Genomic DNA, 115,343 nt, shown 5'->3' on the forward strand with positions numbered 1-115,343 from the left:
GTATGCGGGTAGTACCAATTTCATAACATCATGCTCGGTAACAATGCCTGCAAGTTTGCCGTCATTATCTACAACTGGGATACCGCTGATGTCCGACTCAGCAAGCATTGAAACTGCCTTTTCGAGAGTGGTGTCAAATGTTGCGGTTGGTATATTTTGTCTTATCAATTCTCCTACTTTCATTTCCACCTCCCCTATTTATCTACAACAAAAACAATATACGAAAAACTGTAGAAAGATTAACCAACCTAGCGCAAAAATCCTTTAGTTATTTAACTACAGAAAGTTGGAAATAAAAGAAATACTATTGTTGTAGAGTATCAGATGATGCAAGTATCACCAGGGCATTAATAACGTGCCAAACTTTTTATTCGTCACGCTGAAGCATATCGGTGTATATGCCAGGTGTACTGTCAGGGATTAAGGTAGCACCAACGCACTTTGAGTAGAAGTCCACTGGCCCGACGCCGCCTATTATGGCGTAAGCATATCCCATTTCCCTCATCGCCCGCAGGCACTCTATGAGGAGAACCTTGCCAATCCCCTTGCCCCTATATTCCTCATTCACTCCTGTTGGCCCGAAGAACCCACGGCATGTTACTTCATAGCAACCGAAGCCGATAATCTTTTTCTCATGAGTGGCGATGAAAATTGTAGGCGGTTGAGAAGAAAAAGCGGTATCGGCTTCGTCTGCCCAGACCTCAGACCATTTGCTGAGCACGTACCTACGAACAACCGAGCGTTCGAGTGGGCGTGCATGTCTAATGATAATACCCTCAGCCATGAGTCACTCCATGTCTTCACGGTCGTCGGGCAGCTTTAAAAGATGAACAAGCATATCAGGCATTTGAAATCCTTACTCCTGTAGTTTTGAATATAATGTCGAAAGCTTCCTCTTTTGAGGATCATTCGAGGAGGCATAGCGCTTCATTAGGGAATCAAGCCCATTATACATGTTCACGGCAGCATTCTTATACATGTTTAAGATTGCTGCTCGTTTTTCTGGACTGAACTGCCGATATTCTCCTGCTACATCCCTCGCTACTCTCTCATCATAGGCTTGAAGGGCGTTAATAGTTTCCTTTAGAAATGCAAGCTCATAATCGACGTTAGATTCCTCTTTTATGAGGCCCATCATCGAGTTAAGCACTGAGAGTAGAGGTTTGGTGAATGACTCCGAAGGCTTTAGCTTATTTGCAGGTTTGATTCCAACAATCCCTTCTGCTGACTTATAATTCAGTTTTTTAACTGCATCTCGAGGCCATTCGCCCGTCATTGTAATCTCCACTTGGGCCCTTTTCGGCAACAATGCAAATGGCAGAACAATCCGGTCTTTTTCAGTCTGAGTTATGATTTTTCCATTAGCTTTAACTGTTTCGACCTCGGGGCCGTTGTTCTTGACAGCTATGAAAATTCGCTTTTCTCCGAAACGTATGGGCTCCTTTTGAACATATTCGCTTATAAAAGGCGGCAAGTGAGGGTAGAGCGTCAAGCCGTCGGCTTTGTATACATATTCGAAAAGTCCGCGGATAGTTGCGGCGGGGACTCCCAAGGCGTCGTAACAAAGATTGGTTAGCCTATCCTTAAACCAGATATCGCCCCCAAAATTGGTTAACGGTGCGTCCATTTGGTAATCCCGCACGAACTTCATGGATTGAAGATTTGAACGCCAGACATCCTCATATTTTCCCAGTCGGTAGTAGGCAATTATCGCTCGGGCTTCCATGGTGGACCATACGCCGCCGTTAACCCATCTACCGTATTCCCAAAGACCATTTAGATTCGTACTATCCCATGCTTCATATGTATCGTCAAGGGAAGGATAGTTTGTTATAAGAAAGTCATGCGGCCGAAGCTGAGGAATTGAAGCGACCTTCGCGTAAATTTTATTAGCCTGCGCCTCGTCTACAACGCGGAAACATATGGCATCAACATTGGGGGCAACTTCAAAGTAACCGTATTTCTCATTGCCAAATACGCCGTGTTTTGTTCCATTAACTTCCATTGATTTGACAAAGTAACCCTCCGAAGTCGTGAGCAGCGGCAGGGAGTCTCTTGTTATTTTACGCCGTTGCTCATAAAGCTTTGTCTTTTCCTTATCGCCGACAAGCTTAAATAGCTCAATCATGCGGTCGCATGCGGCAATGTAATTAACCGAAAGTCCAGCTAAATATCCCCTACCAAAGCTTCCATCTGGCTGTCGTATGCCCCCATAACTCGGTGCTAGGAGATTAGCCGCTGGGCCCACTAAAAAAAGGCCATTAGCATCACGCCTGGTTTCTATAAAGTTGCATGCTCGTTCCAAGTTTGGCAAGTACTTTTTTATTGCAGCCTTATCTCGCTGAATAAGAAGTAGTTCTGCTTGCATTACCGCGCCAGCTGCGGTGAACTCAAAACCCCAATCATGGATTGGCCAATTGCAATCGCCCTGAACCATATGGGCGCCGGTTGGAAATGCACAATCACATAAGCACCCATCTGGCCCTATAAGGTCGTGTTCGCGTTTTGTCTTTCCATCGCCCTGGTGCTTAAACCACATATCTTGCGAGTGTTGAAGGAACGTCAGGTATGGCTCCTGCAGAAATGGTAGTGAGCAATATGTTGGCCCGTAGCTGTTCTGAACCCACCATGCCATCCATGTCGGAAATCCCTCAATCAAGCAGTCCCACTCTGGGTAATAAAGCATAGAAATATTTTGGGTATCTGGATTTGCATGGAAGAAGCCGAAGGATTGGTCAATCAATCGCAGGAACGCCGCATCGCCCTTCCCCTCGCAATAGCGCCCCGAATATTTGGTGGCATTTGCATCCGACATGCTTATCAACATTGCTAGCACTCCAAAGATTATCAATCTCATACTTAATGTTAATCTCCTAAAATAATTACTTTGCTGATAAGGAAACGAACGCCAGCACCTGCGTTGGCGCAAGGATCGATTCTTAGCCTAAGTAGAGGTGTGCCCGTTTTCCCCCAGCAGACTATCTCTGATACATCGACCACTGGGTATCCTTTTGTTGGCCAAGAAACATTAGCAGAAGCGAACCCACAGAACTCTGGCATCAGGCCAGTAGACCAGTAAATCTCCATATCGCGTTGCTCGATGTTAGTTGTATTGCTTATTATCTTCCCTTCTATAGCGATGTGCTTTATCTGGTGCATTGGAATACGCATCTCAGGAAGTACGATCTTTGGGTCGATGCCCTTTGCTTCGAATAAGGTTCCTTCAGGTGTCCTTTCTATGGCAGATATGTTATCGAACCAAACGTCCTCCATTGCTATGCCGCCGGTTGCAAAGTCTATAATATATGGCATTTTTACCTCGGGCACATCAAAACTCCTCCCACGCCGCGCCAATTTCGGTTTTTTGCTGGGCCACGGCTTTAGCTCGTTTTCCTTGGCAACCTTCAGCTCATCGGGCGTGAGCACGCTCCATGATTCAATCTCCTGTGCAGTCGGAAGTGACTCGTTAGGCGACCGTTTGCCAAGCACATTTGCCAAAACCTTGAGGAATCCGAAGCCATGTTCCTTTGATGGCTCGATACAAGCGCCCTCGCCCCATTCATTCCAAGCCTCAATCATCACGACTGGAGATGCTGGATTGATTTGCTTGAGTGCGCCCCTGAACATTATTTCAAATGCCTTAGGCGTGCTTCCGACATTCATGAAGGCGTTTTCTACACCACGTCGCGGGCGGTCGTCCCATCCTGGGAACGTCGCTGGCCAGTATGGAATGCCTGCCTTTATGCTATCTTTTTTTACCTGCTCGTAAAAGCAATCGGAGAGCATTACAGCAAGGTCAGGATAAGGCACAGCTTCAGTATTCCATACTACGCATGGAGGGCGCATCCATGAGTACGTGTAGGCGGTGAAAGCGTCAAAGCCTATTTCTTTTAACATGGACATATATTCGCGAGAGCTGCCATGATATAGCGCTACAAGGTAAAGGCCTTTGAAGCCATTTTCTCTTGCACGTTTCCTCATTGCGGCCAGCGTGTCCTTGAGAACGTCAGGGCCACCGAAGCTAAGAAGCTGGCGTATGTCATATATCATGAATACTGGGCATCCGTTTATTTTCAAGTAGTTCGGGCGATGGAAGTATCTTGCACACAAGAGGTCTGTCATCTCGAGAATAGCAGACTTTGTTTGGTCAAGCGGCTTAAGCCACCATCCACCGCCGTGATTGCACCAGTGAATGCAAAACTTGATGTCTTTTGCATTCTTGGCTTGCAGGAACCCACGGTCCAGTGATTCGTAGAGGAATTCCTGGCCGGCGTTGTAATACCAATCGAAAGCAATAAAATCTATTCCGTGGGAGGACATCCAGGTAATGTAGTACTTCCATAGCCGAGGGTCTGCATCGTTATAGAATCCGCATAGCGGTCGTGGAACAGCGGCCTTCATAATTGCTGACCGCCATTCACTTGTTTCGCCTGATGGATTCTTAGCGGCACGATACCAGCCTGGAAAGTAGTAGACTCCAATCATCGGCTTGACCTCCGTTGCATAAGAAGCATAGTGGGCTAGCAACCCAATGCAAGCCATTATGGTTATCAAGAATTGGCGGGGAAAAGCAGGGAAAAATAAAAGATAGGATGCTTTTGTGTAACTCACGCTAATTGCTCCCGTTTTCGCATATTAGCCTAGGATTAAAAGTGTACAAATGCATTAATCACTAATGACTAATGGGAAAAGCCAGCGTTACTTCCACCCATAATTTTTCGATAAGATACATAAAATTGGAAACTAGTACCGTTACGTTATCGCCTGCCTGCTCGACGTGTAATCGAAGTGTAGCTTTTCTCGGCCGCATTGTCAAGCAGCGGATGTCAATTCGCATTTAAGCCAAACCGCATAGTAGAAAACAAGCAAATGCTGTGATAAAAGGTCCTTCCACCAGCGTTTAATACCTGCTTATGGCAGACTTTCTGCGCACTTTTGCCAACAATTGTGCGTAGTTTCTGATAGTTACAGTTGCATTTACAATCTCTAGAAAATAAATTTGGAGCGCAATTTACACGTACTCGGATGATGTAAAAGGGGTGTGCTTTTATCTTGACATATTTCTCGTAGGATGCTATACTTTGATTGCACAAATCGCTTTGAGTGAGAAAATCGAGCAGGTGGCGATACCTGTTTTTATTGACAGCAGGGCGTAGTATTGATATACTACGAAGTAAAGAGGGTCCGGTAAGCAATCCCGGACGCGGGCGAATAGCTCAGTTGGGAGAGCGCTTCCCTTACAAGGAAGAGGTCACAGGTTCGAGCCCTGTTTCGCCCACCAACGAAGCCAAGCAAAAGCGGAAGGAACACAGGAAGGGTTTCCTCACTTTTGACTTTTGGCTCAACACGGGGGTGTAGCTCAGTACGGTTTAGAGCGCCTGCCTGTCACGCAGGAGGCCGCGGGTTCAAGTCCCGTCATCCCCGCCATTTTTAATTTGAAAGCTGACTTTGCCGATAGCCTTTACCGCGAAGTAGTGCCGGGATAGCTCAGTTGGTAGAGCAGTGGACTGAAAATCCACGTGTCCCCAGTTCGATTCTGGGTCCCGGCACCAATCTGATATTATCAGAGCGGTGGTGCGGGCCGACGTAGCTCAGCTGGTAGAGCAGCGCATTCGTAATGCGCGGGTCGTCCGTTCGAATCGGATCGTCGGCTCCATTTATATGTCTCCGAGGATTTGGACTGTGATTTTCCAGGGCTGTGCTGGTTGGCCTCGCTTTTTATTCCTTCGCCTACTATTTTCAGTTGAACCACAAGATTTTTCGCTGGAGGTAAGTTTATGCCTACCAATAATTCCATAATAACAAAAGCTGTAATTCCTGCCGCTGGGCATGGCACTCGACTGAGACCGCTTACAAATATCATCCCAAAGGTACTATTGCCGCTTGGAACCAAGCCAACTGTCCAGCATATAGTAGAGGAGTTGCAGGCGGTGGGCGTAGAAGATATTATATTTGTAGTTTCTCCAACCGGAGGAAGTATAAGGGAATATTTCGACAGTGCAGATTGTAAGGGCAAAGTTCGTATTTCGTATGCTGTTCAGAAGACCCAAAAAGGCCTTGCCGATGCAATTTTGCAAGCGGAAGAGTTGGTAGGCGAAGATGATTTTATCGTAGCATTGGGGGATACAGTTGTAATCTCCCCATACGATGATTTTCCAGTGAGGAGATTAATATCAGCTTACCAATCAAATCCAGCGTTCGCAGCCATTCTTGTTGAGAAGGTGCCGATTAGCACTTCGCCAAAATATGGCATGGTTAAGCCCATGGGCGAAATTGCTGAGTCGTTTGAAATATCGGATGTAATAGAAAAGCCGCCGGTCGAAGAATCACCAAGTGATTATGCAATCGGTGGGAGATATATCTTCAGGCCAGAGATATTTGACTGGATAAGGCGGACGCCCCCAGGGGCATTGGGCGAGATTCAAATTACCGATGCGGTAAGGCTGGGAATCTCCGCCGGAAAGCGGGTTTGGTGCGTGCCGACACGAAAAGATGAATACCGATATGACATCGGAGACTTTAAAGTTTACTGTGCAGCATTTATTAAAACATGCATGGCTGACCCTCATCTTTCGGCAATAGTAGAGAAGGTTGCGAAGGGGGAGTCCTAAAGTGTATGTGCCGATGGCTGATCTAAGGGCTCAGTATCAGTCAATTAGGTCTGATATAGACAAGGCAGTTCAGACTGTAATGGAAAATGGCCGGTATATACTAGGCGAAAATGTTGCAGCTTTAGAGAGAGAAATAGCCGAGTACTGCGGCTCAACATATGGAATCGGCGTCGCATCGGGGACGGATGCTCTAGCACTATCACTTAAAGCGCTTGGAGTAAAAGCCGGAGATGAGGTAATCACTACGCCGTTTACATTCGTGGCGACTGTTGAGGTGATAGCTCTATTAGGCGCCCGTCCGATATTTGTTGATATCGACCCAAAAACCTTTAATATTTGCCCGATATTACTGGAAGATAAAATTACCCCAAGAACGAAAGCCATAATACCTGTACATTTATATGGTCAAACGGCGGATATGACCTCTATACTCGAGGTTGCTAGGCGTCATAACGTTCATGTGATATGCGACGGCGCCCAAGCCATCGGCGCAGAACACAAAGGGAAGCCAATCGGGTTTTATGGTGATATGGTCACGCTAAGCTTTTTCCCGACTAAGAACCTCGGCGCAGCAGGAGATGGTGGAATGGTGCTCACAAATAATCAGGGGTTGGCGGAGAAAGTCAAATATCTGCGGTTTCATGGAAGCGGCGGAACCTACTCATACAAGCTCATTGGCTACTGCAGTCGGCTAGATGAGCTCCAAGCCTCGATACTCAGAGCCAAACTTCCCTATCTGGATAGGTGGAATGAGAGGCGTCGGAATAACGCAGCTATATACAACGAACTTTTCGCAGATGCTTGCATTAGCATTCCCACAGAACAGCCAGGTAACAAGCATGTTTATCATCAATATACAATAAGAACAACGCGGCGCGACGAACTTAGAAGCTATTTAAAATCAGCAGGTATTGAAACTGGAATATACTATCCTACTCCTTTGCACTATGAGGAGGCATATCGTTATCTGGGATACAAGGAAGGCGACTTTCCTGAGGCTGAGAAAGCTGCACGTGAAGTGCTTTCTTTGCCGGTGTTTCCCGAACTTACAGAGCAACAACTTGCCCATGTGGCAGCTACTGTTCGTACTTTCTTTGAGTGATTGACAGAGTTCTCTGGGGAGGATAAGTTCGAGAATGAAGGCGATGATACTGGCAGCAGGAGTAGGTTCAAGGTTGGACCCCCTGACGCGCAATGTGCCAAAACCCATGGTGCCAATTATGAACAAGCCCGTCATGGAGCATATTGTCGAGTTGCTTGCAAGACATGGGTTTAGGAACATAATGGTGAATCTGCATTACCTAGGCGACCAAATAGAAAGTTACTTTGGTGATGGCTCAAGATGGGGAGTGAAAATCCATTACTCCCATGAAGACCGCCTTTGGGGCGATGCAGGGAGTGTCAAACGCTGTGAAAACTTCTTCGACAGCACCTTCGTTGTTATAGGTGGCGATGACCTTGCTGATATAGACCTTAGCCGCTTGGTAAACTTGCACAAAGAGAAAAAAGCGATTTGCACCATTGCTCTATCGCTTGTAGATGACCCATCCGAGTATGGTATAGCTCTGTGTGATGAACGAGATAGAATCACAAGGTTTATTGAGAAACCTAAGGGCGAGGTAATCTTCAGCAATTTGGCGAATACTGGCATATACGTCTTGGAGCCCGAGATATTCGAACTTATCCCCAAGGACACGTTTTTTGGCTTTGGTAACAATGTATTTCCGCTACTTCTTGAGCAAAAGCGGCGATTCTATGGATGCATTACCTCTGGATACTGGCGTGATGTTGGTAATCTGAAACAGTACCAAGAAACCCATAATGATGCCCTGCGCGGCCGAGTAAAAATACAATTTCCCCTGCCGGAGGTTCGGAAGTACGTATGGATGGGCACAAATACGCAAATAGACCCAACCGCAGAGATTGGCTATCCAGTCGTGATTGGCAATAACTGCGTAATTGAGCGAAACGCAAGGGTGTTGGAAAACTCGGTGCTTGGTGACAATTGCGTTGTGGAACAGGAAGCTGCCGTGAAGGAAAGCATCTTGTGGGAGGGGGCTCGAGTAATGCAGAATACGATACTCGAGCGCTGTGTTGTTGGAAAAGGCTGCCAAGTAAAATCGAACGCTGCTGTGTTCGATGGGGTGATTGTTGATCCGAACAGACACTGAGTCTATGCAATCACTTCAAGCATTCTTCGGGTACTTAAAACCCACGAGGAAATATCAGTTGGAAACTTAGCATAAAAGAGCTTTTAAAGGGAAGTGTAAAAGAATAATTTTGTGAGAAACTGGAGGGCACCTTTCAATGGTCAAGCATGATGTAAAAGATCTAAGTCTCGCGCCAAAGGGTAAGCTGCGAATTGAATGGGCTGAGCAATTTATGCCCGTCCTTAGACTAATAAGGGCAAGGTTTGAAAAGGAAAAGCCACTCGAGGGCATCACTCTCGTTGCATGCCTTCATATCACTACCGAGACGGCGAATCTTGCCCGAACGCTCAAAGCAGGTGGTGCGAGACTCGCCCTTTGTGCTTCAAATCCGCTTTCCACTCAGGATGATTGTGCGGCATCATTAGTTGTGGATTACGAGATTCCTACGTTTGCAATAAAAGGCGAGGATAGGGAGACATACTATCGCCATATTCAATCGGCGCTCGACTTTGGGCCAAACATAACAATGGATGACGGCGCAGACACAGTTTCTGTAATCCACTCCGAAAGGACCGAATTGCAAGAAAATATCATTGGTGGCACAGAAGAGACGACAACCGGCGTCATTCGGTTGCGGGCGATGGAGCGTGATGGCGTTCTTCGCTATCCGATAATTGCTGTAAATGATGCAAACACGAAGCATCTTTTTGACAACCGGTATGGCACCGGCCAAAGTACAATCGACGGCATCCTGCGCGCGACAAACATTCTCTACGCTGGTTCGGTCTTCGTCGTTGCAGGTTATGGCTGGTGTGGACGAGGAGTAGCAATGCGGGCAAGCGGAATGGGAGCCCGAGTAATCGTTACTGAGGTCAATCCTCTTCGAGCGCTTGAGGCTGTTATGGATGGTTACGAGGTCATGCCGATTGCCGAAGCAGCCAAAATTGGAGACATCTTTTGCACACTTACCGGAGATATCCATGTCATTCGTGAAGAACACTTCCTTTCTATGAAAGACGGTGCTATCGTCGCCAATTCCGGCCACTTCAACGTTGAGCTCGACCTTGATGCACTTGCGCGGATTGCGACGGCCCGCCGAAAGATACGTGACTTCGTCGAGGAATTCACGCTTCCAAATGGAAAGCGCATTTTCGTGCTAGGCGAGGGCCGCCTCATTAACTTAGCAGCAGCCGAAGGACATCCAGCGGTTGTTATGGACATGAGCTTTGCAAATCAGGCGCTTTCCGTTGAATATCTAGTTAAACATGCCAAGGAACTCGAACGGAAGGTTTACCCCGTGCCGCAGGAAATTGATATGGAGGTTGCCCGCCTAAAGCTCGATGCAATGGGAGTAAAAATTGACGTACTGACTCCTGAACAAGAGAAATATTTAACCTCATGGGAGGAGGGCACATAACGCTCGTCAATTCATGTTGTCGAGCCTCGCTTTGGTTGATTTGAAGGGAAGGTCAGCTTATCATGACCGTAATTAGGCGTGTAACCATTCTGGGTGTGGGGATAGACGACGTAAATACGGATGAAGCTCTAACTATCATGGAAGGGTTTATTTCAAGCCGAAAGCCCCACATGGTTGTAACCGCCGACTCATCAGGCATAGTAATGTCCAGGTACGATTCCGAGCTTCGGGCAATAATTAATTCCGCAGATCTCGTTACGCCAGATAGCTATGGAATACTTTGGGCTGCGCGGCGACAAGGTACACCCCTCCGGGAACGCGTTTCTGGCATTGACATTGTGCACCTGCTTTGCAAACGGGCGGCTGAGAAAGGCTACTCAATTTTCCTACTTGGTGCTGCTCCTGGTGTGTCGGAAGCCGCCGCCGAAAATCTCAAACGAGAATGCCCGGGATTAGTTGTCGTGGGTACTCATCATGGCTTCTTTCACGAGGAAGAATCGCCAAAAATTGTTGAATTTATTAAATCATGTCAGCCAGATATCTTATTCGTAGCCCTTGGAATCCCCCGTCAGGAGAAGTGGATTGCCCGCCATATGCACCAACTTGGAGTGCCACTTTCAATGGGTGTAGGGGGTAGCTTTGATGTCATTTCGGGGCGAGTAAGGCGTGCGCCAAAATGGATGCAGGAGCACGGATTGGAATGGGCATTCCGCCTTGCAAATAATCCTAGAAAAATTGGCAAGGTTCTGACCCTTCCGCGCTTTGTGACAATGGTGCTCTTTTCGCCTAAAGTCCAGGAGAGCGAGTAACGAGTATTATGACTCAATCTACACAGGCAAAGCCAGTTCTTATAGTAGGAAGCGTTGCACTTGACACCGTAAAAACGCCGTTTGGCGAGGTCCGTGACGCACTCGGGGGCGCCGCTGTATACTCATCGGTGGCTGCAAGCTTCTTTGCACCAGTTCAGCTTGTTGGTATTGTCGGCACTGACTTTCCCGAAAAACACCTGAGGTTCCTTTCGTCCAGAAATATTGACCTTGCCGGTTTGCAGAGAGTCAAAGGAAAAACTTTTAGGTGGGCTGGCGAGTATGAGTATGATATTAACAAACGTCGGACGCTCAGCACAGAGCTGAACGTTTTCGAACGTTTTCGCCCACATATCCCAGAGGCATATCGGGATGCGAAATATGTTTTCCTAGCGAATATTGACCCCGAACTCCAACTAGAAGTGCTTGCCCAGGTAAAGAACCCTGTTCTCGTTATGTGCGACACCATGAACTTTTGGATTGAAGGCAAACGCGATGCTCTTATTGAGGTTCTAAAGAAAGTAGACATTGTTTTACTGAATGATGAGGAAGCACGTCAACTGTGTAATACGCCAAGTCTGGTCAAGGCTTCGCGAGACATTCGCGCGTTTGGTCCTTCGGTAGTTGTGATAAAAAAGGGCGAACATGGGGCGATTATGGTTACTGATAAGGCACATTTCTCCGCACCTTCCTATCCGCTAGAGGAGGTTGCAGACCCAACCGGCGCAGGTGATGCTTTCGCTGGTGGATTTATTGGCTATATCGCGGCAACTGGCAACACTAGCGAGACAAATCTCCGCAAAGCGACAATTTATGGGAGCACGCTAGCTTCTTTTTGTGTTGAAGATTTCAGCTTAGGAAGGCTTGCTACCTTATCGCCCGAAGAAATTGTTGCCAGATACTGTGAATTCAGGCAAATAGCATTTTTCGAACCATTATAGCAAAAAATAAATAAGATAAGCTCTTGAAGCAAATTTACGGGTTCTTCAAAGCAAATAGTATTCTTAAATCTGCAGAAGAAATCTTTGCTGGGTTTCTTGACCTTATTTATCCGCCAAAATGCGTCGTATGTGGCGAGCTAAATCCTCTCAGCATATGCCAAAATTGCTTTTCAAAATTCGAGCCCATTCCAAAGCCGTATTGTAGGCGATGCGGACATACTCTAGTTGATTCAAGGTGCAGAAATTGCTCAGGTTTAAAACGTTCCTTCGCCGCAGGTAGGGCAGCTGGTCAGTATGCTGGCAACCTAAGAGAAGCAATATGTAGGTTCAAGTATAACGGCATGCGAATGCTTGCCGAGCCTCTTGGCCGTTACATGCACGGTTACCTCGAAACTCGGGCGGATTTCCGCTGGCGTCAGGCTGATTGTATTGTGCCCGTGCCGATACATCCAATCCGTCGGAGACTGCGAGGATATAATCAAAGTGAATTGCTTGCCGAACATCTCTCCCGCTTAACAGGAAAGCCGTTGGTAAGCGATGCCCTTGTAAGGATAATCCATACCCGCCCACAAGTTGAGCTTGGGCCTGAAGAACGGCGTATAAACGTCCGCAATGCGTTTGCGGTCAAAAAGAGCAGTGCAATTGAAGGCAAGACAATTCTTCTGGTGGATGATGTTGCAACTACCTGTAGCACAGTTGATGAGTGCAGCATTACTCTTCTCAAAGCTGGGGCTTGCCGGGTTTATTTCCTCTGCATAGCCTTCGGAGCTTAGACGTCCATTGTTCGTAAAGCTAAAAGGTACAAATAGTTACCTTAGTAAACAATATCACGCAGTCCTCGCAATTTTGCGGATAAGTGAAAGGCAAGCGAAATCCAAAATAAAGAATGGAGGAGATTTAACGCATGCCCAGGGATCTGGTGCTGGGGAACGGCACGCTTCTGGTGAACTTGGATCGGAACCTGAATATTCGCGATCTCTACTATCCTCATGTTGGCCTGTACAACCATGTCGGTGGATATAAGAACCGCATTGGAGTATGGGTTGGCGGCCAGTTTTCATGGCTAGAGGATACTTGGTCAATTCGAATTGGATATAAGCCGCAGACGCTGATTACGGATGTCCATGCTTCGAACGGACGATTAGGGATAGGTCTCAGGTTTAACGATGCAGTTCATCCGGAGCTAAACTTGCTCCTGCGCCGGGTTTCGGTCGAGAATCTCCATCCCGAGGAGCGAGAAATTAGACTGTTTTTCAGCCATGATTTCCGCATTTATGAGACCGATGTAGGAGACACCGTCTTCTTCCACCCTTTCACAGGGGCGATTGTCCATTACAAACGTGATTGCTACATCTTGGTCAATGGCCGCATAGGAGACTCAGGAATATTTGAGTACGCGACCGGGATCAAGGAGTTTGGGGGAGCGGAGGGAACATGGCGGGATGCGGAAGATGGGTCCCTGAGCATGCATCCTATTGAACAAGGTTCTGTAGATTCCACCATAAGCTTCAAGTTGAGTGTGCCAGGCGATGGTTCTTGTGTTGTGGACTACTGGCTAGCTGTTGGCCACTCGCTGGATGAGGTTGAAGAGCTAAACTCAATCGCAGCTGGCAATACAATGGATTCGCTGATGGATGAATTCAGCGATCATTGGAGTAACTGTCTTAAAAAAGGCACCCCCCTCGATGCTCATTTACCACCCACAGTTGTCGACCTCTATGAGAGGAGTCTTCTGGTCCTTCAGACCCAGATTGACCGATGCGGCGGCATAGTGGCGGCAAACGACACGGACATAATGCAAACCGCGAGGGCACACTACAGCTATGTTTGGCCTCGCGACGGCGCATTGGTGGCAAATGCACTTGACAAGGCTGGCCACCCGGAATCGGCAAGGCGTTTTTTTTCGTTCTGTACTGGCTTACTGAGGCCAGATATGCCTTTCTTTCTCCAAAAATACTGTCCCGATGGTACGCTAGGGGCAACTTGGCACCCGTGGGTTGCCGATGGAGAACCGGAAATTCCATGCCAGCAGGACAGCACTGCATTAGTGATTTGGGCCGTTGGAGAGCACTGCGAACGGTACAAAGATAAAGATTATGCTCTTACAGCATACGAAGAATTGGTAGTTCAAGTTGCCGACTATATGATTGAAAATCTTGATCCTTCTACTAAACTGCCTCAGCCAAGCTACGACCTATGGGAGCAGCGAAGGGGAATTCATCTTTGGACGTGTAGTGCAGTCTATGGCGCTCTCTCAGCGGCAGCCAAACTAGCTAATTTTATAGATAAAAATCGAGCTCAAAAATATCACCAAGCAAGCAAATTGATAAGGAATGCTATTATTGATAATTTCTACGACGCGAACCTAGGTAGATTCGTTAGAAGCATATTCTTTGGGAGCAGTAAGATAGGAGCTGGCTCAGGGAAGGCTGAAGTCTCCGGCCAAGTCTCACAACCCAAAGTTGCGGACCCCACGCTTGATGTTTCCATGGCGGGTATTTTCCTCTTCGATGTACTTCCGCCTGACTCGCCTCAAGTTGTCAGCACAATGGAAGCTATTTATGACAGGCTGTGGGTTCGCACGCCTATCGGTGGGCTCGCACGGTACGAGGATGACTATTACTTCCAGGTAAGCTCAGATGTGAAGAATGTTCCTGGCAATCCTTGGTTTGTCTCGACGCTTTGGATGGCGGAGTGGTACATTTCGGTCGCACGAAGTCTGAGGGATCTTGAACCTGCGCTTGACTTGCTTCAATGGGTAGTGAGGCATGCATCGGAAGCCGGCTTACTTGCTGAGCAGATACATCCTTTTACAGGCCAGCCACTTGCAGTAATGCCGCTTACGTGGAGCCATGCGGCTTTTGTCTCTGTAGTTCAAAACTATCAGTCCAAAGTTCGAGAACTTATCGGGCGCAAGGCAGATAAGGCAGAGTTTTAGGCCTAGGATGGAACTAGGCAAAGGGGCGAATTAAAAAGAATTGCGATTGCCAGATTGAGTCCTCACCACCATCCCCCCAGAAATTTTAAGGATTTGAGTGGACTTTATCTTATTCAAAATCGAGGGATGTTAGTCCTATTGCGATATATATAATGTTGGAGGTAGAATTAGGTATCAAAAGTGAAGTGTAATGGATTAAAGCATGAGCTTTCTGATACCTTTTTCAAAGGCAACTATCGCGTTGTTCATTATAATAGACCCACTGGGTCTAATACCGCTGTTTCTAGCGCTTACGCAAGATGCTACTCCAGAAGAACGGCGTGCTATCCTTGCACGGGCTACAAAGGTCGCACTCCTTCTTTTGCTTCTTTTTGCTTTTACTGGGACTGGCATTCTGAGGTTGTTTGGAATCACCCTAAGTGATTTCAAGATAGCAGGCGGCATATTACTTCTCGTTGTAGCAATGAAAACAATCAGCGAGGCGCATTATGGCATTTCCTCGGCAGGCCAGACTGGCGTGGTCCCACTAGCAGTGCCATTACTAGTAGGCCCTGGTGCGATAACCACCACAATTGTATTAATAGGACTCTATGGCCTTTGGGTAACAGTAGCAGCTGTTATATCCTCATTTGCTGTTACTTTCCTAATATTCAGATATGTAAGCTTTCTTTACCGAATTCTTGGCAAGACAGGCTCAGATGTTATCGCCAAGATAATGGGGATGCTCCTTGCTGCGATTGCAGTTCAGTTCATCCGCCAGGGCATTCAAGAAGTCTTTCATCTATATTGAAATGCGACTGGTTGATTTTTGAATGCACTGATTTGATAGGGAATTCTCCGCATAGTTTACCCTCACTAGCCTTAGGGTATAGCTAGAATGAACTAACATATCCCAACCAAAAGCCTCAAAGACCGTCGTCGCTGGGCTATTGAAAGTTTGTGCTTAATTTACTTGTAAGTTAAGAAAAGGCGCTTCATGCGGAGAATAGGTATAGTAACCCCGGATTTCGAGCGTGACTGGGCAAGTAGAGAGCTTCTCAATGCGGCAATGAATGTTGCCGAGGGCTTGCCGATAGACCCCCTATCTTCGGTGATAGAGGTCGACAACAGCGGCTCAATACGTTTCGATGGCGAGCCTGCCGAAAGCTTTGACGCTTTTATTCTGCGGTATTTTAGTCAGCAAGGCGAAGTAGATTACCAATATGACGTATTTGAACTTATTGCGCGCAGTGGCAAGCTAATTATAAACTCTCTCGAGAGTTTGTCCGTTGCTGAGAGCAAAGCTCAAACGACATTTTTCCTGAAACAGGCAGGGTTGCCTGTGCCCCGCACGATTATTACTCAGAAAATTGATAAGGCGATGGCTGCGATAGAGAAGTTTGGTACAGCAGTAATTAAGCCCCTTTATGGTTCACATGGCATTGGTGTTGAAAAGGTTGTGCCTGAGACTAGCATGGAAATACTTCCAACCTTCTTGCAGCAATATCGTGCAGTTTACGTTCAAGAATTTATACCAAACAATGAAAGAGATATACGTGCCTTTGTGGTCGGTGATGAGGTTGTCGCTGCAATGTACCGATACGCTAGCGAAGGGCAGTGGAAGACAAATGTGTATCAAGGAGGTAAATGCGAACCTTGTAATTTAACAGACGAGATGCGGGAAATGTGTTTGGCAGCTGCGCGAATTCTGGGCCTTGATTATACCGGTGTGGACATAATAGAGGGTCCAAATGGTCCTCTAATATTGGAGCTTAATGGTGCTCCATCGTGGTTTGGATTGTCAGATACTACCTCGTGCGATATAGCCTCAGAAATTATTCAATACGTGCTTTGGAAGCTTGATAGAAGCCAACCTGCGCGCATGCCGATGGTCTTCACTATGAAACGTCAGCCATGAGATTCTACGAAGGCGATTTTTGATGGAACGATGGATTCAGCATTATGCGTAGCCTTTATCTGTACGCAATGTTTGGCATGGTTATCAAATGGTTATAACCAGATTGAGAAGGCGAAATAAAAAGGCTGGAGGGAACAAGGTTAAAGCCGATTTGCATTGACTGATGACATAAGTTCATAAAATGCGCGTAATTTATTTTGCTATGTTTAGCAAATAGACTTAATGAAGTCGGCAAAGTAGCTAACAAGATGTCATAAATTTTACAAAAATATCGACTAGGAGGGCGTTAAGAGATTAAAGATTTTGTCAAAAAGGTAATAAAGATTATGGCAATTAGCTTTGGGCTTTGACATCTTAAAACAATTTTTAATGTCGTTTGCCCGCAGAATAAACCAAGGGCAAACGAAAAATCGAAAAAACTCGCAGCGGGCTTTTTGCCCGGCGAGCACAGTAGGAGGTGAGATAGATGGCCAAGGAGAAGAAAGGCGCTATGACGGTAAGCGAGGCCGGACGCAAAGGTGGCCAGACCACGAGCAGCAGATACGGCCATGAGTTCTATGAGGAGATCGGCCACAAGGGCGGTCAGAAAGTCAAGAGGCTGATTGAGGAAGGTAAGAAGGCTGCCGCCTCGAAGTAATGTAGGTTCTCATTAGTTTGCAAAGAAGCAATACGCCAGGCTCTATTCTGGCGGGACAGATATCCTCTCGAATTTCCGGGAGGAGGTGAAAAAATGGCCGAGGAAGGCAAGGGCGGAATGAGTGTGAGCGAGGCCGGACGCCGAGGCGGCAAACGCACAGCCGAGACTCATGGCCACGAGTTCTATGAGGAGATTGGCAGGAAGGGCGGAGAAACAACCAGCGTAAAATATGGAACGCCCTTCTATGAGGAGATCGGCCATAAAGGCGGCCAGAAGGTGAAGAGGCTCATTGAAGAAGGCAAAAAGGCTATTGGAGAGAGCTAGCTTAGCTATGCAGCCATCCCCGCTCCGGCCCGGGGATGGCTGGAATAAGTTTCGCTAGCTTAATATAGCCTTGAAGTCTCCAGTCAAATTAATTCGTTTACTCCCAATTGAGGAGGTGAAACGAAATGGCAAAAAGAGATGTTGGTGATATAACGGTTAGCGAGGCTGGTCGCCGAGGTGGTAAACGCACTGCTCAAACTCACGGCCATGAGTTTTATGAGGAGATCGGTAAGAAAGGTGGCCGCAGAGGAGGCGAGACCACAGCTGAGCGTTATGGCCACGAATTTTATGAAGAAATAGGGCGTAAAGGTGGCCAAAAAGTTAAGAAGCTCATTGAGGAAGGTAAAAAGGCTCTTGGCGAATAGAGCATCTCTTTATTGGCTTCTTAACATGATTGGCTTTTAGTAAATTGGTTTCTTGTTGGTAATTTGTTAATTAAATGGGTATAAGGAAAATAGCAGTGCATGAAATTGGCAAAACTGTGAAATCACGGAAGGTAAGCGAGCCATGGCCGGCACGTCGAATGGACGTGGCATAAAGTGGATTGCCGCACTTGCAGTTCGGCCGGGCTCTTACATAATAAGCCCCATATAGTTCAAAAGGTGTCGTGCCAGCAGTTTAAGCTGGTCCGAGATTATAGTAAGCGAATGAAAGGAGGTGCTTCTCATGGCGCGTGAAAAGAAGGGGCAGATGACTGTGAGTGAAGCCGGAAGACGCGGTGGTGAGACCACCAGCGAGAAGTACGGCCATAAGTTCTATGAAGAGATCGGCAAAAAGGGCGGCAAGACTACCAGTCAACGGTACGGCTCGCCGTTTTATGAGGAAATCGGCGCCAAGGGCGGACAGACCACCAGCGAGAAATATGGACACGAGTTCTATGAAGAAATTGGCCATCGAGGTGGTCAGAAAGTCAAAGAGCTGATTGAAAGAGGAAAAGCTAGCGGTCAGTAGCGTCCTTCATACCCAGATAGACGACGGCATCATTCCCGTTAATAGGGAGATGCCGTCGTCATGTCTGTTTACATTTGGTGTTTGCTGTAGCCAGGCTTTGAAGTGAGGATGTTTTTTTCTTTACCATTCGCACACTCGACCCTTTACGAGTTTTGGCAACTTGAACATAATCCATTAGACTGTAAATAAGCGTCAACCCCCTACCGCTTTCCTGCAAACTTCCTGCGTTCTTCAAGCAGGAATCCGGTTGGAAGCCAGGGCCTTCGTCGCGAATGTCAATAGTGAGGGCATCGTCTGTTACCTCACATATAATCACAACGGCATTGTCTACCTGTCTAGGACTTCCATGACTTACGGCATTGGCAACCGCTTCTGAAACCGACAATTCGATATCCTTTACTGCTTCGACCGGGAAGCCCATGCTCTCTGCAATTGCTGCTATTCCCTTGCGAGCCATTGGGACGTACCTTACATCGCTGGGGATTCGGAAGAGGACGCTTCTATTGCGTGATATGGCAGGCATCGTAGGATTCCTTCCAACAATCACTCTTATTGCGTCGGGTATAAAGCTTATACCCGACAACAGTGGCATTGAAACGCAGGGGGTAGACAGTCACACTTGCTCTAGGATTAGCTCCTTCGCCGTCGGGCATTAGCTCGTATGAACTCAATGTGCTCGTCGGTGACTGCCTTTTCGAAGCTTCGGAAGCCTGCAAGCTTGAATCCGTGTTTCTGCGCCAGCGCTGAAATCTCAGTTACTTGTTCAACGCTTACATTCTTGCCAAGTGTGAAATTCTCGTAGCGGCCTTCGAGGGCTAGAATTATTGTCTCAGACATGCAGGCATATGCTGTTTTGGGTGGGAAGCCAAAGTTGAAACGGAAATCTACATCACCGGGAACGGCGACAACGCCTCCTTCAATAACTAGAACGTCGTTGCGCTCCTTTGCAACCCTTGATGAAACGTCCCTGGGACGGGCTATATCGCATACAACAGCGCCGGATTTGAGGTCGGATGGGTGAATTATGGCATTTATTGCACTGGTGACCGTAATGATGATATCAGCGTCTCGAATTCCCGTATGCACCTCTGTAAATACTTTGGTAGTACAATCGGATTCTGCCGCGATTTCTGTTGCTACCTTGTTTAGTGGTTCGAGGGAACGGTCTACTAGTGCGAGTTCTGGCGTCCGGCGGGCGAGGATGCGAGCACAGGTTCGGCCAATGGAGCCTGCTGCGCCAACGACAGCCGCCTTTGCTTTTGAGGGGTCAATATCCATAATCTCAGCTGCTTTGAGTACACCTTCTATGCCGGTGGCAATTGTATAACTATTTCCTGTTGTAACTGCAATATTAAGATTCTTTGCGATAGTTATTCCGCCATCGCCTACGACCGAAGTATGTGCTCCGAGTCCTATTATGCGTGCTCCCTGTTCTTCGGCAAGCTGTCCAGCCTTGATTATTTTCTCATACACAAAGTCTAGCGGCAGTGTGCTCATCTGGCGCGGCGTGAGCGGACAACCTATAAACCAGCCTTCTGCTTCTTTGCCGGTTGCCGATTTTACGCCGGTGATATGCGAAAGGACCATTGGCTCCTTGAACTTAAGGCCCCATTCGACTAGTCTTTCAGGTAGAAATTTGGCAATGGGATATTTACGGGCAACGTCGCGTTTTGCATCTATCGGATGGATTACAAAGGCAAATTTTTCCAATTTACTTTCCTTGCTTACAAATTTTCACCGTGAGTTTTAAATCAGCGTCCAATTTTCACGCTTGTTTGCAAGCCTCTTCTGTTAGGGCGAGCATTTCGTCCAATGTCGTTGCGCTAGAGACCGCTCGTCTTATCTGGGAAGCGCCTGGGATACTTTTTATGTACCAGGCTAGTTGCCCTCGCATTTCTCTAACTCCACGTTCCTCGCCGTATAGCTCGGTCATTAGGCGAAGATGTTCGCGGGCAACTTCCATCCGTTCCGCACAGGAGGGTTCTGGTGGGATTTCGCCAGTAGCTATGTAATGTGCGGTTCTGCTGAATATCCAGGGATTTCCCAGTGCCGCTCTGCCTATCATCACAGCATCACAGCCTGTTTCTGTCAACATGCGCACTGCATCCTGAGGGCTTTTCACATCACCGTTGCCGATAACAGGGATGCGTACAGCCTTTTTTACATCAGCTATAATATTCCAATCGGCCGTTCCTGAGTAACCTTGTGCTGCTGTGCGACCGTGGATTGTCACTGCGGCGATTCCAACTTCTTCTGCTATCCTGGCGACTTCGATGGCCGTAACATGTTTGTCATCTGGCCCTTTCCGTGTTTTTACCGTCACCGGAATGCTTACTGCTTGGACGACGGCTGACATAACCTCCCGCGCTTGTTCTAGGTTTTGCATTAGTGCTGCCCCGGCGCCTGTTCTCACTACCTTGCGAACTGGACATCCAAGGTTGATATCTATTGCGTCTGCCCCAACAGCCTCAGCCATTGCGGCTGCTGATGCCATTGTGTCAGTGTCTGCACCAAAAATCTGAACAATTACAGGCCTTTCTTCATCCGTCCAGTCGAACATTCTCAGCGTTTTCGAATTTCGATATCGGAGCCCATAACTGCTTATCATTTCCGTCCAGACTGCCGCCGCACCATGATGTCGACAAATCAGTCGGAATGCGTGATTTGTGACGCCTGCCATCGGCGCGAGGACGATGGGAGGGTCAAGCGAAATTCGGAACTCTTGTCGCCGGATTTCAGATGGCCTGCGTTCGATTTTCGTTTTCTATTCTTACTCCCTTATTGGAAAACAATACGAGTAACAAATAGCATACTGATTGAAAGCAGTATCTATTAGCTACTCGTTGCTAGTTTTGATTGCCAATTTTGCTCTTTCATAGAGGATTCTTAGACCCTCTAGTGTAAGAAAGAGGTTAATGATTTCTATTGTCCGACTAAGTGGCGCGATTAAACCGGCCAGTCCACCTGTTGCTATTACCTTTGCAGTTCCTCCCAGCTCACTTTGCACTCGGTTAACTAACTCGTCAATCTGGCCAGCAAATCCAAATAATATTCCTGCTTGCATACTGGTGACCGTTGTTGTGCCTATTGCCGATGGCGGGGTCACTAAATCTATCCTTGGCAATCGGGCAGCGGCGCGGTGGAGTGCTTCTGTTGATATGCCGATTCCTGGCGCAATCACACCTCCCAGGTATTCACCTGTTTCAGAAACGGCGTCTAGCGTTGTTGCGGTGCCTAAATCCACAACTATCGCTGGACCGCCGTAAAGTGCATATGCTGCGATGGCGTTGGCTATTCTATCCGCTCCAACATCGGATTTTGGTTCGTAGTTAATTTTAATTCCCATGTCTTTAGACGGGTCCACTACGAATGGTTCGATGTTAAAGAACTTCCGACATGCTGCGACCATATCCGACATTGTGGGCGGTACAACGTTTGATATGGCTATACCCGTTATGTCTTGAAATTGGATGTTGGAATATTCAAATAAATCCCGAAGAAGCATTCCATATTCGTCCGCTGTCCTGCCGAGTTGCGTACGAATACGCCAATCTGCAATCAGTTGGGAGTCTTTGTAGACTCCTAACATTATGTTTGTATTTCCAACATCGATTGTAAGAATCATCGGTTAACTTGGAGTAGATTGAAGTAAGGGCTCGAGGTCTATGCCAGGTACTCTTCGAGTTTTTTCCGTCGCTTGGCATGGCGGAGCTTTTTAAGAGCTTTGGCTTCAATCTGGCGGATGCGCTCTCGTGTGACCTGAAAGTGCCGCCCAACTTCCTCGAGTGTTCTGGGGTAGCCGTCGTCCAGTCCGAAACGCATCCTCAGCACATCCCGTTCTCGACTGGTAAGCTCTGATAGCACCTCGACAATCCGCTCGCGCAAGAGCTGATGCGATGCGGCGTCGTCTGGCGAAACGGTGTCACGATCTTGAATAAAGTCGGAAAGGTGACTATCCTCTTCTTCTCCGATAGGTGTTTCGAGCGAAAGAGGCTCAGGTGCAATCCGCATAATTTCGCTAACGCGCTCAACCGGCAAGTCCATTTCTCGAGCCAGCTCTTCCATCGTTGGCTCACGGCCAAGTTCTTGAAGGAGGTGGCTTGATGTCTTTATTAGACGGTTGATCGTCTCGACCATATGCACCGGGATTCGAATTGTCCGACCCTGGTCCGCTATAGCACGAGTGATCGCCTGGCGAATCCACCATGTGGCGTATGTGCTGAACTTATAGCCTTTCCTATAATCGAATTTCTCGACTGCGCGAATAAGCCCGATATTTCCTTCTTGAATTAGATCAGGAAATGACATCCCGCGACCGCTGTATCTTTTTGCAATGCTTACGACGAGACGCAGGTTTGCTTGAATTAGCTTTTCCTTTGCTTTTTGAGCTTCCGGAGTCTTGCCGTCGCCTTCAGCTATTGTTTTGGCAAGGGCAACCTCTTCCTCCATTGTTAGGAGCGGAGTTCGACCAATCTCGCGGAGCCACATCCTAACCGAGTCGTCAAGCGGAAGTCCTTCCATGGCAGCGAGTTCTTCTTCATGAACCTCGATGTCATGGACGGGTGCTTCTTCAGGCACAGGGGCTTCCTCGACGAGTTCAGCATCTTTGATCTCCTCGACTACTTGAATTCCTTCATCAGCAAACGTTTGCAGGAGATCGTCTATCTGGTCCGCGTCAATATCTTCTTGGCGGCTCAGAGTGTCGCTGATCTCGTCGTACGTAAGTATGCCCTTGCGTTTGCCTTCGTTTAGTAGTTTTTGTATTTCTGCGTTTTCTTTAATATCTTCAACTGTCACTTTCGTTCATCCCTTTAGGACCAGCTTTTGGATCTACTTTTCCGGTTTCTCTAAATAATTCGATAGCTTGTCTGATTGCTGCTTTGCGCAAATCCTTTGAAGCATCTATTATACCATCTTTCATATACGGTGCAAGAATGTCCGAAGTTCTCATTTTCCTAAGTTTTGATTTCTTTATCAATTCAATACAATCCTGCAAACCTTTTTCATTAAGTGGCGGTATGTCCTCCCGCAATGCAAGCTCGCTTAGAAATCTGCCGACTTCAGTTGTAACTGAGCCTATTATCTTGTTTAGCTCGGCCACTCCATTTTCCCTAACGGCTTCGAACGCCGCTTTTGCCGCTGTGCGGGTTAGGTCGTTTGAAAAATCATTTTCTGATAGCGCTTCTACAATGAGTTGCGCCCCCGCCTCGTTGTGAATTAATGTTCTTAAGATTGAAATTTCAGCCTTCTCAACGGCTGTTTTGGGTTTTGCCCATTGGTTGATAGGCGTTTTTATTCCTTTTATGCTCTGTTGCCTTCGCGCTATTAGTTCAATATCCTGCCTTAGGTGTTCCTCCGCTCTAGTTGTACCCGTCTCAAAGTTCGGATGATACCTTGCGAGCTTTCTAATATGCTTTTCACGTTCGATACTAGTGGGAATCTCAGCCAAGATCCTTACAGCCTGTTTGAGCATTTCTGCTCTGCCTGTGTAAGATGAAAGATCATGGTTCTCCATTAGTATCGCAAGCCTGTAATCTATAATTGGTAGTGCATTTGAAATTGCGGCGGCAAACTCGGTTACAAGTCCTTTCCTAAGCACACTATCTGGATCGTCGCCGCCCGGAAGCCTGGCTATTCGTACGTCGCACCCAGCTTCTTCAAACATGGAAGCGCCTCTAATTGCCGCCGAAATTCCCGCAGAATCGGCATCGTAAGCTAACACTACCCGCTTTGTATAGCGTAGTAGTACATTAATATGTTCCCTAGTGAGCGCCGTTCCTAACGTGGCTACACAGTTCTCGAAACCTGCTTGGTGGCAGGCAATTACGTCTGTATAGCCTTCAACAACAATCGCTTGGTCAAGCTCTGCAATCTTTTTACGTGCAAAGTTGAGACCATAAAGCGCTTTTGTTTTGCTAAAGAGCGGGGTCTCTGGCGAATTTAGATATTTTGGTTGGTCGTCGGAGGCGATGGCCCGACCGCCGAAGCCGATTGTCTGTTCGTGTATGTCAAAGATCGGAAAAATAATCCTATGCCTAAAACGGTCATAATATCCGTCGTCACGATCGCTTTTGATAACAAGGCCTGCCTCTGCCGCACAAGCCAAGTTCACGCCTTTTTTGGTCAGGTAAGAGACCAAGCCATCCCAAGCGGCTGCGGCATATCCGAGCTTAAACTGCTCGATAGTTTGATCGGCAAGCCCGCGCCTGCGAAGATATTCAATAGCGATTGGTGTTCGGTTTAGCAACTCCCGATAGTAGGAAGCTGCTATTTCATTTACTTCCCTAAGGGCATCTCTGCGGCTTGAATGTCGTTTTTGAAGGCGCTCAAGCTCTACTCCCGCACGTTTTGCCAATCGTTCGAGGGCTTCCGGGAAAGTGAGGCTCTCCGCCTTCATCACAAATGCGAAAATATCGCCATGCTCACCACAGCCGAAACAATGCCAAGTTTGAAATTGCTCGCTGACCGTAAAAGAAGGTGTTTTTTCTGCATGGAATGGGCAGAGCCCGACGTGATTTTTTCCGACGCGCTTCAGAGTAACATAGTCGGATACGACGTCAAGAATACTGAGCTTTGTCCGAATCTCATCGATGGCGTCGCGCACATCAGCCACACAGAGCAACCCCCGCTCGGTTAACGGCACTAGTCCCAAAGCGCAATTGTGATGCCTACAACTGTCTTGCCCAAGAATGTAAATGCTACCCTGTTCTTTTCAATGTATTTCGTGACCATTTGCATTCCGGACTTCTGGTGGGACTCTGGGTAGCCGTATTTCATGATAACGTCCTTATAAGTGCTTCCGAGCTTAATACCCTTCGAAGTTCCTATGCCGGGCCAATCCACGCCGAAAGCGGCAATCTGGATTACTATGCCATCAGGGTTGATGATGAACTCGAGGGTATGATTCTTGGGAAACCGATAGATCCATGTAACCTCGGGAGCTGACTGCTTGTTTGCTTTGCCTCCGGTTGAGCCTTGGAAAGGCGATGATTGCCCCGATGCCGAAGAACCGCCTGCTGATGGAGGAGGACCTTCAAGCGCCGCAAAGGGGTTTGATGCCCCACCCATGCCTGGAGGTGGGCCTTCGGCGGTACCGAATGGACTGCCGGCCCCTGTGTCTGTTGCCGCTTGTCTTGTAGACCCAACCCTTATTTCTGTAGGATTGCCGTACTTCTGGATTATGCTCAGTGCCGATCTGCCTAGCCGGATTCCTGCCAGCTGAAGCTCTTTTACCTCCGCTGCATAGGCGAATGACGTGGATATAACCAGGACTACTATGATAGGAATACATATGAATACTTTTGTTCTAAACGCCATGCTTTACCCTCGCTTTCGAAAGTTTGTAGCTAAAAATATTTCTACAATGCCTATTTCAAATCCTCCTTGTGGCAATAATTTTTATAGGCAATGACAAAGGAATCGGAATTACCCTGTTTTAGACAATTCCAATGGAACTTTTGTTCCAAAACGTCAATCATAAAAACGGCACGCTTTGAGCAGGATATGAGTAACAGAGAGCCACATATTTCGTTTGGCAGAAGTACAGTAGCAAGTTGACGATGGCAGCACCATTATGTTATAATGCTTTGGTATGACGACTAACTTACGCTCAATTAGCAGATAACAGAATGGAAAGGTGATAGCACTCGGATGTTCGACAGTAACGAGGCGTTGCTCGCCAGGGTTGAAGAACTCCAAAAAGAGTTAGAGGAGAGCAAGCAATATATAGCAACCCTTGAAAAGGCAAAGAGAGAGCTCGAGCAGAAAATTCGAAGCCTCTCCGAGCCTAGTGGCGAGCCGATTCCAATAACTGAAATTGAGGAGACCCTTAAAAGGTTCGTACGCAAGACAGCTGAGATTCTCTACGCCGAAAAGTGTGTGTTTATGCTTTTTGACAAAGAAAGCGGTGAACTTGTAGCTACTAAACCTGCTTATGGGTTGACCGACGAAGAGATAAAGGCATTCAGGGTCCGTGCCACACAGGGAGTTTCGGGCGAGGTATTCCGAACTGGCAAGCCAATTATAATACATGATGCGTTGAATGACGAACGCACGTACAAGGATAATGTTGCTCTTCTCCATGTTCGCAATGGTGTTTGCGTGCCCCTGATCTCTGAAAAACGCGATGAAGAGGGGCGCGTGATTGAGAGTACCACTATTGGTGTTCTTCATGTTTTCAACCAGCGCTATGGAAACATTTTTACTGAAGAAGACGTTCGCCTACTTCAACGCTATGCAAAGAACGCTACTGCGGTAATTCTGAATGCCCAGATATATCGCGAATTTGTCGCGGAAAAAGAAGACCTTGAGCACATCATCGAGAGTGTATACGCAGGCTTGTTAATGGTAAACAAGGACGGCAGAATCACTCAGATGAATGCCTCTGCACGGTCGATGTTTGGTGCGCAGGGTAAAGATGTTCTTGGCAAAATGTATTATGAGGTAATAGACGAACCAAAGGTAAAGGACATACTTGTCCAATGCTTAACGGAAAATACAGAAATCGCAAGCGAAATCTCGCTCCGTTTGGACGAGAGCGAGAGGATTTATCAAGTACAAACGGCACTTGTTAAGGGCGAAGAGCAGCAACCCATAGGCGTTGTTGCAATCTTTAATGATATTACAGAAATACGAAACGTTGAGCGAATGAAAACGGCGTTTGTGTCAACTGTTTCCCATGAGCTTCGAACTCCTCTGACTTCGATTAAGGGCTTCATTTCTACGCTCTTGATGGATGAAGAGGGTTATTACGACCGTGATACTCAGCGTGAGTTCTACACAATCATTGACACTGAGTGTGACCGTCTTACCAGATTAATTAGTGACTTGCTGAACGTTTCTAGAATCGAAGCTGGCCGAGCGTTGGAACTCAACCTTAAGCCTGTCAACTTGCCGAATCTAATCGAAAAGGTCGTCACCGTCCAAAAATCATACACAAATAAGCATACCTTTAAGATAGAGCTCGATGACCTGCCAGAAATCACAGCCGATGAAGACAAAGTCGACCAAATTTTGACCAACCTAACAAACAACGCAATCAAGTATTCACCAAAGGGTGGTCAAATTACTATAACCGGTACATCAAAAGACGGTATGGTTACAATAAGCGTTGCCGACCAGGGAATGGGAATTCCTAAGGACCACTTACCAAAAGTGTTTGAGCGATTCCATCGCGTTGACAACCGGGATACGCGTGAAGTTGGCGGTACTGGAATAGGTCTCTACCTTGTGAAGCACCTTGTTGAGGCGCATGGCGGCAAGATTTGGGTTGAAAGTGAGCTAGGGAAAGGCTCGACGTTTACGTTCACTTTGCCGATAACGCCTCCGTCTGAGGAAGAGGAAGAAACGAAAGAGAAAGAGGCCGTAGCTTGAGTCTCAAATCGCGGCGAGATTATGCAAAGGCATTTCCTGAAATGGCTCAAGTAACGGTAAAAGTTCTTATCCAAAAGCTGCCTGATGCCGAGGACCTTCCTCTCCCTGATTATGCAACTGCTGGAGCCGCTGGCATTGACCTTCATGCGGCGGTGGAAAACGATACAATCCTCAATCCGGGCGAGCGTAAGCTCATTTCAGCTGGTATACGAATAGCAATCCCCGAAGGTTTTGAAGGGCAAATACGTCCAAGAAGCGGCTTGGCGCTAAGACATGGCATTGGCTGTGTGAATTCTCCCGGCACGATTGATTCTGATTACCGAGGGCCTATTCAAGTGATTTTGATCAACTTTGGCGATAAACCATTTACTATCCATCGGGGAGACCGCATTGCTCAGCTTGTGATTGCGCCAGTCGCGAAGGCAGCCCTTGTCGAATCGAAATTTCTTCCTGAAACTGAGCGCAGCGACGCTGGCTTCGGCCACACAGGTGTTGCTCCGACGAACAACAAATAGGAAACATTGGCTGTTTTAAGTTCATTTGCCAATGCAATTTGCTTGCCGCGAAAAGACAAAGAAGGAAAAGTCTGATGAGTGAGCTAGCATATCGGGAGCTTTATGCGCCTGGCCATTTTGGAAATTGGTACGAAGTAATGGCTCCTTATGAGGCCGAAGAGATGCTTCGCGAGGCGAAATATTGGGGTTTTAACTCATATGGTGACTGGCTTGACGCCGCCGACTTAAAGGACCCACACGACAATCCCAGAAGGGAATACCTGCTGCCCCAGGTGCTCTGGGAACGGAAACAAGAGTTTTATCGCATTGCAGAAAAACTTGGCTTTCAAACTAACCTGGTCATCACCCCAAATCATGTCTATCTCAACCAAGTTTCACCAGAAATCGCCGCCGACAGAAAGGACAAAAGGCTCTTTGGCGGCCAACTGATATGTCCTTCGAAGCCGAAGGGCCGAGAGATTATCTTGAATAATCACCGTAACCTTTTTAAGGACCTGAAGTCAAAGGGGGTTAGCTTGGACTCTATCTCAGGCTGTCCATTTGATTACGGTGGGTGCTCCTGCCCTGAATGCAGCCCTTGGATACTGACTTTCGGAAAACTTATGGTGGAAATCCACGGAATTGCGCGAGAATATTTTCCGGGGATTCAGATGAGGTTAATCGGCTGGTGGTGGACAGCGGAAGAGCATAAGATGTTTAAAGAATGGGCCGACCGCGAGCAGAAAGGGCGGTTTGTGTCATTGGCAGAACACATTCTCTACGGCGAAACCCGTCCAAACCCTGAATTTGTGTTGCCCGAGGGATGTGAGCTTCATGCGTTTGTCCACATTGGATATGCAGAAAAAGCAAGCCCAAGGGATGTCTATGGAGCTTGGGGGCCGGTGATTGCTGCAAATCGTCTTGCTAGAACTGTATATGAACTTAAAGGCATTGGATGCACTGGGTTCCAAGCATATTCTGAAGGCTGCCTTGACGATGTGAACAAAGCTCTTCTAGGCGCACTTTCGTCTGGGAAAGCGTCGGATGCGAAAGCAGTCCTCGCAGAGTATGCGGAAAGGTACTTTGGTGCAAAGGGGCCGGATAAAAATGAATGGGCTAGTTGGTTGGCAGACTGGGGTGAACCATTCACTCGTGATGCTAAAAAGGCTCGCAAGGAGTTCGATAGACTTGCAAAGAAAGCGCGCTCGAGCTGGCGGCTAAAGCAATGGGAAGCCAAATTACGAATCTTTGAGGCTAATGCCGAGGTGTTGGCGGGTAAAGAATGGAATGAGGAACGCCGAGCTGCTGCGGACCGTTTCTTTTTTGAGCGCGAAAAACTATTCCGCGGCATCTGGGGACTTGGACCGGTGCGTCACGTGCTTAATGCTAGATACCATCCGCCACCTTGGTATCAAGAATTTCGAGCGGCAAAGGCTGTTGAAATAGGAGTGAACAATGAGTGTAGTTGACTTAAATCAAATTTCAAAATTCATTGATGTTAGCGCTGAAGCCCAACAACTTCTTAGCAAGAGCGATCAAGAAGCATATGCAAACCTAAACTTTAAGTGGGAAGGTCAACTTATTTCAGCTGATGCTTATATCGTTCTTCATTGCTTGGTTCGTGGACCTGGCAAGGGCGGCATTAGAATGTCCGATGGTGTTAGTCTTGAGGAGACGCGCAGGCTTGCAGAACTTATGACATACAAGTGCGCGCTCACACGAATTCCTTTTGGCGGTGCTAAGTCTGGTATTTGCATTGCTCCCCAGACTCTCACACCAGAGGCTAGGCGTGCGCTGATTGCAGAATACGTTCATATGTTTGGATTGTATCTCCAATCTGGCACATACGTGCCAGCGCCTGACCTTGGCACGGGTCCTTCCGACATGGCTACTATTTATGGCTACACCCATGTTCCTGAATCCGTAACTGGGAAGCCGCCTAGGATTGGAGGACTTCCAGGTCGTGAAGAAGCAACCGGTTATGGAGTTGCTACTGTAGTTAGGATGGCAGTAGCTGATATCCTTGGAAAAGAGTTGTCCGATGCCACAGTTGCAATACAAGGATATGGCAATGTTGGATACTGGACTGCCAAGTTTCTTTCTGAATGGGGCATGAGGGTAATCGCAGTGTCGGATGTTGGGTCTGCTTTATACTCAGATGTTGGGCTGCCTATTTCCGAGATTGGAAAAGTGAATTCCCTGGCAGCTACAGGTATGCCCCAGATACCGCGCGATGAGCTACTGGTTGTCCCAGTAGATGTGTTAATTCCTGCGGCGGTAGAGAATGTCATTACAGAAAAGACGGCACCAAATATTCAGGCAAAATTAGTTGTTGAAGCCGCCAATGATCCTACTACAACCGAGGGCAATAAAATACTCACTGAGAGGGGAATCCCCGTAATCCCTGACATTCTTGCCAACGCCGGAGGCGTTGTTGCTTCATATATTGAGTGGCGCCAGGCGAAGTCTGGAAGCCTTACAGAAAAAGAAGAAACTTATGCGGCTATCGAAAAGCAGCTCTCTCAGGCATATAGAGAGACAACTGAGGTTGCTAGGAGCAAGAATATAACTCATAGATTGGCAGCGCAGATAATTGCAGTGGATGAAGTTGTTCAGTCAATGCGCGACCGTGGCTGGATCTAAGATTGCCTTTTCCTTCTTGCTGAGTTGTAAACTTACCAATCGGGGGCAACTACGTAGTTGCCCCCATTGCTTTTAGCCAATTTGCTAACTAAAGACATTATGTCAATTAGTAATGCCAGTCAACGTCCGCAACCTCTTTTGCATGCCGTTCGATGAATTCCCGCCTTGGCTCGACTTTATCGCCCATTAGAGTGGTAAATATTTCGTCAGCCAGCACCGCGTCTTCCATTGTTACTTGGAGTATTGTTCGCGTTGCTGGGTTCATTGTTGTCTCTGCTAGTTGGTCGGCGTTCATTTCGCCGAGACCTTTGAACCTTTGAACTTTTACGTCCTTCTTACCTCGTATGTTTTTAAGGATTTCTTCTAGGTCTTGGTCATTTTTTGCATAGAATTGTTGATCTTTGCCCACGCTAACGCGGTAGAGCGGTGGCTGAGCAATATATACATGGCCAGCTTCGATGAGAGGCCTCATGTAGCGGAAAAAGAAGGTGAGCAGTAGCGTCCGAATATGATCCCCGTCGACGTCGGCATCGGTCATTATTATAACCCTATCATATCGGAGTTTTCTCAAGTCACAGCCGAACGCGTTTTCTTTGCCGTTGCCATTACCGTTGGCTGTATTCTCTTCGGCGCCATTTTGCTCGTAATTCTCGTCATCACCACTCATGCCGCGGGCGATTCCAGTGCCAAGAGCGGTGATAAGCGCGCGAATTTCTTCGTTTTCCAAAGCTTTATCTAGGCGAGCTTTCTCAACGTTTAAAATTTTACCTCTCAGCGGCAGGACGGCTTGGTATCGCCGGTCGCGGCCCTGTTTTGCGGAGCCACCTGCGGAGTCGCCCTCCACTAGGTAAATCTCACACTTCGATGGGTCGCGTTCTGAACAGTCGGCAAGCTTGCCGGGGAGAGATGAGTTCTCCAGGGCACTTTGTCGCTTCACAAGATCCGCCGCTTTGCGTGCTGCCTCGCGAGCTCTGCATGCCGTAAGAGCCTTTTCGACAATTTTCTTTCCAACCGCAGGGTTTTCCTCAAGGAATTCCGAGAGACCCTCGCCGACGATTGAGTTTACTATACCTTCTACTTCGCTGTTTCCAAGTTTGGTCTTTGTTTGGCCTTCAAACTGTGGGTGAAGTAGCTTGACAGAGATGACTGCTGTCAATCCTTCGCGAACATCTTCGCCTGTGAAGTTGTTGTCCTTTTCCTTTAGAGCGCCAATCTTGCGAGCATAGGCGTTGATTACCCTTGTTAGGGCAGTTTTAAAGCCGGATAGATGAACGCCGCCCTCAGCAGTATTGATGTTGTTTGCGAACGTCAGGATTTCTTCATGGTAGCCTTCGTTATATTGGAGAGCAATCTCTACATCAATGTCTTCGCGTTGGCGTGCGAAGTAGATAACCTTGTGGATAGGGTCCTTATTTCGGTTGAGGTGTTCAACAAATGCCGCAATTCCTGTCTTGTAGTGGAATACTTGGGTTTCTCCGGTTTCTTCGAGCGTAAATGTTATTTTAACTTGCTTGTTAAGATACGCTAGTTCTCGAAGCCTTTGGGTAAGGATTTCGGGGTTGTATTCTATTTTACCAAAAATCTCATGATCGGCTAGCCAGCGAGTGTATGTGCCGGTCTCTTTGGTTTTTCCGATTTTCCTGAGCGGACCGGTGGGTACTCCACGGCGGTAATCCTGCCTCCATATGCCGCCTTTCTGACGCACTTCGACATAGCACCACTCGGAGAGGGCATTTACTGCTGAAACACCTACGCCATGCAAACCACCTGAAACTTTATACGCGCCACTGTTGAACTTTGCGCCTGCATGGAGCATAGTCATCGCTACTTCGACGCCTGACACGCCCATCTCAGAGTGGATGTCAACTGGTATTCCCTGGCCATTGTCGCGGACTGATATGCTTTTGTCGGTATGTAAAGTAACATCAATTCTATCACAGCGGCCCGCAAGCGCTTCATCAATTGAATTATCTACGACCTCGATAAAAAGATGGTGCAGTCCTTTTGGCCCAGTGCTACCAATATACATGGCTGGACGCATTCGTACTGCCTCGAGGCCTTTTAAGACAGTTATTTGATCAGCATCATAATTATTTACGCCGTTAGTCTTTTCTTCCTTTTGTTCAACTGCCATGTCTTGTACTATACTCCTTCTTTAGGACACGCAAAAGCTCTGACAACGATGTGAACGCTGTGTGCATGGGGTGAGATTTTGAGTGCTTATGTTGCTTTTTGCAAATCAATTTTAGCACAAAATGGGTGTGAAAGTCAATTTTTCGAGCGTTACTAGAAGGTTTCAAGACTAGCATGCGAAAGCAAGCTTGGAAAGTAAGAGATTTTCAAACTTGGTCTTTATAGTAACTAGGTTAAGGAGAATCAATCCGGCAAATAGGAGAATAAGTCTACTCCTTGCTAGTTCCCATTCCACGATCATGTGGAACATGTGGTTTCTTAGTTGTTTCCTCGGGGGTTGTTCCCTTGCGGGAAGGAAGCATTGCTGTTGCCGCGCTTTTAAATGGAGTGCGTGGGGCTGGTTCAGGCGGCAATAGTCCTTTTTTACGCTCCTCCGCCTCCTTGAGGATTTCCTTGGTAGAGGGTATTTCTTCTTCTGTGGCAAGCTCAGCGTCAAGTTCGACAGATGAGCCATCCAAGTCTTGGTCTGCACCGGTTGGAATTAGCCCAATGGGATCACCTGGCATTCCGGTAGGTCCAACAGAAATTGTGCCCTTTTGGGTTCTTTCCCCGCCTTCGTCGGCCATAGTATCCTCCTGAAGATTTAATAACATTTGTATTTATTTCCCCAAAAAATTCGAGTGGAAAACAGTATTGTTTCCACAGTCAATGTTGCTGGATTCTGCAAAAGCTAGCTAAGCGAATTTGTAGCTTTGGAAACTTTCTAGCTGGGGTGCTTGCTTTTGTGGTGGGATATGAAGTATTTTAAAGTAGTATCGATTTTTATCTAAATTGGGTTCAGCGGGTAATTTGGTTTACTTATGTCGAGAATAATTCCTATTTTCAGCATTGCCATCCTAGCTATTGTTGTCGTTTCAGCTACCCAACCTGCGCCGTTTGAAAGGACAACTTCTGAGTTGGATTTCCAATTTTGTATAACCGGCTTTGAGCATGATAGTTTTTTTGGTGAGCCTTCTGCACTTGCGCTAGATGATAGGAACTGCTTATTATACGTTGCTGATTTGAAGTTTGGCATAAGTTTGTTTACTTCTGACGGTGTTCCAAAGGGACAGCTGGGGATTCAGTCTGGTATTGAGAAGCCCGTTGGCGTAGCGGTGGACTCGGGTGGGAACCTCTATGTTGCTAATGATTCGGGCGGTCCGATTCGAGTAATGGCTAAAAATGGAGAAATTACTGAGATAGAAATTCCCGTGGAGCAAGGTGAAGAGGTGCCCAAGGTCGGTAGGATGACTTTCGACCGGGATGGCAACCTCTATTTGGTTGATCGCGCTGGGTGCCGGATATATGTTTTTGACAAGAATCGCAAGCTAAAGCTGAAGTTTGGTGCAAAAGGCGACAAACGCGGTCAATTCAAATCGCTTTGCGATGTTGCGGTTGATCGCCAAGGTAGAGTCTATGCCCTCGACGCATCTGGTACGCCTGTCCAAGTGTTTGATAAGAAAGGCAAGTATCTATTCAAATTTGGCTTCCGAGGTGGTGGGTTGGAAGACATAGGGATTGCCTCTGGTATTTTTGTTGACCGACATGACCAAATATGGATTGTGGACAAAGGTCAGCATTGCCTAAAAGTGTTTGACCGCTCTGGCACTTTCTTGAGAAAGCTTGGGGTTTATGGGACTGAGGGTGGCGCATTTTTCCACCCTATTGATATGGAGATGGATAAGTTTGGAAGAGTTTATGTGGCTGAGGCAGGGGGACGCCGTGTGCAGGTATTTTCGCTGGTAAAGCCATATGAACCATTTCAACCTGCGGATATTGGTGGAAATCTTTTGTATCCATGAATTGGCCTGGGAGTCAAAATAAACGTACAAAGGAACAAATTATAGTGTCCGACCGCGAAGTTCATAATCATAAGAGTGACGTTGAAGAAACAGAACCGATAGGTGAATTGGCGATATTTGCTTCGCTGTGGAAGCTTTTCTCGTCTATGAAAACCGCCATAGTTCTACTTTTATTGCTTGCACTGGCGTCCGTATTCGGAACTTTCAAAGAGGCTCCGGACGTTTATCATTCATGGTGGTACGCAACCCTCCTGGGTTTAATGCTAGTCAATCTCTTGGTTTGCAGCATAAACCGCTTTGGTATCGCATGGCGCAGAACTTTTTCGCCTGCTATCTCGATTACGCCCAAGCAGGTTGGAGCGATGAAGAGGTCTGAGCAATTTTGTACCCCTCTGCCTTCCCAGGAAGCTACGGCGAGAATTGTAACAACCCTACGTTCTAGAGCGTACAAAGTATTGCATGTAGAAGAGGAAGGAAATATATCACTTTACTCCACAAAGGGGCGTCTTGCAATCTGGGGGCCGTATTTAACCCACCTGAGTATTCTTGTAATTTTTCTTGGGGCCGTTATAGGTGCAAAGTTTGGCTTCGAGGGAGTTGTAGTTATTCCAGAGGGTGAAATGGTCTCAGTCTACTTTGCAAAAGACTCAGGTCAAGAAAAGCCGCTAGGATTTGAACTGAAGCTACACAATTTCCACATAGTGTGCGATAACCAAGGCCGGCCGAGCGCATATAACAGCGACTTGGAGGTCTTCGACGGAGGTCGCTCAGCTTTGCGGAAAGTGATAGACGTAAACCGGCCACTTACCTACAAAGGGATATCGTTCTTTCAGGCGAGCTATGGGCTAACTCTAAGAGTTGCTGTTACTTCTCCCAATGGTGAGACAGGGTCGGCGAATTTTTGGATTGATGTGGTAGAATCAGAGGGGTCAGTGGACTACAGGCTGCCGAATGTGGAGCCCCAGGGAATCCGCCTTGGGGGTAAGGAGATGGGGGTATTTATCCACGACTTCGCACCAAATTTCAGAGGAATGGTACCAAAATATATGGTCGCACTGCCTCCTGATCCAGCGGCGCTGATATATCTAAATGAGCGTTACCCTAGCGAAATGAGCGTTGAGAACTGGAAATCGCTTGGGTGGATTAGGTCCGGCCAGACGGTTGATTTTAGTGGATATAAAGTTACTTTGGAGGCAATTGAATACTCAAAGCTTGATATCTCCCGCAACCCAGGACTACCAATCTTATATGCCGGATTCATGCTTGTTTTATTTGGCATACTTGCGGCATTTTATATTAATCATAGGATTATTCGAGTAAGCGTATTATCAAGTGAGGATGGAGCTTTGGTTGTGGTTGGTGCAACATCGAGAGCCGACTCATCAATTTTCGATAAGGATTTCGAGCGAATTAGGGATTGCTTGAAATCAGAGTCTTAGTCTAACATAGTTAAGCAGACTAAAGCAGGGTTCTGAGAAGAAGCTTGCGTTAGGTTGCTTGTTATTCGATGAGCTTAGCGTTTTTTACATTAAGCATAACAGCGAGTTTGTTCAAAAGGAGCAGAGGCATGATTAAGAAGTATGGCATTCCCGCCCTAGTCATTTTGGTTTTGGTTGGCATTGGTCTATCAAATATCATTAGGGTGGATGGAGACACCCATACGGCGGCGTATAAAGGTTCTACATTATGCAAAATGTGTCACCAAAATACGCATAAAGAGCTCGTGGAAGCGTATTTAAAAACGGGGCACCCAAAAGCGTTCCAAAAAGCGGATGCTGAGGGGGCAATTGTCGCAGATTTCTCGAGTAATCCTGTTTTCACAAAGGACAAAGTAGCCTATGTTCTCGGCAAAGGCATTAAACAGCAGGCGTTCCTGGATGCTAATCTTCAGGTGCTCCCTGCTATCTGGGACGTAAAAACAAAAAAATGGAAGCCAACGCAGGCAGTTGATGGTGCAACCCAATGCATAGGGTGTCATGTAACGGGTTACAACGCGGAGACTAAGGCCTACGTTGAGGCAGGTGTAGGGTGCGAGTCGTGCCATGGACCAGGAGGCGATCACGTCTCAAATGCCACTGCAAAGGGGTCAATCCTAAAACTAACCGAACTACCTAGAGATAGGCAGACAATGATTTGTGGTGGATGTCACTCGAAAGGAAAGGATTTGTCAGGCAAGTTCGCCTTCCCAATTGGCTTTAAACCTGGCGATGACCTTGCAAAGTTTTTCGTTGATGCCAAACCAACAACTCCTGGTCTAAACCAGCAGTACTCGGAGCATATAACCTCAACTCATTACACGAAGCTTACAATGACATGCACGACATGCCATGACCCGCATAACCAGTCGGGCATAGCACATGAGCTGAGAAAGCCGGTCAACGAACAGTGTCTTGGCTGCCATGCAGCAAAAATAAAAGACATGGCAACTCATGCTCCAAATGCAGCTGCAGACGCCACTTGTGCAACCTGCCATATGCCTTATGGCGAGCATATTTTCAAGAAGTTGGAGAAAAAGGAAGGTTCATGACAAATCAACTTAGCCTAGTATTCTTTAAAATTGCAATTGGGTTTTATATAGGTGCGGCTGTGTTTTATATTGCCAACTTCTTAAGTCAGCGAAGGGCGTTTGGTGATATTGGGAGGGTAGTCCTAATTATCGCTGTCATACCACATATATGTGCAGTAATCATTCGGGGAATCGTTTCAAATCGCCCACCATTTTTAAATTTGTATGAGTACATGCTTTCGGTTACGCTAGGCGTTGTAATATTATACCTGGCGCTAGAATTTTCCACTAAGAGCAAGATTTTCGGGGCAGTTGCTGTGCCGCTGGTAGCTTTGGCGTGTGTTTTTACCTCACGTCTACCTAGCGAGGTAGCATGGACCATGCCAGCGTTAAAGAGCGCATGGCGCGTGCCCCACATCTCAACCGCTATACTGGCATATTCAGCTTTTACTATAGCGTTTTGTCTAGGCGTTCTCTATCTTCTTCGCGAGCATGTCGGAAAAGTGGGAGGATTTCTAGCAAGCAGACTTCCTTCGCTAGATGTGCTTGATCATACTGCCTATCGAATGATTGCTTTTGGGTTTCTTATGCAAACTGCACTATTGCTTACAGGCGCTGTGTGGGCGCAATTTGCTTTCGGGCGGCCTTGGAGCTGGGACCCAAAGGAAGTCTGGGCTCTAATAACATGGCTTGTTTATGCCGCGTATCTTCACACTCGTTTGAGCATGGGGTGGAAGGGTCGAAGATCTATTATCCTGACGATTGTTGGGTTTGCAGTTGTGCTCTTTACATTATTTGGTGTGAACTGGATAGGTAGAGGCTACCACGCAACCTACCAGTAGTCCAATGGCGTACTATCCTATCAACCTTGACCTACAGAACAAGAAATGCATAGTTGTTGGCGGCGGGGCAGTCGCCGAGCGGAAGGTCATCTCGCTGCTTGAATTCGGTGGTCGCATTGTAGTTATTGCTCCAGAGTTAACCCCCGCCCTTAAACAACTCGCCAAGCAGGGAAAGGTGGAACATGTTTCCGCAGAGTACCAGCCAGGTATTCTCCAGGGTGCTTTTTTAGTAATTGCAGCCACGAACGAACGTCATGTAAACGAGGCAGTTGCAGAAGAAGCCGGACATCTTGGCATTCTAGTGAACGTAGTAGACACACCTTCGCTTTGCAATTTCTTTGTGCCGGCAACCGTTAAAAGAGGCGACCTCATCATAAGCGTATCAACTTCGGGGAAAAGTCCGGCTCTTGCCAAGCATATTAGAGAGAAATTAGAGACTGAGTTTGGACCGGAGTTTGGCATGCTTGCCGACCTGCTTGGCGCTATTCGTGAGAAGGTTAAGGCGAAATATTCAAACCAGCACGACAGAAATTCTGCTTACGAACGGATAATCAATTCAAATGTACTGGCGCTTCTCGCCGAAGGCAGGTCGGAAGAAGCATTGGAGGTTGCGATAAAGTGCATCTAATGGTCGTCGGCCTGAGCCACAAGACTGCGCCGATTGAGCTGCGGGAAAAATTGTTTTTTTCAGAGCAACAGCTTCCGACCATTCTTGCCAATTTAAAGGATTCAACTGCCATTTCCGAGTGCGCCATTCTTTCAACATGCAATCGTACTGAGGTTTACATTTGCGCGTCTGATCCCGGTGCCGATACTTCCATCAAGACATTCTTAAGCAGAATTGGTGGTTTCTCAAACGAGGAGCTCACGCCGAAACTCTATGTTTACAGGAGCTATAAAGCCGCCGCCCACTTGTTCCGCGTTGCATCGGGGGTTGATTCGATGGTTATCGGCGAGCAACAGATTCTCGGCCAGGTAAAAACTGCATATGCTACTGCTTCTAAGCATGGTGCAAGCGGGCCAGTGTTGAACACCCTTTTTCAGCAAGCGATTACAGTTGGCAAGAGGGCGAGGACAGAAACCGAAATTGCACGCGGAGCATTCTCCATTGGCTCGGTTGCAGTTCAGCTTGCACGCTCGATATTCGAAGAGCTTTCCGAACGAACGGTTCTAGTCATCGGTGCTGGCAAGATGGCTGAACTGACTATTACCCATCTTGTTTCATGCGGTGTTAAATCTGTTTTGGTGGCAAACCGCACCCATGAGAAGGCCGAACATCTTGCTTCAGAATTCAACGGCCAAGCTGTAAGGTTTGATAACCTTCTAACCGCCCTTATGAAAGCCGATATAATAATTACTTCCACCGGCGCGCCTGAGCCCATTATTTCTCGGAATCTAGTTCTCTCTGTAATGCGTGCAAGGCGCGGCCGCCCAATCTTCTTTATTGACATAGCCGTCCCAAGAGATATTGAGCAGACAGTCGGCTTGATTGATAATGTTTTTGCTTACAACATAGACGACCTCCAGAAAGTTGTTGAAGTTGGAGAGGTAGCCCGCCGAGCAGAGATTGCTAAGGTTGAGGCGTTGATTGCCGAACAAGTAGACGAATTCATGCGCTGGTTTCGCATGCGTGATGTAGTGCCGATTATTGCTGATCTTCAAAAGAAATATGAGGAAATCTGCGATGGGGAAATGAAAAAGCTTAGAAGAAAGCTTGAGCATCTTTCCGAAGACGAATGGAATGCAATTGTAGCAGCGGCGCGCTCAATCCTGCGCAAAGTTATGCACCAGCCATTAACTTTCATCAAACAATGTGCTGAGTCTGAAGATTCCTCAGATAGGCTCAGTTTTTTGCGAGAGCTGTTTGGCATTCAGGTAGATGAGTTGAAAGCTGACGAAAAGATTGACGGGAGTTAGGATATGCCTGACAATAGCTTGTTAATCAAATTGGCAGCGGTTCTTTTTGGCTTGGCGGGCGTATTTTATATTTGGCGGGTTTTTGTGTGCGAAACAATTGGTAGACTTGCATCCTCAATTCCCATCATCGGTTCTATTATCCTTTGCTTCGGGGTGGTCGGTCGCAGTATTGAGATGCAGCAAGTGCCGTTTACCAATTTGTCGGGAGCGCTAGCGTTCATGGCCCTGGCCCTAGCTGCAATATATCTTCTTATGGAGCAGCGGCGGCGGATTGGGGCGCTTGGAACCTTTGTATTTGGAATGGCAACAATTGTACTTCTGATTAGTATTTTTATGCCCCAGCAGATAAATTTGATCCCGTTACCGGCGCCAGCAAACCTTTGGGGCATGATACACTTTGGGGCGAGCTTGCTGGCTTGCGTTGCTTTCACTCTCGCTTTTTTCGCTTCAATTACATACATGCTTCAGGAGTACATGCTCAAGAGAAAGCAAATCACTCGGTTACAGAGGCATTTGCCGTCCCTGGATATGATGGACGATTTAGCATACCGAATGGTGACGCTTGGGTTCTTACTGCTCACAGTCGGAATTATTGCGGGTGTTTTATGGGTCCAATCTACTTTGAGAGAGATTTTGATCTCGAAAGGCATCTGGTTTTTGATTACATGGCTTGTCTATGCAGCCTACCTTCATGTGCGAGTAGTTCGTGGGTGGCAAGGGAAATGGTCGAACCGACTTTTAGTTCTCGGATTTGCGTGCATTTTTGCTGGCTTTGTAAGTATCTTCGTTGCTTACTTAGGAGCAGATTCTACCTATTTTAATCTGCATAGATTTGAGAGGTAATCTATGCGGAGACCTCGTCGATTGTGTTCACGACTTTGCTTCAAGTCGCTTGGACAACGGACACCGAAAGCAATTCTTAAATTTTAATCCGTGCTTTCCCTTCTTCGTAACATTGGGGACAATAGCCGTGTGAGATAGCAATGTCGTGTTCATTACCGAGGTAAGCCTCTGGTGAGACCCATTGGCCATCGGAGCGGCGAATCTTGCCACAAACACAACAAAACGTAAGCATTGAGCCAAGGAGCCTTTTCTGGGTGAGCTCAAGGAGATCTGCTTGAGGCTTTCTTATTTTTTCAAACCGAAGTATGCTTTCATATCCATTTATTTCTTCAATATATTGACCGGATTCCACAATAACTTTATAGCCGCTTTCAGCTAGTGCAGCTAAAATCAACGCCCAAAGTGGGCACGGAGCGGTTCCTCTCTCCCAAGATTTTTGCTCGTTCCATATTTTGCCGCCGAACTGATTGTATTCGACCATTCGATATCTATTGTTAGGTAAATCTTCGAGCTCAATTTTGGAAAAGAACCCGCACGACGTAGCAAATTTTATGAGATTGCAGTACAGCTTCCAAGGGTCGGGATCGCGGAAAGATACTTTCATTTTTTCTTCAATGTAGCGCAAAAAGAAGCTCCCAATGGCCAAATACATTGCTTCTTCGCCTTTTGCGCCGAATAGCCTGTGGCATACTTCACCAAGCCCAAAGAAATAGCCCTCCATTAGGTCTGGTAGTTTTTCTCGTCGTTTTGGTCCTTCGATGACCTGTTTCATGTTCCATTGCCCTTATGAAATCTGCTAATTAATAAAGCATTTTCATGATTTCTCAGCCATCCCTATGGTGCCGGCGGTGTTATGGGTGCGGGGGCAACCGGCGCTTCAGGCGGCGGAGCAGTCTCGGAAGGTGCGTCAGGATTAGCAGGCTCCGCAGGAGCTGGGGCAGACTCGGTTGCCGGCTTGGGAGGGTTATCGGGCGGTGTTGGCGTGTCAAAAGTAATCGGCGCTGAGGGAGCGGCTTCACGCCGGCTTGGGTCGTATATCATATCATAGGTGAAATTCATTAGCCGAGCAAATCCCTGGCGGTCAGGTTTGTCATAGATTGCTGATGAGCTGTCGCTCATCTCGTTCCAATTGTAATAACCTAAGCCATTTGCTGATATAGCACAGTCGACTGCAAATGCCGATGCTCTTTCAGGGGTTGAATCTCCGAAGAATCTGTAAGCAAGAATTAGTTTCTTTCCATCAAGTATCAAAAGGTCCTGTTCTTTCTTTACCGCATCAGACGAGATATTTCCGACAGTGCGAATCATGACAATGTCGGCGAAATTCACAATTCGAACTAGGTTTGCGTTGTTCCAGCGAAAAACATTCGCATCAGGGTGGTCGATACTAAAAGGATAGGCGACTTCGGCGAGGAAAAGGACATCCTTGTGCTTTTTCTTCACGCGTTGGGCGACATCCGCAAGTGCATCAGCAATTAAGCGTGCCCTGAACGTTACATGTTCGCGTACAGCCATCGGCATGTTTTGCTTATCTTCGAATGCATAATCAAAGATTGTCTTATCGCAAGGGTCAATCTCATCGAAGCTTTTATAGTTTGTCCCCCATTTTTTGTTTAATTCAGCTAAGTCATGATATGATGAGCGCATCCATTTGCGGAAATACGCATTCGTCTCTTCATCGAAAGAAAGGGGTAGCCCTTGTTCATTCCTCCAGCCAGTCTCAACACATAAGCCCACTACCGGAAGGAGCTTCCCACCGACCTTCACACGCAGCAAGGAGGGGTCATTGCCATACCTGTCTAGATATACTGACACATAATGCGCGAGTGCTTTTCTGAACTCGCCATCTTGAAATAAAATGCAGCCTTCTTCTACCTGCTTGTCTTGATTAACCGCTGGCTTGAGCTGTAAATGTGAGAATTTCATCAAGTTTTGGCGGTCTACAGCTTGGAGTTGAAGCCAGGGTAATATATAAACTTTCTCTTGCCCGGCCAACTTGTATTCGCGGTCAAGCCAGTACCAATCCCTATCTACCGCTTGACTTACTTCGTGGTCTACGCAGATTGTATTGAACCCAAGGTCCTTAATTTTCTTGAGTTCGGCGGCAAGAATTGCATCGTCGCTCTTCCAAGGGTCCCACCAATGCCCGAAGAAGTATATTGACTTTAAGAGTTGTCCATCTGGTAGTCTCAATGGGTCCTGTGGTCTGATTGGTCCTGCAAAAACAGACAAAGCAATGTTCAACGAAACTAGGCAAAGGGCGGTTTTAATGATTAGGGATTTCATGCAATCATCCTCCTGCACGTACGGCGAAAGCTTTATAAACTGTCGATAACGCAGCCGGCCCCGTATAATTACTGGCATTCTACCATGCGTTTAAGAGCAGGTCAAGGCGACAAATTTCAACGGTGATTATACTTAAAGGCTTTTTGAATGGATTGGGAACAAGTGAGGAAACGAACTAAGGCTTTTTTACCTAGTCTATTAAAGCTAATTCACAGCTCCAGATATAACCAAAATTATCATGCGAGGACTTCGATGATTGTAAATATCCTCTGCTTTTACTGGCCCTGTTCGCAGAAAGTTCACAAAGTTTTGCAATTACCGACATTGACAATTTGCCGTACCAGGCATAGAATTGGGGTGATAGGTGGTGGAAAGTGGTAAATTGTTCCACAAACGACCAGGAATGACCTGACTCGGCCAATGCAAAGAAAGGGAGGACAAATTTTGATGGCACCTCTCGCGATACCAGAAGGTGTGGTCACCGACATCCAGGTAGAAACTCAGCCGGCAGGTCTGACGGCCATGTACATGGTCGAGGCTCAGAACGCCGAGGAAAGCAAAGAGATAGCGGTCCTATTTAAGGAGTTCGCGTCAGCGGTTGACGTTGTGCAACTTTGTACAGGCAGGCTAATGGGCTATGCGGTGAGGGCACGTGACCAAGAGCAAAACCTCCTCCTAGACCAGATATACAAAGTAATCACATCTCGTTACCACGGTTTCGTAATACGGCAAAAGCCGATTGAACAATGCATGTTTGAACTTTGCCGCGAATTATGCAGGGACTACGGAGGAAAAATGTTAAAAATACCCACCTGCGATATCTGTGGGAAATATGATCCCTTCCCCAGTACTATCGTGAACCTATTGAATGAGCGCGGCACGACAATCGCTTCACGTACATACTGTGCCAGTTGCACAGCTGAATGGGGTGATAGCCCCAGCAAAGAGTTTCTGATTTCCCTCCTTCAGGCTGACAAACGTAATTTTGGTTCTTTGCTGGGGATGAATATTGTCAGGAAGCCTTTGCGACGAAAGCATACAATTGGAAGTAAACCATGCGGAAAATACCTTGCTTTCAAGATAATGTCTGATGCTGACCAGCAGTCAGCCATGGGGTAAACTTTTCGGGGGGCAAGCCCTTGTTTTCAGGAGCATACGCACATTCTGTTGACAGCAAGGGTAGAACAGTAATCCCTGCTAAGTTCAGGGCAAGGCTTGGTGAGAGGTTCTACATTACAAAAGGGATGCATGGATGCCTGTGGGTACTTTCTGATGAACAGTGGAGACAATTCCAACAGGCGCTTGCACCAAAATCACTCCTTGCCTCCCAGGCGCTTAAGCTTGAAAGGTTTTTCGTGGGCTCCGCGGTCGAGTGTATACCGGATGGCCAGGGAAGGATTTTGATTCCCCAGAACCTTAGGGATTACGCGGGAATCGACGGAGATATATGGATCGTGGGGCTCACGAACAAAATCGAGATTTGGTCCACCGACCGTTGGGAAGCATTCAATCGTGAGTTGACTGACGAAGAAATTCAGAGAATAGGTGAGAGTTTGGAGCTAGGCTAGCATTGAGGCTTGCCCGCATCGGAGGACACATAATAAAAAGCAAACAATCGGAAACTACCTGCGTCACACTACGTTATACCGGGCGGGATGTTTTTTTATGCTCCCCTTGCGCTGCCCGCCCGGCTTTTTTATCTTTGAAAAAACCCTGTTGCTGATTGGGACGACTTAATTAGGTAAAGAATCATGCGCATGATTCTTTACCTAAGGCCTCTATACACAATTCCCTTCCGTGGTTCGGCCATCCAGTCTGCTACTGTTTCCCGCCATCTCAAATAGTGAGGCGTGTTCTTGTGGGCAGCAGCATCCTCGGCAGTTTCGTAAGCCTCATAGAGGATAAATCGGGAAGGGTCATCCTCAAGCTGAAGCACATCAAATCGTACGTTGCCAGGTTCTTTTACAGACTCACGTGCGTTTTCAAGGGAGGCCTTGATAAAATCCTGGATATTCTCCGGCTTAACATGAACATGAACAAGAGTTACATACATAACATCAACCCCTTAAAAAATAACGATATTAAGGTGGCAGGCTGGTGGCTTTTAAATATGCCAGTACTTCATTTTACTCCAATTTTCTAAGCTTTCCTTCTTTGTTGACTCTTCAGCCTATATTCCATACAATGAAATAAGCACCTTATGGGTATTCGGAGGTCTTATTGATGAGTAATTTCTTGCTTAGCGTAGTCATTCTTCTTGCGGTTGCGCTGTCCGCATGCGCAGAGATACCAAAGCCTAAATACGATGAGCAACTTGCGGGGAAACCACCATTCCGCCGACTATTTCTAGACGCTATGGTAGTTGAGGAATCATCGGGCCTAGCAAGAGTTTTCCACTCGGCTGAAAAGCACGAGGGCAATCCAATAATACGAAAGGATAAGCCATGGGAGGAATGGGGGCCCTATCTCTACGGGACAATAATGCACGATGAGGGGAAGCTCAAAATGTGGTACCAAGCGATCGGCAACATAAGTGGACCAACAAGGGGTTTTGTATGCTATGCTGAGTCCCAGGACGGCATTAGGTGGACAAAGCCAAATCTCGGTGTTGTGGAATGTGACGGGTCGAAAGCAAACAACATCGTCGAGACCAACGAGAGCTTCCATATTCCGTGTGTGTTTAAGCTTTCCGACTCCAGCTGGGTCATGTATGGCTATGGTCGGGGCATTGGGCCGCACCTAACCTATTCTTCCGATGGCATACACTGGCATGATGCAACAACATCGCCCCTTTTTAAATCCTCAGACGTAATCAACTTTTTCTGGGATCCTTATGAAGAAAGATGGGCTGCAACGTATAAGACTCACAACCGCAGACACAGGGCAGTTGGTATCGTTTTTTCTGAAAATGGCTTAGATTGGAAAAAGCCGATTGATAGTGCAGTATTTGGCGCAGATGATCTTGACCCAGATGCTACTCAAATCTACGGCATGCCAGTATTTCCCTACCAGGGTTTATATATTGGCCTCCCATGGGTCTATCATGCCCGTTTCATCAAATACGGAAAGTATGAAAAACCTGAGCAAATGTATGAAGCGCAGGAGGGCAGTCCGCGGACGGTGGATGTACAGCTTGCTTGGAGTTGGGACCTGATAATTTGGACGCGAACACCCGAACGTAAGCCTTTTATTGCCCTTGGACCAGAGGGAAGCTTTGACTCCAAAGGCATTTATACCGCTCGCGCTCCCGTCATTGTTGGCGATAAGCTCTACTTCTACTATGGCGGCCATAACAGGATTCATGATGATGAAGGTGGTGAATGTGCTGCCATCGGGCTTGCCACACTTAGACTAGATGGCTTTTGCTCCATGCATGCCGACGAAAATGAAGGATGGTTTATAAGCCGCCGCGAGGTATTTAAAACACCGAAGGTGGTAATTAACGCAAAGGTTGGCCCGAATGGTTATGTGGTTGCAGAGTTGCTGGACAGAAACAACAATGTAATTCCAGGATTCTCAAGAGACCAGTGCATTCCTTTTAGAGGCGATGATGTCCGCCATGTTCTCTCATGGAAGAATGAAACATTCGCTAATAAATATAAAAACGCAGACAAGAAGATACGCTTTTTCCTCAAAAACGCCGATATTTATTCCTACATTCCGGTGGATATAGACACAAGCAAGGACTGGGACAACAGGAAATTGCATTAAACTCAATTCCACTTCCTGGCGCGTACAAATTGGTAAAAGGCTTCTGCAAAGTTGTGCAATCGAGGATGTTCTTGCCGAACCACAACCTTGCAGAGACACATCCAATTGACGTTGCGATGAAAAAAGCAACTTTTTGGATCCTTGATGTTGTTATTGGTCCCAATGAGAGGCAATTTTATAAGATGCTTGTATTTCCTTATCAGGTTTGTATATCGGCCTATGTTGGATGTGCCGTGGATGATTATACTAATCGGAGGAGCATTAGATACGTTTCGAATCCTTAGGGATTTCACTCTGGGCAATCAAAAATTAAGAGGTGAATGGAATGTCAAAAGCCGACCGACAAGTTTCGCGAAGGGATTTCCTCAAAACGTCGTTGGTGGGGGCAGCATTACTCGGGTTAAATGGCTTTTCTACCGACGCCCGGGCAGATGCCGAAAGGCTGCCGAACTTTATTGTTATATTGGCCGATGACCTAGGTTACAATGACCTAAGTTGTTATGGCTCTGAGTTGATTCACACGCCAAGGCTTGACCGAATGGCAGCTGAGGGAATGAGATTTACTGACTTTCACACAAGTGCGCCAGTATGCACGCCTACACGCGCTTCCCTCATGACCGGATGTTATCCGCTGCGGGTAGGACTCCCTGCAGTCATCAACTATCATAGCAAGATAGGTATCAGCTCGGATGAAACTACCATTGCCGAGTTGTTGAAGTCTCGTGGTTATGTGACGGCATGCATTGGCAAGTGGCATCTTGGCTGGCAGAAACAGTTTCTTCCGACTCGACATGGTTTTGACTATTACTTTGGCCTTCCTTACAGCAATGACATGTCATATAATGGTTTTCCTGTGCCGCTAGTTCGAAATGAGAAGATTATCAAGCAGCCTGCAGTGCAAGAAACTCTTACCGAGCGCTACACCGCCGAGGCAGTCAAATTTATTAAGGAGAACAAGGACCGGCCGTTTTTCTTATATCTTGCGCATACCTTCCCGCACGTTCCGCTCCACATCTCAGAAAAGTTTGCAGGCAAGTCAAAAAGAGGGCTGTATGGCGACGTTGTCGAGTGCATTGATTGGAGCACTGGCGAAATATTAGATACGCTCGCACGGCTTGGATTGGATAAAAACACATTAGTTGTCTTTACCTCCGATAACGGTCCATGGCTGACGAAGAAAGAGCACGGCGGCTCTGCATTCCCCCTGCGCAACGGCAAGGGCTCAACCTGGGAGGGTGGAATGCGAGTGCCCTGCATAATGCGCTGGCCTGGGCAAATTCCTGCTGGAACGACATGCGATAAGCTTGCGACTGTTATGGATTTTTTGCCAACCTTTGCACGGCTTGCAGGAACCCATGTGCCAAGTGACCGTGTCATTGATGGCAAAGATATTTGGCCACTCATGAGAGGCGATAAGGATGCGATTTCGCCGTACGAGGTGTTTTATATGTATCGCGTCGAACGGCTAGAAGCCATAAGATGCGGCAAGTGGAAGCTTGCGCTACCTAGGCAGGAAGTAGGCACGAAGGAGAACATACCTCTTTCGCTTTATAATTTGGAAGAAGATATTAGTGAGACAACCGATGTCTCGAATATGTACCCAACCATCGTCAAGCGCCTCCAAGCATATGCCGAACGCGCTCGTGAAGACCTTGGTGACTCATTGACGGGTGCAATTGGCAAAAACCGCAGGCCGCCGGGGAGAGTGGATTAATGGGTTGTTTTCAGTTTCGCATATGCTAATTATGGGTATCCTTCACCAGGAAAATTTCCGCGGAGGGATTGCTATGCATTTAAAGACGATGAACGACCTTTTCTGGGAAGAGATGAGGGACTTATATACAGCAGAATAAATGCTCGGTAATGAGCTTTCTAAGCTGGCGGCAGAGGCTTCGAATGGTTGCTTGAGGGATAGCCTCCAAAGCTTTGCCAACGATTCCCAAAGGCAGGTGGAGAGGCTTCGACAAGCATTTATGATGATGGGTCAGCCCCTTGAGGTTGAGGAATGCAAAGGCATGGAAGGACTAATTAAGCAGGCAGACTATATGGTCGAGCATGCGGCGGACCCAGAAGTTAGGGATGCGGCCATAATCTCCGAAGTTCAAAAGATGAAGCACTATGAGATTGCGGCTTATAGTAATATGCGAATCTTCGCCGATAAGCTTGGCATGCAAAACATAGCTAGCATGATGGCAGACGCATTGTATGATGAGCAAAAGATTGACAATGAGTTAACTTCGCTTGCCGTTGGAATAATTGCATCTAAGGCGATAGCGGCCTGAGTAAAACCACAACCCACAGTTGCAAAGGTAAGAGTTAAAGGGCGGGTTATTCCCGCCCTCATATCATTACTTACTTGCAGAAGCCGGGGGTTTGGGAATGCGCTTTTGGAAATTGCGGATTATCCCTGTGATTTTTGGGTCTTCTGGGATTGAGTTGTTGATGGGCACTAGCTCTCCTTTACAACTCATTAAGGTATAGCGGTTCGTAATTCTGTCTCGATGGAAAATGAGGCGCGTTTTCCCGACATATATTCCGTAGTACCATGCTTGCGTGATTGGGACAGCCCCTATCCAAAACGCAGTTGGCTGGCCGACAGCGGTCATTTCTGGTTTGTCGAGTCTGGTATGAGTGTGGCCCCCGAGAATAATATCAATACCAGGAACCGCTTTTGCAAGGGCTTTGTCTTTTGAAAATCCGAGATGACTCAATAATACAACTATATCGGCTTTCTCTCTGAGTTCCGGTACAAGCTTTGAGGCTACTTCTGTTGGGTCCAGCGCCTTTAATCCAAGTTCGGGGCCAGATAAATATATATTAGGCTGTGTTTCCACTAGGTTGTTTGTGAGGCCAAAAATTGCTATTCTTATGCCGTCAACTTCCTTAATTACGTATGGTTCTGTAAACAGTTTACCGGTGTCCTTATAGACAACGTTTGCACAGACCCAAGGAAATGTCGATTCGCGGAGGTTCCTAAGCAAATCACCGGAGTGCCACTGGAAGTCATGATTCCCAGGCACCATCGCATCATAACCGATTGCATTCATTACAGCTACAATCGAGCCGCCACGAAAGGCTCTGGCCAGGGCGCCGGAGCCGTGGGTGGTATCACCAGAATCAACGACAAGAACTGGTGTTTGTTTCTCAGCGCGTGTTTTGTTTATGATAGTAGCTATACGAGCCATGCCGCCTACATCTTCTATTGCAGGTCTGTTGCTTTTCGCGTCGGCTGGCAAAGTGAATGGCAAGTCATGCAAGTGCAAATCATTTGTGGAAATGAACGTAATCTCTAGATATCGTGGTTTTTCAGCGGATGCAGTAGTGGCCGAGATAATTAAGAGAACGAAGAGTAAGAAATAGATATTGCGTTTAGACCTCAATTTTACCTCCGAATGTGATGATAATTTAGGGATTTTCTATGTGCATTATATGCAAAAAACCGATTCTTGTGCAAGGACTGCATAAGTTATTCAATGGTTACAGTGCGTATGCTACTTGGCATCGAGCGGCTGGGTTCTGAGAGGGTGAAGGTGCGGCCAAAATACGATGGATAGGCGGTCATAATAGTGTTTAGGTCTCGGACTGTAACGGTTTGTGGCTTGCCGAGGGTTATCGTTGAATAAAGCAAATCCTCAGGGTATGGACTGTGTCCATAAATTCCTAGCGCGTGGCCTAGCTCATGGGCAATTGTTGCTTGAACATCAGCAGCTGATGCATATCCTCCGCTAGGCAAGTCAATTGCAATCTTAATTGAAGCCGAGTGAAGAGTATTTGACGAATCGACCTTACATTCTGTGCGCCCAAGAGTCTTGTCTCCGAGCTCGCTCTGTTTGACAAATGTAATAGTGGCGTCGGCTGGGCTCCCCGGAGGCACGACTTTGACTAGAGGTTGCATTCCGGGCTGGTTCCACTCGTTTGCTGCATCAATGTAAAGGTTCTGGTTTGATGGGTAAATCTGCGCCCAGTTAGTTGGAAGGTAGACAGCAACAGTCATTGGTAGATGGTTCCAATGAAAAAGGCCTTCGAGGGAAGACACATAATTTGGCACAAATAACTGGTCGTTTATTGGTGGGGGAGTTGAACTGCCTCCGCCACACCCAACAAGGTATGGCAGTATTACAAAGAGGGCGATTGCGAGAAAGCTTCTCGGTATGCGCTTAGCCATTTTTTTCTCAGCGATAAGGAATCTTTCCGGGGCTATCCCTGCTACTGCTCAAAGTGTACCAGATATTTGATGTTAAGGACAATAGAAAAACAAAAGTTAGTTAGGTTTGATTGCGATATCGCATCCAAAGAGCCAAATCAGCGCCAACCATAATTGCGTTCAAAGAATATAGAGCAATTACAGGGTCCGGGTTGTAGATTATTTTGTGAGCTATGCCGGAAAGGTAGCCGATGGTGATAAGCGTTAGGAAAATAGCGCTTTTTCCGCCAACATTTTTCGTTTTGATTGTCTTGTATAGAGAAAATGGCCAACTTGCTCCGAAGCATAGGAGCATAATCGTTTCAAAGATGCTCATAGTTGTTGTTTATTTGAACCCTCTGTGTGTAATTTTTAGCTTTTATTGACCTATGTTTGAAGAAAAGGGCGGGTAAGAGGGCCCGCCCTTGGTTTTTATTCCTAGCTTCTCACTTTTGGCTTATTTATCTCGGGCTTCGCCTCCCCCGCGCTCCTCAATAACTGCTTGTGCGGCGGCTAGGCGGGCAACGGGGATTCGCCTTGGCGAGCATGATACGTAATTAAGGCCAATTTTATGACAGAATTTCACGCTTTCTGGCTCGCCGCCGTGTTCTCCACAAATGCCCAACTTAATATTCGGGTTGACGGCTTTTGCATCTTCCACACATATCTTCATCATTCGGCCGATGCCTTTTTGGTCGATAGTCTCTGTTGGGTCGGTTTTGAAAATGCCTTCCTTGAGGTAGACTGGCAGGAATCGGCCAGCGTCATCGCGCGAGATGCCGTAACCCATTTGAGTAAGGTCGTTTGTGCCGAAGCTGAAGAATGCAGCTTCCTTTGCTATCTCATCAGCGGTTAAAGCAGCGCGCGGGACTTCGATCATTGTGCCAAACGAATAATCCACATCTATTCCTTCTTTTGCCATCGTATCTTTTGCGACTTTATCGAGCCGCTCTTTTATCCAAACCAGCTCGTTCACAACCCCCACCAGGGGTATCATTATTTCTGGATGAACGTCTATGCCCTCTTTCTTGACTTCGCATGCCGCGCCTATAATTGCGGCGGTCTGCATGCTAACAATACCAGGGAAGTAGATTGAGAGGCGACATCCTCTTAGTCCGAGCATTGGGTTTGCCTCGTGCATCTCCGATACTTTTCGAAGCAGTTTTTCTTTTTCCGGGAGCTCCGGATTGTTTGGATCTTTGCACCTGAGCTCGGTTACTTCGACTAGCAATTCGTCCATTGGTGGAAGGAATTCATGAAGTGGTGGGTCAATTAGGCGGATAGTAACTGGCCGACCGCCCATTGCTTTGAAAATGCCGACAAAGTCTTTGCGCTGGAGTGGCTCGAGGCGGTCAAGAGCCCTTTGGCGAGTTTCTTCATCCTCAGCCAAAATCATTTCGCGCACTAAAGGCACGCGGTCGCCGAGAAACATATGCTCGGTGCGACATAGGCCAATACCTTCCGCTCCAAGGGCGACTGCATCTGCCGCATGTTCTGGCGTATCCGCGTTCGCACGCACGCCGAGTCTGCGTACCTCGTCTACCCATGCCATAAAGGTGCCAAAATCGCCCGTAACACTTGCGGGCTCTGTTTCGAGCGCAGTGTTGTATACTTCGCCCAGTGTGCCGTCGATTGTAATTACATCGCCTTCTTTGATGACTGTGCCGTCAACGTGAATTTCACGCTTAGCTTCGTCTATGTGGAGGGCGCTACATCCGCAGATTGTAGGTATGCCATATTGGCGAGCAACTAGGGCGGCGTGGCTTGTGCGTCCTCCGCGTGCTGTCAAAACTCCGACCGAAGCAAGCATGCCGCCAAGATCGTCGGGGTTGGTTTCCTCGCGGACAAGAATAACTTTTTCGCCTGCTTCAGCCATTTTGATAGCCGTCTTCGAATCAAGTGCTACCTTTCCGGAAGCGCCGCCTGGCCCTGCGTTAAGTCCCCTGGCAAGCGGCTTTGGACGCTCGCTGGGGGCAGCTTTGATTCTCGGGTTAAGGAGCTGTTCGAGCGCTTCAGGTGCAACTCGCATAAGTGCTTGCTCCTTCGTGATAAGTCCCTCATTTACCATGTCAACGGCAATTTTTACAGCCGCAACGCCGGTTCGCTTGCCAGCGCGACACTGAAGAATAAAAAGTCGGCCTTTCTCAATGGTAAACTCAATGTCCTGCATCTCCCGATAGTGCTGCTCTAGTTTGCGAGCTATCTCTTGGAACTGGTCGTGAATATGCGGAAATTCACGTTCCATTTGCTCAATTGATTCGGGAGTGCGCACGCCGGCAACAACGTCTTCTCCCTGGGCGTTCTTTAAGAATTCTCCGAAGAGTTTGTTTTCGCCAGTAGCTGGGTTACGCGTGAACGCCACGCCGGTACCGCTGTCGTCGCCCATATTGCCGAAGACCATCGCTTGGATGTTGACGGCGGTGCCAAGGTCATGAGGTATTTTTTCGCGGTTTCTGTAGATTATCGCTCGTTCGTTATTCCAGCTCTTGAATACTGCAATAATTGCCAAACGAAGCTGTTCGAGAGGATCGCCGGGGAAATCTCGCCCTATAACCTCTTTAAAGTATGCTTTGAATTGGCTGACGAGCTCTTTAAGGCCGGCAGCATCCACATCTGTGTCTACTTTTGCTCCAAGCTTCTTTTTAAGTTCATTGAAGATTTTCTCAAAGTTCTCTTTTTTAAGCCTGGGATATTCGCTAGAGAGAACGATATCGGAGAACATCATTATGAAGCGACGGTAAGCGTCATAGCCAAAGCGCTCGTTGCCAGTCGCCTTGATGAGCCCCTGAAGGGTATCATCGTTCAGGCCGAGGTTGAGAACTGTGTCCATCATGCCGGGCATTGAAAACTTTGCGCCGGAGCGGACGGATACGAGCAGCGGGTTGTTTGGATCGCCCAGCTTTTTGCCCATATCCTTCTCGACCTCGGCGAGAGCGGCCATAACCTCTTCCCAAAGGCCATCGGGAAGGCGGCCGAGCTTGAGATACTCGTTGCATGTTTCGGTTGTGATGACGAACCCAGGCGGGACAGGCAGGCCGATATTTGTCATTTCACAAAGGTTGGCCCCCTTGCCGCCGAGAAGGTCCCTCATCTTCGCGTTGCCCTCGCGGAATAGGTAAACGCGTTTCTTGTTAGACATGAGTCATCCTCCTTGTGTTTTATTTAAAATTTGGATATGCGCATCATTAGCTGATGCATGCTGGCAGTTATGTTATCTGTTCGGCAGTCGATATTTCCGCCGCCAGCTTATTGTATGGTAATTTTAATCGGTCCTGCGCTTGGCCTTGCATTTCGGTCGGCCAGTGTAAGCATTGCAGTGACCGAATACTCACCCGCCGTCAGCTGTGTTCCCTGGCTTCCTGTTTGTCGCCAGGTTTCTCGAAAGCTCTTCGATTCTCCAGCTTGCAGGGTCAGTGATACAAACGCTTGGGTGAAGGCTTTGCCTTTTGACCAACGCCAGACTTCGCGTCCGCCTTGAGTGATGACGAAGTCATACATTTGGCTTGAAGAGAAGTTATATGTCACCGGTGCGGTACCTACGTTTGTGATTGTGAAGATGAGAGTTACCGGTTGACCTTTCCGGTAGGTTTCCTTATCAGCCTCTAAGGTTAGCATTATGTTGCCATGCATGCTTGTGCTCTTTGGCGGTGTACTTGGCGTCGGATTTGGGATGGGAGCCGGTATGTATTCCATGCTACGGCTTATCCCATAAATTAGCCATTCACACCCCTGAATGACACCGGACATTAGTTTAGCACGTATCTCATCTCCGGGCAACAGGTAGTAAGCTGCCAAAGAGTCTATATTTCGACTATCCTTGTAATCAATCTGACTGCCGCTTTTCCAGAGGTAGTTTTCTGCTGTAATAATCCGTGCTCCATACGATGGGTTGAGTACTTTGTGGTTTGAGCTTGAATTAACCCGAAGCTCGAGCTTCGCACGCGGAAACTCCATTCGTCGAATGCTCAACACAGTTGCTTTGATGTCGGAAATCTCGCTTGTGGAGAAGAATTCCCTTGATTGGGCGAACCCAGCCGTAGACACCCATAAAAAGATGGCTACCCAAGGTACAAATTTTGATGACATTACAGGCACCCCTAATTAGGTTGCGTTTTTTGCTCTGTCCCAAATAGCATCCATTTCTTCGATACTCATTTGACTTAGTTGTCTGCCACTTGATTGTGCGACCTCTTCGATTTGTTTGAATCGCTCGATAAAGCGGTCGGTCATTCGCCTCAATGCATCTTCAGGATCGACTTTTGCCCACCTAGCGACGTTTACTACAGTAAAGAGGAGGTCGCCAATTTCATCGGCGATTCTTTCTTTATTGCCGACTTGTATCTCGTTTTCTAACTCAGAAATTTCCTCGCGAACTTTTTCAAGGACAGCATGCATATCAGGCCACTCGAACCCTGCGCCGGCGGCACGTTTTGAGATTTCCATAGCACGTGCAAGGGCTGGAAGCGTCCTAGGCACACCGTCTAGGATTGATTTCCTTTTTTCATACCCAGGCTCGCAGGCTTTGATTTCCTCCCACCGATGGAGAACCTCTTCCGCGCAGGCAACTTTTACATCGCCAAAAACGTGTGGATGGCGGCGAATTAGCTTTTCGGAGATTGCCTCGAGTACGTCCTTGATATTAAATACTCCCTCTTCGGCGGCAATCTGGGCGTGAAAAATAATCTGAAGCATTAGGTCGCCTAATTCAGTTTTTAATTCAGCCAAGTTGCCAGCATCAATCGCTTCTAGCACCTCGTATGTCTCTTCGAGTAGGTATTTTTTCAGCGTCTGATGAGTTTGCTCCCGATCCCATGGGCATCCATCCGGCGCTCTAAGTTTTTCCATTATGCTGACGAGTTTCTCGAAGGATGTTCCTACATTATCGTTCACTTTGGTCTCCCATTGGCGGAATATATACTGTTGTCAGGTGATCGAATTCATATCTGTCAAGCTCAAAAAGTGGGATTTCGCGCACCTCTTGTTCTGGCGTTCCAGCGGCGGAGATGATGCTAATCTGATAGTCGTCTGGATATACTTCCATAAGAGCGAGCTTTACCTCGGATGCAATAAGCTTGTCGTAAACTTGGTAAATTAGATTACCCATCTCAAGGTCAGGCCTAACCTTGCCAAGAGCCAAGGCATCGAGGATTTTTAGACCCTCGCCAAGAACAATCCCAAGTGCCTCTAGAGACGCTTCGATAAAACTTTCTGAGCCAACTATCCTTATAGGTATTCTTTTATTGGAAGCCTCGCGCAGGAGGATTCGCACTGATTCTTCACCGATAAGTGGGTGACCCGGCACTGCGTATACCACTTCAGCTGAACGGCTAGCCTCTTCGAGTACTAGTTTGGCAATGCGCGAATACACTTCGTCAAAGCTTTTCGCCGATTCATAAATATTATCGAAGGAAATGAATTTAATGCCATCCTTTGCCAGACCATTTATAGCAGGATGCCTGGATGTGCGCACAAAAACAGTGGGTGCAGACCGGATAGCTTTCCGCGCACCCACCGAGATTTGTTTATAGTCGGATGGCCCAAGGCCAACTACGGTGATCACTACTTCTTCTGAGCCGCAGGGTTTGATGTCTGCTGTCCTGGGATAGGCTGAGCCTTCGGAGGCTGTAAGAACCGCCTATATCGTTCGATGTTAATCTTAATATCCGATTCGTCGCGGAACTTATTGAGCATTGATTCAAGGTCGTTCTTCTTTGAGCCTCGCTCTATCATCAGCTGGTTCCAAATACCGTATTTTACTTGTTCGAACGGCTGGACCTGCTTTGGCTTCTTTTCAAGTACCTTGAATATCACGTATCCATTGCCGCCAAATATTGGCTTTGTATATTCGCCTTTCTTTTTGCTGAGGACGGCATCTTGTACTTCCTTAGGAAGCTCAGGGTCGCCGCGGACAATTGCTTTTCTTAGACGCCCGCCAACTGCGGCGGATACGCGGTCAGTAGACTTCTGCAGCGCAACCGTCCCAAAGTCTACCCCCTTTTGAAGAAGTGCGTAAGCTTCATCGGCGGTCTTCTTGTCATCTGTAAATATGGCGGCAACCAATGCATATTCAGGTTGAGTGTAAATGGTGTCTTTATGCTTTTCATAGTATTCGCGAACTTCCTTATCGGTAACTTTGACTCCGCGAGTCACGAGGTTGAAATGTGCTTGTTGAACTCTAAGAAGGTCCCTAGCTTGTTCTTGGGTAACGCCAGCCGCCCGTAGCCTATTCATAAAGAATGGCTGTTTTTTTGCGTGATTGTACCGTTCTTCAACCTGTTTGTCGGTAGGAGGTACATGTTCTTTTTCAGCGAGCCCAAGTAGCAGTTGTTCGTTGATAAGATCGCGTAGCACTAAAAGACCCACTTCTTGCTGCCCGTTTGGGGTGTCAATCAGTGTTCGTTCCAACCTGTTGTAATAATCCTGCCTGGTGATTTTGTGGCCATTGACTTTGGCGACCGCTGCGCGACCGCATCCGCTTATTATACCTGCGAATATCAGGCCCGCAATTGCCAGAATTAATGCTTTCTTTTGCGCATGATTCATACCCTTGTTTTTCTCTCCTCTCGGTTTTGGCCGCTATTCTCAATTTTTGCGGCAATTTTTGTTAATGGAAAAGAGCAACGTCTCTGGAAAGGTAACCACGGAGTCTCAGCACCGCCTGAGTGTGAAGTTGATACACCCTGGATTCTGATACCGATAGAACCTTACCAATTTCTTTGAATGTAAGCCCTTCGTAATAGTATAGGGCAATGACCAGCCTTTCGCGCTCCGGAAGTCTATCTATTGCAGCTGCCAACGACCTTTGCATCTCCTTTAGTTCGACTTCCGCTAATGGCGCAGCAGCCTGGTCGTTTATCACATCTGACAAATGGATTCGTTCGTTGCCATCTGTGCTTACAATTACATCATCTAGCGAAAGGAGTGTGGCCCGACCACTATCGCCTAAAAGTGAATGTAGGTCATCTAGTTCGATTCCGAGAGCGTTTGCAACTTCTTCTTCGGTGGCAGGCCTTCCCAGCTTCATTTCAAGTTGTAGATATGTTCGCTCCAGATTCTTAACTCGTTCTCTTACCGATCGTGGCACCCAATCTTCCTCGCGAAGCATTTCGAGTATGGCGCCTCGGATTAATGCGATAGCGTACGTTTCGAACTTAACTTTTCTGTCAAGGTCATATTGGTCAACGGCTTTGATGAGGCCAACGACCCCCGCGCTAACCAGGTCGTCTCGTTCGACGTTGGGAGGTAAGCTAGTTACTACTCTCCCCGCCGTAATCTTGACGAGGTAGGAATACTGATTGATTAGCGCGTCTCGTGCGTTTTGGTCCCCGCCTTGCTTATACTTCCTCCAGAGCTCCTTGGTATCCGGGACCGTAGTTGTTCTGCTATCTTTATTACGCATGAGAATAGGCAGTGGGTTCCTCCGTGGAGGAACTATATAAATTTAAAATGTCAATATTTCTTCGAGTAAATGTAACCCCTCAGGCTGCAAAATTGCTTGCTAGTCGTGCGTAACCCCATCTGCCGGCTACCCACTGTGCAAAATTGTATACCACAATCATATTCTATGTCAACAATTAAACTTTTCCATAATATGCAAAGAAATTGCATATTTCGTTTGCAAAGGCAAAAATTTAAAGAATTTTCTAGATAAAAAAGCCGGGCCGGAGACCAAAGTCTACCGACCCGGGTGGCCGTCGAGATTATGTACCAATGCTAATCATGCAGCTGGACGTATTTCACCCATGCAATTTCGTCTTCGCAAAGAAACTGCTTCCCAATAGAGTTTTACGTATTCTTGTGCTGATGTGTTCCACGAGTAGTCACTAGAAAGCGCTCTCCGAACTAGCTTGTCCCATTCAGCCTTGTCTTTATATACCTCTACTGCTTGCTTTACTGCTTGGAGTAGAGCTGTAGGGCTATATTCGCAAAAGCAGAACCCATTCGAGTTAGGGTTGGATGGTTCGTAGCCAATTATTGTGTCTGCTAGGCCACCTGTTCTGCGCACGATTGGAATTGTCCCATACCTCAAGCTGATTAGCTGTCCAAGCCCGCAGGGCTCGAACCTCGAAGGCATAAGGAACATATCGCAACTAGCGTAGATTCTCTGTGCAAGCTTAACATCAAAGCCAATATTTGCCTTGACTTGTGATGGGTATTTCTCTTCCAATTGAGTTAGGAATTTCTCGTATTTGCGGTCGCCTGTGCCTAGAACAACCAGCTGCACACCAAGCTTCATAATCCTTGACGCTGCTCCTTTGATGAGGTCAAGGCCTTTCTGGTCAGCAAGTCTTGATACCAAGCCAATCAATGGGATGTTTGGATCCATTGGGAGGCCTAGCTCTGATTGGAGCTCTGCCTTGTTTTTTGCCTTACCTTCGGGATTGCTTGCGCTATAATTGAAGCGTATTCGCTTATCTGTGGCGGGGTCGAATTCTTCATAATCAATGCCATTAAGTATACCGCGAAGGCGTCCCAAACTGTTCATATAAGAGAGTAATCCTTCCAGCCGGCACCCATATTCAGAGGTTTGGATTTCACAAGAGTACGTTGGACTTACGGTAGTCACAAGGTCGGAGAAGACTATGCCAGCTTTTAGGAAGTTGACCTTTCCATAGCACTCGAGCTTGTCCATTGTGTAGAGCGATTCGGGAAGGCCGTAGTCCGCCAGGATTGAGGCGTCGAACTCGCCTTGGTACGCTAAGTTGTGAATGGTAAAAACCGACGCCGCTTTCCCCAGCACGTGGTCACTGTCATAGTAGACGCTCCGATATACCGGGAGCAGTCCAGTGTGCCAGTCGTTGCAGTGAATTACGTCGGGCTTCCATGTGGGTTTCATTGCACAAATTGTGTCCAGCACTGCCTTGGCAAAGAAAGCATAAGGCTCACTGCCAGGGATATAAATGCTTTTTGAATCCACACATTGCTCAAAGTATGGGGCGCAAACAAGGTACACTGGAATGGCGTCTCCGAGAGTTGTTTCTTTTATGGAAGTGCCCACATTCCGCCAGCCAAATGTTACATTTAGGTTCTTTATGCGTTCAGAGATATTATATGCTGGGTTATCTTTCACCATCTTGTAGCCTGGCATGGCAATTCGCACGTCATGCCCCATTGCCTTTAGTGCTTTTGGAAGCGACCCTGCCACATCTGCAAGGCCGCCTACTTTTGCAAATGGTGATACCTCTGCGGAAACAAATAGAACCTTTAGCATCTTGGACATTTTCTGCTCCTGACTTTTTAGGGATTTATGCTGCCATGCGCTCCTTAAGGAGTTCCGTTAGGACTTTTAAGAGGCGCCTTGGGTTTATAGGCTTTGTAATAAAATTCTTTGCGCCTGCCTGCAATGACTCCATTGCCAGTGCTCGCTGTCCCTGGCTTGCGCACATTAGAATTATTGCGTTTGGGTCAATGCGTGTAAGCTCTCTCACAGTGCTGGGGCCATCCATGTCGCGCATGGCTACATCAACAATAACCAAATCGGGCTCGAGTTCTTTGTACTTCTCGAGCGATTCCTGCCCATCCTTCGCCTCACCGACAACTGAGTAGCCCAGAGACGCAAGAAGGTCCCTTAAAATCATTCGGTCGGCGAAAGAATCATTTACAACAAGCACCCTTTTGCTCAATTCGTTTGCCTCTTTTATAAATCACGGCGAGTTTTTGAATTCGCCGACAGCCCCACATTTTCCAAGCGGCGCTAGGATTTTTTATGGCAACTGCCGGCGATACCGATTGGTTAGCATGAAACTTGGGTGCATTGCCCCTCGTTTTCGATTATTGGAAAACAGAGACATTTCTTCACAAAGTTGTGACTTTTCTTTGAGAAGTTGTTGGGTGGAGTGTATTGTTGAGTCGTGTGTTGAGTTGCTAAATGTCCGATATATATGATATAATTACTGCGCTTTGCTGCATCTGATGCTTCGAAACAGGAAACAAATATGAGAAAATCGAGATTAAAGCCGTGGCATCGATTATGGGTTATTATACCTGCATTAGTTATATTCCCTTTAGGCTTTTTCTTTCTTTGGTCATCGCCCCGCAGCTTGCGAAGTAAGCTTGTTATAACTTTTCTGTTTGTTGCGATAGTAGGTGGAATGGCGGTGGGGGTAGTATCTTCGGGATTGTATGATAGAATGAGAGGTGCGCATGAATTTGTTGGCGAGTACGACACATCGATGGATTCTCGAGGGAACTACCGCACGCCAGAAATACTCCCCTTTGAGCGCGAGGTGTTTTCTGCTGTTGTCCGCAAAATGCGTAAACTGCAAAACGAATATTCTCCACAGCCAGAAGATATGTCTTTGGATGTAATAATCCCTGAGGCAAAGGCATTCCAATCCGTTGCAGAGGAAAAAGGGATTCCAGTCGAAGACGTCCAACAAATATATTTCAAAGTCTCACATCAGATATATCGCAAGAAGCGCTAAATACTTCTGAGGTGTGTTTTTTGTATTCTTCTAAGGTTTACTATGCTAACTAGCTGTTTATTGTGTTGTTGTTTATGAGGCGGCAGGACCTCGATTTAAAAGATATCCTCCATCCAATGGTTTTTTTACTCCACTTATCGCCATGCCAACCACGAGCAGTTTCTTGAAGGCTTTTGGGAAAGCCCTATTTTCAGGATGCTTGAAAAAAGAGGGGCCGGCTTTCGCCGGCCCGCATCTCACTCCCTTCGGAGAGAGTCATGCTGATCTTTTAGCACTGCATTGCTTTTCCTACTGCCGAACCAGCTTTACGGCATCAGCAACTACTATGTAGCCAGTGGTCGCCCAGCAAGAGAGGTTGACATGGTTGCTCCCTGCTGCAAATGTCTTCGTTGTAAGGGAGTTCCACTTTCCACCATTGGTCTGCTGGTTTACCTTTATGGTTGTATTTCCGCCACTATAGTAGACGATGTATGGGGCTTGAGTAGACCGGTTTGTTCCAACCGTCCACCATGCGTAGACGGTAAAGCTTCCCGGACCTATGAGGCTGAAGTTCCACACTGCATGGTCGCTGGTTGCAGCAGTGGGTCTCCAGCGGTAGTTCGACCCATACTTATCCGTGGAGGAAGTACCTGTGGACCAGTTGGCCGATGCGGAGAATCCAGCGTCGGAGTTGTCTATGATCACTTGGGATTCCCATGTAGTTGCGGTTGCCTGATTGCTCTGGCCAGACTCGTTTTCAGCCGCATCGTATGCCGACACTTTGTATGAATAGGTTGTCTTCTCTGGAAGCCCAGTATTCGAGTAGCTAGTGCCGGTTACGGATGTCAGGTACGTGCCGTTCCTGTAAATCTTGTAGCCAGCTACGCCGACGTTATCCGTTGATGCGGTCCAGCTTAGGTTAATCTGGCTCTTCGAGACAGCCGTGGCAGTAAGGTTGGTTGGCGTGCTCGGCGGTGTAAGGTCAGACGAGGTCATTTGGAAGCGCACTGCATCTGCAACAACAATGTAGCCGGTCGAGCCGGTGCCGTTGTGTAGCTTTACTGAGCCGCTGATGCCTTGCATGTATACTTTCCTAGTAACCAGGGTGACCCATGTACCTCCACCGGACTGCTGGTTGATGCTCACTGTTTGCGAGCCATTATACCAGGTGACTACATAGGGTGCGTTAGTCGCCCTGTTGGAGCCCTGGGTATACCAGCAGTAGACAGTGTAGTAGCCTGACACGTCAATAGGCGGGGTCCACGTCGCCGAGCCTGTTTCTGTTACTGCAGTGCTTCGGTAAATGTAGTCCGTACCGTACTTGCCTGTTGTAGAAGTTCCTGAGGTCCAGGCTCCTACGAGCGTGGCCGCGGTGTTGTCCATGATAATGTCTGTAACGGCTGGGGTTGTTCGTACCGACGGCGAACTTTGCGCCGATTCGTTGCCTCGAGCGTCATAGGCGCTTACCTTGTAGGTATAGGTTGTGTTCCCCCAGCATGTAGTGTCAGAGTAGCTAGTCGTGGTGCTTGTGCCGATCTGGACGGAATTCCGATAGATCTTATACCCTGCCACGCCAACATTGTCTGTGGAAGCTGTCCACGACAGGTTAATCTGCGACCGCGATACTGCCGTGGTGGTCAAGTTTGTTGGCACACTCGGCGGAGTCGAATCCTGATTCGTGGTGCCCGTCACAGGCGAACACAAAGCTGACACGTTGTGGTCTGCATCCTCGGCCGCTACCTGATAGGTGTAGGTAGTTGATGGGACGAGGTTTGTATCCGAGTAAGTCGTCGTCATTGGTACGGCAATCTCAACGCCGTTTCGATATAGCCTGTAGTTGGTTACCCCAACATTATCAGTTGAGGCGTTCCAGCTTAGGTCAATTCGACTTTCGGATATGGGAGTCGCGGTCAGCCCCGTCGGCACACTAGGAGGTGTGCCATCAAGTGTCCTGCCTTCATAAGGGGCACTCCTGGATGACTCGTTATTTGCGGCGTCGTACGCTGACACCTCATAGGTATAAGTCGTAAGTTCAGCCAGTCCAGTATCGCTGTAAGAGGTATTGGTTGTCGTTGCAATCTGGTTGCCGTTGCGATAGACCTTATACCCAACGACCTCTACGTTGTCGGTTGAAGTTGTCCACGCAATGTCTATTTGCGATGGCGACTTCCCGTCCGCCTTAATGATTTGAGGTACACTCGGCGGAATTCGGTCGCCGCCAGGCATGGTTATCTCGGCGGGAACGCTTCTGTCCGACTCGTTTCCTGCTGCGTCATAAGCCGAAACCTCGTATGTGTAAGACATTCCAGCCTCACAGGTTGTGTCAGAGTAGCTGTTTGTGGAGCTGGTGCCTATCTGCGTATCATCTCGGTAAATCTTGTAGCCAGCAACTCCGATGTTATCGCTCGAAGCTGTCCAGCTCAGATTCGCCTGGGTTTCAGAAGCAGCCGTTGCCACGAGGTCGGTAGGTACGCTGGGTTTGGTAGTGTCGGCATAAGAGAGCTTGACGGCATCCGCCATTACGTTTAGCGAGCTTTCGCCTGTACCATTGCCAAGCTTAATGTAGCCAGACGTGCCAGTTGCGAATGGATGCCTGCCAAGCAGGTTCCATTTGCCGCCGTTTGTCTGCTGATTAACGTTATATGTCTTTGAGCCACCATTGTAATAAATGGTGAATGGCGCCTTCTGCGAGCGGTTGGTACCTTGAGGATACCAAACGAAGACATCATAACTACCAGCAACGATGATGTTAGGCGTCCACCTTGCCGACTTATCTTCAGTCTGCTGAGTCGTGCAGTAGTAGTAGTCCGCCCCGTACTTATCGGTGGAGGAAGTACCGGTAAACCAGGAACCAACAAGCGTTGCCTGCGGGTTGTCAATGATTATATCGGCAACGACATCGTTCCCAATAGTGGTGAACGTGTAGTCGGAGGAAGTTGCCAGATTACCTGCACCGTCCCTGCTCTTCACGCGGTAGTGGTATAGGGTGTTCTGCGTAAGATTAACAAGCTGAACGGTATGGTCTGTTACGAGTTGGGTATCTTCTGCAGTCTGGTTGCCATAGGATTGCGTCAACCCATACTCGACCTGGCTGGTTGCAGGCTCATTTGTATCCCATACAACCTGGACATTGGTCCCCCAGACATTCTTTGTTTCCACGTTCGTGATGACAGGCGGAGTATTGTCAACGCCAAGGATTATGTCCTGCGTTGTTACCACTCCTTCAGTTATTGTCACCTGGGCAGAATTGGCAACGTATCCTGGGGCGCTTGCTGTGACAGTGTAGGTTCCCGGAGTCAAGTCAACGAATCCATAGAAGCCGGTTCCGCTGTTCTTCGTTGATTTGCCCTGGATGGTAACTGTTGCAGGATAGATTGCCGTGCCAGAGCTGGTCTTGATGAAGCCCTTAAGCATGCCAGTTGTTGGCGCATCAATCCAGTACATTGGCGAGACAGTGCGGGGTGCCGAGAATGGCCCACCTGTGCCAATCAGAGCATCCCTGAAGGCAGGTCTGTCAACCGTGCCGCTGTTAGTTCGCCGGTAGTCATAAAGGGTTACGCCCGGGAAGCCTAGATTCTGTACTGAAAGAATCTGGGTCATTGAGTTGCTGATTGTATTCAGATAGCTGCCCTGGGCGGGATAGATGTGGCGTCCGTACTGTCTTCCTATGCTGTCCTGGTTGTCACCATCGAAGACGTTGTTGTTGTCGGTGTAGTTCATTGGGCAGACATAGTCTAGCCAGTGGTTGCTCATCCACTGATCCCAATTCTGCAGGTAGCTTGCATTTCCAGTCGATGCCGGGCTCCAAACAGCTGCGCCTACTTTGATGTATGGCTTGATGGCTTTGGCTTCGAGGTAGATCCTTTTCACCATGTTGGTGACCTGGTCTCTTCTCCAGTTCAGCCAGCGTGTATCCGTTGTGGATGGATTGCCTGAAGTGCCATACTCAGCATTATATCGGGCGACTGCAGTCGGATTGTAACCGAAGCTCGTGCTGGGATATCGGATATAGTCCAGGGTTAAGCCATCAATATCGTAGTTCTGGACTATTTCCATGAAGACGTTCTTGTGGTAGTTTTCGACGTCTGGATGACCTGGGTCAAGCCAACTGTCGTCGCCGTAGAACATCGATCCAGCGGAGCTCAGCGAGAACCACTCAGGGTGGGTGTTGAACACGTGATTGGGCGTCGTTTGAGGCGGAGGAGTTTGGCTAGTCCATACGCGGTTCACGACCACCCAAGCATGTACCTCGATATTCCGGTTATGTGCCTTCGTGACTATATCTGCAAGACAGTCATAGCCAGGCTCGGGGGTTATATTAGTTCCCGTCGGCTCATATGAGGATGTGTAATATGCGTCTCCGCGTTTTCTCATCTCAACTAAGACTGCATTTGCATTGCACGACTGCACATAGTCCAGCATAGTTGTAGTGGCTGAGGAATTCTCATAACCGGATCCCCAAGCGTCTACCCAGAAAGCACGGAACTCGTTCATGCCCTCGGTTGTGGCTGGAGCACTCTGCGCCGACTCGTTATTCGCGGCATCATATGCGCTCACTGTGTAGGTATAAGTAACATTCGGCTGAACCGTCGTGTCTGAGTAGCTTGGTCCACCTGCCTTTTGTGCTAGGAGAGCGCCGTTTCGGTAAATCTTATATCCGACGACTCCCACGTTGTCGGTCGAGGCAGTCCAGGTTAGGTTTACTTGGTTTAGCGATACCCTGGTCGCCATTAGGTTGGTCGGAACGCTCGGCGGGATTGTATCAGGGCCGGTGTCAACTGAGATAGTCACAAAGCGGACTGCATCCGCCACGACGATATAGCCTGTGCTACCTGTGCCATTGCCCAGCTTTACATAACCCGATGTACCTGTGGCGAAAACATTCCCCGACCGCAGGAGGTTCCATCGGCCGCCGTTTGTCTGCTGGTTTACCCTTACAGTCTCGTTTCCGCCATAGTAGAACACGGTGAACGGCGAGGCGGTAGATCTATTGGACCCCTGTGGGTACCAGACATAGATGTCGTACGTGCCGCCGTATGCCAGGTTTGGCCGCCATATTGCGGTCTTGCCCTCAGTCTCAGCCGTGCTTGCGAATGCATAGTCTGCGCCATACTTGTCGGTAGACGAAGTGGCTGTGGTCCACACGCCAGTGAATTCGGCGGATGGATTGTCAATAATTATCTCCGCTGGCGGAGTCGTTGCTGAAGCAGGCGAGCTCTGGGAGGACTCATTTCCGGAGGCATCATATGCGCTCACCGTATAGGTATAGCTGGTGCTTGCGGAACAAGTGGTGTCCGTGTAGCCGCTTGCGTTTGGCGCTGTTCCTATGAGAGTGCCGCCACGGTAAATCTTGTAACCAGCCACCCCTGTATTGTCCGTTGAGGCCGTCCAGGTTAGGCTAATCCTTGTCGGTGCGGTTGCGCGAGCTACAAGGTTGGTGGGTGTACTTGGCGGTGTTGTGTCAGTCGGCACCAAAGCAAAGTTCTTTGTGGTGGTTGTGCCAGCGGTTACGGTGACTGATGCGCTCTTCGTGGTGTAGCCCGACTTGCTTACGGTTACTGTGTAAGTTCCAGCGGTCAGGCCAGTGATGTTGTAAACGCCCGAGGTATTTGTGGTAGTTGATGGGCCGCCTGTTACAGCTACCGTGGCTCCCGAAATTGCTGCTCCTGTAACTGAGTTGGTGACGGTGCCAGTGATGTTTCCGGTAGCGGCAGTAACCGTAATAGTCCACGTGATTTCAGGGCCAAACCACGTTACTCCTTCCTGGACCAGCCTGTATTTTTCGGTGTATGTGCCTGGGGTGGTAGGCGCCTTCAAGATGAAGGTGAAGCGTCCAACCTGCCCATTGGTAACACTGCTCTGGTCTACATCAGTGGGCCTGTTGCTGCTAATCCAGTTTGAGGAGTTGTAGAATGGACTCGCTCTGTCTTGTGGACTAGAGGTTCCTAAGCGGGTGTTCCCGTGGGTCCAGGTGCCTGTGCCGGTGTTTGTAAACTCCACCCATGCGATAGCGGTTGACCCAGCGACCATGCTGGACGGATAAGACTGCGCTTTGTAGCTGGCAGCCCAGGTCGGCGTTGTTGGCGTACCCTTCACTACGCTCATGAAGTAGTTCCAATCCCAGCCGTTGCCTGGATCCCAGTGGTCGCCGCCGCAAACGCATACATTTATATCCTTGTGGCCCAGGACACCAGGGGGACAAGGGCGATGCTCCTTTACGATTCCCCAGTCATTGCACATATCCCGCGTCAACAATCCAGCCGCATCATATAAAGTCTTTGGATGAGAGGAAGATGCAGCATATCCCTCGTTCTCAATGCCAAGGGAGTAAGAGTTTGCACATCCGCAGTGCCAGGCCGTGTATATCTCTCGCACCATCTGCCACACGCCTCCGGCTTCGGAGACGACATAGTGGGAGGTTACGTTGGAGGCACAGTTTTTCATCCATGCCCGAGCACCTGCTGCAGTGCCCTCAATGGTATGGATTACAACTGTGGTCTTGTTGTATTGCGAATAAGAGAAGTTGCAGCTAGGTGCAGGGTCCCAAATTGCTGGGCCGTAGTCGGTGGATAGGACACTAGCATCACCATTTCCTGCCACTTCTGCATCCACGAGGCTTCCTGATTCTTTTTGTCTTCCAACGCCCTCCTTGGGGAAGAGGTCAGAAAGATCTATTGCCCCTATCTCCTGAGGTGGGAAATAAAACCTTTCTCCTGCAGAGTTTGTGTAGTCCATGCCTGTGAGGAGTTTTTCATAAACCTCAGCAGCAAAGAAGCGGCTGTTCTCCTCATCCAATCCAGCATATTTGATAACAGGCTCAAGCCATGCTTCGAGTCCTTTGCTACGGTCAATTTTGAACTTGTTAGCATAGGCCGATAGCACAGCTGCCGCCGCGTTGATGTTGCCGGCAGCATGAACTTTGAGAAGCCCTGGTGGCATTTTTACAAGGTCTGCGCCCTCTGAAAGCGAGTTGCATCCCCATTTGTTGTTTTCACGGAGTGCCATTACGCCGTAACCGCCTTCGATGGTTGGCGCATCACCTCGGTTTTCAAAGTTGCTGCCAAAGTATCCCAATGTAAGCAACAAAGGTAAGGGAACGTTGTGTCGCTCAGCGGCTGCTTCGAAGAGTGGCATGAGCGGTTGGTTCCAGCGCCCTGGTGGAGCGGGAACCAACGAAGCACAAACTTCGCCTTCATCACAGAAGGCAGGGGGTATGTTTGCCGCCACCAGTAGCACTACAGCCACCAGCAGCGACATCAGCACCCATGATCTCGCCATTCCTTTGCTCCTTTCCTTTTTCACGGTTGCTGTTCTCCAAAAAACCAATGGCAAATATCGGCATCTCTTATCTTGCAAAACACCTCCCTCCCCCGACAGTTTTTGCAAGATTTGGCACTTTGGAGAGCCGAACAACCTCACTACTGGCTGGTGGCCGAGCCAAAAACTTACAAGGTGCACATCCTTAACTTATATATATGGGGAAAATTATTGCTTGATATGCTAGCACTTAATCAAAAAAACTGCAATAGTTTTTTCTAGAAGCAAAAAAAATTAGTGATTTTTTGCTGAGGGAGATGCTACTTGAACAATCTTTGGTGTGATTCACGCCAATTCTGCTATTTTGCAAGCAAGTTGCGGATTCGTTTTTACGTAATTCTATACAAGAAACATTCGATAATAATTCTTTATTTTCTTCTTTTGAAGCCATCCTTCAGGAAAATTTATTGAGGTAAAGTTTGACAGAGAACCTATATTTTTGTATACTTTACTTCTGTCCATCTTTTTGGAAGCTTGTAGCAAAATGTTTGAGAGCCTTACCGAAAAACTTCAGAATGTTTTCAAAAAGCTGCGTGGCAAGGGCACGCTCTCCGAGCAAGATGTCGCAGATGCCTTGCGAGAGATACGGCTCGTTTTGCTTGAAGCAGATGTCAATTACAAGGTCGTGAAAGATTTTACAAATACTGTGAGAGAGCGGGCAATTGGCCAGGATGTCCTCAAGAGCCTAACGCCAACACAGCAGGTAATCAAAATCGTTAGCGAGGAGTTGACGAGTCTGCTGGGTGGTTCAGAAGTTGGGCTTAACTTAGCTGGCAAACCCACTGTTGTGATGCTTGTCGGTCTCCATGGGTCGGGCAAGACAACAAGCGCCGCCAAGCTTGCAAACATGGTGCGTAAACAAAATCGAAAACCGCTCCTTGTTGCACTAGATGTATACCGACCGGCAGCTGTAAAGCAGCTGCAGGTGCTAGGAGACCAATTGGGCATACCAGTGTTTGCATTAGGTGACAAGCACGACCCCGTAGACATAGCCAAAGCGGCAGTGAGCTCGGCGGCAAACGCAGGACAAGACGTGGTAATTATGGATACGGCAGGCCGGTTGCACATTGATGAAGAGCTGATGAGCGAACTTTCACGCATCCGCGACGCTGTTTCCCCGAAGGAAATTCTTCTTGTTGTAGATGCGATGACAGGGCAGGATGCTGTAAACATCGCAGAGCAGTTTAACAATGCTCTTGAGGTAACCGGTTTCATCCTAACCAAGCTTGATGGGGATGCACGAGGTGGTGCAGCGCTCTCTATAAAGGCTGTTACGGGCAAGCCCATCAAACTTGTAGGCGTGGGTGAGAAGCTTGATGCTCTTGAGACATTCCATCCCGAAAGAATGGCGTCGCGGATTCTAGGCATGGGCGACGTGCTTAGCCTAATTGAGAAAGCCGAGGCTGTTCTTGATAAACAAAAAGCAGAAGACCTTGAACGCAAGCTTAAGGAGAACAAATTCGATTTCGAGGACTATCTTGATCAGCTTCAACAGATGAGGAAAATGGGGCCGCTCGACCAAATTCTCAGCATGCTTCCGGGGTTCAACGCACGTGCAATGCAAGGTATGGAAATTGACGAGCGGCAGTTGGCGCGGACCGAAGCGATTATTCGTTCTATGACCAAGCAAGAGCGTCGGCACCCCGAGATATTAAATGGAAGCAGAAGGCGCCGAATAGCGAATGGGAGCGGCACTAGCATTCAGGAAGTAAACCGTTTAATAAAGCAATTTGAAGAAATGAAGAAAATGATAAGAGGTTTTGCTGAAGTTGAACAAGGGGGACGTCGACGAAAAGCAATCCCATGGCCCTTCTGATATAATAGATTTCGTTGCCGTTAGAATATGGGCACGATTAAATATATGGTAGTGAAAAATTTGTAAACACCGAGGAGGTTAGGCTTTGGCAGTAAAGATAAGACTTAGGAGGATGGGAGCTCGCAGCAAGCCGTTCTACAGGTTGGTGGTAGCGGACAGCCGGTCGCCACGTGATGGCCGGTTCATCGAGATGGTGGGATATTACGATCCACGAGCTGAACCGCCGGTAATAAATGTAAATGCAGAGAAGGTTCTTTTGTGGCTAAATCGTGGAGCTCAACCAACGGATACAGCTGCGGTGCTACTAAAAAAAGTGGGTATTTCTCATAAAGCCCTAGGAAATAAGGAGAGAACAAAGGAAGAACCAGAAAGTCCAGCTAAACCGGCCGCTGGGGAGCTTAAAGCAGAGGTTGCTTCTGAGGCGACCAGGGAAACGGTTGTGGAGGCTGAGCCGGCGGTAGAAACGGAAGCTGCGACTGAATCAAAAACTAGGTCTACCCGCAAAAAGAAGGCTTCTTTGGAAGACGAAGGAGCTGAGGCAGAAACTGCGTCTTCTGCGACCGAAACAGAAACTATTGGCAACGCTGAGGCCGCAGACGAAAAAGAGACAACTGGATAGCAGGGGCTACGGGACAGAGATACAGGCCGTAATGGCCACCGGCATGCCACGTTTAAAAGGTGTTTCATGTCGCGTGCCTGCGTCTTGCTTCCTTTCAGCCCTGCGTCTGAAAGGAGTGTTCAGATTGAAGGAATTGATAGAGTATCTAGTCAAAGCGTTGGTTGATGAGCCTGCGCAGGTGGATATCAGGGAAGTTGTTGGCGAAGAATCAACTACGTTTGAAATTCGCGTGGCACCAAACGACCTAGGCAAGGTGATTGGCAAACAAGGCAAAATAGCAAATGCGCTCCGTACCGTAGCCAAAGCTGCGGCAATGCGTGAAAAAAAGCGAGTCTATCTAGAAATCATCCCCTAAGAAGCATATCGCTGTATAATTCGGCCATTGCGAAAACGGTAGAGAAGGACTAATAGTGCCTGCCGCCTATTGGCAGGCGAGTTGCTGCCAAAATGTTAGTCAAACGCAGAGTTATTATAAAGGCGGTAGTTACTGAGAAGTTCAAGAAGCAACTGATTTCGCAGTTGGAACAGGCTCTTCAAGAGGTAAAACGCACACAACAGCAGATTGAAACTCAAGGTATGCGATATCTTGCGGAGCTAGAAGGAAGGGATCCAACGCAAGCAGTAGCTTTCGCTAGAAAACTCGAGCGCCAGAAGCGCAAGCAGGAGGCGGTAAGAGCGCGGCTAGACGAGGAGCTCTCAAAAGTCCGAATGCTTGAGTTGGGTGCTGAGCACCCCCAAGGGACGGTTGAGGGGTTGGTGGAGATAAATATAGGCGACAACATTAATGAAAAGCTTTGTGCCACTGAATTGATTGTTGAAGACGGCTTTGTCAAGGAAATACGCAACCCCTGATGGCTAGCGACGAGTGGAACGTTCTTATAGGAGAAGTGGTTGCACCGTTTGGACGTAGGGGAGAAGTGAAGGTGCTCCCCTACACCGATTACCCAGAGCACTTTTTTGAGCTTAAGGAAGTTCGGCCAGACCGCGCCATAGAAGGGCAAAACCTGAAAATTGAAGCAGTTCGACAGCATAAGAACCTTCTGCTCGTGAAGTTCGAAGGTTTTAACGATATTTCAGCTGCAGAGCGGCTTAGGGGAGCAAAGCTTTATATACGCGAGAAAGATCTAGTACCGCTTGGAAAAGACGAGTATTACATTCATGACATAATCGGACTTGAAGTGGTTACCCCCGAGGGGAAGAGCCTTGGCAAGGTTAAGGAGGTCATTCGTGGGCCAGCGAATGATGTGTACGTAACTGAGCGAGCGATGATCCCGGCCGTGAAGGAGTTCGTTACTAGCATCGATCTCCGCGAAAAGCGAATAGTCGTGCGCCCTATTCCAGGAATGGTCGAGGAAAATGAAAATGAGAGTTGATGTTCTCACCATCTTTCCAGAAATGGTGCGCTGTGGAGTGGATTATAGCATTCTTAAGCGCGCCCAAGAGAACAATCTTCTCACGATTTGCGTACATAATATCAGAGATTTTGCGGAGGATAAACACAAAACCACCGACGAGCCGCCATATGGCGGGGGCGCCGGCATGGTAATGAAACCTGAGCCAATCTTTAAAGCTGCAGAGCATGTAAAAGCTGAATACTGGACTGACCAAAGCAGGATAATCCTGACCACGCCCCAAGGACAGCTTTTTAATCAAGAAAAAGCGGCCGAGCTATCAAAATGTCCTCATTTGGTTTTTATCTGCGGCCATTACGAAGGCGTGGATGAACGTGTCCGAGAGCATTTAGTAACAGATGAGCTCTCAATCGGAGATTATATTTTGACTGGCGGTGAACTGCCTGCGCTCGTCATGCTCGATGCAGTGGCAAGGTTAATTCCGGGCGTGTTGGGAACGGAGCAGTCTGCTCTTGAGGAATCGTTCTCGGAGGGTTTGCTCGAATACCCACAGTATACTCGGCCGGTAGAATTTCGAGGCTGGCGGGTGCCAGATGTACTTCTATCCGGACATCATGCGGAAATTCAGAAATGGCGTCGCGTTCAATCGTTGAAACGAACGCTAGAGCGTCGGCCAGACCTTTTGGAAAAGGCACATCTTACTGAGGAAGATGTGCGAATCCTTGACGAACTGAGGAGGTCAAAGGATTCAAGGTAAAATCGGCAAAACTAGCCGAAAGCAAGAGTCTTTTTATTTAATTTAAAAGGCTCCTCTGCCATACTAACGCAGTACTAGCAAAAGGAGTAGTTGGAATGTCTACAGTAATACAAGAGATTGAGAAGGAACAACTGAAAGCTGAAAAGCCAGAAATTAACGTTGGCGACACAGTTCGGGTCCATGTTCGGGTCATCGAAGCTGGCAAAGAACGAATACAGGTTTTCGAAGGCATTGTTATCGCAAAGCGCCATGATTCAGTGCGGGAGACCTTTACGGTTCGTAAAATCTCCCATGGCATTGGCGTTGAACGCACTTTCTTACTACATAGCCCCAGGATTGCTAAAATCGAGGTGGTGCGCAAAGGAAAGGTGCGCCGTGCAAAGCTCTTCTATCTGAGAGAGAAGGTAGGAAAAGCGACACGGATAAAGGAAGATAAGAACCGCGGATAATGGAGTGGCTGGCTAACCTAAAAATCGAATATGTCATAATCATATCCGTTGTTTTACTTATACTTCGCCTATGGCTTGGCCGCTACAAAAACGTGACGGCAAAGTCGGCCGCTGAAATAGTCGAGTCGGTGCTAATTGCCATCGTACTCGTTTTCTTGATTATCCGGCCGTTCATAATCCAGGCGTTTTTCATTCCATCGGGATCGATGGAGCCTACCCTTTTGGTGCATGACCACATTTTGGTCAATAAATTCATTTATCGATTCAAGGAACCTCAGCGGGGGGATATAATCGTTTTCAAGGCGCCGGAGAATGCTACTACCGATGGAGTGGAGCGCGACTACATTAAACGGCTCATTGGCTTGCCAGGCGACGTAATAGAGGTTCGCAATGGTATACTTTATAGGAATGGCAAACCCGTCCGCGAGCCATACATCAAAGAGCCAATGGATTATGAGATGCCGCCGTTTAAAGTTCCGAAAGGGATGCTTTTCGTTATGGGTGACAATCGCAATGATAGCAACGACAGCCATAGGTGGGGTCCACTCGATCGAAACCGTGTTCTCGGCAAGGCGTTAGTAATCTTCTGGCCGCCCAGCCGAATCGGAATTCCCCGCTGAAAACCTTGCTCTGCTCGTCTAGCTGGAGGTCAACTAGCCGAAGGCGGTTGTAAAAGCAGGAGCCCACAGACAATGGACTGGCTTGCAAATGTCAGAATTGAATATGTCGTCGCGGCAATTGTCATACTTTTCATCGCGCGGTTGTGGCTTGCACGTTATAAGACTCCCATTGGTAAATCGGCCGCCGAGGTAGTTGAATCTGCCCTCGTAGCAATAATCCTTGTTTTCCTCATTATCCGTCCGTTTTTTATTCAGGTTTACACCATTCGGTCGGCTTCCATGGAGCCAACGCTTCGCGAAGGCGACCACATACTTCTAAATAAACTTGTCTATCGCTTGCGGCCGCCAAGGAATGGAGAAATAATTGTATTTAGAGCGCCCAAAAGTTGGACTGCTGATGGGACCGAGAGGGAATTTATTAAGAGACTTGTTGGTGTGCCTGGTGACCTAATAGCAGTTAGAAATGGAAAACTGCTGCGAAATGGAAAACCGGTAGACGAACCATACATCAAAGAGCCGATGAACTACGAAATGGACCCGATTCGTGTGCCCCGCGGCAAGCTCTTTGTGATGGGCGACAACCGAAACAACAGTAATGATAGCGTAAAAGAAGGCTTGCTAGATTTGAAACGAGTTCTGGGGAAATCAATAGCCATATTTTGGCCGCCTAACCGAGCGAGAATAATAAAATAATTTGCTAACAAAACTGTATTGTTACGTATAGTTGAAAGCCTAACGTAAAATGAGAAAATTTGGGCAAGGATGATAAGTTAGGGATGGAGGAAAGCCAAGATTCCGCGGACTTGTGGCATTACGAGCGAGCAGTCCGGGCACAAGGTTATCGCATTGTCGCCGGCGTTGATGAATCAGGCCGAGGGCCGCTTGCTGGACCGGTGGTTGCGGCTGCGGTAATTCTTCCTTTCGAATGTGATATCGGCGGCATATACGATTCAAAGCAACTTTCTCCAGCAAATCGCGAGGCAGCTTACGAAAAAATTCTAAGCATTGCTCTAGGCGTTGGGGTTGGCGTTGTGGATGCCGACGAAATAGACCGCTTAAATATCCTTCAAGCTACTTATCAGGCAATGCGAATCGCCATTGGCAAGCTGACCACTGCTGCCGATATCTTTCTGGTGGATGGTTATCCAATTCGCAATTTCGAGTTTCCACAAGTCGGCATAATTGACGGCGATTGCAAGAGCGCAAGTATAGCAGCTGCTTCTATAATCGCAAAAGTCACGAGAGACCGCATTATGCTGAACTATGACCGATTGTATCCTCAATATGGCTTTGCTAAACACAAAGGCTACCCTACGGAAGAGCATTTGCGAAACCTTGCCATTTATGGGCCTTGCGATATCCATAGGAAAACGTTCGGCCCCGTGGCGGAGGAGTTAAACCTTCTATGGGCACGGCAAGATCTGCTCTCGGCAGAGCAGGCGAAGAAAGAGCTATAAAACATTTAGAGTCAATTGGCTATAAGGTTGTTGAGAGAAATTTCCGATGTAGTGGCGGCGAAATTGACGCAATCGCCTACGACGGAAGCGACCTGGTATTCATTGAGGTCAAAGCCAGACGAAGCACTTCATTTGGCTATCCTTCTGAGGCTGTTGACTCTTTGAAACAAGCGAAGTTGATACGCTCAGCAGAGATATACCTTGCCGATCGCAGCTTGGGGGAGGTTGGCGCGCGCTTTGACATTGTAGAAGTCTATTTTGAAAGAGGAAAACTAGTAAGAATAGAGGTTATCAAGGGCGCTTTTATGGAGGACCGCTGAGCATGAACTATGAAGTTCGAGAAGGGAAGGAACGGCTGCCTGAAGAGGAAGATATCTACGGAGTTAATGAAAGTACGGAGAACGAATATGATTATGAATTCTGGATGCCCCATGAGGCAAAGCTTCGCCGCCGCAAGACACGCCTGCGCGCTCTTGCCGTTATTGTCATCCTCGCCTTTGTCATTACAATAGGATTTTTCGAGATTATACAGTTCCTATTGAATAGATGATACCCCTTTTATAAGCCGCCAGCTTAAAAGTTCTGTCGTAGGTTAAAAGCATTGGGAAAAACGCTTACTAAAGCACACGCAAAACTTGTTGAGCAAGAGAGTCCATGGCAGGCGCAATGTTTGGTGGAATTTTCTCAAAGCGTTTGTGCTCAAAGTCTCCCGAGTAGAGGACTGCCACAAAGTTACCTTTGCGAAAAATTAGGCGGATGTTACCGTTTTTATCGTCGGCGGAGTATGTTTCGTCTCCAATTATTCTTCCTTCAAGAGAGCGGTTGGTCCAGGGAAATGAAGACCACTCGGCCCCTGGGAGAGAAAGCTTTCTTAGCGCGGAAATCGCCCATTTAGCATGGTCCGCGGTGGAGAAAAAGTAATAACATGCGACAAAGCCGTATTCAAACCTCCGCGGGTCGCCAACTTCATAGTCTGCTGATACCATGCAATCATTTGCATAAGCTAGAAGAACGTCGCGAGAGAAACCGGCGTGATGTGCATTTATTTGTGCAAACTCATATGATAGCGGAAATTCGCGTCTAAAACCGGGAACCGTGATTTGGGCGCAGTATATTTTTGTAGCCAGGCGCCTAGCTTGTGCATGTTGATTAGCTTTTTCTATTAGCTTATCGAACCCAGGCAGAGTGCGAACTTTTTCAAAAAGCCTGCTATTTGTTGCGGCATTAATCCATCCTTGAATCCGGACATTTTGGCTTCCGTCCCCGGCGCCTACACCAATTATGAATGGATGGTTGAAAAGGCTAGAGAGATATTCATATGCCTTGCCAGCTTCCCCATCGCGCGCTTTGCAAACCGCGGCATCGAAGTATATTTCAGGCCTACGTACCGCAGCTTTATACTTAATGGCTTTCTCATATTCGCGGGCTGCGGAGGAGTAATCTCCCTTCTTGCGGTAAAGTTCGGCAAGCCTTACTCGCAAAAAAACCTGCCTGGTAGAAGTAAAACCTGAGTTCAGGTTTCTAGTGTAGTAGTCTATTGCTGCGTCGTAGTCGCCCAAGTCCTCATACAATTCTGCTAAAGCCGAGTTGATTCGTCTCTTAATAAACGCGGATTCCTTGCTAGATTCAGAAAACTTCAAACCACTCTTGAATACTCCCACGGCAGCCTTGTGCTTCCCTTGCTGTGCAAGCGATTCACCTAGCAGAAAATATACGCTAGGGTTGCGTGGTTGAATTTTAAGACACTCACGCATTAACCTTTCGGCCTCTCGAGGTTCTGCCTCGAGTGCAAGGCGAAAATACTCTCTTGTTTTCTCTTTAATTTTTTGGGCTTTGAAGTAATAAAAGACTCCCAAAATAGCTACAAAGGCGACAATAACAACACTTACTTTTTGCTTTTTGGACATAGGCTTCACTTAGTTTCCTTTTAATTAAAAATTTCTTAGCATTACGCAAAATAAAGTCTATTTCTATTAGCTATGACGAATTGGCTTGCCCTGCGGTTTCAAAAACACGCGGCTTGTTCGATTTACCGTGAGGGCATCGGATGAATCCCTTGGATTTCAACATCCGCGGAATTAAGCGCGCGTTCGACATCAGCAACTCGTGTCCATTCGAATCGTGCTGCCACACCGCAGTCGCTTGATAAACTGCGTGGTATGGGAATGAGGCGGCACTCAATCCCAGCCTTAAGGAGAATTTTCTCAGCACGGAATGCCGAGGATTGACTGTGAAAGAGTACCACCCCGTATTTTTCCAATTTTTGTTTCTCCTTTTCGATTGCTTTAGCTGTGCCGTGGGTCATTTTGATATTGTTAATCGGAACTCGCCAGAGCCAATGTCTTCGATGATGACATTCCATCCGGAACTTTTGGCGATTCGCTCCACGTTATCCCGTGCAGCATATGAGTCAACTATTATCTCTATTTTTCCACGTTCACGATCCTTGATTGCCCTTTTTGCCATCATTGCAGGTATCGGACAAGATAGCCCGCGTGCATCAAGTTCGATTGAGTCGCTCATTAAAGATCCTCCTTGGATTTCTTTACTTCGCGCATCGTCAGGCCAATAACAGTGCAAAATACTAGCCCAATGACGAGCGCCCAGGGTCCAAATGCACCTGGTCCTTTTGGCGAGCTGGCGAGTGAGAAGTTATGTGCAAAGCCAGCTCCTACCAACATCCCGAGTACAAAAATGCCAGCATCACCATCGCCTTCACCGGATAGGAAAATTTGGCGTCCCGGGCACCCACCTGCAAGTGTGAACGACAATCCGGCAAGGAGCATCCCGCCAAAGTTAAAAGGTTGATTCGTATGCGCTACTGGTTGCTGGGCGAATCCTGGCTTGAACTGTCCAAGGGCTACATTGGTTATTAACGCAGTGGCAATAAGTGCCAGAATTCCACTAAAGAGATGTGCATCCCTAAGAAGAACGAGGTCTCGTAGTGCACCAACCGTACAGAATCTCGACCGCTGTCCAAGTAATCCAATCAGAGCTCCTGCCGCAAGAGAGATGAGAATGGGCGCATGCATGCTCCCAGGTCCTTCCACGGATAAAAACACGGGGCCAGTCGGTTTTCCACTGGGGTCGAACCCTAGCTTAGGTTCGGTAATTAAAAGTATAAGCAATCCAATTGCAACTAGCGGCATCATCCATCCCAAGGCTACTGGCGCTGGTTTGCTCCTTCCAAGGTTGAATCCAGATTTCACGAAGGCTGTGCCGAGCAGTACTCCGGCGAATAGCCCTGCAATTCCAAAAATTGCATTCCAATCGCCGCCGGAAAGCCTTAGGTATGCGCGCCATGGGCATCCAAGGAACATAAGCGCCCCTATCATTGAAAACGCTCCGAGAAAAAAACGTACAATGGGCGAAGAGCCGGTCCGTGGTTTGAATTCTCGGAAGACTAAAGCCGCGACTAACGATCCGAGAATGAAACCTATTATTTCCGGGCGGATGTACTGAACCACCGATACTCGATGGAGCCCGAGAGAACCGGCAATATCGCGGGTGAAGCATGCAACGCAAATTCCCATATTGCCAGGGTTGCCACTTCTTACCAATACCGGGGCGAGTACCCCAACGGCAATACCTGTGATGATTGGTCCTGAGCTTGAACTTAGAAACCGACGAAAAGAAAGCATAGCTAGGCTCCTTTCAAATTAGGTTTAGGCTGCCACAACCGGCACGAAAGGAGCAAGAGGTTGTTCAACTTAAGAAGAAGGGTATCCGGCCGGAAACGGCAGCATTATTCTGTAATTTGATTTTTGAACGCAACACGTGCGCCGTTGTTGAGGAATATCAAGTCTTTCTATATGCTGGCACGGTTTCCGACCCCCTTCCGGATGGTGTTTGTGGGATTTAATTTGGCACTATTATATTATGGAATTGTCGGTATATACAATGCCGGCTAATGAGGTATAAGGCTTTATGGAATGCTGCAAGTATTTGTTTTTGTGGTGGCTGAATTGAGGGTGTGTTGACTAATTTATAGGCTAATCAACTAGAGTAATGGTGAGCCCGGTGCGAATCGAACGCACGACCCACGCCTTAAAAGGGCGTTGCTCTGCCGACTGAGCTACGGGCCCACATTGGTGAACACATAATTATACCACATGTGGTATAAAATAATCAATAGTTTAGATTTCGCGGAAAACAATAAATGTGTGGAAATCGCGCCATGTTCAGGAGGAAGCTTTTTAGGTAAAAGGGTAGCATGCTTGACGGCGTTGAAAAATCATGCTAAATTTCATAGTAAGTCGCCCCGACTTTGTCGGGGTATTTTTATTGCGTAAAGTTGGGATCGATTGCTATATGAGGTTGTTCAAAGGATTATTTCAAAAAGTTGACCAGCTGCTTTCTCGTGGCAGGCTGGTGGATGACGAGTTTTTTGATGAACTTGAGGAGGCGCTCATACAGGCCGACTTAAACGTCCACACCACAATGCGCATAGTTTCTGGTCTGAGGGAAGACGCTCGAAAGGAGCGAATCTCAGAACCCGAGCAGGTGCGCGAAAGGCTCAAGCAGCAGCTAGCCGAAATATTATGCCAAGGAGAGGGTCCTGCACTGCGTGGTTCTGATGGGCTTTCTACCTATCTTATAGTTGGCGTGAATGGCACGGGGAAGACGACTTCGATTGCAAAACTTGCGCACAGATTCAAATCGCAGGGGAAGCGGGTAATCCTAGCCGCGGCAGACACCTTCCGTGCGGCGGCAATTGATCAACTCGAGATATGGGCGAATCGAATTGGAGTTGATTTAATTAGACAGCGCGAAGGTGCTGACCCAGCAGCAGTAGTCTATGATGCTATCCAGGCGGCAAAGTCGCGGAAAGCTGATGTTCTGATTGCCGATACAGCAGGTCGTCTTCACACAAGAAGCAATCTCATGGAAGAACTAAAAAAAATTAGTCGAGTGATTGAACGTGAGTTGGGCCGCCCTGCCGATGAAACACTGCTGGTGCTTGATGCTACCACCGGTCAGAACGCAATCAGCCAGGCTAGAGAGTTCCTAAGCGCCGTTAATGTTACTGGAATTGTGCTGGCAAAGCTTGATGGTACTGCAAAAGGCGGAATAGTTGTAACAATAAAGGACGAATTGGGTATACCTATCAAGCTTGTTGGCACCGGAGAGAAACTTGAAGACTTGGAAGAGTTCAACTGCAATGACTTCGTGGAGTCTCTTTTATAGAAGTTAATTTCCTTTCAACTTAGTCATTTTAAAAGGCGTCGAAAGCGTAGTCGCGAATAAGTACATATTTTGCATATAATTTAGCTAAAATTGGCGAAAAGCCCTCGGAGAATTCGGAACTAGCCGGGGGCTTTTGATTTTAATACATCAGAGTAGCTATGAGTATTATTGCTGTCTGCTACAATTTTTAGATGTTGAACTGCTGGTCCTATTGGATTTTAACAGGAAATTGCAAGTTTTGATTGATATTTGGATTGGTGATTAATGAATTAGGGAATGGTAGCAATATCGTTTGAGTCCGCACGAGGCTACCCATAAAGTTGGCTAGTTGAAAGGAATGTATCATTTATACGCTCAAACCAGGGGAGATGTTCTAATGAACCGTCAGCCTCGAATTTTTGGTCTTGTATGGCCGCCAAGCAGATTGGCTACGTGGGCGGATGTTATTATTATAGTTGGAATCGGTGTTTTAATTTATATAGGAGTTGAGTTAGCAAGGGGTGCGCCTAAAGTAATTAGCGGACCTAAGATATCCCTTGAACCGTCTGCATTGGCGCTATACGCTGTGTTGTCTACCGCAAGAATGGCTGCCGCATATATACTGTCTATGTTATTCACGATTGTGTATGGATATATCGCTGCTAGAAACCGAAGTGCCGAATGGATAATGATACCGCTTCTCGATGTCTTTCAAAGTGTGCCAATACTTTCTTTTCTTCCGGTCGTTCTACTTAGTCTTTCCGCGATAATGCCAGAAAAGATAGCTGCTGGGTTGGCATCTATCGTGCTAATATTCACCAGCCAAGTTTGGAACCTAACATTCGCTTGGTATCAATCGCTTACGACAATTCCAAACGAGCTTTGTGAGGTCAGTGCAATCTTTCGATTTAACACCTGGTTTCGCCTTAAGGTGCTAGAGCTTCCGTTTGCCGCTATTAGCCTAATTTGGAATAGTATGATGAGCTGGGCAGGCGGTTGGTTTTTCTTAATGGCAGCGGAGATTTTCACGGTTGGCAACCGCGATTTCCGGCTGCCTGGGCTAGGTAGTTACCTACAGACCGCCGCAAACGAAGGCGACGTGCGCTCTATTTTACTGGGAATCCTGACCTTAGTATTGGTTATAGTCGCTTTGGATCAGCTTGTTTGGCGTCCTCTCTTGGTTTGGGCTAAACGTTTCAGATTGGAAATGGTTACCGGCGCTCCTGAGCCTCATTCTTGGTTTTACGATGTTTTACATAGTTCATTACTTGTTAAGTGGTTCAGTAGTAGCATATTGCAGCCACTTGGGGAAAAATTTGATACTTGGTCATTGCGGCACTTCCCGGCCGATGTCAAAAAAGCTGAAAGTCATCGAAAGCCTTCCACGGCTATTGCTGTGTTTGCAATTTTAATAGGGGGGCTTGCGTATGGTGCATATCGTGCATCGGAAATGCTTGTCGAATTATCATTGGCAGAATGGTTGGATATAGGCATTGGTGTGCTTGCAACGTTGGCACGCGTAGCAATTTCGCTCGTTGTGGCTCTTGCATGGACAATACCCGTGGGAACCATTTTGGGAACTAACCGAAAGCTGGCAACTTGGATTCAGCCAGTGGTTCAGGTGATGGCGTCAATTCCTGCTACTGCTTTCTTCCCAATTCTAGTTATGTTTCTAATCGGTCTGAAAGGTGGGATTAATTTTGTGGCGGTTCTCCTGATGCTAATGGGCACCCAGTGGTATCTTCTTTTTAATGTGATTGCTGGAGCAAGCGAGATTCCGCAGGACCTTAAGTATACATCAATTCTATTGGGGTTGAACAAATGGGAGCAGTGGCGAACACTTACTCTTCCTGCATTGTTTCCATATATTATTACAGGCGCAATAACAGCAAGTGGCGGAGCATGGAATGCCAGCATTGTTGCCGAATACGTTGAGTTCGGCAAGAAAACCATTTTTACAACCGGCATCGGCTCCACTATTGCGCGTGCGACTGCCACAGGTAACTTCCCGCTTCTGCTAGCATCTACAATCAGCATGATTTTGGCAGTTGTGCTTATCAACCGGTTGTTTTGGCGGCGCCTTTATCGGATAGCCGCAGATAGGTATAAATTGGAGTAAACCTATGGCAGTTGAAGCGTTGGTCAAGCTTGATAGGGTGACTCAGAAATATTTTACGGGCAAAAAAGAGTTCATCGCTATTCGCGATGTAAGCCTTACTGTATACGATGGCGAATTTGTCGTGCTAGTTGGACCCTCAGGTTGTGGAAAGAGCACTTTGTTGAGGATTGTTACTGGTTTGCAGAAACCAAGTGAAGGAGAAGTTTTTTATCGTGGACAACTTGTCGTGGGTGTAAACCCTCATGCAACGATTGTCTTTCAAACATTTGCACTTTTTCCATGGTTGACTGTCCAGCAAAATGTGGAGGTTGTTCTTAAAGCTCGTGGTGTTCCAGGTCCTGATCGCATTCACAAAACCATCGAACTCCTTGACCGTGTAGGACTAGATGGTTTTGAAACGGCGTATCCACGTGAGCTTTCAGGAGGTATGCGCCAAAAAGTTGGATTTGCACGGGCAATGGCGGTGGAGCCAGAATTATTATGTCTAGACGAACCCTTCTCAGCGCTGGATGTGCTGAGTGCCGAATCATTGCGCGGCGAGCTTCTTGAGCTTTGGTTGAGTGGAGGCATTCCTACGAAGGCGATACTGATGGTTACGCATAATATAGAAGAAGCCGTTTTTCTGGCAGATAGGATTGTTGTGATGGAAAAGGATCCTGGTAGAATAGTGGCGGATGTAGTCGTGGATTTACCGCAGCCTCGCCAACGTAAATCTCCAAATTTCGCGAACTTAGTAGACCATGTCTATTCAATACTTGCAGGTCAGACGCGGCCAGAACATATCGAGCTTGGCACGGCGCCTGGAGAGCCAGGGCACACTCGAGCTTTGCCCAACATAGCGATAGCCGACCTAGCAGGCGTGCTTGAGCGGCTAATAGAAATGCCCAATCATACTGCTGATATATTTAGGCTTGCGGAGGAACTGCGAGTTGATTCGGATCGTTTGCTAAGGGTTACCGATGCGGCGGAGCTCCTAGGGTTTGCAACTCTTTCTCAAGGCGATATCACTTTAACCCCACTGGGCGAGGCATTTGCCGAAGCCCGAATCAACACCCGAAAAGAGATATTTGCAACGCGAATACGTAGGTTACCGTTGTTTCAATGGCTGCTTAGAATGCTTGATGCAGCAGATAAACACCAAATTGAGCGGGACGTTGCAATTGCAGCGCTTGAATTGGAATTTCCGCCGCGGGAAGCTAAGCGTCAGCTTGATTTGATCATCGAATGGGGTCGATATGCTGAGTTGTTGGAATATGACCATGTGAGCGGCTTGATATTCCTTAGCGCCAGTAGTGTCGTTGCAGCACAGGCTTAGTCATGAAGGAAGAAGTTTTTACAATTTAAAAAGAAGTTTAAAAATGAAAAAAGTTCTTTTCATTTGTATTCACAATTCAGAGCGAAGTCAGATGGCTGAGGCTTTCGCAAAGAAATTTGGCAAGGGCAAAATCATTGCCGAGTCAGCCGGGACATCGCCCGCAAAAACTATTAATCCCTCGGTTGTTCAAGTGATGGAAGAGATAGGCTATGATATGAGTGGCCACTATCCAAAGGTTTTGACGCCAGACATGATCAAGAGTGCGGATAGGGTAATTACAATGGGCTGTGGGGTGAATATGGATGACTCAGGCCGCAATGGTGCTGTGTGCCCGGTTGTATTTGTCGAATCTGAAGATTGGGGCATTAAAGACCCAGAAGGTCAGCCTGTTGAGAAAGTCCGCGAGATTCGAGACCAGATTAAAGCGAAGGTAAAAAAGCTAGTTGAAGAGTTGACGGGAATTAGTACCAATAATGAAGCATAAAAAGATTTGTAGCCTCTGCCTGGTATCATTTTTTAAAGAAGATTCTATTTTTACTTTTCTTAAGAAAAGATGTCATCAAATTGACATCTTTTGGCGCTAGGGTTAGAATTGGCTAGAGCCAGGGTGACCGATTAGAACATTTAGTTCTAGACCAATCATCCCGACAATTACTTTGTAGGACCATATTAGTCATCGGAGGCACTGCATGAGGGTACTCATCACTGGAATTACAGGAATGGCAGGCAGCCATTTGGCAGACTATCTGCTTTCACTGCCTGAAAAAATAGAAGTATATGGTACTTTTCGCTGGCGTAGTCGCATGGAAAACGTTGCTCATCTCGAAGGCAAAATAAATCTCATCCAATGTGAGCTGACAGATTTTAGCAATACTGTCAGAGCGTTAGAAATCTCCAAACCTGATTTCATATTCCACCTTGCCGCTCAGAGCTATGTTCTTGCCAGTTGGAGTTCGCCGACTGCTACCATGCTAGAAAATCCCAGGATGCAAATAAACTTATTCGAGGCAATGTTGCTCCTGGGCATAGATTGTCCGATTCAGGTTGCCTTAAGTTCGGAAGAATACGGTATGGTTTATCCTAATGAACTGCCAATTAACGAGGATAACCCCCTAAGGCCGTTGAGCCCTTATGCCGTTAGCAAGGTAACGCAAGATATGATGGCATATCAGTATTATAAAAGCCATGGGTTGAAGACAATTCGCACGCGCGCATTCAACCATGAAGGTCCTCGCCGTGGCGATGTTTTCGTAACGAGCAACTTTGCCAAACAAATTGCACTGATAGAGGCTGGGAAGCAGGAGCCCGTGATTTACGTTGGCAACCTAAAAGCCAAGCGAGATTGGAGCGACGTCCGAGACGTGGTTCGTGCCTATTGGCTTGCGGTTAACAAATGTATTCCTGGCGAGGTCTATGTAATAGCATCGGGCAAGTGCTACAGCGTTGAAGAAATGCTAAATATGTTGCTTGATATGTCGACAGTCAAGGTTGAAATACGAGAAGATCCCGCCAGAATGCGGCCTTCAGATGTCATGGTACTTCAAGGTGATGCCTCCAAATTCAAAGCTCAAACAGGATGGGAGCCAGCGATTCCACTGGAGCAAACACTAGCTGACCTGCTGAACCACTGGAGGGAGGAGGTTCAGCGACAAAATGTCCCATGAGACGACGCTGATAACCGGAGTTGGCGGTTTCGTCGGGCGACATCTTGCCGAGCTATTAGTTAAATCAGGCGCGTTTGTATATGGAACAATACTTTCGCCTGAGGAAGTATCCCCAGACAATCCAATTCCCGGCGTCGAGCTGATGGTTTGCCATCTAGAAAACCAGTCCAATGTCGAGGAAGTAGTAAATAGCGTACGGCCTTCGGTTGTGTATCATCTGGCGGCCCAAAGCTCGGTTTCACGCTCACTAAGCGATCCTATTGGGACCTTCAAGACGAACGTGATGGGAACACTTCATTTGTTGGAATCACTAAGGAGCCTGCCGAACTTGAGAGTATTGGTGCTAATAAGTTCAGCCGAAGTGTATGGCGTAGTTTCCGAAGCTGACCTCCCCATTACCGAAAGGACATCCCTTGACCCTGTTAATCCATATGCATGCAGTAAGGCTTGTGCAGACCTGCTTGGAGTTCAATATTTCCGCATATTCCAAGTCCCGGTAATTAGGTTGCGGCCGTTCAACCATATTGGGCCTGGGCAATCGGACGCTTTTGTGGCATCAAACTTTGCACGTCAAATCGCTGAAATTGAAGCTGGAATTCGCCCCCATAAGCTCATGGTTGGTAATCTTGATGCAAAACGTGATTTTACCGATGTTAGGGATATCGTTCGTGCATATGTGTTGGCAGCAGAGAGGTGTTCGCCTGGAGATGTATACAATATTTGCTCTGGCAAGGCAGTAAGCATACGTGAAGTATTAAACCAGCTTCTTACTTTGACATCTGTTCAGATTGAGGTTGTCCAGGAACCTGATCGCATGCGTCCATCGGATCTCCCAATACTTGTAGGTGATTACTCAAAGTTCCATGCAGAAACAGGTTGGACTCCCGAAATTTCACTCGGCCAGACACTCAAGGATCTTCTGAATTTCTGGCGTGTGAGGGTATCCTAGACAGAGTTTTCCGGCTTTTTAGAAAAGTATGTCGTTTTAGCAGTAAGACAGAGTTGAACCTTCGAGGCCGTTGATGGATAAGCAATTGACATCTTTTGCCATCGCTGATATAATAACTCGGTTCTCTTAACGCGGTGTGTTGGTGGTTTCAACAAGTGAGATATATTTGGAAAATCTTAATCTAAAAGGTCAGCAAAGAAGCAGTGCTGACCTTTTATTTTTTTACAACCTATGCTGAACTACGGTCACTTTTTAAATACGGTGAACGATCGCTTCTTAGATCAGGAGGATTTATCGCATGATACGTCTTTTACCTAAGCAGGAGTCATTCTACGATTTGCTAGAGAAACAGGTTCAGATGGTAAACGAAGCAGCCCATATTCTTGTCCAGCTGATGGCCGATTGCCGTGATGCCGAAGACATTGCCTTCAAGATAAGAGCAATGGAGCATGACGCAGATGAGCTAACCCATGAGGTAATTCGGAAATTGAATACTACTTTTGTCACCCCGCTTGACCGCGAGGACATTCATGCCCTCACAAGCGCTCTCGATGACATCATGGATTATATTGAGGCTGCAGCCGACCGAATAGTTTTATATGAAATCACTCAACCTACGGAGGCGGCGGCCAAGCTTTCGAAGATTCTTGCTGAAGCCACTGAACAAACCGTCCAAGCTGTTGGATGTCTTAGGGATATCAAACGCTCGGCGCCTGTGCGCGAAGCGTGCATTTTGATAAATCGTTTAGAAAATCAAGGCGATCAAGTAAATCGGGTTGCGATTGCAAAGCTATTCCAAATGCATGACAAGCCAATCGAAGCTCTCAAATGGCGCGAAATCTATGATCATATTGAGACAGCAATTGATAAGTGCGAGGATGTTGCCGATATAATTGAGTCAACTTGTCTGAAAAATGCTTAACGCGGGAAGAAAAAAATGAAACGTTTTCGCTTCATGCCTACGGAAGAAAACTTCTTTGAGCTTTTTGAAGAAATAGCCCAAGCCCTTGTCGAAGCTGCCAAGGTGCTCCACGAATTAATCGCTAATTACGATGACATTGAGCATAAAACTCACTTACTTCGTGAGATGGAAAAGCGGATAGACCGAGCGACCGGCGGAATATGCGATCGATTGAATATTAGCTTCGTAACGCCAATTGACCGGGAAGATATACACAACCTTGCGGTTTCAATGGATGAGGTTCTTGATTATATAGAGGCATCTGCCGACCGCATGAAGCTTTATGGTGTTGAGGACCCTGCAGCGGAAGTGCCTGAGACGGCGGAGATATCTGCTATCCTTGTCCAGGCTACTGAGCAAATTCAAATTGGCATCAAGGCGCTTTCAAATCTTCGGCAGATTGACCAAGTACTGAATCCTTGCGTTAAAATAAACGAGCTGGAAAACGACGCGGATAAGTTGCTTAGGAAAGCACTGAACCGATTGTTTAAAGAAAAGACAAGGCCACTCGATATAGTCAAGTGGCAGGAGATTATCTACAGATTAGAGTTAGCCACAGATAAGTGTGAAGATGTGGCAAATGTTTTGGAAAGCATAGTGGTGAAAAATGCTTGATGCGACAATTATACTTCTCGGAACAGTAGTTGTTCTTGCACTAGCTTTCGACTTCATAAATGGCTTTCATGATACAGCAAACGCAATAGCTACTTCGGTTCTCACTCGCGCGCTCTCCATTCGAAATGCGATATTTCTTTCTGCTATGCAAAATTTTGTGGGAGCGATGATTTGGACGGGCGTAGCGCAAACAATAGGAAAGGGTATTGTAGACCCAAGCCTGGTTACTGGCAAAGGCGGACAGATTCTTGTGCTTTCAGCGCTTGTCGGAGCAATTACGTGGAATCTCATAACATGGTACTTTGGCCTTCCCAGCAGCTCGTCTCATGCGTTAATAGGCGGGGTCATGGGGGCTGCCGTTGCATATAAAGGAATCGGCGTGCTTAACGAGGAAGGACTTAAAAAAATCTTTATTTCCCTTGTAGGGTCTCCTATCGTGGGCTTTCTGGCAGGCGCGACGCTAATGATTTTGGTGATGAACTTTTTTGCTCAGCAGGCCCCTTCGAAGCTTAATAGATATTTCAAAGTTCTCCAAGTCCTCTCAGCCAATTTCATGGCTTTCACACACGGGTCAAACGATGCTCAAAAGTCAATGGGAATTATTACCATGGCGTTGGTTGTCGGCGGTTTTTTACCCACTGTGCAAGTTCCGCTTTGGGTGAAGGTAACATGTGCGGCAGCGATGGCATTGGGAACCGCAGCTGGCGGTTGGCGGATTATTAAAACTGTTGGAAAAAAAATTATGGGGCTTCAGCCTGTTCACGGTTTCGCCTCCGAGACAGCAGCCGCGTTGGTAGTTCTTTCCGCAACCTTATGGCATGCACCGGTTAGCACCACTCATGTAATATCCTCCTCGGTAATGGGCGTTGGTTCGGCAAAGCGACTTTCGGCAGTAAGATGGGGGATTGTCGGCCAAATTGTGCTAGCTTGGCTGATGACGCTGCCTATTTCGGCGCTGCTTAGCATGATTAGCTATGCCCTACTACACATTATATTGCATTAAGAAGCTGAACTTGGAAAGCTTGCTTGATATGCTTCCCAAAGTGGCAGCAAAAATTTGCAAGAATCTTTTAGGTACCAACGTTATTCATTGCTTTACGAGCGTCCTTTTCTTTTTCAGCTTTGTACTTTAATTTGATTTGTGCTTTCCATTGAAGGTTGATATGTCATTTTTAGGGAATTTCGCATCTCGACTTGCGTTAAAAACGTTAGAAACGGCTGCTTTTCTACTATGTTTTAAACCAGTCCGGATATATGTCAGCCGCTTTTGCGGTGAGAACGGTGTGGCAGAGAAATATCCAAAGCAAAATAGCTCTGCTATTGACTTGCAAGCGCTACTGGCTTTGCGTAGATTAGTAAATCCGTGCATTTTTCACAGATGTCCTCATCCGTGCCGCGGTTGGAATTTACGCAGATGAGGGTGTGGTACGCAAAGAACCCATAACTTAAAGTTCTAAAAAATAGCTGGGTTTAAAACTGGCAATGGTTTATAAAATCAGCTAGGGCGCTTAGCTTGCTTTTTAATCTTAAGCAGGATCGCATTTCTGGCTGGGATTGTTACTTTTTGGATAGCTGTTGTACTTTGCCAATCGGATTCCTTGCCTTCAGGACCAAATTTCTCAACGGAAAATCCTTCATCAGCTTGAATCCCTGCTTTGTTAAGCGGGAGGCACACCTGCACATTATGGTCTTCATTTGATTGGTTTACCATAAGGATGCCCAAGCTTCCGTTTTCCGCAAGCCAAGCGGATGTGAGGACCGATGGCAGTTCCATGGCGTAAGTTCCACTGCCGAATGAGGGTTTACCTTCAATCCGTAACAGTGGATTGTCTCCTTGCGCATTAAGCATTCCTAGGAAGCGCCCAGTAACAACATATTCGTGTGCAAATCTTCGGCATCTTGCAAGCGTTCGCAGGAAATCAGCTTCCTGCCTAACTTCTTGTGCCATGAGAACGCTTAAGCTCACCCAGCCGAGCTGTGAGCCAAATACAAATGCCTGTGCCATCTTTGCCCTCCACGGAGCGGAATCCCGGAGGTCTTCTGGAAGTGTGTATTGAAATCCAAATGTGATTGTTCTGCCTGAGTATACTGCTGGGAATAGAGGGATGACCTTCTTTGTGCCAACGGGTGTGTTTACAAGAAGCAAAGCGTCAAATTGGTCTAGCCAGCACTCGGCATTTTCCTCGGTTGTCAAAATTTTTCCTTTGGGTAGACGTGACCTTGCCATTTCGAGCATCTTTCGGTAGCCATCTGCCCAGAACTTACCACCGCCTGTTGGGTGGTTATGTTCGCTATTGAAGCACTGAACTGCACTAGCCGCGCTGATTTGGTCGATATAAACCCCATCCACATTATACTCATTCACTAAACGGTCAACCAATGCCGTAATCTTTTCTTGCCATTGCTGGGTATAGGGACACATAACGTTGAGGGGAACTTTTGAACCATAAATCTCGGTATATGGCTTTCCGTCTTCCTGCCTAGCCGCCGACCGGTCGGCTCGCTCTTCGATCCAGGTCCTGGACTTAGGGTCGCATAGCCGGCCGTTGATGTAGGGCATAACATGGAAGCCGATTGCTTGGAGTGCCTTAACTCCTTCGGCGAAGTTTGGTTTTGCGGGGAAGTATTCGGGATAAAGAGTGTCAAATGGAATCTGGTGCCAAGTATACCAGTGCAATGCAATAGGAATGCCGAAAAAATCGGCGGCCTCTTTGGCCATTTCGAGGTTTTCAACTGGCTCGGATTCGGTATCGCTCCAAACATCTTTAACCCTAATCCATAAATCGGTGTCCTTCAACCACTGAGGGATTGTTCGCTTGGATATCGGTCCACCTTTTCCCCATGGAGCGTCGAATGTCCATTCGCGATAAATCTGTGCCGCGTCGTAATAATCGCCCGTAAAGACACCAACTGCCGCCTCATAAGGGAGCTTCCATGCACCGCTGCCTTTCTTGGGAATTGCTGGGAGGTTAGTTATTGTAAAGCTGATGCCGTCTTGACGAGCTTTCATGCTAAAACGCTTGTGGTTCGCCTGCGGGTCATGCGTTCCAATGTAGAGGCCGTGCCCCCGGTTGTAAAATGCAACGAACTGCATAGCAGCGACAAGCGATGGGTATGTGGCATCATATGCTTCTCCGGGTTTCAACTCATATTCGAGTCCCCAGCCAAATGGAGCGGCCATTTTTAAACCCTTCTCGGGCTTTATGTTGGGTATTATTGGGAAATTTGCCCTATTGATTTTCCATCCGTTGGGAAGTTTAGCGGAAATTGACCAGTATGAAAGACGACTCCTGTCATTAAGACGCACCGACATGTGAACCTCGGCTTGTACTTCTCCAAGGGGCACTATCCATTTGAACTTATTCATTTGTTGCCCTAAAAACGATGCTTTGCTGCTTTCAACCTCTTTCGATTCGCCACTTGGGCCTCGGAAGACAATTTGCCAAATTGACGTATTGTCTTGGGCATCGCCGAGAAACTCGTGGCCCGAGGAATCCTTGATACTATTCAGACACAAACGGCCACCTTCAATGCCTAAAGTAATACTCAGGTATTCATTCCTCAGAACGATTGGGTCTTCTGAGGGTTTGTTATTTTTCATATCTGCCTCCATTGCTCCGCATACTGTACAAATAGGGATTAGGATAGTGGTTATGATAATTATGTAATGGCATGTTATCCTGCACTTCATATTTATCCTCGCTTTGCAAGTGAAAGTTTAGCACATGTGAGGTTGGTATGGAAACATCTGAAGGATTTTACACTCCTTGGGTTGAACCATATGCCAAGCACGAAATTTGATTTTTTTTCAAGTAATTTCGGGGCTAAAATGAAAACCGTTCATTCATTGCTATTTCTACTTATTGTAGCATCAAATGCTCTTGCTTTTGAAACTGTCGTTTGGCAGATAGGGAAAGCTGATAATTCTTATGGCGAGTTTGCCTTAGCTGGAAATTACAATGGTTATGCTAAGGCCTTCCCTAAGGACGTCACGTTCCAACCTGATAAGGACGACCCTTCAAAGGCTTGGAGCTTCATACATCCGGGACCGTCGGACTCATGGGCTGGCTCGAAGCCTCACGGATTCACAATTATTTTTAACTTGCCGCGGCAACCTAAGGGGGTATTTTCTTTCACGATTGACATGGTAGATACTCATGCCTCGGCGCCGCCGGCAATCAAGTTGTCAATAAATGGTCAATCAGGCATAATCAAACTTGCGGAGGGTGCTGGTGATGATTCGCTTGTGAATCCTAGGGCTGGCAGGGAGTATGTCTTCAGTACCTCATTGCCCGCATCAACTTTGCGCAAAGGTGAGAATAAGATTGAGATTCTGAATGAAAAAGGCTCATGGTTCCTCTATGATGCGGTAATTCTGAAGAATGACCCGGAGGGCGTGGTGAAGGCAAGCGTAAAGAGAATCGAGCTACACCCAACGATTAGGTTTGTTCGCTCTGGCAGAACTCTTATGCAAGTAGTTGACCTCGAAGCTGAGTTCACAAATGCACCGGCGGATTGCAAAGGGATTCTAAGAATGGGAGAGTGGAGCACGGCGGTTACGCTCAATCCGCCGTTCTTGGGGATTCTTCGCAAGGAACTTGCGGTTCCCAAGGTGCACGAACCATCGAAATTAGAACTCTTCGTAGAAGTGGGCGAAAAGACTGCAACGGCATCATGCGAGGTCAAGCCGGAGAGGCATTGGTTATTCTATCTTCAGCCGAGTTCCCATGTGGACATCGGCTACACGGATTTTCAGGATAAAGTAATTAAATTGCACAACGACAACATGTCGCTTGCCCTTTCTCTTTGCAAGAAGTACCCCGGCTTTGTATGGAACACCGAGGCGGCATGGGTCGAAGACAATTATCTTTCTCTTATGCCGCCGGAAAAGGCGGACGATTTCTTGAGGGCGGCAAAAGAGGGCCAGATAGGTTGCCAGGCGGTCTATGGAAACATGCTCACTGGAATCTGCTCGCATGAGTCTTTTATACGCACCCTTTATTTTGCTCACTCGATTGCCCGAAAATATGGGATTCCATTTGACATAGCAATGAGCAGTGACGTCCCAACTCAGGTATGGACACTGCCTACGGTTTTGGCGCAAAGTGGCATCAAATACTTTAGCGCTGGATTGAACCTCACGCGGGGCGATTCGTTCAACAAGCTTTTTGGCAAATCGCCTTTCTATTGGCGAGGACCTGATGGTAGCAAGGTTCTTACCTGGTACATGAATGGCTATGCAAAGGCTGTCCATTCAGGGCTGGCTATAGACATCGACCGCGCAAAAGCAGGTGTAGAGTCGCTCCTGAGGGAGTATGACCGCGACGACTACCCATACGATGCAATTCTCGGTTTCGGCGGTTATGGAGACAACCAGCGGCTCAGCGAGAGGCTTGCGAAGACGGTGCAGGAGTGGAATGACCGCTATGCTTATCCGCGCATAATCCTTTGCCGCGGTCCCGAGTTCTTCGAATACATTGAGCATGGTTTCAAGGACAAAATACCAACGATAGAGGGCGACGGTGGCGTATATTGGGAGGACGGAGCTGGTTCCTCTGCACGTGAAACGGCTCTGGTTCGCATCGCCAAGGAAGATCTTGTTACTGCTGAGAAAGTCTTTTCTCTTGCTTCCACCATCTTTGGGGAAAAGCATCCGAAGGATGAGTTTGACACGGCTTGGAAAAATGCGATCCTATATGATGAGCACACGTGGGGCGCACATTGCAGTATTAGCCAGCCGCAGAGCGAACAGACAACAAAGCAGTGGGTCTATAAAGCTCGTTTTGCATACAATGCTTCAAGGCAAGCCAAGAAAGTTCTCCAAGCTGGGCTTCGCTCCCTTGTTCGTTCGGTCAAAGCCGATAAACCTTCACTCCTAGTGTTTAACCCGCTCGATGTTTCTGTAAGCGGGTTGGTGCTTGCTCGGAATAAATCTGGCGAATTGGTTGAACTTTGGGCGGAGGATGTGCCTCCTCTTGGGTATCGTGTATTTCCGCTATCAACAGCAAACCCGATGGACGGAACTTTTCAGACTGTCAATACAACTTCTCAAATCAGCATTCCGAAATTCGAAAATCAATTCTATCGTTTAGAAATTGACCCTCTTACTGGTGCTGTGAAAAGCCTTATCGACAAGGAACTTAATCGTGATTTGGTTGATTCCAAGTCGCCGTATGGTCTCAACCGTTATCTTTACGTATCGGGCCACGGCGAATCCATGACCATTCATGCCGACGCTAGGCCGGTGAAGATAAGCACAGCGCTGCTTCCCTATCGGCGGGTGATACGGATCGATAGCTCTGCATATATGACTCCTGAGCTCACTACCGAAATCGTGCTTTGGGATAAAATTAAGCGCATTGACTTCAACAATACGCTTAGGAAAAAAGGTACTTACATGAAGGAGGCGGGATACTTCGCTTTCCCATTTAACTTGAAGAAGCCTGAATTCCACATTGAGATACCTGACGGCATTATCCAGCCAAGTAAGGATATGCTCCCTGGTGCATGCATGCAGTGGTATTGTGCCCAAGACTTTGTTGTAGCGACTGAACCAGGATGCACTATTGTCTGGACGGCGCTTGAAAGTCCGCTAATCACATTGGGTGACATCAACCGCGATACCTTTCAGTCGCCGCTCCCTATTGATAATGGCCACCTGTATGCTTATATATTCAATAACTATTGGTTTACGAACTACAAAGCATCGCAGAGTGGGCAATTCACGTTTCGCTTCTCACTCACTAGCATGGCTGAGTATAACCCAGTGGCAGCATCGCGCTTTGGACGGTCGGTTAGGAACCCTCTAATCGCGGCTGAGGTTGCGGGCAAGGGAGAAGCTGGTGTTCATACTTTGAGCCTTGTGTCTGTTGCGCCTTCGAGCGTCATCATCCAGGCTTTAAAGCCTGCGGAATCCGGCAAAGGAATTATTGTTCGCCTCAGAGAAGTTGCTGGCAGGGATGCCGAAGCAGTCCTGCAATTGCCGGCGATGTTCAAGCGTGCGTGGAAGTGCAATCTGGTGGAAGATGTGGGACAGTCGCTTCCAATATCAAAAGGCACTTTGAAAGTAGCACTCCGACCTAACGGCATGGCTACGGTACTACTCTCGCCATAGCAGGCTAAAGAAGTATGCAGGGGCAAGGGTCAAGAATTGTCAGATATTAAGCTCGTGCCCGGTTATTGAGCAGGAAACCGTTTCGCCGATAGTTAGGAGATTATAATTACCACCAGCCGGACATTCAGGCTGTTCCCTTATATAATCAGGCACAAGGTCATCCCATGTTACCAAGTCACCGTTGGATTTGTTGTTCTCCATTGCAAACTGTTCTTTGGCTGTGTAAATCTGCTTCATATTCTCAATGCAAGACTTTGTCCGAGACGTATTTTGTGCGTGAATAAAGCACGGAGCAGCTATCATCATTAGAATGCTAACGACCAAGATCACAATCATTATTTCTATGATTGTGAAACCGGCGTTCTCACGAACAATGTGCCTTCTAACCATATTTGCCACCCCCGATACAAAAGGCAAAGCAGTTTGCCTATAAATTAGAACGCTGTACTATAAGATTTCATCAGAATTATTCCATAAGTTACATTGGATGTTCAAGTACTATGTGCATATACAAGAAACTCAGCTGGGTAGGAATAAATTGCAACAATATAGAACCGACATTATAGGAGGTGGAGAACATGGATGCGATTGAATGCATGAAGACTAGGCGAAGTGTTAGAGTATATCAGGATAAACCCGTTCCTCGGGAAATCATCGAAGATATTGTTGATTGCGGAAGACTTGCTGCAACGGCGATTAATATTCAGCCTTGGCAGTTCATTGTGGTGCAAGACCCAGGAATGCGCAAAAAGATCGCTGATACTACAGATTATGGTAAGTTTATAGCTCAAGCGCCAGTTTGTATAGCCGTCTTTTGCCAGGATACCAAATATTACCTTGAAGATGGGAGTGCCGCAACGCAGAATATCCTCAATGCGGCACGAGCGCATGAGCTCGGTTCGTGCTGGGTTGCAGGTGACAAGAAAGCATATGCACCAAAAATAGGAGAAATGCTGGGGATGCCGCCGAACTATAAATTAGTCTCACTAGTATCAATAGGCTATCCAATCGAAACTCCAAACCCAGGTAAGAAGCCGTTGTCTGAAGTGTTACATTGGGAAAGGTATTCGGGCTAATAAGCTTTTAGTTTTTCCTAAGCATGGTTGCAATATAATTCTCATTTGGGCAGTATTGCCAATGGATCGCTTGTAACCCACCGAATTGTGCGGGCGTCTATGCGTTCGACGTAGCTAAGCCTTTCAACAGCTGAGTCACAATAGTCCGAGCGATTATATTTAAGTACGATTGTCATCGGCTTTTCGGGAATAAAAGGTTTGGCTTTACCGATAAGCGAAATAGCTTTTTTCGCTGCTTCACGGATGCGAGCTCGTGCTTCATCCAAGGGCACAAGCTCTGCTTTGTTTCGCCCAATTCCCCTTTTTACCACAGCCGTTTCTATTGGGTCGAAGAAGTCTCTTGCCTCTTTGCATGCAGCTTCGTCACCGCTTACCATGAGCATAGGAACGCCGAAATTCCCAGCGACAATCGCCCATTGTGCCAACTCACCCATTTTGCGACCATTGATTGAGTAGTCATGCCAGTGCGTGGATGATTGAGTATGGTCAAGAAAACCGTTAATGGTGCCAGCCATCGCATGTGCACCTATAAAGAATGTGCCGGAATAGGTTTCATCCAACGCACCCCACCATTTTTTGTTTGCACGAGGGTCTTGTACTGCCCGCTTATCAAGCATCTCGGGAATAAAATTGTGGGCTCCGTTATGACTGTCTAGAACTGTTACTTCGTCAGCACCGCCTTCAAAAGCTCCTGCAACTGCGGCGTTAATGTCTTCCATTAGAAGCCTGCGTGCTTTCTGATAACCTTCGGTAGTTTGGTCCATCATTTCATATGCGTCGACGCCTGAGACACCCTCTAAATCTGTGTGGATATAAATCTTGATCTTTTTCACAGGCTTGTCTCCTTTGTCAGCCAGTACGAACCCAGCTACTGCAATTATTATTAGAGTACTAAGAAGTATATATCTCATCGCTTTCCTCGAGGAACACGTAGAGGATTTGATATTAATATTAAACAGGCGGTTCATGATTACCTTCGACGGTCTGAACCGTTTCATCAGGAATCTGGTTGCTCTAGCATGTTAGCGATTCAAGAGTGGCAATGTACTGCGCCGTCTGGTTCTTCGAAAACCATTTTTTGGACCACAATGCCGTCTATTTGTCGGAGGGTATCCTCAAGCTGGTTGATTTGCTTTTCATCGCCAAACATCTCAAGCAGAATCAGGCCAGAGTTTGAGCATGCATTCTCGGTAACATTATGTAGCCCAAGTCGGGTTTTTATATTACACCCAAATTTCGTGAGGACTTCCTGAAACGCTATCGCTTCTTTAAATCTATCCGTTAGCAAAGCACCTATGATTATTCGTTTTGCCATTGCTTACCTCCTTGCATTATTTGTAATGTTTTACCGCATGTTGGAGCGAAATCAACCTGTCATCGAATATTGTAAAATGGGAACCTAAGGCAGCTTATTTTCTCGCCGCTTCTGGTGCAGGTTTGACTTCCTGTGTTTCCTCTTGCTCTTCTTTTACATAAAATGTGCCGCTGGCTTTTTCGGCTTCTATCCATTCATCGTCTTCTTTAAGCGAAATAATTACCTTTGGTGCGGAGAAGGAATGCTTTTCCTTTTCATCATAACCTTTGACGTTACCAACAAGCTCAACTCTATCTTCCTTGCCGAAGTATGTTGCGGAGTCTGCGGTGACAATGCGGTTTTTCTGGGCAATCTTTAAGCCGCCGGAAACAATAGCCTTCTTTTGCTTATAGTAATACTCGATTTTGTCGCAAGTTATGACTGCTTCGTCTTTCCACTCTGAGCTAAGTGATTTGGGCGCATCTTTCTTTTCCTGTGTCTCCTTTTTGGGCTTTGGCTTGGCAACCATGCGAACGTTTCCGGTTAGAGTGCCCTTTTTCTCTTCGAAGTTTATCGTGCAAATATCCGCTGTGATATTGTTTCTATCGTCGAAGATTTTTAGGTTTCCGGTGGCTTGGGCGGTTTTGGTCTTCTCGCTATAGTCAACCTTGTCGGCTATAAGGGTTGTATCGCCTTGGACAAACATCACGTTGCCCCTGAGGACCGCAATACGATCTTCACCGTCCCAGCGGTAGGTAGAGCTATCAGCTGAATACTTAACTTCCTTATACGTTGGCTCGGTTGGTTTCGCCGAAGTATTTCCCTGCTGAGCCCTACCTACTGAAGCGAGAATCACAGCAAACATGACGGCCGATGCTATGCTGAACGCTACATATTGCTTTAATACTTTTGTCATAAAAACCATCCTTTGTCTAGTCTGGAATTCGAATTGTGCCTCTTACTTTGTTAATCGTAATTTCTTTCTTTTCGAAGTCTGCAGTCAGCCGCTCGCCCTCCAAAGTGCTCCCATCAAAATTTGCGCGAATGCCACCAGTGCATACGAGCTTCGACTTCTGGCCGTTCCAGTAGATATTCTTTACTTTGAGTGTTGGGCCATTCACAATTTTTACTTCCGACAACCCTGGAGCTGATATTTTGCCGATTAAAGAATCATATATAGCTTTTTTGGCGGAAAGGGATGCTATTGCATTGCCATCTTTTATTAAAATGCCATTTATAATGTTTTGGAAGGTTATGAGTCTCCGATCCCGACTTACTTCTATGCTTTTTGCATGGAAACTCCAAACTTTTTTTCCATCTTGGCGGCCTATTATATTGGCATCCCTAAAGAATAGTCCAATGCCAGAAAATTCGTCCTGTTTCAGTTTGGCTTCCATAGCTCCAAATGGATGCAGAGCTTTCAAGTAAAGGAAGGCCCAGATGAGAGCGGCAATGACTACGCCGCCAGTTATCCAAGGAAGCCACTTTTTCAGTTTTATTGCCAACATTTCACCGCACAATGAAGGGGCGAAGATCCCCGTATGAGAATGCTGTTCCCGAATTGTCCTGCGCTAGTACAACCCAATAATATTTGCCAGGCCCTAATTCCGGTCCTATCATTGAGGTGGCAGGAGCAGAAACTGTCCGGTGCCATATTGGGAAAGTGCCAACTAGTACAGCAGGGTCTGTGCCGTAATCGAAATCAGGGTCAAGCGGAAGCGTCGGGAAGCGATCATATACATAGACAGAATATTTGTCAGCTCTATCGAGAGCTTGCCATTTGAATACCGGTGGACTGCTGATGGTAGCGCTTTGTGCCGGAGATATCGAACGAAGCTGGTCAAGAGGCACAACGTCGAGCAGATTGCTAAGTTCGCTTACTGCGCGTTCGTCAGGTTGATTGAATTCGTCTAAAAATTCTACATCCACCGATGCGACGGCATAGTAGTACTTTAGGCCAGGAGTTATTTCCACACCAGTGTCGCCATAAAAAGTTGCATATGGATCGCGTACGAAATCAATTGCTCTGACAGTTGGGCTTTGCCCACGATAGATGCCATACCCAGCAATGTCTCGCGACGGATTGTTAGGGTCTGACCAGTATAGGTCAATTTCGATGAGCGACCCCAGCGGCGTTGATCTTACAATCCTTGTGGGTTTCTTCTTTGCAAGAGCCGCACGGAATCTTGGGGACGTGAACGCCCGAATCGCATCAAAAGCGTTTTCGCTTCGTGTAATAGAATCAGGCATAGTATACGCTTCGATTGCGTCCAATCTTGGGGCCTCTGGTCCTTCTCTTAGGTTCGAGCGTATAAGGTGAAAATTAATAAAATCGATCGAAGGAGTGAGATTTGCGATTTCTACTTCGTCATTTGTGAAACCAACTTTCGAGGCAGTAATTACTGCAGGAACGCCTGTCGGCACATCTTGAAGCACGTAATGCCCGTTCCTATCGGTAATCGCTACTATTGAGCCATATGGGCCTACTTGACCCTCACCTGTGGGTTGGAGTAGCAGGAATACTCTTGCTCCCTCGACTCTATGGTTGGTGTCATCGAATACAATGCCTTCAATAGATGTTGTGTTTGATACAGGTGCAATAATTATATTGACATTCATAGTCGGCTCGTCTCTGAGAATTTCAGCTGCGGTGCAGCCTATCCATGTCTTACCGTTGATTGTTGTTTTTGCACGAATAGTACGCCATCCGCTTGGCACATTTTCTAGGCGGTAAATGCCGGTGATAAGTGACCTTGTTTTGCGCGCTCCATCATAATAAACCTCGGCATCTACAATAACATTTTGGTTCATATCTGAAACGGTGCCGCTGACCACACTCCTAGGCCTATGTCCTCCACCGCATCCCTGCAAAACAGTGAGAGCTAAAAGCATCATCGCTGGCAAACCTAGAAAATGCTTCATTTGCTTTGTCATTGAGGATTCCTCCATTCTATACGATATAAGAGCTATTCCAAAAGCTCCAGCGCCAGGCGGATGTTTTCTTTTGCAGCATCTTTGAATGCGGGCACTTTTTCAGCTAGTCGGGCAGAAAGAACATCGCGCTTGTGCCATGTATCTAATACCCTTCTTGGAAGTTTGCCAGACTTTAAGTCTTCAAGAGACATATTTTCTTGACCAACAGATTTTAGGAAGCTTTCGACCTTTGGGTCGTAGGTAATGCCGAGCATAGGAATGCCAGAAGCAGCGGCGAATATCAGTGCATGTAGCCGCATTGACACCACCATTTTTGATGCGCAAATGATGCCCAAGAGTTGCTCTGGCGTTAGGTTTTCTTTTTGAACGATTACGGAATCTCCAACTTGCCTGCCAATTCTTGAAGCCATTTCCAGATCGCCTGGTGTGTGCATTGCCATGAGAAATATTTTCGCTGGCAGTTCTTTCGATAGCTGTTTTAGTGATTCGATTGCATATTGTTCCACCCACGGCGCTTCACGCCATTCGCGGAGGGCAAAAGTTATAATATCCCCCTCGAATTGCTCCGTTGGTTCGGCTTTGAGAAGAAACGCGGGGTCAGCAGTCACGTAAATTGGTGGCCTTGCTACCCCAATTTTTTTAAGCAGATTGGCCGAGTCTGGATCGCGAACTGCTATGATATCAACTCTATCAAGCACGCGGCGGGCGAGCATGCAAGATATTTTTCGCCTTAGAGGGCCTATCCCTTGGCCGAGAATCATTACTTTGCGGCGAGACCGCTGTGCCTGCATGATAACCCATAAATAATATAAAAGTGAGCGGAAGCTTGTAGCATCTTGGATGAGACTGCCGCCGCCGCTTATTACTAGGTCGCTCTCGCGAATCGCGGTAAGTACTTCGGCGATAGAGCGCCTTGACAGCGACCGAACGCCATGGTGTAGCTGGGTTTCTTTAGGAGCGCCCGAGATTACGGTAATCTCGATGTCTTTTTTTGAGTGCTCCCTAAGTCCAGCGATGATGGCGGACAGAACTGCCTCATCGCCCATGTTGGAGAATCCGTAGTATCCTGAAATAATTATACGTTTTCTAGCTATCACTGTTTAACTTACGAGAGACCCCGGTATTGCGCTTGCCAAAAATCAGCCAAGCAGCCAATCCAAGTACAAATCCGAGCACTAGACCGTCAATGGTGCGCATTGCCGACAGCGCAAGTGGGGTGTGTATGTGACAGAAGGTATTCAGCATAGAAACCTGACCGAGCGTACCAAGCGCGATTAGTGGGAGACCCCAAGCACGACGCCTGCTCACTAGAAGGGCAATGCCGAGGAACATAGCAGGGTGGCCGATTAGGAATTCCTTTGTTCGCGGGCGAACGAAAAGGACTTTATCGAGTATTGCTCGGAATTTAAGTTCGACTGTTGATACCCCAATTGCCGCATCATTTCCTGTACGCATGAGGGCAATAAGAAGAATGATTAGTGCAAAGCTAATCGCTATTGCATGCCATACGAAAAGCGGATGTGCCATCACTGAGTAAAGATTCTCACGAACCTTTGCCCAAACACGCCCAAGAGGTTCATTTATCATTGGCAACCCTGCTGCCATGACGAAGATTACTATGAGAAGTGGGGCAATATGCGCTAGCTTGATACCTATAAACTGTTCGACTTTGACCATGTATAGCCGGTTCCCAAGCATCCCGGCGATGTGAAAGGCGCCAATGAGTGTAAAAATTGATGTTCCAATGAATAGTTTTGTCGCTGTTAATGCTGGCGACTTTTCGTTTGTTTTACTCGTAAAGCGTGGGCCAATCACGCCGACGATTCCTAAAGTCGGGAATATGATAGCAGCTTTAAGAGCAACTAGTTGTTTGCCAAGTTCGCTTGAGGCTATTAAGCCGGCGAATGCAGCAAAGGCGAGTATTAGAATTCCATATTTGAATATTCCCGGCAGAGTGACCATTGAGTCGAGAAGTATAATTCCAGCTGAGGCGATGGAGAGCGCTATTAGCAAGAGAAGTATTATCGGTTGTGAGGATGTTCCAAAAGGCCTGGCAGTACCGATTTTGTAGCCGGCTTTTTCGATGGCTTTGCGTATTGCACTAACGAACTGTATATTTTTATGCATATCCGATTGGCCGGATGATTCTATTAAGCGTATATAGCAAAGTCGTATGTTGCGTTCCTTTACTGCGCGGGCAAACCGCTCGATAGCTGCCGATGGAGCAATGCCAGCCATCTCAGTGTAGGGAATGCTGTGGGCGCGGATGAAATTCCCCTCAAGCTCTCTGCACATTATAGTATCGCCCTTCTGTTTGGCAAACTCAATTGATCCGAAGATTAGGCTGTTTTTCTCAAGCTGTTTTGCGGCATGAGATAGGAGTCCTCTGAAACCAATCACCTCGTCGCCGGCACAAATCAGCCTTGATATGCCCTCTTGCCTTAGCTCCTTGGCTGCCGAATCTATTGCTTTTGTAGTTATCGCAGGGTGGTTTTGGAGTCGGGCCACAACGTCAAAGCCGCATTGCCTAATAAGATTTACAGCTTCTGGAGGTAGCCCTATGCCTATTGTGTTGAGCGTCTCTGGGGTTGCCTTGATAACAAAACGAGTCGGCTTATTAGCAAAATGGGTGTACAAATAGTTGCGTTTGAGCAGCGCCTCCCAAACACGTTTTGCCAGCGTGGAATCAGAGATGATAACCTCGGTACATGGTTCATTATTATAAAGGGTTGCTCTAAAACGAATTTGGCCTGTTGATACCAGGTCCTCCAGGGTTTGTTCGGTGATTGCTATGCCGGTCATGCCTGCTTGGCGGAAACTGCTTAGGACGTCCGAAAGTGCCATTGATTCCGACAGGGCAACATTTTGGAGTTCTTGGTAGTCGAGAATAAGCTCAACATTGCGGTTTGCTACTTCTAGCTTGTACCGACGGTCTGCGAGGATAAAAGCACTCAGCAGGCCGGGTATAAGAAGAATAAGCAGTAGCCAGTTTCGTTTAAGCACTTGGCAGTACCCCCAGTTGCTTTTTCGGCTTGAGACTAATTTGCCGGTCTTTACCAATATGGTCGCCTATAATACCAATATCCGATTTGGCGTCGCCTTCGAAGGAGCTTTCGCCCACCCAGAAGATATGTGATGAAAACTCCAGTAATGAAGCCGCCAACGTGGGCGGCATATGCTACCCCTCCCGCGGCTGCATCCATTCCGCTGAGACTGATAATTTGAATTAATATCCAAAGGCCAAGCACTATAGATGCTGGATACTCTACCAGTTGGACGAAAAAGAAGAACGTTAAGGTTATGATTCTTGCATCAGGGAAAAGAATCAAGTATGCGCCCAGCACTCCAGCAATTGCTCCGCTCGCTCCTACCATTGGGATAGTAGAAAATGGAGCAATCAGTACCTGCAAGAGCGCTGCACCAACACCAGATAAAAGGTAAAAAAGCAAGAATCTAAAGTGTCCAAATGTATCCTCTACGTTGTTGCCAAATATCCATAAATAAAGCATGTTGCCGGCAATATGGAGCCAGTTTGCATGCATAAACGCTGAAGTGAAGATTGTGAGCCAAGGGGTAATAGGCGTCGCGGGACCAACATCACGTCCGGTTGTTAGTTCGTATGGTACGAGCTCGAATCCTGCAAGTGGATTGTGAACCCCTGGTCTGAGCGGTCCGTTGTAGAGATATATTAGCACGTTGGCTACGATTAGCCCATAGACTACGAGCGGTGTTGCACTAGTGGGGTTTTCATCCCTCAAAGGAATCACCAAGGACCTCCACTTTAAACATTTATAAGCATTCTATCACACGTCTTGCTGACTGTAAACACAATTAAAAATTGTGTTATCTTGTTTTATAAAGTTTAAAGGGCTCGGAGGATTATCCGAGCCCTTTATAATTTTAGTTTTTATGCAGGCTTTCTATGTTTTTTCGTTCTTTTGCTGTAAGAGATATTCGTTTAGCTTTGCAAGGGCATCCGGCTCTTCCAATGAGAAATGAAAATCAATTGCCTCATGGATGTCAATTGTTCCCATTGCCTGGAACTTTTGGCGTTCGTCGTCCATTATCTCGCAGGGAGTATCCTTTAGTATGCTATCTTCCCACTCTTCCTGTTTTATGAATTGTTCTCCGAGCTTCTTGCAACGCGAGCATCTATACTTGACGTATACGAAACTCGGGCCAAACAAGCGCAAGTAATAGCCCGTCTGCATGACGTCTTTTGCGATTATACGTTGCCCACAGTCGCATCTTATCAAGGGTCTGGTACTCATGGCATACACCTCCGTTAAAAAATTTGGAACCTCTCGATGCTCGCGCGCATGCCTCTGAAGTGAGGAGAAGCGCGAAGTCATACTAGCAATTAATTATAACATAGCTACCAAGGTTTTTCCAATGCCAAAGCTTTTCAAGCGTCGTTATTTTGTTGAAAATATGTTCGAGTGCGGCATGAAATATTCTTCATACTTCTGTTCTGCATATCTGTCCGTCATCCCAGCAATGAAGTCGCATACTGCGCGGGCCCTTCCTGGAGTATCCTGCAACTTTGCGTTGTACCAAGTAGGAAGGAGTTCCGGATGCTCCATATAAAAGTAAAAAAGTTCTTTGAGAATTTTTTGCGCTTTTTTGAGTTCTCGCAATACAGGGGTGTCGACATAGTATACGCGTTCGAATAAGAAATCTTTTAGTTTATTGGCTGCTGCAAGTACTTCATCGCTCATGCTTAGCTCTGGCTTACCAGTGCTGTTCTCGACGAGGTCAATCACCATTATCGCAATGCGCTCGGAGGGCTGCCGCCCGAGGACCTTTGTGCAATCTTTTGGCAAGTCAATTTCTCGGAGAATTCCAGCTCTGATGGCGTCGTCAATGTCGTGGTTTATATAGGCAATTCGGTCGGCAATGCGTACAACTTGCCCTTCAAGCGTGCCGTTTCCTTGCCTATTGAGGTCTACGTCTTCGCTTCCCTTTGAGTGCTGAACGATGCCCTCGCGAACTTCAGCGGTCAAGTTTAAGCCACAACCGTCTTTCTCAATTATATCGATGACCCTCAAACTTTGCTCGTTATGCCGAAAGCGCGCATTAGGAACGAACTCGCGGTATACCTCGTCAAGTGCTTCTTCTCCTGCGTGGCCAAATGGTGTGTGTCCAAGATCATGGCCGAGAGCGATGGCTTCGGTAAGGTCTTCGTTTAGCCGCAGCCCTCGGCTGATGGTGCGTGCGATTTGTGAAACTTCAAGTGTATGAGTTAATCGAGTGCGGTAGTGGTCTTCTTCGGGGTCGATGAAGACCTGCGTTTTGTGTTTCAGGCGGCGAAAGGCTTTTGAGTGAATAATTCTATCGCGGTCACGCTGAAAGTCTGTGCGGATTGGACATTTCTCTTCGGGTTTTGTGCGTCCTTTTGATTCAGCGCTCAGCGTTGCAAAGGGTGATAAAATCTGCCGCTCTAGCTCTTCTTGTTGTAATCTTATGAAAGAAGTATTTAGCATCTAATATAACCTGAGGACAACTCCAACTTTGTTTCTTGTGATTGAAATCGTTTGAAGGTCAATTTGGCTTGCTTTATATGGTATTATTTGAAAACATGTAATCTAGACAATGGCCAGTAACGAAGCCATGCTTTTGCCTGAATGTTCTTGATGGGCAGATCGCCCCAGAACCTGCTGTCGTTGCTTTCGTCACGGTTGTCTCCAAGCACGAATACGCATCCCTCAGGCACCTTTTGGGGCGGGAAGTCGCCGTGAGCATTGCGTGAAAGATACGGCTCTCTTATTTCTTTGTTGTTTATGAATACCTTGCCTGAGCGTATCTCAATTATTTCACCCGGAAGAGCAATAATTCGTTTGATGAATATCTTGCGTGGATCTGCCGGGAATCGGAATACGATAATATCACCTCTTACAGGCTTCTCAAACCTATAGATAAATTTGTTGCCCAAAAGACGCTCGCCACTTCGAAGATGCGGCTCCATGCAGCGCCCACATACTTTGAAGCCTTGGACTATAAATGTTACAAGGAATGCGAACACCACCGCTGTCATAACGATGGTTTCACACAATTCCCTGAGAACTCGTGAATATTTTTTCTTCATTAGAAAAGCCATCGGTGGTAGGTCGCCGGCAAAAATCTCTCCTTTAGCCGAGACATTTATAAGTGTGCGAGGTAGCCGCAACTTTGTACCCGGCCTGAGGACGACAGACTTGTGGGCAAGATGATTAACCTACCAGTATATCGAGCGGCGTATTCGATACTTTTCGTTTTATTCGCGCCAGAGCATTATCCACCGATTTTGTTTTGCACTGAAGCTCGGACGCAATCTCCCTGTACGACTTGCCGACTCGATACCCAGAAAGCACCCGCCATTCGAAGTCGCTTAGCATTTGCTGAAGCCTTTCTTGCAGCTGATTCGAATCTTCCTGCTTGAGCACCACCTCTTCTGGGTCGACGACATTCTCAGAAGTAAGAATGTCGGAAAGCGTCCATTCGGAACTCGACTCATCGGGCGGCGACTCAAGCGAAAGAGAGGTGTTCAGCGGAATTTGCTTCTGGCGCGTAGCGGTCTTAATGGCGGTGATAATGTGCCGCTGGATGCAGATTCTGGCAAACGCAGGGAATGAAATTGCTTTGTCGGCTCTATAATCCACCACAGCTTGCCAGAGGCCAATCATCCCGACCTGCAGAAGGTCTTCTTTCTCTGCGCCCACAAGGAAATAAGATCTCACTTTGTTGCGAACAAGGTTTCTGTATTTATAGAGAAGATACTCGGCGGCTTGCTCTTCACCCGCCTGCGCACGCTCGACGACTCCGGCGTCCGACATACCTTCGTATTGAGCATGCCTTTGTGGCACAAGGTCCTGATCGTATTCCATTAGCTAGCAGCCTCTCCTTGGTCCTTCTCCACCTCTATGACCAGTTTGCTGACCAGCAGGGCGGCGAGTCCGACGGCTACCGCAGTGGCAGCGCTAAGAACCACTGGCATTTCGGTGAGCGTCCGATCGCCGTACCTGATTCTCAGCTTTCTAATCGGTCCGCCGCTTGTTATTTTTTGCAGCTCATCAGCCATTTCTACGCCCAGGGCAATCAAGTCTGCCCTGTCTTGCTTCTTTTTTTCTTCAAGCGCTGCTAGGGCTGCTACCACATCGCCCGAAGCTTCATTGAGTGCTTTTCGGGCGTCTGCATAGCTTACCCTTAGCCTGCTGCGAATGGCATCGATCTTTTCGAGCTCACTGTCCAAGCGGCATCACCCGCCAAATTATACACTAGCTTCTGAAGATATGCAATAGCGGTGGAAAGATTTTTGTGGAATATATTTTGAAGAAACTTTAGCAGAGCATGGTACATTAGGGCTGTGTTTGTGTTTTTACTTTGGCTTAGTGAAAAGAAAACCGCCGAGATTTAGTCTCGGCGGTTTTTAACTTCTTGATTTAAAATCGGATGCCGACTATGTTAGTCGACGTCCGATTTTATGTTTGGGGCTACCTTCTGCGTCGGATGAATCCGGCGAGTCCGAACAGGCCGGCGCCAAGCGCAAGCAAGCTTGTTGGCTCAGGCACCATGTTCCAGTTGCCTCGCCATGCGACGTCATCAACGTAGTTGTAGCCATGGGCTACCGCTGACCAGTTGCCAAGGATTAGGGTTGCTGGCGTGGATGTGTTAGCCCACCGAGCGCACGTGTTGTCCATGGTCATGGTCATCTTCGGCGCAAGCGTGCTGTCTACATACCACTTGATTGTGCCTACACCTGCGCCGTAGTCGAATGACCAGGTTACTCTCCACCTGTGCCAGCCTAAGCTCCTAGGAGCAGCTGAACCAACGGTCCACGTAGTGCCGGCAAATGTTGGAGCAGTCACGCCATCCAGTTTGGCGTAGGTGTACGACCACATCAAGCAGTAGTAGTCGGTACTACCCCAACCCGTGCTGGTGTTGGTAATTGCGCCTGTGATGTAGCCAGCTGGCGAGTTTGTCGCAGTCCAAGAGGTGCACTTGGAAGTGACTACGCCCAAGCGAAGGTCGTCGTTCGGGCTGAAGGTCATGTCATCGTAGACCCAAGCCTCTGCCTGGCCTTCCTTGAAGTAGAACTGCTGGCTGTTGTTGTTGAAGTTGCGCCCAATCCTGTCAACGGTCGAGTTGCCCTGCCGTGCGGACCAATAACCAGTTCTCACCTGATATCCCTGGGCCGCAGTGCCTACGCTGAACGTACCCCAAGCACCTATGTTCCATGCGCCTAGATTTCCAGACTCAAAGCCGTCGAGAACTTCTAAGTCCCATGCATATGCAGGGGCGATTGCGAGCGCCATTGCAACAACAGTTAAGGCTACTAATATCTTCTTCATCTTTTTCTCCTTCACGCTGCAATTGTGCGTCAATCTAGTTTATGATTGACTTAGCGATCTTTGGATTTTCACCTCCTTCTCTCGCTTTTGGTGGTTAGCGGTTGGGATGCAAATGTAATTCTTTTTGCATCATTCTCGCTTTTGGCTAGGCTAGTTTCCCGGAGTGCTTTCTGTGCTTGGAGCTGATCAGACCTCCTGCAAGTTGCGACTGTTCTCGGCCGCATCTTCTTGCCTCGCAGGTTCTTTCTTGGTGCACGCGTCAGAGGATTTCCGTTACAAGCGCATAATACACCTTCTTCGCTGTCTTGTCAACCCCTATAATGAAAAACAGGTAAAAATACTAGGTTATTTTTCGGGAACAACAGCTGAATCTGGTCTATGAAAGTTGTAAAGCGCCTGAACGATTCGGTGGTAGGTGTCAAAATAGAGGAATTCCCTGCCCAAGGCTGAGTCTGTAATGAGCGAAGGGAGCTCTTTCGTGCCGGCGGCAAACACGATGGTTCGGACAAACACATGGTCGATGGTAATGCCAATCAATATGCCGCAAATTCCGCCAAGGAGAGGATCAAAAATTTCTGCAGATATGAGTGTTGCTTCGTAGACAAGCTTGCCCAGAAACCAAAGCAATGCTGACAGTACAATAAATGGCGCTACAAAGGCAATGGTTTGGTTTGTTGCTGGATTCGCCGAAACCTTGATTGAGGCCGAAAGTGGGTCAGCAACCATATATGCGATTCGTACTGCCACGAGAACGGCGGCAAGGTCAAAAACGGCACGTCCAAAACCACGCTTGGTCTCTATTATCACAGCCAACGCAAGCATTATAATTGTTGCCAAATCTACCCAGTTGCCCATTGCTGAACCTACCTGTCTATCTCGAGTGAAGCATATCCGACTACTTGAAGGTAATCGCCGGTTACATCGCCAGAGGTGCGATATGCCAGCTGATGGCATAATGTTGCTCCTAAACCTTTGCAAGTCTCGATGGTGACCGCCGTTGGAACGACGCCGCACATTGAAATATCCATTTCTCTTACTATTTTTATGAGTCCGTCGGCATCGAGCGCTAGGATTCGCTCAATTGCTGCCAAGTCCTTTCGCTTTGCTAATTGCTGAGATTCATAGTGAGAAAAATCAGTGCTTGCTATCACGACCGCATTTTCCCCTTGTAGGACTCTTGCTAATGCTTTGCCAAGGGTGTGCACGAACTCTGAAGCGTTTGGATCGTATATTGAGACGCCTATGAGCAATGGAACAATTTTCACTTCTTGGCCTATTTTGGAGGCGATATACTGAAGAAAAGGCAGCTGAACTTCAATTGAGTGTTCTGCGCGGTGAGCGCGCGAATCCAGGACGGCGGCTGGGTATTCGGAAGCGATGTTTCTAGCGATTGCAGTATTGAGAGGAACATTGCCTAGTGGAGTGCGCCATGCTTTATCGTCGGCGACGGCAACTGACGCCATTATCGGCCGATGGCTTGGGCCGATGAGCACAATATTGGGGGGAATTCCGTCTTCGGCAAGTCGGAGGTAGGCGTGTGCTGCGACCCGGCCTGAATATACGAAGCCGGCATGAGGGCTGACTAAACCAACAATTCGGCGCGCTCCTTCCCCTTTTACGTCGGGCAATCGCCCAGGGCCCCCAGGTCCAAGGAAGCATGATTCCACTTCTTCTATTAATGCCGCCTGCCCGGCTTCGTAAAACATCCCAGCAACAGCGGGTTGGCGTACTGACATGCTACCCCTCCTGCCGCATTTGTATATAAACATTATTCCACATTTGCGGCGAAGTTCCTTCTGACAACTCCTAATTTCCGGCTTTCAAAGGATAGTAACATGAAGGATTTCAATTGACAATGCGGGCATACATACACTACACTACTTCTGAAGCTTACGTCATTAGCGCTTTTCCATTCGTGTCGGAGAGGTATCCGGCTAAAATGACTATCAAAACAAGTAAGTGCGGTCGCTCCTTGGATGACCAGGCTAAAGGCGGGGCAACTTCTAGACGCTTTGAGGTGCTTGCCGTCGCTGCTCTTCTCCTAATAGCTATTATCATCAGGGTGGTCTATATTCTCCAATACAAGAACAATACTCCATGTTATTCGGCGCCTATGATGGATTCGCAATATTACGATTTATGGGCTCAGAGGGTAGCCAGTGGGGAGGGGTATGGTGCCAAGCCGTTTTACATGGCGCCGCTTTACCCGTATGTGTTGGCGGGGATATACAGGGTATTTGGGCACAATTATGGGATTGTTTACATATTTCAGATGGTATTAGGTATAGGGAATCTAGTGATGGTGTACTTGATAGGGAGGAGGGTATTTGGGCATTGGGCAGGGGTTGTGGGGATGTTATTAGTGATGGGATATGGGCCGGTGATATATTTAGAGACCAAGTTATTGACTGAGACGTTATCGATAGCGATAGGGTTAGGGACTATATTGGTGTTTATGGGAGCTGTAGGTAGTGGTAGAGGCGTAAGGTATTTACTGGGGGGTATACTGGCTGGTTTAGGGGCGATTTGTCGAGCGAACATGATAATATTTGGGATATTTGTTTTGGGATGGGTATTGATTAGTGGCGTGCGAGGGGTAGAGGGGTTAGGTAGGGGTATACGTAGTAGCGTTTTGGTATTGGCGGGGATGATTTTGGTAGTAGGGTTAGTAGGGGTGAGGAACTACGTAGTAGGTAGGGATGTGGTAATGATATCGTCGAACGCGGGGATAAACTTTGCGCAGGGTAATTTAGGGAGGCGTGAGGGGATATTCACATATTTAGAGGGATTTAGTGGTTCGATAATAACGCAGGAGGATGAGGAGCGGAGGATAGCGTCGAGAGAGGTAGGGCATATAGTTAAGGCGTCTGAGTCATCGAGGTATTGGATTAGGGAGACGATTAGGTATATGAGGGGGCATATAGGTGAGACGTTTTTGTTATGGGTGAGGAAGGTTATATGGGTATTACACGGCAGGGAGGCGCCATGCAATTACAACATATATCTTGAGAGGGAGATGGTATGGGTATTGAGGTATTTGTTTGTACCGTATTGGATGATATTAGGGTTAGGGATGTATGGGTTTGTTAGGGGTATAGGCAGGGGTAGCAGGTATGGGATAAGTTTGGTAGGGTTGTACATATTATCGATATTCGTGACGTTGGTAATATTCTCGGTAAGTTCGAGGTTTCGTGCGCCGATGGTTCCGGCGCTTGGGGTATTTGCTGGGTATGGGTTTACACAAGCCATTAGTGGGTTTAGTAAGAGGTGTGTTGGTGTTTTAGCAGTTTGCCTTGGGCTTCCAATTTTAATCTCCCTGATACCCTATCCGGTGCCATTGATAACTTCCGAGGCGCTAGCGAATCTCGGCGTTTCTTACTTAAGCTTAGGTGATGTTAAGGAAGCCGAGAAAAGATTAGAAGAAGCATTGGAGGTTGATCCGGATTTCGCATATGCACATGTCAATTTGGGAACGGCATTGGCAATGCAGGGGAGGATGGAGGAGGCTGCAAATCATTTCTTAGAGGCGTTAAGGATCTATCCTAGCTCAGTCGAGGCTCACAGTAACCTTGGAAGCATACTGGCGATGCAGGGCAAGTTCGACGAAGCGTTGCGGCATTTTGCTGAGGCTGCTCACCTCAATCCAAATTCGGCCGAGGTTTTAAACAATTTAGGAAACGTGCTGGCAAAGTTGGGAGATTTAAATGGGGCGGCAGAGAGCTACTCGAAGGCTTTGAAGATTAATCCACGTTTTTCCCAAGCACATGCAAGCCTTGGAAATATCCTCATGCAGCAGGGCAGAATAAACGAAGCTATTGAACATTTTGAGTCGGCATTAGAAGCAAACCCTGACGACATAACCATACATTATAAGTTGGCGAACCTTTTGCTTAGACTCCGTAGGTTTGACGAGGCGATCAAACATTATAGGGAGATTTTAAAGCGTAACCCAGAAATTGGTAGGGTGCATAACAATCTTGCAGTAGCACTTTTCTTCAATGGCGATTATGCAGAAGCTTGGAAGGAAGTACGTCTTAGCGAGAGGTATGGAGTCAAACCAGCTCCGGGTTTCATTGAAGGTCTCGCTAAAAAGATGCCCGAGCCCTAAAGCTACTGTTGATTTGAGGGATTGGGACTGGTTGGAAATATCTTTTTAGGCTGTTTGTTGGGTTATAGGCAAGTGATATGGGTAAGTTTTCAAAGAAGCAGTTGGACTACACTCTCATACTTATTTTCTTTCTAGCGCTAGGCACGTTTGCCGCTTTTGCTCAGGTGCTTCGGCACGAGTTCATAAACTTAGATGATAATGTCTACGTGACGGAGAACCCCCAGGTCTTGCGAGGGCTTTCCATCGATAGCGTCAAATGGGCATTCACTGCCATTTATAGAGCAACCTGGCAACCGTTGATATGGCTTTCTTATATGCTTGATATGCAGGTTTATGGATTGAAGCCGATGGGCTTCCACCTGACAAATGTTATTTTTCACATCGCTAACGTACTTCTGTTATTTCTAGTTCTCAATCGTATGACTGAAAAATTGTGGAGAAGCGCACTAGTTGCCGCTCTTTTTGCCGTCCATCCGTTGCATATCGAGTCGGTTGCATGGGTTGCAGAAAGGAAGGACGTCGTTAGTACTTTTTTCTGGATGTTTACGATGTGGGCGTATGTCCGATATGCCCTTTTACCTAAGGTCAGCACCTACATCCCGGTGGTTGTTTTCTTTGCACTAGGTTTGATGGCAAAGCCGATGCTTGTCACCCTTCCTTTTGTGCTTCTTCTTCTTGATTATTGGCCTTTAAATCGTATAAGACCCGTTCGGGACTTGCAGTTGGAAAAGCCTTCAAAGGCAATTGGAAGGCTTGTTGTCGAAAAAATCCCGCTTTTTGTGCTGGCGTTGGCTTCAAGTGTACTTGCGGTTGTTGTGCAGAAAAAAGGAGGAGCATTGAGCTCCACTGAACTTGTGCCAGTTGGAGTGCGAATAGCAAATGCGCTTTATTCATATTCTGCTTATATAGTAAAAACTATTTGGCCCGTAAAGCTGGCAATTTTATATCCACATCCAGGCGACACACTAGCCATTTGGCAGGTTATCGGTTCGGCGGCACTGCTCATAATACTTACGATTTTTGCAATTCTGCTTGCAAAGGCTGGTCGTCAATTTGTAGCAGTTGGGTGGCTTTGGTTTATGGGTACGCTTTTGCCGGTGATAGGCATTGTGCAAATCGGCCCTCATGGGATGGCTGATCGTTTTACTTATATTCCGCTGGTTGGGCTATTTATAATAGTTGCTTGGGGAATACCTGATGTGTTTTACTGTCAAAATAACGAATTATCGGCAGAAAATAGCCGATCGAGGTTCTCACATCCAACCGTTATTCCATTCTGCGCTTTAGTTGTCCTGGCGGCTTTGATTATATGTACGCAATTCCAGCTAACCTATTGGAAGAATAACATAACGATATTCGCTCGTGCTCTTGAATGTACCAGACGCAATTACTTGATGCAAAACAATATGGGACTTAGCTTTGCCGCCCAAGGCAAGTATGAATTGGCTGTCAAACATTATGCTAGGGG

At 47.4% G+C, this 115,343-nt stretch carries 105 protein-coding genes, 5 tRNA genes and 1 pseudogene (1 of these 111 running past the window's edge); 60 read left to right on the forward strand and 51 right to left on the reverse strand.

Annotated features, from left to right (window positions below; translation table 11 throughout):
* The 4 genes and pseudogenes from K6T99_07700 to K6T99_07715 all read right to left on the reverse strand — a co-directional run.
* Positions 1–183, reverse strand: a 183-nt coding sequence (locus K6T99_07700) for a CBS domain-containing protein (protein MCL6519705.1), incomplete at its 3' end; no start/stop codon positions are given.
* Between the two features lie 184 nt (positions 184–367).
* A pseudogene (locus K6T99_07705) lies at positions 368–847 on the reverse strand (GNAT family N-acetyltransferase).
* A 9-nt stretch (positions 848–856) separates the two neighbouring features.
* Positions 857–2,857, reverse strand: coding sequence for a hypothetical protein (locus K6T99_07710; protein MCL6519706.1), 2,001 nt, complete (start codon positions 2,855–2,857; stop codon positions 857–859).
* An 8-nt stretch (positions 2,858–2,865) separates the two neighbouring features.
* A complete protein-coding gene (locus tag K6T99_07715; protein ID MCL6519707.1) occupies positions 2,866–4,611 on the reverse strand; it encodes a glycoside hydrolase family 99-like domain-containing protein in 1,746 nt (581 codons plus the stop codon).
* A 594-nt stretch (positions 4,612–5,205) separates the two neighbouring features.
* Between K6T99_07715 and K6T99_07720 the strand changes: the two genes are divergently transcribed.
* The 18 genes from K6T99_07720 (at position 5,206) to K6T99_07805 (ending at position 18,672) form a co-directional block, all read left to right on the forward strand.
* Positions 5,206–5,281, forward strand: a tRNA-Val gene (locus tag K6T99_07720).
* A gap of 67 nt (positions 5,282–5,348) precedes the next feature.
* A tRNA-Asp gene (locus K6T99_07725) sits at positions 5,349–5,427 on the forward strand.
* Between the two features lie 49 nt (positions 5,428–5,476).
* A tRNA-Phe gene (locus K6T99_07730) sits at positions 5,477–5,552 on the forward strand.
* 28 nt (positions 5,553–5,580) lie between these two features.
* Positions 5,581–5,656 (forward strand) — tRNA-Thr (locus K6T99_07735).
* A gap of 121 nt (positions 5,657–5,777) precedes the next feature.
* Positions 5,778–6,611 carry an NTP transferase domain-containing protein gene (locus K6T99_07740; GenBank protein ID MCL6519708.1) on the forward strand — a complete coding sequence of 278 codons (834 nt, stop codon included), beginning with the start codon at positions 5,778–5,780 and terminating at the stop codon, positions 6,609–6,611.
* A gap of 1 nt (position 6,612) precedes the next feature.
* Entirely contained in the window at positions 6,613–7,713 is a 1,101-nt protein-coding gene (locus K6T99_07745) for a DegT/DnrJ/EryC1/StrS family aminotransferase (GenBank protein MCL6519709.1), read from the forward strand.
* Between the two features lie 34 nt (positions 7,714–7,747).
* Positions 7,748–8,782 (forward strand): NDP-sugar synthase, encoded by a 1,035-nt coding sequence (locus K6T99_07750; protein MCL6519710.1) that lies wholly within the window; start codon positions 7,748–7,750, stop codon positions 8,780–8,782.
* Between the two features lie 136 nt (positions 8,783–8,918).
* Positions 8,919–10,178: an adenosylhomocysteinase gene (gene ahcY, locus K6T99_07755; protein MCL6519711.1), complete on the forward strand. Its 1,260-nt coding sequence runs from the start codon at positions 8,919–8,921 to the stop codon at positions 10,176–10,178.
* Between the two features lie 62 nt (positions 10,179–10,240).
* On the forward strand, positions 10,241–10,987 hold the full coding sequence (locus tag K6T99_07760; protein MCL6519712.1) for a WecB/TagA/CpsF family glycosyltransferase: 747 nt from the start codon (positions 10,241–10,243) through the stop codon (positions 10,985–10,987).
* A gap of 8 nt (positions 10,988–10,995) precedes the next feature.
* On the forward strand, positions 10,996–11,925 hold the full coding sequence (locus K6T99_07765; protein MCL6519713.1) for a bifunctional hydroxymethylpyrimidine kinase/phosphomethylpyrimidine kinase: 930 nt from the start codon (positions 10,996–10,998) through the stop codon (positions 11,923–11,925).
* A gap of 23 nt (positions 11,926–11,948) precedes the next feature.
* Positions 11,949–12,698 carry a ComF family protein gene (locus tag K6T99_07770; protein ID MCL6519714.1) on the forward strand — a complete coding sequence of 250 codons (750 nt, stop codon included), beginning with the start codon at positions 11,949–11,951 and terminating at the stop codon, positions 12,696–12,698.
* A 131-nt stretch (positions 12,699–12,829) separates the two neighbouring features.
* Positions 12,830–14,863 carry a glycoside hydrolase family 15 protein gene (locus K6T99_07775; protein MCL6519715.1) on the forward strand — a complete coding sequence of 678 codons (2,034 nt, stop codon included), beginning with the start codon at positions 12,830–12,832 and terminating at the stop codon, positions 14,861–14,863.
* Positions 14,864–15,065: 202 nt separating this feature from the next.
* Positions 15,066–15,653 (forward strand): MarC family protein, encoded by a 588-nt coding sequence (locus tag K6T99_07780; GenBank protein MCL6519716.1) that lies wholly within the window; start codon positions 15,066–15,068, stop codon positions 15,651–15,653.
* Positions 15,654–15,839: 186 nt separating this feature from the next.
* Positions 15,840–16,760, forward strand: a complete 921-nt coding sequence (locus K6T99_07785) for a RimK family alpha-L-glutamate ligase (GenBank protein MCL6519717.1) — start codon at positions 15,840–15,842, stop codon at positions 16,758–16,760.
* A gap of 466 nt (positions 16,761–17,226) precedes the next feature.
* On the forward strand, positions 17,227–17,397 hold the full coding sequence (locus K6T99_07790) for an Em GEA1 (EM1) (GenBank protein MCL6519718.1): 171 nt from the start codon (positions 17,227–17,229) through the stop codon (positions 17,395–17,397).
* Between the two features lie 93 nt (positions 17,398–17,490).
* Positions 17,491–17,721 (forward strand): hypothetical protein, encoded by a 231-nt coding sequence (locus tag K6T99_07795; protein ID MCL6519719.1) that lies wholly within the window; start codon positions 17,491–17,493, stop codon positions 17,719–17,721.
* Positions 17,722–17,846: 125 nt separating this feature from the next.
* On the forward strand, positions 17,847–18,086 hold the full coding sequence (locus K6T99_07800; protein ID MCL6519720.1) for a hypothetical protein: 240 nt from the start codon (positions 17,847–17,849) through the stop codon (positions 18,084–18,086).
* A 301-nt stretch (positions 18,087–18,387) separates the two neighbouring features.
* A complete protein-coding gene (locus K6T99_07805; GenBank protein MCL6519721.1) occupies positions 18,388–18,672 on the forward strand; it encodes a general stress protein B in 285 nt (94 codons plus the stop codon).
* 58 nt (positions 18,673–18,730) lie between these two features.
* On the opposite strand, the gene K6T99_07810 is transcribed toward K6T99_07805, so the two are convergent.
* The 7 genes from K6T99_07810 to K6T99_07840 form a co-directional block, all read right to left on the reverse strand.
* The gene (locus tag K6T99_07810; protein ID MCL6519722.1) at positions 18,731–19,195 is read right to left on the reverse strand and encodes an ATP-binding protein; all 465 of its coding nucleotides are present in this window, start codon (positions 19,193–19,195) and stop codon (positions 18,731–18,733) included.
* A 107-nt stretch (positions 19,196–19,302) separates the two neighbouring features.
* Complete coding sequence (locus K6T99_07815) at positions 19,303–20,382, reverse strand: shikimate dehydrogenase (GenBank protein ID MCL6519723.1); 1,080 nt, start codon at positions 20,380–20,382, stop codon at positions 19,303–19,305.
* Positions 20,383–20,437: 55 nt separating this feature from the next.
* Positions 20,438–21,352 (reverse strand): tRNA dihydrouridine synthase DusB, encoded by a 915-nt coding sequence (gene dusB, locus K6T99_07820; GenBank protein ID MCL6519724.1) that lies wholly within the window; start codon positions 21,350–21,352, stop codon positions 20,438–20,440.
* A gap of 156 nt (positions 21,353–21,508) precedes the next feature.
* On the reverse strand, positions 21,509–22,297 hold the full coding sequence (locus K6T99_07825; GenBank protein MCL6519725.1) for a type III pantothenate kinase: 789 nt from the start codon (positions 22,295–22,297) through the stop codon (positions 21,509–21,511).
* A 38-nt stretch (positions 22,298–22,335) separates the two neighbouring features.
* Positions 22,336–23,469 (reverse strand): RNA polymerase sigma factor RpoD, encoded by a 1,134-nt coding sequence (gene rpoD / locus K6T99_07830; GenBank protein ID MCL6519726.1) that lies wholly within the window; start codon positions 23,467–23,469, stop codon positions 22,336–22,338.
* Positions 23,459–25,285, reverse strand: coding sequence for a DNA primase (gene dnaG / locus K6T99_07835; protein ID MCL6519727.1), 1,827 nt, complete (start codon positions 25,283–25,285; stop codon positions 23,459–23,461). The genes rpoD and dnaG overlap by 11 nt, the downstream gene beginning before the upstream one ends.
* A gap of 29 nt (positions 25,286–25,314) precedes the next feature.
* Positions 25,315–25,989: a hypothetical protein gene (locus tag K6T99_07840; protein ID MCL6519728.1), complete on the reverse strand. Its 675-nt coding sequence runs from the start codon at positions 25,987–25,989 to the stop codon at positions 25,315–25,317.
* Between the two features lie 333 nt (positions 25,990–26,322).
* Between K6T99_07840 and K6T99_07845 the strand changes: the two genes are divergently transcribed.
* The 4 genes from K6T99_07845 to K6T99_07860 all read left to right on the forward strand — a co-directional run bounded on the left by K6T99_07845 (position 26,323) and on the right by K6T99_07860 (position 31,181).
* A complete protein-coding gene (locus K6T99_07845) occupies positions 26,323–28,044 on the forward strand; it encodes a PAS domain-containing protein (GenBank protein ID MCL6519729.1) in 1,722 nt (573 codons plus the stop codon).
* Between the two features lie 41 nt (positions 28,045–28,085).
* Positions 28,086–28,559: a dUTP diphosphatase gene (gene dut, locus K6T99_07850; protein MCL6519730.1), complete on the forward strand. Its 474-nt coding sequence runs from the start codon at positions 28,086–28,088 to the stop codon at positions 28,557–28,559.
* 74 nt (positions 28,560–28,633) lie between these two features.
* The gene (locus K6T99_07855; GenBank protein ID MCL6519731.1) at positions 28,634–30,007 is read left to right on the forward strand and encodes a hypothetical protein; all 1,374 of its coding nucleotides are present in this window, start codon (positions 28,634–28,636) and stop codon (positions 30,005–30,007) included.
* Entirely contained in the window at positions 29,994–31,181 is a 1,188-nt protein-coding gene (locus K6T99_07860) for a Glu/Leu/Phe/Val dehydrogenase (protein ID MCL6519732.1), read from the forward strand. The genes K6T99_07855 and K6T99_07860 overlap by 14 nt, the downstream gene beginning before the upstream one ends.
* Positions 31,182–31,287: 106 nt before the next feature.
* Here the strand turns inward: K6T99_07860 and K6T99_07865 are convergent, their stop codons facing one another.
* A complete protein-coding gene (locus K6T99_07865; protein ID MCL6519733.1) occupies positions 31,288–33,315 on the reverse strand; it encodes a type IIA DNA topoisomerase subunit B in 2,028 nt (675 codons plus the stop codon).
* Between the two features lie 268 nt (positions 33,316–33,583).
* Positions 33,584–33,940, reverse strand: coding sequence for a hypothetical protein (locus K6T99_07870; GenBank protein MCL6519734.1), 357 nt, complete (start codon positions 33,938–33,940; stop codon positions 33,584–33,586).
* A gap of 234 nt (positions 33,941–34,174) precedes the next feature.
* Between K6T99_07870 and K6T99_07875 the strand changes: the two genes are divergently transcribed.
* The 7 genes from K6T99_07875 (at position 34,175) to ccsA (ending at position 41,263) form a co-directional block, all read left to right on the forward strand.
* Positions 34,175–35,155 carry an NHL repeat-containing protein gene (locus tag K6T99_07875; GenBank protein ID MCL6519735.1) on the forward strand — a complete coding sequence of 327 codons (981 nt, stop codon included), beginning with the start codon at positions 34,175–34,177 and terminating at the stop codon, positions 35,153–35,155.
* Positions 35,156–35,199: 44 nt separating this feature from the next.
* Complete coding sequence (locus K6T99_07880; GenBank protein MCL6519736.1) at positions 35,200–36,594, forward strand: cytochrome c biogenesis protein ResB; 1,395 nt, start codon at positions 35,200–35,202, stop codon at positions 36,592–36,594.
* A gap of 128 nt (positions 36,595–36,722) precedes the next feature.
* A complete protein-coding gene (locus K6T99_07885; protein ID MCL6519737.1) occupies positions 36,723–37,682 on the forward strand; it encodes a hypothetical protein in 960 nt (319 codons plus the stop codon).
* Positions 37,679–38,503 carry a c-type cytochrome biogenesis protein CcsB gene (ccsB, locus tag K6T99_07890; GenBank protein ID MCL6519738.1) on the forward strand — a complete coding sequence of 275 codons (825 nt, stop codon included), beginning with the start codon at positions 37,679–37,681 and terminating at the stop codon, positions 38,501–38,503. Before K6T99_07885 ends, ccsB begins: the two co-directional genes overlap by 4 nt.
* Before the next feature lie 4 nt (positions 38,504–38,507).
* Positions 38,508–39,131 carry a bifunctional precorrin-2 dehydrogenase/sirohydrochlorin ferrochelatase gene (locus tag K6T99_07895; protein ID MCL6519739.1) on the forward strand — a complete coding sequence of 208 codons (624 nt, stop codon included), beginning with the start codon at positions 38,508–38,510 and terminating at the stop codon, positions 39,129–39,131.
* Entirely contained in the window at positions 39,122–40,420 is a 1,299-nt protein-coding gene (gene hemA, locus K6T99_07900) for a glutamyl-tRNA reductase (protein ID MCL6519740.1), read from the forward strand. The genes K6T99_07895 and hemA overlap by 10 nt, the downstream gene beginning before the upstream one ends.
* A gap of 3 nt (positions 40,421–40,423) precedes the next feature.
* Positions 40,424–41,263, forward strand: a complete 840-nt coding sequence (gene ccsA / locus K6T99_07905) for a cytochrome c biogenesis protein CcsA (GenBank protein ID MCL6519741.1) — start codon at positions 40,424–40,426, stop codon at positions 41,261–41,263.
* A gap of 76 nt (positions 41,264–41,339) precedes the next feature.
* Here the strand turns inward: ccsA and K6T99_07910 are convergent, their stop codons facing one another.
* Both K6T99_07910 and K6T99_07915 read right to left on the reverse strand, forming a co-directional pair.
* The gene (locus K6T99_07910) at positions 41,340–42,035 is read right to left on the reverse strand and encodes a hypothetical protein (protein MCL6519742.1); all 696 of its coding nucleotides are present in this window, start codon (positions 42,033–42,035) and stop codon (positions 41,340–41,342) included.
* Between the two features lie 62 nt (positions 42,036–42,097).
* Positions 42,098–43,549, reverse strand: coding sequence for a beta-galactosidase (locus K6T99_07915; protein ID MCL6519743.1), 1,452 nt, complete (start codon positions 43,547–43,549; stop codon positions 42,098–42,100).
* Between the two features lie 447 nt (positions 43,550–43,996).
* Between K6T99_07915 and K6T99_07920 the strand changes: the two genes are divergently transcribed.
* Both K6T99_07920 and mraZ read left to right on the forward strand, forming a co-directional pair.
* Positions 43,997–44,668 carry a hypothetical protein gene (locus K6T99_07920; GenBank protein MCL6519744.1) on the forward strand — a complete coding sequence of 224 codons (672 nt, stop codon included), beginning with the start codon at positions 43,997–43,999 and terminating at the stop codon, positions 44,666–44,668.
* Between the two features lie 20 nt (positions 44,669–44,688).
* Complete coding sequence (gene mraZ, locus K6T99_07925; GenBank protein ID MCL6519745.1) at positions 44,689–45,117, forward strand: division/cell wall cluster transcriptional repressor MraZ; 429 nt, start codon at positions 44,689–44,691, stop codon at positions 45,115–45,117.
* A 197-nt stretch (positions 45,118–45,314) separates the two neighbouring features.
* Here mraZ and K6T99_07930 read toward each other — a convergent pair whose 3' ends face one another.
* Entirely contained in the window at positions 45,315–45,602 is a 288-nt protein-coding gene (locus K6T99_07930) for an antibiotic biosynthesis monooxygenase (protein MCL6519746.1), read from the reverse strand.
* Positions 45,603–45,772: 170 nt separating this feature from the next.
* Here K6T99_07930 and K6T99_07935 point away from each other — a divergent pair, with 170 nt between their 5' ends.
* The 3 genes from K6T99_07935 (at position 45,773) to K6T99_07945 (ending at position 49,542) form a co-directional block, all read left to right on the forward strand.
* Positions 45,773–47,260 (forward strand): hypothetical protein, encoded by a 1,488-nt coding sequence (locus K6T99_07935; GenBank protein MCL6519747.1) that lies wholly within the window; start codon positions 45,773–45,775, stop codon positions 47,258–47,260.
* A 325-nt stretch (positions 47,261–47,585) separates the two neighbouring features.
* A complete protein-coding gene (locus K6T99_07940; protein MCL6519748.1) occupies positions 47,586–48,974 on the forward strand; it encodes a sulfatase-like hydrolase/transferase in 1,389 nt (462 codons plus the stop codon).
* 139 nt (positions 48,975–49,113) lie between these two features.
* Positions 49,114–49,542, forward strand: coding sequence for a DUF892 family protein (locus tag K6T99_07945; protein MCL6519749.1), 429 nt, complete (start codon positions 49,114–49,116; stop codon positions 49,540–49,542).
* A 66-nt stretch (positions 49,543–49,608) separates the two neighbouring features.
* On the opposite strand, the gene K6T99_07950 is transcribed toward K6T99_07945, so the two are convergent.
* From K6T99_07950 to K6T99_08000, 11 genes are all read right to left on the reverse strand, one after another.
* A complete protein-coding gene (locus K6T99_07950; GenBank protein ID MCL6519750.1) occupies positions 49,609–50,640 on the reverse strand; it encodes a bifunctional metallophosphatase/5'-nucleotidase in 1,032 nt (343 codons plus the stop codon).
* Between the two features lie 86 nt (positions 50,641–50,726).
* Entirely contained in the window at positions 50,727–51,425 is a 699-nt protein-coding gene (locus K6T99_07955) for a matrixin family metalloprotease (protein MCL6519751.1), read from the reverse strand.
* A gap of 100 nt (positions 51,426–51,525) precedes the next feature.
* Positions 51,526–51,780, reverse strand: coding sequence for a hypothetical protein (locus tag K6T99_07960; GenBank protein ID MCL6519752.1), 255 nt, complete (start codon positions 51,778–51,780; stop codon positions 51,526–51,528).
* Positions 51,781–51,900: 120 nt separating this feature from the next.
* The gene (gene ppdK / locus K6T99_07965; GenBank protein ID MCL6519753.1) at positions 51,901–54,582 is read right to left on the reverse strand and encodes a pyruvate, phosphate dikinase; all 2,682 of its coding nucleotides are present in this window, start codon (positions 54,580–54,582) and stop codon (positions 51,901–51,903) included.
* A gap of 107 nt (positions 54,583–54,689) precedes the next feature.
* Entirely contained in the window at positions 54,690–55,529 is an 840-nt protein-coding gene (locus K6T99_07970) for a hypothetical protein (protein MCL6519754.1), read from the reverse strand.
* Positions 55,530–55,544: 15 nt separating this feature from the next.
* Entirely contained in the window at positions 55,545–56,288 is a 744-nt protein-coding gene (mazG, locus tag K6T99_07975) for a nucleoside triphosphate pyrophosphohydrolase (GenBank protein MCL6519755.1), read from the reverse strand.
* A 34-nt stretch (positions 56,289–56,322) separates the two neighbouring features.
* Positions 56,323–57,003 carry a nucleotide pyrophosphohydrolase gene (locus K6T99_07980; protein ID MCL6519756.1) on the reverse strand — a complete coding sequence of 227 codons (681 nt, stop codon included), beginning with the start codon at positions 57,001–57,003 and terminating at the stop codon, positions 56,323–56,325.
* Positions 57,003–57,986 (reverse strand): peptidyl-prolyl cis-trans isomerase, encoded by a 984-nt coding sequence (locus tag K6T99_07985; GenBank protein ID MCL6519757.1) that lies wholly within the window; start codon positions 57,984–57,986, stop codon positions 57,003–57,005. The genes K6T99_07980 and K6T99_07985 overlap by 1 nt, the downstream gene beginning before the upstream one ends.
* Before the next feature lie 61 nt (positions 57,987–58,047).
* Complete coding sequence (locus tag K6T99_07990; GenBank protein MCL6519758.1) at positions 58,048–58,842, reverse strand: FliA/WhiG family RNA polymerase sigma factor; 795 nt, start codon at positions 58,840–58,842, stop codon at positions 58,048–58,050.
* A gap of 318 nt (positions 58,843–59,160) precedes the next feature.
* Positions 59,161–60,663: a glycogen synthase GlgA gene (gene glgA, locus K6T99_07995; GenBank protein MCL6519759.1), complete on the reverse strand. Its 1,503-nt coding sequence runs from the start codon at positions 60,661–60,663 to the stop codon at positions 59,161–59,163.
* Between the two features lie 25 nt (positions 60,664–60,688).
* Positions 60,689–61,066, reverse strand: coding sequence for a response regulator (locus K6T99_08000; protein ID MCL6519760.1), 378 nt, complete (start codon positions 61,064–61,066; stop codon positions 60,689–60,691).
* 474 nt (positions 61,067–61,540) lie between these two features.
* Between K6T99_08000 and K6T99_08005 the strand changes: the two genes are divergently transcribed.
* On the forward strand, positions 61,541–61,867 hold the full coding sequence (locus K6T99_08005) for a hypothetical protein (protein MCL6519761.1): 327 nt from the start codon (positions 61,541–61,543) through the stop codon (positions 61,865–61,867).
* A gap of 288 nt (positions 61,868–62,155) precedes the next feature.
* On the opposite strand, the gene K6T99_08010 is transcribed toward K6T99_08005, so the two are convergent.
* On the reverse strand, positions 62,156–69,124 hold the full coding sequence (locus tag K6T99_08010; protein ID MCL6519762.1) for a family 10 glycosylhydrolase: 6,969 nt from the start codon (positions 69,122–69,124) through the stop codon (positions 62,156–62,158).
* Positions 69,125–69,647: 523 nt separating this feature from the next.
* Here K6T99_08010 and ffh point away from each other — a divergent pair.
* From ffh to K6T99_08070, 12 genes are all read left to right on the forward strand, one after another.
* On the forward strand, positions 69,648–70,979 hold the full coding sequence (gene ffh / locus K6T99_08015) for a signal recognition particle protein (GenBank protein ID MCL6519763.1): 1,332 nt from the start codon (positions 69,648–69,650) through the stop codon (positions 70,977–70,979).
* An 85-nt stretch (positions 70,980–71,064) separates the two neighbouring features.
* Positions 71,065–71,598, forward strand: coding sequence for a 30S ribosomal protein S16 (rpsP, locus tag K6T99_08020; protein ID MCL6519764.1), 534 nt, complete (start codon positions 71,065–71,067; stop codon positions 71,596–71,598).
* Between the two features lie 124 nt (positions 71,599–71,722).
* Positions 71,723–71,953, forward strand: a complete 231-nt coding sequence (locus K6T99_08025) for a KH domain-containing protein (protein ID MCL6519765.1) — start codon at positions 71,723–71,725, stop codon at positions 71,951–71,953.
* A gap of 92 nt (positions 71,954–72,045) precedes the next feature.
* Positions 72,046–72,450, forward strand: coding sequence for a YlqD family protein (locus tag K6T99_08030; GenBank protein ID MCL6519766.1), 405 nt, complete (start codon positions 72,046–72,048; stop codon positions 72,448–72,450).
* The gene (gene rimM / locus K6T99_08035; GenBank protein MCL6519767.1) at positions 72,450–72,971 is read left to right on the forward strand and encodes a ribosome maturation factor RimM; all 522 of its coding nucleotides are present in this window, start codon (positions 72,450–72,452) and stop codon (positions 72,969–72,971) included. The genes K6T99_08030 and rimM overlap by 1 nt, the downstream gene beginning before the upstream one ends.
* Positions 72,961–73,707, forward strand: a complete 747-nt coding sequence (gene trmD, locus K6T99_08040; GenBank protein MCL6519768.1) for a tRNA (guanosine(37)-N1)-methyltransferase TrmD — start codon at positions 72,961–72,963, stop codon at positions 73,705–73,707. The genes rimM and trmD overlap by 11 nt, the downstream gene beginning before the upstream one ends.
* 95 nt (positions 73,708–73,802) lie before the next feature.
* The gene (rplS, locus tag K6T99_08045) at positions 73,803–74,156 is read left to right on the forward strand and encodes a 50S ribosomal protein L19 (protein MCL6519769.1); all 354 of its coding nucleotides are present in this window, start codon (positions 73,803–73,805) and stop codon (positions 74,154–74,156) included.
* Entirely contained in the window at positions 74,156–74,776 is a 621-nt protein-coding gene (lepB, locus tag K6T99_08050; GenBank protein ID MCL6519770.1) for a signal peptidase I, read from the forward strand. Before rplS ends, lepB (K6T99_08050) begins: the two co-directional genes overlap by 1 nt.
* A 72-nt stretch (positions 74,777–74,848) precedes the next feature.
* The gene (gene lepB / locus K6T99_08055; protein MCL6519771.1) at positions 74,849–75,469 is read left to right on the forward strand and encodes a signal peptidase I; all 621 of its coding nucleotides are present in this window, start codon (positions 74,849–74,851) and stop codon (positions 75,467–75,469) included.
* An 83-nt stretch (positions 75,470–75,552) separates the two neighbouring features.
* A complete protein-coding gene (locus tag K6T99_08060; GenBank protein ID MCL6519772.1) occupies positions 75,553–76,233 on the forward strand; it encodes a ribonuclease HII in 681 nt (226 codons plus the stop codon).
* Positions 76,182–76,553, forward strand: coding sequence for a YraN family protein (locus K6T99_08065; protein MCL6519773.1), 372 nt, complete (start codon positions 76,182–76,184; stop codon positions 76,551–76,553). Before K6T99_08060 ends, K6T99_08065 begins: the two co-directional genes overlap by 52 nt.
* A 2-nt stretch (positions 76,554–76,555) precedes the next feature.
* A complete protein-coding gene (locus tag K6T99_08070; GenBank protein ID MCL6519774.1) occupies positions 76,556–76,783 on the forward strand; it encodes a hypothetical protein in 228 nt (75 codons plus the stop codon).
* A gap of 67 nt (positions 76,784–76,850) precedes the next feature.
* Here K6T99_08070 and K6T99_08075 read toward each other — a convergent pair whose 3' ends face one another.
* The 5 genes from K6T99_08075 to K6T99_08095 all read right to left on the reverse strand — a co-directional run bounded on the left by K6T99_08075 (position 76,851) and on the right by K6T99_08095 (position 80,318).
* Positions 76,851–78,140, reverse strand: a complete 1,290-nt coding sequence (locus K6T99_08075) for a tetratricopeptide repeat protein (GenBank protein ID MCL6519775.1) — start codon at positions 78,138–78,140, stop codon at positions 76,851–76,853.
* 122 nt (positions 78,141–78,262) lie between these two features.
* Positions 78,263–78,538 carry a DUF3343 domain-containing protein gene (locus K6T99_08080; protein ID MCL6519776.1) on the reverse strand — a complete coding sequence of 92 codons (276 nt, stop codon included), beginning with the start codon at positions 78,536–78,538 and terminating at the stop codon, positions 78,263–78,265.
* The gene (locus K6T99_08085; protein ID MCL6519777.1) at positions 78,535–78,756 is read right to left on the reverse strand and encodes a sulfurtransferase TusA family protein; all 222 of its coding nucleotides are present in this window, start codon (positions 78,754–78,756) and stop codon (positions 78,535–78,537) included. The genes K6T99_08080 and K6T99_08085 overlap by 4 nt, the downstream gene beginning before the upstream one ends.
* Positions 78,756–79,874, reverse strand: a complete 1,119-nt coding sequence (locus tag K6T99_08090; GenBank protein ID MCL6519778.1) for a YedE-related selenium metabolism membrane protein — start codon at positions 79,872–79,874, stop codon at positions 78,756–78,758. The genes K6T99_08085 and K6T99_08090 overlap by 1 nt, the downstream gene beginning before the upstream one ends.
* Before the next feature lie 368 nt (positions 79,875–80,242).
* Positions 80,243–80,318, reverse strand: a tRNA-Lys gene (locus K6T99_08095).
* 226 nt (positions 80,319–80,544) lie between these two features.
* Here K6T99_08095 and ftsY point away from each other — a divergent pair.
* The 9 genes from ftsY (at position 80,545) to K6T99_08140 (ending at position 90,025) form a co-directional block, all read left to right on the forward strand.
* Complete coding sequence (ftsY, locus tag K6T99_08100) at positions 80,545–81,420, forward strand: signal recognition particle-docking protein FtsY (GenBank protein MCL6519779.1); 876 nt, start codon at positions 80,545–80,547, stop codon at positions 81,418–81,420.
* Between the two features lie 376 nt (positions 81,421–81,796).
* Positions 81,797–83,518 carry an ABC transporter permease subunit gene (locus K6T99_08105; protein ID MCL6519780.1) on the forward strand — a complete coding sequence of 574 codons (1,722 nt, stop codon included), beginning with the start codon at positions 81,797–81,799 and terminating at the stop codon, positions 83,516–83,518.
* 4 nt (positions 83,519–83,522) lie between these two features.
* Positions 83,523–84,833, forward strand: a complete 1,311-nt coding sequence (locus K6T99_08110; protein ID MCL6519781.1) for an AAA-associated domain-containing protein — start codon at positions 83,523–83,525, stop codon at positions 84,831–84,833.
* A 43-nt stretch (positions 84,834–84,876) separates the two neighbouring features.
* Positions 84,877–85,317, forward strand: coding sequence for an arsenate reductase ArsC (locus tag K6T99_08115; GenBank protein MCL6519782.1), 441 nt, complete (start codon positions 84,877–84,879; stop codon positions 85,315–85,317).
* Positions 85,318–85,522: 205 nt separating this feature from the next.
* Entirely contained in the window at positions 85,523–86,497 is a 975-nt protein-coding gene (locus K6T99_08120) for a GDP-mannose 4,6-dehydratase (GenBank protein ID MCL6519783.1), read from the forward strand.
* Positions 86,487–87,446 (forward strand): GDP-mannose 4,6-dehydratase, encoded by a 960-nt coding sequence (locus tag K6T99_08125; GenBank protein ID MCL6519784.1) that lies wholly within the window; start codon positions 86,487–86,489, stop codon positions 87,444–87,446. The genes K6T99_08120 and K6T99_08125 overlap by 11 nt, the downstream gene beginning before the upstream one ends.
* 298 nt (positions 87,447–87,744) lie before the next feature.
* Positions 87,745–88,368, forward strand: a complete 624-nt coding sequence (locus K6T99_08130) for a DUF47 family protein (GenBank protein ID MCL6519785.1) — start codon at positions 87,745–87,747, stop codon at positions 88,366–88,368.
* 15 nt (positions 88,369–88,383) lie between these two features.
* Positions 88,384–89,022: a DUF47 family protein gene (locus K6T99_08135; GenBank protein ID MCL6519786.1), complete on the forward strand. Its 639-nt coding sequence runs from the start codon at positions 88,384–88,386 to the stop codon at positions 89,020–89,022.
* Positions 89,015–90,025, forward strand: coding sequence for an inorganic phosphate transporter (locus K6T99_08140; protein MCL6519787.1), 1,011 nt, complete (start codon positions 89,015–89,017; stop codon positions 90,023–90,025). The genes K6T99_08135 and K6T99_08140 overlap by 8 nt, the downstream gene beginning before the upstream one ends.
* A 492-nt stretch (positions 90,026–90,517) precedes the next feature.
* Here K6T99_08140 and K6T99_08145 read toward each other — a convergent pair whose 3' ends face one another.
* Positions 90,518–92,623, reverse strand: coding sequence for a DUF6259 domain-containing protein (locus tag K6T99_08145; protein ID MCL6519788.1), 2,106 nt, complete (start codon positions 92,621–92,623; stop codon positions 90,518–90,520).
* A gap of 228 nt (positions 92,624–92,851) precedes the next feature.
* On the opposite strand from K6T99_08145, the gene K6T99_08150 reads away from it, so the two are divergent.
* Positions 92,852–96,136 (forward strand): hypothetical protein, encoded by a 3,285-nt coding sequence (locus tag K6T99_08150; GenBank protein MCL6519789.1) that lies wholly within the window; start codon positions 92,852–92,854, stop codon positions 96,134–96,136.
* Positions 96,137–96,175: 39 nt separating this feature from the next.
* On the opposite strand, the gene K6T99_08155 is transcribed toward K6T99_08150, so the two are convergent.
* The gene (locus tag K6T99_08155; GenBank protein MCL6519790.1) at positions 96,176–96,526 is read right to left on the reverse strand and encodes a prepilin-type N-terminal cleavage/methylation domain-containing protein; all 351 of its coding nucleotides are present in this window, start codon (positions 96,524–96,526) and stop codon (positions 96,176–96,178) included.
* Between the two features lie 188 nt (positions 96,527–96,714).
* Here K6T99_08155 and K6T99_08160 point away from each other — a divergent pair, with 188 nt between their 5' ends.
* Positions 96,715–97,212 (forward strand): nitroreductase family protein, encoded by a 498-nt coding sequence (locus tag K6T99_08160; GenBank protein ID MCL6519791.1) that lies wholly within the window; start codon positions 96,715–96,717, stop codon positions 97,210–97,212.
* Between the two features lie 41 nt (positions 97,213–97,253).
* On the opposite strand, the gene K6T99_08165 is transcribed toward K6T99_08160, so the two are convergent.
* The 16 genes from K6T99_08165 to amrB all read right to left on the reverse strand — a co-directional run bounded on the left by K6T99_08165 (position 97,254) and on the right by amrB (position 111,503).
* Complete coding sequence (locus K6T99_08165) at positions 97,254–98,123, reverse strand: M55 family metallopeptidase (protein MCL6519792.1); 870 nt, start codon at positions 98,121–98,123, stop codon at positions 97,254–97,256.
* Positions 98,124–98,242: 119 nt separating this feature from the next.
* Complete coding sequence (locus tag K6T99_08170) at positions 98,243–98,527, reverse strand: hypothetical protein (GenBank protein ID MCL6519793.1); 285 nt, start codon at positions 98,525–98,527, stop codon at positions 98,243–98,245.
* Between the two features lie 94 nt (positions 98,528–98,621).
* Positions 98,622–99,422, reverse strand: a complete 801-nt coding sequence (locus tag K6T99_08175; GenBank protein ID MCL6519794.1) for a hypothetical protein — start codon at positions 99,420–99,422, stop codon at positions 98,622–98,624.
* 16 nt (positions 99,423–99,438) lie between these two features.
* Positions 99,439–100,014, reverse strand: coding sequence for a hypothetical protein (locus K6T99_08180; GenBank protein ID MCL6519795.1), 576 nt, complete (start codon positions 100,012–100,014; stop codon positions 99,439–99,441).
* Between the two features lies 1 nt (position 100,015).
* Positions 100,016–101,440: a carboxypeptidase-like regulatory domain-containing protein gene (locus K6T99_08185; protein ID MCL6519796.1), complete on the reverse strand. Its 1,425-nt coding sequence runs from the start codon at positions 101,438–101,440 to the stop codon at positions 100,016–100,018.
* 32 nt (positions 101,441–101,472) lie between these two features.
* Positions 101,473–102,537, reverse strand: coding sequence for a polysaccharide pyruvyl transferase CsaB (gene csaB, locus K6T99_08190; protein MCL6519797.1), 1,065 nt, complete (start codon positions 102,535–102,537; stop codon positions 101,473–101,475).
* Entirely contained in the window at positions 102,527–104,443 is a 1,917-nt protein-coding gene (locus K6T99_08195; GenBank protein ID MCL6519798.1) for a DUF5693 family protein, read from the reverse strand. Before K6T99_08195 ends, csaB begins: the two co-directional genes overlap by 11 nt.
* A 50-nt stretch (positions 104,444–104,493) precedes the next feature.
* Positions 104,494–105,207, reverse strand: a complete 714-nt coding sequence (locus K6T99_08200; GenBank protein MCL6519799.1) for a rhomboid family intramembrane serine protease — start codon at positions 105,205–105,207, stop codon at positions 104,494–104,496.
* A gap of 153 nt (positions 105,208–105,360) precedes the next feature.
* Positions 105,361–105,711, reverse strand: a complete 351-nt coding sequence (locus K6T99_08205; protein ID MCL6519800.1) for a hypothetical protein — start codon at positions 105,709–105,711, stop codon at positions 105,361–105,363.
* 144 nt (positions 105,712–105,855) lie between these two features.
* Positions 105,856–106,923, reverse strand: a complete 1,068-nt coding sequence (locus K6T99_08210) for a deoxyguanosinetriphosphate triphosphohydrolase (GenBank protein ID MCL6519801.1) — start codon at positions 106,921–106,923, stop codon at positions 105,856–105,858.
* 83 nt (positions 106,924–107,006) lie between these two features.
* Complete coding sequence (gene lepB / locus K6T99_08215; protein ID MCL6519802.1) at positions 107,007–107,606, reverse strand: signal peptidase I; 600 nt, start codon at positions 107,604–107,606, stop codon at positions 107,007–107,009.
* Between the two features lie 43 nt (positions 107,607–107,649).
* A complete protein-coding gene (gene sigH, locus K6T99_08220) occupies positions 107,650–108,303 on the reverse strand; it encodes an RNA polymerase sporulation sigma factor SigH (protein MCL6519803.1) in 654 nt (217 codons plus the stop codon).
* On the reverse strand, positions 108,303–108,668 hold the full coding sequence (locus tag K6T99_08225) for a hypothetical protein (protein ID MCL6519804.1): 366 nt from the start codon (positions 108,666–108,668) through the stop codon (positions 108,303–108,305). Before K6T99_08225 ends, sigH begins: the two co-directional genes overlap by 1 nt.
* Before the next feature lie 241 nt (positions 108,669–108,909).
* Complete coding sequence (locus K6T99_08230) at positions 108,910–109,767, reverse strand: PEP-CTERM sorting domain-containing protein (protein MCL6519805.1); 858 nt, start codon at positions 109,765–109,767, stop codon at positions 108,910–108,912.
* A gap of 345 nt (positions 109,768–110,112) precedes the next feature.
* Positions 110,113–110,622, reverse strand: coding sequence for a CvpA family protein (locus tag K6T99_08235; protein ID MCL6519806.1), 510 nt, complete (start codon positions 110,620–110,622; stop codon positions 110,113–110,115).
* An 8-nt stretch (positions 110,623–110,630) separates the two neighbouring features.
* Entirely contained in the window at positions 110,631–111,503 is an 873-nt protein-coding gene (gene amrB / locus K6T99_08240) for an AmmeMemoRadiSam system protein B (protein ID MCL6519807.1), read from the reverse strand.
* A 113-nt stretch (positions 111,504–111,616) separates the two neighbouring features.
* Between amrB and K6T99_08245 the strand changes: the two genes are divergently transcribed.
* Both K6T99_08245 and K6T99_08250 read left to right on the forward strand, forming a co-directional pair.
* Positions 111,617–113,875, forward strand: coding sequence for a tetratricopeptide repeat protein (locus K6T99_08245; GenBank protein MCL6519808.1), 2,259 nt, complete (start codon positions 111,617–111,619; stop codon positions 113,873–113,875).
* A gap of 77 nt (positions 113,876–113,952) precedes the next feature.
* Positions 113,953–115,343 carry the 5' portion of a tetratricopeptide repeat protein gene (locus K6T99_08250; protein MCL6519809.1) on the forward strand. The gene runs 688 nt beyond the window's last position, so 1,391 of the gene's 2,079 nt are visible here — the first part of the coding sequence; the start codon lies at positions 113,953–113,955; its stop codon lies off the right edge, out of view.

Source organism: Armatimonadota bacterium, assembly GCA_023511795.1.
Taxonomy (GTDB): Bacteria; Armatimonadota; UBA5829; order DTJY01; family DTJY01; genus JAIMAU01.

What these genes read in the sequence shown, in the direction of transcription:
- K6T99_07865 (MCL6519733.1), bottom strand. Translation starts at nt 33,315, where the DNA reads ATGGCAGTTGAACAAAAGGAAGAAAAGACTAACGGCGTAAATAATTAT.
- ffh (MCL6519763.1), top strand. Translation starts at nt 69,648, where the DNA reads ATGTTTGAGAGCCTTACCGAAAAACTTCAGAATGTTTTCAAAAAGCTG.
- K6T99_07930 (MCL6519746.1), bottom strand. Translation starts at nt 45,602, where the DNA reads ATGTATGTAACTCTTGTTCATGTTCATGTTAAGCCGGAGAATATCCAG.
- K6T99_08085 (MCL6519777.1), bottom strand. Translation starts at nt 78,756, where the DNA reads ATGAGCGACTCAATCGAACTTGATGCACGCGGGCTATCTTGTCCGATA.
- K6T99_07945 (MCL6519749.1), top strand. Translation starts at nt 49,114, where the DNA reads ATGCTCGGTAATGAGCTTTCTAAGCTGGCGGCAGAGGCTTCGAATGGT.
- rplS (MCL6519769.1), top strand. Translation starts at nt 73,803, where the DNA reads ATGTCTACAGTAATACAAGAGATTGAGAAGGAACAACTGAAAGCTGAA.
- K6T99_08110 (MCL6519781.1), top strand. Translation starts at nt 83,523, where the DNA reads ATGGCAGTTGAAGCGTTGGTCAAGCTTGATAGGGTGACTCAGAAATAT.
- K6T99_07920 (MCL6519744.1), top strand. Translation starts at nt 43,997, where the DNA reads ATGGCACCTCTCGCGATACCAGAAGGTGTGGTCACCGACATCCAGGTA.
- K6T99_07810 (MCL6519722.1), bottom strand. Translation starts at nt 19,195, where the DNA reads ATGCCTGCCATATCACGCAATAGAAGCGTCCTCTTCCGAATCCCCAGC.
- K6T99_07845 (MCL6519729.1), top strand. Translation starts at nt 26,323, where the DNA reads ATGTTCGACAGTAACGAGGCGTTGCTCGCCAGGGTTGAAGAACTCCAA.
- K6T99_07760 (MCL6519712.1), top strand. Translation starts at nt 10,241, where the DNA reads ATGACCGTAATTAGGCGTGTAACCATTCTGGGTGTGGGGATAGACGAC.
- K6T99_07750 (MCL6519710.1), top strand. Translation starts at nt 7,748, where the DNA reads ATGAAGGCGATGATACTGGCAGCAGGAGTAGGTTCAAGGTTGGACCCC.
- K6T99_08185 (MCL6519796.1), bottom strand. Translation starts at nt 101,440, where the DNA reads ATGACAAAGCAAATGAAGCATTTTCTAGGTTTGCCAGCGATGATGCTT.
- ccsA (MCL6519741.1), top strand. Translation starts at nt 40,424, where the DNA reads ATGCCTGACAATAGCTTGTTAATCAAATTGGCAGCGGTTCTTTTTGGC.
- K6T99_07875 (MCL6519735.1), top strand. Translation starts at nt 34,175, where the DNA reads ATGTCGAGAATAATTCCTATTTTCAGCATTGCCATCCTAGCTATTGTT.
- K6T99_07795 (MCL6519719.1), top strand. Translation starts at nt 17,491, where the DNA reads ATGGCCGAGGAAGGCAAGGGCGGAATGAGTGTGAGCGAGGCCGGACGC.
- K6T99_08120 (MCL6519783.1), top strand. Translation starts at nt 85,523, where the DNA reads ATGAGGGTACTCATCACTGGAATTACAGGAATGGCAGGCAGCCATTTG.
- K6T99_07885 (MCL6519737.1), top strand. Translation starts at nt 36,723, where the DNA reads ATGATTAAGAAGTATGGCATTCCCGCCCTAGTCATTTTGGTTTTGGTT.
- K6T99_07910 (MCL6519742.1), bottom strand. Translation starts at nt 42,035, where the DNA reads ATGAAACAGGTCATCGAAGGACCAAAACGACGAGAAAAACTACCAGAC.
- K6T99_08130 (MCL6519785.1), top strand. Translation starts at nt 87,745, where the DNA reads ATGATACGTCTTTTACCTAAGCAGGAGTCATTCTACGATTTGCTAGAG.
- K6T99_08175 (MCL6519794.1), bottom strand. Translation starts at nt 99,422, where the DNA reads ATGACAAAAGTATTAAAGCAATATGTAGCGTTCAGCATAGCATCGGCC.
- K6T99_07915 (MCL6519743.1), bottom strand. Translation starts at nt 43,549, where the DNA reads ATGAAATCCCTAATCATTAAAACCGCCCTTTGCCTAGTTTCGTTGAAC.
- K6T99_07860 (MCL6519732.1), top strand. Translation starts at nt 29,994, where the DNA reads ATGAGTGTAGTTGACTTAAATCAAATTTCAAAATTCATTGATGTTAGC.
- K6T99_07825 (MCL6519725.1), bottom strand. Translation starts at nt 22,297, where the DNA reads ATGATTCTTACAATCGATGTTGGAAATACAAACATAATGTTAGGAGTC.
- K6T99_08070 (MCL6519774.1), top strand. Translation starts at nt 76,556, where the DNA reads ATGAACTATGAAGTTCGAGAAGGGAAGGAACGGCTGCCTGAAGAGGAA.
- ahcY (MCL6519711.1), top strand. Translation starts at nt 8,919, where the DNA reads ATGGTCAAGCATGATGTAAAAGATCTAAGTCTCGCGCCAAAGGGTAAG.
- K6T99_08140 (MCL6519787.1), top strand. Translation starts at nt 89,015, where the DNA reads ATGCTTGATGCGACAATTATACTTCTCGGAACAGTAGTTGTTCTTGCA.
- K6T99_07790 (MCL6519718.1), top strand. Translation starts at nt 17,227, where the DNA reads ATGGCCAAGGAGAAGAAAGGCGCTATGACGGTAAGCGAGGCCGGACGC.
- sigH (MCL6519803.1), bottom strand. Translation starts at nt 108,303, where the DNA reads ATGGAATACGATCAGGACCTTGTGCCACAAAGGCATGCTCAATACGAA.
- K6T99_07955 (MCL6519751.1), bottom strand. Translation starts at nt 51,425, where the DNA reads ATGGCTAAGCGCATACCGAGAAGCTTTCTCGCAATCGCCCTCTTTGTA.
- K6T99_08075 (MCL6519775.1), bottom strand. Translation starts at nt 78,140, where the DNA reads ATGTCCAAAAAGCAAAAAGTAAGTGTTGTTATTGTCGCCTTTGTAGCT.
- K6T99_08060 (MCL6519772.1), top strand. Translation starts at nt 75,553, where the DNA reads ATGGAGGAAAGCCAAGATTCCGCGGACTTGTGGCATTACGAGCGAGCA.
- K6T99_08160 (MCL6519791.1), top strand. Translation starts at nt 96,715, where the DNA reads ATGGATGCGATTGAATGCATGAAGACTAGGCGAAGTGTTAGAGTATAT.
- K6T99_07780 (MCL6519716.1), top strand. Translation starts at nt 15,066, where the DNA reads ATGAGCTTTCTGATACCTTTTTCAAAGGCAACTATCGCGTTGTTCATT.
- glgA (MCL6519759.1), bottom strand. Translation starts at nt 60,663, where the DNA reads ATGTCCAAGATGCTAAAGGTTCTATTTGTTTCCGCAGAGGTATCACCA.
- K6T99_08125 (MCL6519784.1), top strand. Translation starts at nt 86,487, where the DNA reads ATGTCCCATGAGACGACGCTGATAACCGGAGTTGGCGGTTTCGTCGGG.
- amrB (MCL6519807.1), bottom strand. Translation starts at nt 111,503, where the DNA reads ATGTCAGTACGCCAACCCGCTGTTGCTGGGATGTTTTACGAAGCCGGG.
- ppdK (MCL6519753.1), bottom strand. Translation starts at nt 54,582, where the DNA reads ATGTCTAACAAGAAACGCGTTTACCTATTCCGCGAGGGCAACGCGAAG.
- K6T99_07765 (MCL6519713.1), top strand. Translation starts at nt 10,996, where the DNA reads ATGACTCAATCTACACAGGCAAAGCCAGTTCTTATAGTAGGAAGCGTT.
- K6T99_08230 (MCL6519805.1), bottom strand. Translation starts at nt 109,767, where the DNA reads ATGAAGAAGATATTAGTAGCCTTAACTGTTGTTGCAATGGCGCTCGCA.
- K6T99_07985 (MCL6519757.1), bottom strand. Translation starts at nt 57,986, where the DNA reads ATGAATCATGCGCAAAAGAAAGCATTAATTCTGGCAATTGCGGGCCTG.
- K6T99_08150 (MCL6519789.1), top strand. Translation starts at nt 92,852, where the DNA reads ATGAAAACCGTTCATTCATTGCTATTTCTACTTATTGTAGCATCAAAT.
- dusB (MCL6519724.1), bottom strand. Translation starts at nt 21,352, where the DNA reads ATGGCAGGCGTCACAAATCACGCATTCCGACTGATTTGTCGACATCAT.
- K6T99_07840 (MCL6519728.1), bottom strand. Translation starts at nt 25,989, where the DNA reads ATGGCGTTTAGAACAAAAGTATTCATATGTATTCCTATCATAGTAGTC.
- K6T99_08145 (MCL6519788.1), bottom strand. Translation starts at nt 92,623, where the DNA reads ATGAAAAATAACAAACCCTCAGAAGACCCAATCGTTCTGAGGAATGAA.
- lepB (MCL6519771.1), top strand. Translation starts at nt 74,849, where the DNA reads ATGGACTGGCTTGCAAATGTCAGAATTGAATATGTCGTCGCGGCAATT.
- K6T99_08235 (MCL6519806.1), bottom strand. Translation starts at nt 110,622, where the DNA reads ATGGGCAACTGGGTAGATTTGGCAACAATTATAATGCTTGCGTTGGCT.
- K6T99_08210 (MCL6519801.1), bottom strand. Translation starts at nt 106,923, where the DNA reads ATGCTAAATACTTCTTTCATAAGATTACAACAAGAAGAGCTAGAGCGG.
- K6T99_07960 (MCL6519752.1), bottom strand. Translation starts at nt 51,780, where the DNA reads ATGAGCATCTTTGAAACGATTATGCTCCTATGCTTCGGAGCAAGTTGG.
- trmD (MCL6519768.1), top strand. Translation starts at nt 72,961, where the DNA reads ATGAGAGTTGATGTTCTCACCATCTTTCCAGAAATGGTGCGCTGTGGA.
- K6T99_08065 (MCL6519773.1), top strand. Translation starts at nt 76,182, where the DNA reads ATGGGCACGGCAAGATCTGCTCTCGGCAGAGCAGGCGAAGAAAGAGCT.
- K6T99_08080 (MCL6519776.1), bottom strand. Translation starts at nt 78,538, where the DNA reads ATGACCCACGGCACAGCTAAAGCAATCGAAAAGGAGAAACAAAAATTG.
- K6T99_07775 (MCL6519715.1), top strand. Translation starts at nt 12,830, where the DNA reads ATGCCCAGGGATCTGGTGCTGGGGAACGGCACGCTTCTGGTGAACTTG.
- K6T99_08135 (MCL6519786.1), top strand. Translation starts at nt 88,384, where the DNA reads ATGAAACGTTTTCGCTTCATGCCTACGGAAGAAAACTTCTTTGAGCTT.
- lepB (MCL6519770.1), top strand. Translation starts at nt 74,156, where the DNA reads ATGGAGTGGCTGGCTAACCTAAAAATCGAATATGTCATAATCATATCC.
- K6T99_08180 (MCL6519795.1), bottom strand. Translation starts at nt 100,014, where the DNA reads ATGTTGGCAATAAAACTGAAAAAGTGGCTTCCTTGGATAACTGGCGGC.
- mazG (MCL6519755.1), bottom strand. Translation starts at nt 56,288, where the DNA reads ATGGAAAAACTTAGAGCGCCGGATGGATGCCCATGGGATCGGGAGCAA.
- K6T99_08155 (MCL6519790.1), bottom strand. Translation starts at nt 96,526, where the DNA reads ATGGTTAGAAGGCACATTGTTCGTGAGAACGCCGGTTTCACAATCATA.
- K6T99_07970 (MCL6519754.1), bottom strand. Translation starts at nt 55,529, where the DNA reads ATGTCATCAAAATTTGTACCTTGGGTAGCCATCTTTTTATGGGTGTCT.
- K6T99_07800 (MCL6519720.1), top strand. Translation starts at nt 17,847, where the DNA reads ATGGCAAAAAGAGATGTTGGTGATATAACGGTTAGCGAGGCTGGTCGC.
- K6T99_07785 (MCL6519717.1), top strand. Translation starts at nt 15,840, where the DNA reads ATGCGGAGAATAGGTATAGTAACCCCGGATTTCGAGCGTGACTGGGCA.
- K6T99_08165 (MCL6519792.1), bottom strand. Translation starts at nt 98,123, where the DNA reads ATGAGATATATACTTCTTAGTACTCTAATAATAATTGCAGTAGCTGGG.
- K6T99_08090 (MCL6519778.1), bottom strand. Translation starts at nt 79,874, where the DNA reads ATGCTTTCTTTTCGTCGGTTTCTAAGTTCAAGCTCAGGACCAATCATC.
- K6T99_08010 (MCL6519762.1), bottom strand. Translation starts at nt 69,124, where the DNA reads ATGGCGAGATCATGGGTGCTGATGTCGCTGCTGGTGGCTGTAGTGCTA.
- ccsB (MCL6519738.1), top strand. Translation starts at nt 37,679, where the DNA reads ATGACAAATCAACTTAGCCTAGTATTCTTTAAAATTGCAATTGGGTTT.
- K6T99_07710 (MCL6519706.1), bottom strand. Translation starts at nt 2,857, where the DNA reads ATGAGATTGATAATCTTTGGAGTGCTAGCAATGTTGATAAGCATGTCG.
- K6T99_07855 (MCL6519731.1), top strand. Translation starts at nt 28,634, where the DNA reads ATGAGTGAGCTAGCATATCGGGAGCTTTATGCGCCTGGCCATTTTGGA.
- K6T99_07940 (MCL6519748.1), top strand. Translation starts at nt 47,586, where the DNA reads ATGTCAAAAGCCGACCGACAAGTTTCGCGAAGGGATTTCCTCAAAACG.
- ftsY (MCL6519779.1), top strand. Translation starts at nt 80,545, where the DNA reads ATGAGGTTGTTCAAAGGATTATTTCAAAAAGTTGACCAGCTGCTTTCT.
- K6T99_08205 (MCL6519800.1), bottom strand. Translation starts at nt 105,711, where the DNA reads ATGAGTACCAGACCCTTGATAAGATGCGACTGTGGGCAACGTATAATC.
- K6T99_07870 (MCL6519734.1), bottom strand. Translation starts at nt 33,940, where the DNA reads ATGGCCGACGAAGGCGGGGAAAGAACCCAAAAGGGCACAATTTCTGTT.
- K6T99_07740 (MCL6519708.1), top strand. Translation starts at nt 5,778, where the DNA reads ATGCCTACCAATAATTCCATAATAACAAAAGCTGTAATTCCTGCCGCT.
- K6T99_07990 (MCL6519758.1), bottom strand. Translation starts at nt 58,842, where the DNA reads ATGCGTAATAAAGATAGCAGAACAACTACGGTCCCGGATACCAAGGAG.
- K6T99_07895 (MCL6519739.1), top strand. Translation starts at nt 38,508, where the DNA reads ATGGCGTACTATCCTATCAACCTTGACCTACAGAACAAGAAATGCATA.
- K6T99_07935 (MCL6519747.1), top strand. Translation starts at nt 45,773, where the DNA reads ATGAGTAATTTCTTGCTTAGCGTAGTCATTCTTCTTGCGGTTGCGCTG.
- K6T99_08030 (MCL6519766.1), top strand. Translation starts at nt 72,046, where the DNA reads ATGTTAGTCAAACGCAGAGTTATTATAAAGGCGGTAGTTACTGAGAAG.
- K6T99_08170 (MCL6519793.1), bottom strand. Translation starts at nt 98,527, where the DNA reads ATGGCAAAACGAATAATCATAGGTGCTTTGCTAACGGATAGATTTAAA.
- K6T99_08115 (MCL6519782.1), top strand. Translation starts at nt 84,877, where the DNA reads ATGAAAAAAGTTCTTTTCATTTGTATTCACAATTCAGAGCGAAGTCAG.
- rimM (MCL6519767.1), top strand. Translation starts at nt 72,450, where the DNA reads ATGGCTAGCGACGAGTGGAACGTTCTTATAGGAGAAGTGGTTGCACCG.
- K6T99_08105 (MCL6519780.1), top strand. Translation starts at nt 81,797, where the DNA reads ATGAACCGTCAGCCTCGAATTTTTGGTCTTGTATGGCCGCCAAGCAGA.
- dut (MCL6519730.1), top strand. Translation starts at nt 28,086, where the DNA reads ATGGCTCAAGTAACGGTAAAAGTTCTTATCCAAAAGCTGCCTGATGCC.
- K6T99_07805 (MCL6519721.1), top strand. Translation starts at nt 18,388, where the DNA reads ATGGCGCGTGAAAAGAAGGGGCAGATGACTGTGAGTGAAGCCGGAAGA.